The following is a 115,343-nucleotide window of genomic DNA, read 5'->3' as shown; positions in this document are numbered from 1 at the left end:
TTACCATTTACGTATGCAGTATTTCCTTCCATTCTGAAGTTTTGTTCCAAGACTTCTGGATTTAACAATTTATAACCGGTTGGTGCAACACCTAAAGAATAAATTCTAGTGCCATCTTTGACATCTTTAAGACTTAAAACACCATCTTTAAAGTTATAATCCCAAACAGAATTGGATGTTTTAACTTTTCCATCCTTGCTGGCGACATTATTTGCTGTGATAGTGATGTTGTAAGTCTTATTAACATCATCTTTAGCAGTTTCTTCGACTTTTTTATTATTAGTAATTACTGGAGTATTTTCTTGAGTACTACCTTTTTCAGCATTAGCACTTTTATCAGAAGATTCTTGTTCAGTCTTCTTTAAATCAGTATTAGCAGTCTTATCTTCTACTTTAACCGCATCTTCTGAGATCTTATTGTCTTGCGCAGGAAGTTCTGTAGCTGAAACCTCTACATTTTTAGCTACTTCAGCCTTAGCTTCTGCATTTTCGCCATTTGTCTGTACTTGTTCAGAAGATTGAGTCGATTGATTTTGATCTGTTTTATCAGTTTGTTCAGAAGTTGTTTCGGTATCTTTTACTTCATTGGTGACAAGTGTGGTATCAGAATTACCATCAGCTTGGTCAGCGTGTGCCATATTACTACTATTTGCTAACCATAAAGTAGTTCCTAATAACACAGATGTCGTACCTATTGTTAGTTTGCGGATTGAAAAATGCTGTTTTCTTTCCGCAACCGCATCTTTAATTTTCATTACTCTATACCTCGTGTTTTAATAACCTCTGTTATTTTCTCTTCGATTTTATAATAACACACATTATTTAATTTGAAATAAAAAGAATAAAAAAATATTAGCAGTCAAGCTAATATTTTATTTTATATTCAGTTGTTATTTTATAGATCTGCGATCTTTTGCGCTTCAGCCAATTCAAGTCGACGAACTTTTCTTGGTAAAAAGCGACGAATTTCATCTTCGTTATAACCGACTTGTAAGCGACGATCATCCATAATGATCGGTCTTCTTAATAAATTAGGATTCTTTTCCACGAGAGCAAGTAACTGATCAATTGATAAATCGTCTAAATTGATCTTTAGTTGTTGAAAAGCTCTTGAGCGGGTAGAAATAATTTCCTCAGTACCATTTTCTGTCATACGCAAAATTTGTAAAATTTCACCTTTAGTTAATGGTTCTGAAAAGATGTTTCTTTCCCTGAAAGGAATACTATGCTTTTCGAGCCATGCCTTTGCCTTTCGACATGAGGTACAACTAGGAGATACATATAAATCTACCATATAATTTCACGCTCCTTAGAACAAATAATCGTATACAACATTTACCATACATTAAGTATAACACGCTTACTTTCTTTTTGTAAGTTATTTAAAAATAATCTTTACTTTTCCATCCATCTTTATCTTACTTAGAAATCGTGAAGAAAGTATGAATTAATTTTTGAGAAATTGTAAATCTATTAAAAAATTAAAAAGAACAAGATGAAATTTTTTCACCTTGTTCTTTTTAATTATTTTTCAAGTTTAGCCATGAAATCTTTAACTAACTTTTCGTTATCGTCAGCAGTTTCTGATACAAAGCAAGCTTGGTTAGCTAATTCCTTAAGATCAGCAGTGTTTAACTTCTTCATTAAACTTCTGATTCTTAAGATTGAAGTTGCACTCATTGAGTATTCATCAAGTCCCATTGAAAGTAAAATTGGGAACATGATTTCATCACCAGCAGCTTCACCACACATACCAACCCAAATACCATTTTCATGGGCACCATCAATAGTGTGCTTGATTAAGCGAAGTACTGATGGGTTATATGGTTGATATAAGTATGAAAGACTGTCGTTTCCACGGTCAGCAGCCAATGTGTATTGGATAAGATCATTGGTACCGATTGAGAAGAAGTCAACTTCCTTAGCAAATTGATCAGCAAGCATAGCTGCAGCTGGAACTTCGATCATCATACCTACTTGAAGATCGTCACCAACTTTAACGCCATCCTTGATCAACTTATCTTTTTCATCGTTCAAGATTGCCTTAGCTTTACGCAATTCACCCAAAGTACCGATCATTGGGAACATAATTCCTAATGGACCGTAAGCAGATGCACGAAGTAAAGCTCTTAATTGAGTACGGAAGATGTCCTCGTTTTGAAGTGACAAACGAATAGCACGAACACCTAAGAATGGGTTCATTTCTTCAGGTAGGTCCCAGTAATCGAGGTGCTTGTCACCACCGATATCCATGGTTCTGATGATAGTTTGCTTACCATCCATACCTTCAATAACTTCTTTATAAGCTTCAAATTGAGCATCTTCAGTTGGGAAATCAGAAGAATTCATGTATAAGAATTCTGTTCTGTACAAACCAATAGCTTCAGCACCATTTTCATGAACACCTGGCATATCGTTTGGAGTACCAATATTAGCTGCGATGATAAACTTCTTGCCATCGGCAGTTACAGATGGTTCATTCTTGAGCTTTTGCCATTCAGCCTTTTGTTCGAGGAAGGCGTCACCCTTGTGCTTGTATTCGATAACTTGTTCTTTACTTGGTTCAATAATTGCTGCACCATCAAGACCATCAACGATCAATTCTTGACCATCTTGTACATCCTTAGTGATGGAATCAGTACCTACAACAGCAGGTAATTCAAGTGAACGAGCCATAATAGCTGAGTGGGCAGTACGACCACCAATATCAGTTACAAAGCCCTTAACATACTTCTTGTTAAGTTGTGCAGTATCACTTGGAGTTAAATCGTGAGCAACAACAACAACTTCGTGATCAATTGAAGCTGGGTTTGGTAAAGTCTTACCAAGTAAGTGAGCCATAATACGCTTTGAAACGTCACGAACATCAGCAGCACGTTCTTGCATATATGGATTATCAGTCATGCTTTCAAAAATTGAAATGAATTTTTGAGCAGTTTCATCTAATGCAGCTTCTGCATTAACCTTTTGATCCTTGATTTCATTTTCGATAGCACCAGTAAATTCTGGGTCATTTAAAATCATCAAGTGTGCTTCAAAGACTTGTGATTCTTCTTCACCTAAAGTCTTCTTAGCAACGTCACGAATATTTTCAACTTCAGTAGTTGAATCAGCAATAGCTTGCTTGTAACGAGCTACTTCTGAATCAATATCGCTGATTGAGGATTTAGTAAATGAAAGATCAGGCTCAACAAGAAGATATGCTGGAGCAACGGCGATACCATCACTTGCAGCAATTCCGTTTAAAGTCTTGGTCATTATTCAGCTAAACCTTCTTTTTTCATAGTGTCAGCAATTGCTTCCAAAGCATCCTTTTCGTCGTCACCTTCAGCAGTGATAGTAACGTCAGCATTTTGACCAACACCAAGTGACATAACGCCCATGATTGACTTCAAGTTTACAGACTTGCCGTTGTATTCCAAATTAACGTCTGAACCAAACTTTGAAGCAGCTTGTACCAACAAAGTAGCTGGACGTGCGTGAATACCAGTTTCTGCAATAATATGAAAATCGCGTTTTTCCATTTTGAATATCTCCTTTTATTTCGAAAAAAATTAATCGGTAATAATTACCCATTCGGATAATAGATTATCATTTTTTTACTGTTTACACAACATAAATGTAACAGTTTTCATCATTTAGTCATCACTATTAGAACCGGTATAGACAATGCTGCCCCCTCTTTCGGCGCGACCGGTAATATTCTGTCTCTTGCCATAATCTCGCAATACTCTTTGAAAATCAAAAGCATCTTTGGGTTCAACACGGTACTCTTTAAGTTCTCCACTAACTAATTGATCCAAAATTTTTTGATAATCCATCTTATCACCACACTTCAAAATTCTATAATTAATTCCGTTAATATACTAGTTTATATACTACCAAGTCTTTAAAATCAATATTTTGTAATGAATTTTACCATTTCTAAAATATGTGCCTTATAAATTTCTAACTTTTATGGTAGAAAAATACAAAGATTCAAAAATTAATTTCTTACAAAAAATAAGCTTTTTCAAGACTTAGCACTTGACTTTATCGAGTGCTAATCATACAATTTACTCAAGTTCAATATGAAAGGCGGTTAACAATATTGATTTGTGAAAATTGTCATGAGCGACCTGCCTCCATTCATTTATACACAACATTGAATGGCCAAAGTCGTGAAATTAATTTATGTCAACAATGCTATCAAGAACTTAGATCTAATCAGAGAAATTCAGGTAATAACAATATGAATAACGATAATAATGAATTTTTTGGCGATTTTGATGAGCTATTTAACGCCTTAAATGGAAATAATCGAAACGCTGCAAATAACAATCCAAACCCTCAAGACCCAAGAATGCAAATGGGTGGCGGCAATGGCAATGCTGGTAACGGTAGACGTTCTCTACTTGACCAATATGGTACTGATTTAACTGCCCTTGCAAAGAAAGGCAAAATCGATCCAGTTATTGGTCGTGATCAAGAAATTGCCCGTGTCATTGAAATTTTAAACAGAAGAACTAAAAATAATCCAGTTTTAATCGGTGAAGCTGGTGTTGGTAAAACTGCTGTTGTTGAAGGATTAGCTCAACAAATCGTTGACGGTTCTGTCCCAGCTAAGCTTCAAGATAAGCGAGTTATTGCTTTAAATGTTGTTTCATTAGTTCAAGGTACTGGAATTCGTGGTCAGTTCGAGCAAAGAATGGAACAGTTGATCAAAGAATTACAAAGCGATCCTAACATTATCCTTTTTATCGACGAAATCCATGAAATTGTTGGTGCTGGTAATGCTGAAGGCGGTATGGATGCCGGTAACATCATTAAGCCTGCTTTGGCTCGTGGGGAACTCCAATTAGTTGGTGCAACTACTATTAAGGAATACCGTGAAATTGAAAAAGATTCTGCTTTAGCAAGACGTTTCCAACCAGTTGAAGTCAAGGAACCTTCAATTGACGAAACTATCAAGATTTTGAAAGGTATCCAAAGACGTTACGAAGATTACCACCATGTTAAATATACTGATACTGCTGTTGAAGCTGCAGCCAAGCTTTCATCTCGCTACATCCAAGATCGTTTCCTTCCAGATAAGGCCATTGACTTGCTAGATGAAGCCGGATCAAGAATGAACTTGACTATTCCTTACATTGATAAGGAAAAGATGCAGGAGAGAATTGATGCAGCTCAACAACTTAAGCAAGATGCTTTGAAGAATGAAGATTACGAAAAAGCAGCTTACTACCGTGATCAAATCGAAAAATACGATAAGATGAAGGATCAAAATGTTGATCCTGATAAAGCACCAACTATCACCGATAAGATCATGAATAAGATTGTTGAAGAAAAGACCCACATCCCTGTTGGCGATATTCAAAAACAAGAAGAAGAGCAATTACAAAACTTAGCTACTGATCTTGAAGGTCATGTAATCGGTCAAGACGAAGCTGTTCAAAAAGTTGCTCGTGCAATTCGTCGTAATAGAATTGGTTTCAATAAATCTGGTCGTCCAATCGGTTCCTTCCTCTTTGTAGGACCTACTGGTGTTGGTAAGACTGAACTCGCTAAGCAACTTGCTAAGCAAATGTTTGGTTCAGAAAATGCGATGATTCGCTTCGACATGTCTGAATACATGGAACAATATTCAGTTTCTAAATTAATTGGTTCAGCACCTGGTTATGTAGGCTACGAAGAAGCTGGACAATTGACAGAGCAAGTTCGTCACAACCCATACAGCTTGATCTTACTTGACGAAATTGAAAAAGCTCACCCAGATGTAATGAACTTGTTCCTTCAAATCCTTGATGATGGTCGTTTGACTGATTCACAAGGTAGAACTGTATCATTTAAAGATACAATTATCATTATGACTTCTAATGCTGGTCAAGGAATCAAGAATACAAGTGTTGGTTTTGCAGCTGAAAATAATGAAGAAGAAAAAGAATCAGCTAGAAATTCAATGACTCAATTCTTTAAGCCAGAATTCTTAAACAGACTTGATGATGTGATTGAATTCAATGAGCTAACAAAAGAAGACTTAATTGAAATTGTAGATTTAATGCTTGAAAATACCAACAATATGGTTAAGGATCAAGGCTTACACATTGATGTAACTGAAAAAGCTAAGGAAAAGCTTGTTGATGAAGGCTTCAACCCAACAATGGGTGCTCGTCCACTTCGTAGAACTATTCAAGAAGAAATTGAAGATAAAGTTGCCGACTTCAAGCTTGACCATCCTGCAAGTAAGAACTTGTTAGCTGATAACATCGAAGGTAAAGTCGTGATTAGTGACTTAGACAATTCAGAACAAGATGCTGAATAAGTAAACACTAAACAAACGATAAAGAAAGAGGAAAACATCAAAGCTTTTCCTCTTTTCTTTTACATTTTTATAAACTAATTTTACAATTTAGGTTATACTAAAATTGAGGAAGAAAGTAGAGAAACAGGTGAATTCCATGCACTTAATAGACGTAACTAATAGTTATTCAGAATTAGTTCATAGTCAATTGAACACTACCGATGCAACTTACGTTAAGGTTTATTCTTTAGGCAATACTTCAGTCATTTACACTGAAAGTAATAAAGCCATTGGAATTGCTTTAGAAAATCACGATCGAAGAATTCGTGAAAATGAAGTTGAATTCGTAATTAAACGTTTAGTTAAAAATCACGATACAACTTATACTTTAACCGTAGACAATAGTCGCCGTGTCGTTGAAGTTCATATTGATAAATAAACAAAAAATAAGCCGGATTAGCGTCCGGCTTATTTTTTTGCTTATAATTTTTCAGTCAATGTTACATCAGGATACTTGTCCTGGAAGAAACGTTCTGCAAATTCATTTTCAAATAAGAATAATGGATTATCATAACGGTCCTTAACAAGTAGGTTACGGCTATTGGACATTGCAGGATCAAGTTGATCAGGATCGATCCAGCGAGCAACACGATGGCCAATACTGGTCATTTCTACTTCAGAATTATATTCATTTTGCATTCTAAATTTGAACACTTCAAATTGTAATTGACCAACTGCACCCAAAATATATTCATCAGTTGCATAATTGCGGTAAAGCTGAATAGCACCTTCTTGAACCAGTTGATTCATCCCCTTATGGAACGACTTCTGCTTCATCACGTTCTTAGCAGTTACCCTCATAAATAATTCCGGAGTAAATTCTGGAAGTGATGGATATTCAACCTTGCGCTTACCTGCATAGATACTATCACCAATTTGGAAATTACCAGTATCATACAAACCAACGATATCTCCAGCAACAGCATCACTAACTTGGACACGTTCACTAGACATAAATTCAGTAGCATTATTCAACCGAATTTGCTTGCCAGTTCTTGCTAAGGTAACATCAAGTCCCTTCTTAAATTCACCACTACCAATTCTAACGAAGGCGATTCGATCACGGTGGTTAGGATTCATATTAGCTTGAATTTTGAAAACAAAACCTGAAAATTCTGGATCTTCTGGTTTTAATTCTTCATCCCCATTAACTTTATGACTACTTGGTGCAGGTGCTAAATCAACAAAACTATTCAAGAAAGTTTCTACACCAAAGTTAGTCAAAGCTGAGCCGAAGAATACAGGAGTTTGATCACCTTTAGCAATTTTTTCACGATCAAAAGTATTGCCAGCTTCTTTGATCAAATCAATATCCATCAAAGTTTCTTCGAATTGCGGATCTTGACTTAGGCTTTCGCTATCAGGAAGTTGTCCGTCTTTATCAAGTGGAATAAAGCGATCATCACCATCTTTATGGTAAAGTTCAACGCGATTATTAGCGATATCATAAAGACCTTTAAGAGTTTGCCCAGAACCAATGGGCCAATCCATTGCCACACCTTCAATCCCCAGCAAATCTTCAAGTTCCGCGATCAAATCAAGTGGTGGACGACCATCACGGTCTAACTTGTTCATAAAGGTGAAAATTGGAATACCACGTTTCTTAACAACCTTGAACAATTTTTTGGTTTGAGGTTCGATACCTTTTGCTGAGTCAATAACCATTACAGCAGCGTCTACCGCCATCAACGTCCGATAAGTATCTTCTGAGAAGTCTTGGTGGCCAGGTGTATCCAAAATATTGATGCGCTTGCCCTGATACTCAAATTGCATCACAGAACTAGTAACAGAAATACCACGCTTTTTTTCAATTTCCATCCAGTCACTAGTTGCGTAATTCCCAGTCTTACGTGCCTTAACGGTACCAGCCTTGCGAATTACACCACCAAATAGCAGCAATTGTTCAGTAATAGTTGTCTTCCCTGCGTCAGGGTGTGAGATAATTGCAAAAGTTCTTCTTTTATTAACTTTATCCAAAAGTTCTTTATTCATTAACTTCTATTTTCTCCTTGCTCTTTATCCTCTTGTTCAGGAATTGTTAACAAAATAGTCAACAATCTTGATCCTTTCATTCTCCCGGTTGTTAAAGTCATGCCATTATCAAGAGTGACACTTAGTTTTTCCCCTTTTGCTGGAATTACACCAAGTCTGGTAATTAAATATCCAGCCATCGTATCAACATCCGGCAATTCAAGATCAGTTTTAAACTCATCATTAAAGTCAGCAACTGTCATCTTACCATAGATAAGATATTTGTTTTTACCAATTTGATTAAATAGAATTTCGGCATGATCAACTTCGTCATCAATATCACCAACAATTTCTTCGATTAAATCTTCAATGGTAGCTAGACCAACCACACCACCATATTCATCAAGCAAAATTGCTAGTTGACGCTGGGTCTTCTGCATTTCTATTAATAAATCACCTAATTCAACAGTTTCTGCTGCAAAAAGCGGATTATACATTACATCAGAATAATCTATGTTGTCAAATCCAACTTTTCTAGCTTTGCGAAGTAATGCGCGAATATGGATTACCCCAATAATTTTATCTTTATCGCCTTGATACACTGGAATTCTTGAATATGGTTCACGCAAAATTTCATCTAAGTTGTCTTTAAGTGGAACATTTGCATCAACCATAAAAGCATCAAGACGTGGAACCATTACTTCGTGGGCAGTTTTGCCTTGGAAATCCAGAAGCCCTTCCATCATTGAAAATTCTGAATCGCTAATTTCTTTATTCTGATGAAGCTTTTCAATTTCTTTGGCTAAATGTTCTTTACTATTTTCAGCCGAATCATTAGAAAATCTATTCTTTAAACGATTAAATAAATTTTCCGAAGCAGGGTCGCTACTCATAATGCGTTTCTCTCTTTCTATCAAAAAGTCTTTAAATAAACACATTATAGCATAGAGACCAATATTATATGGTAGAATACTTTTAAGAAATGAGGTTCAATGATATGAAAAAAAGTCATGTGCTGTTAGTATTCGTTTTTTTATTACTGATACCATACTTATGCAGCTTAACAATCATCGGAATTGGCTATAATGCTTTAGTCCTTCATTCAGGCGATATTTTTAGAACAATTATCGGGGCTTTTGTTGGCTCACTAATCATGTTTGCAATTAAAGCCACTATCCAACGTCCCGTTGATTTACTTGCAATGCAGACAAGCGACAATTTATTAAAGCAATTATTGCGTTTTTTTAGTATTCGCCGTCGTTATGTTTTGCTTGTTGCTAATATGATCTTGGACTTTGTGCTTTGCTTTATTGCGACTTTCTTAGTTCGCAACTATTTAACACTGGATGCAATCGTTGGCAATGCAACTGGAATTGTTTTATTAATCATGTTTGTTTCAACTTGTCTCGGAGCCTACGTTGAATACGACAATCTATCAATAGACCCTAAACAACACTAAAAAAGAGCACTGTAGTGCTCTTTTTTAGTCTTCATCTTGATCAAGATACCACGTACCAATAATCTCACTTTGATCCATATCTAGTTCCTCAACAAAATATGGCTTAGGACTGTCGCCAGGATTTTCATAAACTGCAATTCCTTCATTAACAACCTTTTCAAAGAAGCCTTTAACAATAAAATTGGCTGGCATATTGAAGCTGGCAATAGCGCCATTTTCTTTTTCTTCAACCACTTCACCTTCTGGAAGTTCATACTTCATTAAGCCCTTTGGTACCTCGACAGGTTTCTCAGTAACTACACCATACCAATACATAAAGCTTTCTGCACCAAAGGCATACATAATTGCACGTTTATTATCTAATTTATTATCAGCTAAAAATTTTTGTAAAATTTCATCATTTTCAGCTTCCATATTGGCTGCTGCAAAAGATTTTTGTTCATCCATCATACTAGGCATGAAGACTTTGCCAATAAAAATTCTCTTTCCAACTGTTGTCTTTGTCATTCTTAAATCCTCTTTCTAATATTCTTCAAGCTCATCTAAATCAATTATTTCGCCATTTAAAAAGGCATCAATTTCACTTGATGAAAAGCCATGTGAATACAGGTACCTTTTTATTTTAAACTTTTGCTCGCTTTTATCATAGCGTCGAAATTTTTTATAAGCCTTAATTCCTTGTCTTTTTAAAGCCTCTTTTTGTTCATCCTCACTGCCTTCAAAATCAAGCTCGTTAAGAACCGCTTGACTAAGACCATCATCAAAACCGTGACTCATTAATTTAGTTCGCACTTTTTGTGATATTTCTCTAGCTGACAATTTTCCCACTTGATGATGCATCGACTTAATAACACGCTGAGCGACAGTAATCCAGTCTTCTTCAGCCACCTCATCAAGATGGGTCTGAATAATTTCAGGATCAACACCTTTTTGACTTAATTTCTGCGTTAAACTTCTTGCTCCATCATTACCAACACGCAAGTCGTTTTGAATAAAAATTTGAACATACTGATCATCATTCAAAAAACCCAATTCAGTTAATTCAGAAACTGCACTATTAGCTGCTTCATCTGAAATTTCGTGCTTTTTTAAATATTGTAAAACTTCATAAACTGTTCTTGGTTCATAGCTCAAAAAACGTGCAGCTAAGTCACTAGCTTTTGCATCTGCATCAAATTTTTGAATTTCTGCTATATCTTCATCAGTTAATTCTTTTCCCTTTAAAAGGACGAATTCAGCCAAAGTTTTTTCACTAGCAGAAAAGGCATACTTATCATCTAAGAAAACATTATAACGGCCTGGTCTTTTTTGTGCACTTACTTTACTAATGATTGCCATCTTAATTTCCTTTCTATCTATAGAATCCATGCTAACAAATATTTTTAATACTTGCTAAGAACTTTTTTTAGGTAGTAGAATGATAATCAAACCGTTGTTGATTTTTGTAGAAAGAATAGAGAATGAAGAATAATTACAAAAATACTCCTCGCAAATTTAACAAAAAACGCGAAGAGGCAAAAGAAAAAAATGTCATTATTACCATTAAACGTTTAGGTATTAACGGTGAAGGAATTGGTTACTACCGCAAGAAAATTATTTTTATCCCCGGTGCCTTACCAAATGAAGTTGTTGTAGCCAAGATCCTCAAGGAATATCCACACTACATTGAAGCCGAATTAGTCAGAATTAAGGAAAAGAGCCCTGATCGTGTTGCTTTTCCTGAAAAGGTTAATCCAAATATTGGCGGACTTGAGCTTGCTCATTTAAGTTATGAGAAGCAACTTGAGTTTAAAAAAGACAATGTGCTCGAAGCTCTGAAAAAATTTCATCCTCGCGGCTATGCCAAATATAAGGTTAAAAATACTATTCCAGCACCAGACCAATGGCATTATCGTAATAAGGCTTCTTACCAAATTGAACGCGATCACGGTAAGAGTAAGCTGGGACTTTATGAACCAAACTCACATAATTTGATTGACTTGCCAGTAATGCCTACTCAAAGTAAGGATACTCAGGAAACTGAACGTGCAATTAAAGACTTAATTGATAAAAATCATGTTTTTATTGCTGATCGTAGAAAACATTTAGATGGAATTAAGACAATCGTTGTTCGTCAATCTGAAGCCACAAGGGAAATTCAAGCCACTTTAATCACTATTGGTCACAAGATCAAGAATTTGATGACTTTAGCTAAGCAAATTATGGATTTACCTAATGTTGTCAGTGTTTATCAAAATGAAACTGATTGGCGAAACCCACAAGTATGGGGCAATAAAACTGAAAAATTATTAGGTAAGAATCAAATTACTGAAGTGATTTTAGATAGAAAGTTCGAGTTATCTCCTCGCGCCTTCTTCCAGTTAAATCCTGTTCAAACAGAAACTCTTTATTCTGAAGCCCTTAAGTTTTTAGATTTAACTCCTGATCAAACTTTAATTGATGCATACAGTGGTGTCGGAACTCTCGGTATTTTAGCAGCAGATCGTGTAAAGCAAGTAGTGGGAATTGAAACCATTCCTGAAGCAGTTGAAGATGCTAAACACAATGTTGCCATTAACCACATCAGAAATGCTGACTACTTCCAAGGAAGCGTCGAAAAAGTCTTACCCGAATTAAAACGCGGTGGTTTACCAATCGATGCTTTAATTGTTGATCCACCAAGAACAGGTCTTGCCAAAAGTTTAATTAAGACCTTGCTTCAAGTTAAACCGACTACATTTGTTTATATTTCATGCAATCCTTCAACTTTAGCTCAAGATCTCGTCTTACTTAGCGAGGCCTATGATGTACGCTTGATTGAAAATGTTGATATGCTTCCACAGACGCCTCGCTGTGAATGCATTGTGAAATTAACACTTAGAAAATAATCCGTAAAGTGTCTGAAAAAAAACTAGATTTTTAACCCAGATATAAAAACCCAGAAATTCATTATTTTTAATGAATTTCTGGGCTTTTTTCAACCCCACATACGTGAGGAAAATATATTTTATTCCAAAAGTACACAGTACTACTCTTGGATCACCCCCCACTATTGTGGGGACTAATATAGTTTATACTACCCTATTTTTAACTAAAGCAACTTTTCATAAGCATCTTCATACTTAGGAATATCGCCAGCACCCATGAAGACAACGACAGAGTTTTTGTTCTTAGTTAAATCTTGAATGTTGTCCAAGTCAATTACTTCTGAACCTGGGATATTCTTAACCAAGTCTTCACTTGAAATATCCCCATTTGCTTCACGCGCTGAAGCATAAATCGGAGTAACGTATACCTTATCAACATCACGTAAAATTTCTTCAAAGTCCTTTTGGTACTTCTTAGTTCTTGAGAAAGTATGTGGTTGAAAGACAACGACTAATTTCTTATCTGGGAACTTTTGACGAGCTGCTTGGATAGTTGCACGCATTTCAGTTGGGTGGTGTGCGTAGTCATCAATTACAGCAATGTCGCCGAAGTCTTTTTCACTAAATCTACGCTTAGCACCTTTGAAAGTAAGCATACCATCACGGATATCATCCATTGGTACCTTTTCAGTATAAGCAACTGCAATAACAGCAGTGGCATTTAAAATACTGTGGTCACCAAATAAATGAATTTCGAATTCACCAAGATCCTTACCATGGGCCAAAACGTGGAACTTAGAACCAGTAGTTGATTTTTCAATCTGGTTAGCTTGAAAGCCATCTGTATCCTTAAAACCATAAGTGTATTTTGGAATATCAGTCTTAAGTGATTGCAAACGCTTGTCATCACCCCACACAAATAAAGCTTTCTTAGTTTGATCTGCTGCTGATTGGAAAGCGCTAGTGTAATCAGCTTGATCCTTGAAGTAATCTGGGTGGTCGAAGTCGATGTTAGTCATGATTTGGTAATCTGGATGATATGCCAAGAAGTGACGACGATATTCATCAGCCTCATATACAAAGAAACGTGAACCTTCAACACCCTTACCGCGACCATCACCGATTAAGTAAGACGTTGGAGCAACTTCACCTAAAACGTGTGACAAAAGACTGGTAGTTGAAGTCTTACCATGTGTACCTGAAATACCGATTGAAGTATGAGCTTGCACAATTTCTTCAACAGTATCTGGGTAAGATTGCCATTCAACTCCTTTATCAAGACAAGCCTTAACTTCTGGATTTTCTTCCTTAAAGGCGTTTCCTTTAACGATTACTTGTTCATCGTTACTCTTAATATTTGCTGGATCAAAGTCTTTAACTTCGATGCCAGCTTTTTCAAGTGGTACTTGTGTGAAAGTGTACTTTTCAATATCACTACCAGCAACCTTGTAACCTAAGTCATGCAAAAGTAATGCTAAAGATGCCATACCGGTACCTTTAATTCCAATAAACCAAACTTCTTTGTTTTTATCTAACATATATTTTTCTCCAAAATTAACAGTCAAAAATATTCGTCTTTTATTTTAACATTTTTACCGCTTTCCTGGTTAGAGTAAAAAGCAAAAGCCCCGAAATTAATTGAAGCTTTTGCTTGAGAGGAAATATCTGTTTTCTTATTTAAAAAGTTACTTGTTCACCATTCACATTCACTTGATAAGTTAAATCTTTCAAGTTAGCTTGAAGCTGTGCATGGCGAGACTGATCTTGATTATAGCGATCGATTTGAATTGTATTTTCAGTAGGTGTGGTAATTTGAATTGAGCCATTTAAATCAAAGGCGGCTTCTTGATTTCTAAAAGTAAATAATCTAAGCAGGGATTCCACAACTGGACGCTTTATTTCTTGAGCCACTTCTTCTCTTGAATAATAGTGACGGTTAATGTTTCGACCTTCTTTAGTTTCTTCAAGAAGCTTAATATCATTTTTACCAGCTAACATCCCTACATAATAAACTTGTGGAATACCCGGTGCAAATACTTGAATAAGCCGTGACATAAAGTACTTCTTATCATCATTACCTAAAGCAGAATAATATGTTGTATTGATTTGGTAAATGTCTAAGTTGTGATACTCGGCACTTGAATATTTTTTCTTAACATTTGCTCCAACCTTGTAAAGTTCATTACTAGTATAGTCAATCTCTTCAGGTGTCAAAATGTCTCTTGCATCAACCACGCCAATTCCATCGTGTGTGTCCAGCGTTGTAAATTGCTTCATTGGACACTTCTTCAACCATGCAGCTAATCGATTCGTTTTACCGCTATATAATGAATATAAAGTAACCATTGGTAAAGCAAAATCATAGATAAAGTAATCATGCTCGGCAATCTTGAATGGCATTGAGTAGTGCTCATGAATTTCTGGTAAAATCATTGCACCCTTTGAAGCAATATCAGCTTGTACTTGATTAAGTAGATCCCAAATTTCAGGCTCAACAAAGAAGTCATTGGTATCAAGTTTTTTAACCGCATAAGCAAAGGCATCCAAGCGAATAATATCTGCACCGTGATCGATTAATTTGCTTAAAGTTTGCTTGATAAAGTTCTTAGTAACTTCTTTTCTAATATCAAGATCAATCTGTTCTGGACCAAACGTATTCCAAAGCTTTTCCTTACTTCCATCAGCAAAAGTGATTTCTTGATATGGTGCCTTATCTTTACGCTTATAAATCAAATCAACATCAGCTTGAGTTGGTCGACCTTCAGGCCAGAATTTATCCCAACTTAAGAACAAATCGGCATAAGGACTTTTATCTTTATTATTTTGAAAATCGCGGTAATATTTTGATTGTCTTGAGATATGATTAATCATAAAGTCAAACATCAAATAATATTGCTCACCTAACTTTTCAACATCTGACCAGTCACCAAATGTTGGATCAACAGTTGAATAATCTGTAGGGGCAAAGCCACGATCGCCCGTTGATGGGAAGAATGGCAATAAGTGAACCCCACCAACTGCGCCTTTAAGATCAGTTGCTAGAACTTCTGATAACTCATGGATGTTCTTCCCCAAACTATCAGGATATGTAATTAGCATTACTTTGTTAGTAATTGACATAGTTTTCCCTTTCCTTTTTAACCGCTTTCTATTAATATTATTGTTTTTTATCGAATAGTTAACCATAGATTTATTCATTAATTTATTGTCTTTTTAAGTTCAAAACATTTCGCCATGCTTCAACGCTCAAATGCTATAATTAGGTTATGAATAATATTCTGATAAACATATAGACATGTTTTTTATGTCAAAATCGTAGAAAGGCAAAAGCAAAATGGACGGTGAATATCGAACACTCTCTGGTCAAGGAATTGAAAGTAATATTTTATTCTTTGGCCAAGAAAATTGTCAGCCAAATTATATTTTTAAGGGTAATAACGTTCGCGACAATTATGTTATCCATTATGTGCAAAAAGGAAAAGGAATCTTCTCTTCTGCTAATCATCCAGTTACACAATTAAAAGCTGGTGATATATTTATCTTACCCAAAGATGTTCCCTGTTTTTATCAAGCAGATAGTGAGGATCCATGGTCATATTTTTGGATTGGCTTATCGGGAACCAGAATTTCGTCAATTTTTCAGAATTCACTTTTGAGTCAAAAAAATTACTTGCGTCAGATGCAAGATAGCAAGTTTAAGGATTATCTTTTTCAGTTGTTTGATGCAATTCACTTACCATCTTCATTGGCCAACGACTTACTAATTGAATCGCTGCTGTATCATACCTTTTATTACCTACTCACTGAGTATCCCAATCCAAAATCTAAGAATACTGATACGTCGAAAAATGATTTGAAGTTAGCAGTAATTTATTTAGAAAATAATTTTCGAGATAGTAGCTGCAATATTACTGACTTGTGTCAAAAATTAAATATTTCGCGTAGCTACTTGTATTCTCTGTTTAAGAAAAATTTAGCTTTATCGCCGCAGCAATTTTTAATAAAAATTCGCATGGAAGAAGCAAAACAATTATTAAAGACAAAAGATGAGCCAATCAAGAAAATTGCAGGAGAAGTTGGTTATAGTGACGAATTTACTTTCTCTAAAGCATTTAAACGTTATAACGGATTAAGCCCGAAGAATTTCAGAATGTAATTTTCCATCATTGTAGATTCAAATAAAAGTTGAGATAATGTTCATTAAAAATCTAGAGGTGATTCGATGAAAATTGACGCATTTGCGCATATACTACCGCCTAAATATTACCAAGATATGTTGGAGATTTCGCCAGAAATTCCAACCATCTTTCCTTTCATCAAAATCAAAAATTTGATTGACCTAACTTCACGCTTAAAGCAGTGGCCAAATGACAATACTAAACAAGCTATTTCCTTAGTAAACATTAGCCCAGAAGATTTTTGTAAACCAAATCAAGCTGCTCAATTATCTCGTAAAGCCAATGATGAATTAGCCGAGATTGTTTTTGACCATTCAGATAAATTTGAAGCTGGCGTTGGTGTATTACCGATGAACAATATAGACGAAGCTATCAAAATAGTTGACGAAATTGTACAGAATCCACATTTGATTGGAGCACAGATCTTCACTCGGCATTTGGGTAAAAGTATTGCTGATCCGGAGTTTAGACCTGTTTTAGCAAAAGCCGCTGAGGCTAATCTTCCCTTGTGGTTACATCCGGTTTTTGATCAACGCAAGCCAGATAATAACTTGGTCTTTTCTTGGGAATATGAATTGTCTCAAGCAATGTTGCAATTGGTAGAAAGTAAGATTTTTGAAGATTATCCTAACTTAAAAATCTTAGTTCACCACGCTGGTGCAATGGTACCATTTTTTGCCGAAAGAATTAATCATATTTTGCCAAATGAAGAAGCTAAATGCTTTAAGAATTTCTATGTTGATACCGCAATTTTAGGAAATACACCTGCGCTTCAATTAGCAATTGACTACTATGGTCTTGATCATGTTTTATTTGGTACTGACGCTCCATTTGCAGTCCCACCATCTGGAGCAAATGCAGAAGTTAGTGGTGCAATCAATAATTTAGCTATTTCTAAGCAAGATAAGCAAAAAATCTTTTCAGAGAATTTTGTTAACTTCTTAAAGACCTGAAAAAACTCAGAAATGACAAAATCCTATTAAATCAAGGTTTATCAGTAATGATCAATAATCAAAACCGCGATTTAATAGGATTTTTATTTTGGGTAAAAGTCAAAAATTAACTAAAAATCGACTTATTTCCCAGACACTTCTTTTCACTTTTATTCAAAAACAGTTTGATCTGTATATAGCTTGTAGTAGAAGCCCTTTTCTTTAAGTAGTTGCTTGTGACTTCCTTCTTCGATTACTTGACCATCTTTTAAGACCAAGATCTTATCTGAATTCAAGATTGTCTTCAAGCGGTGCGCAATCACAAATGAAGTTCTACCTGCAATTACTCTATCCATTGCCATTTGGATTTTTTCTTCAGTAACCGTATCTACATTGGAAGTTGCTTCATCTAAAATCAAAAATGGTGGATTAGTCAAAATGGTTCTCGCAATTGACATCAATTGTTTTTGCCCAGTTGAAAAGGCTGAACTAGAATCACTAACTTGGGTGTCATAGCCATCTGGTAAGCTTTCAATAAAGTCATGGATATTAGCTTGTTTAGCCGCAGAAATCACTTCTTCCATGCTTGCATTTGGCTTACCATAACGGATATTGTCAGCAACACTACCTGTAAACAGAATTGAATCTTGCAAAACAATCCCCACATTGTCTCTTAATGATTTCAATTGAATATCTCTAATGTCAATACCATCATACGTAATACGGCCTGAATCGACATCATAGAAACGATTAACTAAGTTCATGATAGTAGTTTTACCAGATCCCGTTGGGCCAACTACAGCAACAGATTGTCCCTTATTTACATCGACGCTAACACCGTGCAAAATTTCTTTATCCTTAGTGTAACCAAAGTGAACATCTTCAAGCTTCAAGCCGTTCTTTAATCCAGTAATTGTCTTACCATTTACCACTGCATCTTCATCAGGTTGTGCTTCAACATCAGCCAATCTTCTACCACCAGTTAAAGCGAGTTGAATCATTGAGTAAATTGAAGAAATTTGAGTTAATGGTTCAAAATAAGTTTGTGAATACTCAACGAAGGTTACGATTAAACCCAAACCAACGGCTTGACTAACCTGACCAGACATAATCAACCATGCTCCAACAGCAATCACGATTGCCAAATTAAGTAAGTTAAGACCATTCATCAATGGAAGTAAAATTCCTGAGTAGAATTGACCTTTGAACATGGCACTTCTTACCTTATTGTTGTAAGTTCTGAAACCCTCAACTGATTCTTCACGAAGACCATTAGTAATAATTACTTTTTCACCATTAATTTGTTCAGTAATATAACCGTTCAAATCACTAATTTCATCTTGCTGCTTATCAATGTATATGCGCGCCTTTTTCATCAAAATCACGCAGATAATCAAGATAACCGGAGTAGTTGCAATCGTCGCCGTAGCAAGACGAGCATCAACTACATACATGATGATAATTGTACCGATAAATCTTATTCCTTGAGATATAATTTCAAAGATCGCATTGTTCATTGCGTTAAAAATGTTATCAAGGTCGGATGTGAACAAGGATAACAATTTACCATCTTGATGTGTATCAAAGTAGCGTACGAGCATTCTTTGAAATTTACTAAATAAATTCTCACGCATGTCATTAGTAGCATCAGCGTTGAACTTTGACATGACCATCCAAGCAATGAAAATTGACACCATGCTTAAAGTAAAGAATGCTAACATGGCCCACAATGCATTATAGAAGGAATTCATGCCGCCCTTACCATTAACAAAGTTAGTCAAAGAAGTAACCGTGCGGCCCAAGTAAGTAGGTGCAATAACAGCTGCTACACTAGAAATAAGTGACAAAATAATTATGACAATAATACCTTTCCAGTAAGGACGCAGATATTTAACAAAATATTTTAGAGCCTTTTTAGTATCTGACATTATTCTTCACCTACACTTTCTTTCGCTGTTTGAGTCTTATAAATTTCTTGGTAAACCGGAGAAGTTTTGATCAATTCTTCATGAGTACCCTGAGCAACTAATTTTCCGTCATCTAATACCAAAATTTGATCAGCATTTTTAACTGAAACAATCTTTTCAGCAATAATAAAAGTTGTGGTATCAGGCATTTCGTGTTCAAGTGCCTGTTGCACTTTCTTTTCAGATTCAGCGTCAAGAGCCGAAGTTGAATCATCCAAAATCAAAATTGGAGATTTGGCAATTAATCCACGAGCAATAGAAAGGCGCTGCTTTTGCCCACCTGAGAAGTTAGCAGAACGCTCTTCGACTTCGTGATCAAAGGTATCATTATAGCGTTCGATAAATTCGGCAGCTTGTGCCATTCTTGCTGCTCTTTGTAATTCGTGGTGTTTTGCTTCAGATTTACCTTGACGTAAGTTGCTTGCAATTGTTCCTGAAAATAACACTGCTCTTTGCAATACAAAAGAAACTGTCTGACGCAAAGATTTTTCATTAACATCCTTTAAGTTATGACCGCCAATCTTAACTTCGCCTTTGGTTGGATCATATAGTCGAGCGATTAACTGTGCTAAAGTCGACTTACCAGAACCAGTTGCACCAACGATTCCGACCATTTGGTTTGCTGGAATTTTGAAAGAAATATCTTTTAAAGTCTCTTGGTCACCATCTGGATAAGTGAAAGAAACATGATCAAATTCAACACTACCGCCTAATTTTTCAACAGGGGCATTATCATTGAACTTCACATCTGGCTCGGTATCTAAAACTTCCTTAATTCTGCCTAAAGAAATCAACCCACGGGCAAATTGCATCATAGTCATTCCGGCAATCATCGTTGTCCAAAGAAGTGTCAAAATATAGTTAACAAATGGACTTACAATTGCAACATCTGTTGGATGGTTGGTAATGCTGCGGCCAATCAAGAAAATAATTAACGTGATCACTAAGTAAGCAATCATTGAAAAAGCGGGCATGACAGCTGAGAACCAGTAACCAATTGTAATGTTGTAGTCATTCAACTTGTCTGAAGTTTGATCGAATTTTTTGATTTCTTGTGGACCTTGATTGAAAGACTTAACAACTCGAACCCCTTGTAAGGTTTCTTGGGCTTGTCCTGAAATCCTATCCATCAAAACTTGGAACTTATCGAATAAACTGTTCATTCTATTTAAAACAATCGCTCCAACTCCAATGATTAATGCAACCATTAAGACAGTAGCCCACCAATAACGGGGAATAATGATAATACAGAAGATAAATGAGCCAACCATTAAAATTGGCATTCTGAGTAACTGCATGAACAATTGCATGATCATGTTCATCACTTGGTTCATATCGTTAATTAAACGTGTAGTCAATGAACCTGCACTAAAATCCTCAATATTGCCAAATGAAAAGCTTTGAATCTTAGCATAAGTTTCTTCACGCAAGTCACTAGTCACACCCTGTGCAATTTTAGCAGCGTAGTAAACATTGAAAATTCCAGCCACAATTGCAATTAAGCCTAAGACAATTAGCCAAATCCCATCACGTACAACGCTTTGCTGTTGATCTGCCATAATTGCTTTTTGAATATTTTCGAGCAATCTTGGTTGATACAAAGTCGCGAAAGCTGAAACGAAAATTGCAATTAAAGCCGCAATAATTTCTTTACGATAATTTTTAAAGTGTGGTTTTAATATCTTTAGTGTGTTCATTTCTATCCTCTTTTCTAAGTAAATCCCAGAAATAGTCATTCCATTCTTCATTTAATGAAATAAATTGGTGCATCTTCTCAGCACCCATTTTTCGAACCACCTCTTTTTCAATATCCATCAACGGTTGCATTGTCTGTTGAGCGTATTTTTTCCCGCTTGGCGTCAGACGGCAATATTTTTGACGTTTATCTTTTGGATTAACGATTAACTCAAGATAATCTTGATCCTGCAGGATTTTGATTCCTTTATTAATCGATTGTTTGGGTAAATCGCTCAAATTGACTAGGTCCTTCTGCGTTGCTTTCTTTCTGATCAATAATTCATGCAGAATTAAAGATAAATAATCAGGAAGATGATGCAGATTATTCCATTCCTCATATCCCTTGCCACCACGCAGAATGGCGATATTCAGTTTTTCTGCTAAACTAATTTCCATTCATAATAGTCCTCACATGTACTAAATCTGATTACTAATATTAGTCTATGGGTAGACTATTGTCAAGAACAAAAGAAAAAGCACACGCGGTGCTTTTAAAAAACTTATTACTTTTGAATAGAATTTAATTCCTTTTGGTAATTTCTAATAATATCAAAGTCAGAATCTTTAGCATCTACATATCCATAGTGTTGGTAGATACTTTCGATAATCTTCTTACCTTGCTTAGACTTAGCAATCTTCTTGAAGGCTTTTGACAATTTCTTTCTAAACTTAGGACTTAAATCATGGCGAACAGAAATAGTGTCGTTTGGAATCCATTTGGTAAAGTAAATTGGAACAACATCCTTCATTACCTTTGGTTCATCTTGAGCAGCAATTGGACGAGCGTCTGCGAAAGTAAAGGCTGCATCAATGTCGCCATTTTCAACAGAAATAATTGCTTGGTCTGCCCCCTTAATTTGCACAATCTTGCAATCTTTAAGGACATTCAACCCTTTCTTGTTTAGTTCGACAATTGGAAAGACATATCCAGAACTAGAAGTTGGATCCATTACACCAATTTTCTTTCCCTTCAAATCCTTCCATGACTTAATGCCAGAACCTTTCTTAACGTAAATTCCGGAGCGGTATTTATTCATCAAGGTGTGATTCATTTTACCACTTGGTTCATCATAGCCGTAACGCTGTGCTTGAAGCAAAACATCAGCAATCTTCTTTTTATGAGCCAAAACGTATGCATCAGGTGGCATGAAGCCAACATCAACCTTCTTAGAATTCATTGCTTCAACTAAGCCGTTGTAGTCTGTTGAAACAGTAACGTGAACTGGAATCCCAAGCTGTTTTTTAAGTAAAGCTTCTAATGGCTTAGCTCTTGCCTCCATTTTGTTAGCCTGTACAGATGGCACAAATTGTACATTCAATTGCTTAGGTGTATACCCATCCTTACCTGTAGTTCCTTCGTTATTTGAAGAACTTGAACAAGCGGTTGCCATTATAGCAGCACCAAGCGCAACTACCCCAACTAATAGCTTTTTAAATTTCATTTTCCCCTCCGAAAATTCGTATTATTTTGATTTGCATATTGATTATAGAAAAAAGTTACAAAATAATCAACTGTTTTCTTTACAATTATTAATGAAATGAAGATATTTGTTCGTGTTAAACTAATTGTATTGTGAAAAGGTGTAAAATATCCTTAAGGATGTGATTCAATGACTCAAACCAAACCAATTTGGAAAAGAAACCTTTATATTCTATCAATTGCAGTTTTCATTGCAGGTATTGCTTTCTCAGAAATCATGCCATTTCTTTCCCTATACATTAACACCTTAGGCGATTTCACCCATCAACAACTTAATTTTTGGTCAGGGATCGTCTATTCAGGTACCTTTATTGTCTCAGCAGTCGTTTCACCTTGGTGGGGAAAATTAGCTGACAAAAAAGGTCGAAAACCTATGATTCTACGAGCCGGCCTTGGAATGGCAATTGTTATTGCTTCAATGGGTTTAGTTCAAAACGTTTGGCAATTGCTTTTACTTAGGATGTTGCAAGGTGTTTTTGCTGGTTTTATTTCAAACTCAAATGCACTGGTAGCTACAGAAACACCAAAAACAAATTCGGGTCAAGCGCTCGGAACCATTGCTTCTGCTACCACTGCCGGCACTTTACTTGGACCATTAATTGGCGGAGCCTTAACTTCAATTTTCTCCTATCGTGTTACCTTTATGATTACTGGTGGTCTCTTATTAATCTGTTCAGCACTTGTTTTATTCTTTGTTCACGAAGCTGACTTTACACCCATCACTGCAAAAAAATTGGAGAAAACCAGTGGCGTAATCAAATCACTGCGTTCTCCCCAACTTATTTTTGGTCTTTTATTAACAACTATGATTATTCAGGCAGCCAATAATTCAATTAATCCAATCGTTTCACTTTATGTTCGACAATTACTTAATAATCATGGAAATGTCGTATTTATTTCTGGTGTTATTGCTGCGCTCCCCGGAATTGCAACCTTTTTAGTCGCTTCACGATTTGGTGCTTTAGGTGATCGCATCGGAACTCATAAAATTATTGTTGTCGGATTTATCGCTGCTTCGATTTTCTTCTTTTTGACAGCATTTGTTCAAAACACTGTCGAATTGGGAATTTTACGTTTCTTAGTTGGCTTCTCAGATGCTTGTTTATTCCCACAAGTGCAGACAATGCTTACTAAAAACTCTCCCGCAGCAGTTACCGGACGGATTTTCTCATGGAATCAGTCTGCAATGTATATTGGCAACATCATTGGTCCGCTACTTGGCTCCACTGTTTCTGGCTTGTTCAATTATAGTGCTGTCTTTATTGTTACCACTGGAATTGTTCTGCTCAACTTACTTCTTTTCAGAATCAATGTTATTAGAAATATCCAAAAATAAAATCTGTTCTTCTACTCTAATGAGGCAAGTAATATTGCGCAAACTCATTACGATATTGAGTAGGAGTTTTATTTTTCCATTTTTTGAAATTACGATTCAAAACGTGGCCGTTTGAAAATCCACTTTCAAAGGCAATTAATTCAATGCTCTTATTAGTACTTAAAAGTAATTCTCTTGCTTTCATTAAGCGAAGAAGTCTAAGATACTCTGAAATCGACATCTTTGTATTTTCTTTTAATTGTTGATTAAGTGTGACATGGGATGAATTAAAGTGCTCGACTACATCTTCAACAGAAATTCCTTCAGTAAAATGGCGATTTAAATAGGCGATCAAATCTTGATTCAAAGATCGATTCGGCTTTGTTTGAATAATTTTAGTTTCATTAAAATTCTGATCAAGCAGCACAATAATTTTCATTAATTCAATCATGATTAAAAAACGAACATCATCGTCAACTTTATTAGAAATCAAATTTGAAATCTTGACCAACGATTGGCACATTTCTTGATAAGCTTGCTCATTTTTACAATTTTTCTCACCGAGCAAATTAATATTCCAGTTCACGCTTGATGGGTACTGACTCAATAGATAATCATCGTCAATAATTATGCCAATACAATTCCACTCGCCCTTTTCACCAGAAGAACTATGAATCTGCGCGCGATTAACACACCAGAAATCCCCACTATTAAAGTGATAAGTATGACCTTCAATTGCAAAACGCAGATCTGTTCCTTTTATCAAATAATTTAACTCAATTCCTTGATGCCAATGCTCTGAAATATTCACATCGTAATCGCGATAGAAATAAAACGGCAATCTCGGATTATTTTGTACTTCTTCGTGTCTAACCATAATTTTTCTAATTTGTAACTTTTTACTTTCTAAAATAGACCTTAGGGTCTTTTCATAAATGATATTCTTAACTTAGCTAAGAAACAAGGAGGAAATTTTTATGATTAAACTAGTTGCTGTTGATATGGATGGCACATTTTTACGTGACGATAAGACTTATGACGAAGATCGCTTTGCAAAAATCTACCAACGATTGACAAAAAACAATATTCAATTTGTAGTAGCCAGCGGCAATCAATATTTCCAGTTATGCTCATTTTTCGAAAAATATCCCGACGTACTTTATGTCGCAGAAAATGGCGCCTTGATTCGTAGCCAAGAAAAAATCATCTCCTTACACCAATATCCCCTCTCTTCGGTCAAAAAAATCGAATCTTTTTTAAATAATTTATCCGAAATTCAGTTTCTGGTGTGTGGGGCTGAGAATGCTTATGAGCTAAGAAGACTTGGTCAAGATTACTTCGACTTCTCCAGCCATTACTATTACCATCTCAAGAAGATTGACGACTTTAGCGAGATCAATGATCGCATCTTAAAATTCGCTATCACCTGCCCTGATGATAAAACCGATTATTATGTTCAGCTATTTAAGGAAAAATTATCAGGCATTGCAGAAGTAACTTCAAGTGGTCATGGCGATATCGATATTGTTCAGCCAGGTATTCACAAAGCTAATGGCCTCAAGGAATTAGGCGCCACTATTGGCGTTACCTTGGATGAAATGGTTGCCTTCGGTGATGGTGGAAATGATCTTGAAATGATTCAAGAAGTTGGCGACGGTGTAGCAATGAAGAATGCGACTCCTGCTTTACTTAAAGTGGCTGACCACATAACTACAAGCAATAAAGAAGACGGTGTCTTAAGTTATCTTGAGAATCTACTTGACAAACAAGAAAAATCCTAGTTAAATAAGTATCAAATTGAAGTGATGACCTTTAAAGTTAGTCCCGTGAGGCTAAGAAGGAAATCTGCGTTGATCATGCAGCTTTATTTTTGCATGACATAAACAGAAAGACCATCTTTGCTATTTGGACAAGGTGGTCTTTTTTTCTTTGGTCATCCAAAATAAGAGAGGAAGAAGTTATGGCTAAGCAAATTGTTGATGCCATTGGCATGAAAAGAGCTATCATGCGAATGACTTACGAAATTGTTGAACGTAATAAAGGAACGGATGATTTAATTTTAGTTGGAATTAAGACCCGTGGTCTTTACCTTGCTCAGAGGATTGCAGCTAATTTGAAGCGCCTAGAAGATGTTGAGATTCCAGTTGGTGCACTTGATATTTCTAAGTATCGTGACGATTTATCTGATACAGAAAAAGCAAGAATGATTCATGAACAGCAACTAGGCTTTGAGATTACTGATAAGAATGTTGTCTTAGTAGACGATGTGCTCTACACCGGTAGAACAATTCGTGCTGGACTTGATGCTTTAATGGATCAAGGACGCCCTTCTAAGATCAACTTAGCAGTTTTAGTTGATCGCGGACACCGTGAATTACCTATTAGACCAGACTTCATCGGTAAGAACATCCCAACTGCTCAAACTGAAGAAGTTAAGGTAGAAATGTCAGAAATTGACAATCAAGACAGTATCGAAATTGTAGGCGACTAGGAGTGTATGAATGAACGGAAAAGAAAAATTTAGAAATCCGGACGCGATTTTAGACGTCTATGAAAAACCTGAACTGGGACAAGGCATTTTACTTTCCCTGCAGCATATGTTTGCCATGTTTGGTTCAACCGTTTTAGTTCCAATTTTGATTGGGATCAACCCAAGTATTGCCCTTCTTTCATCAGGTATCGGTACATTGGTACACATGATCTTAACTCGCTTTAAGATCCCAGCATACTTAGGTTCAAGTTTTGCCTTCGTTGCAACTATGCAAGCATTGATGAAGGCTGACGGTTATCCAGCGGTTGCTCAAGGTGCGATTGCCTCTGGTTTAGTTTACGTAATTGTCGCCCTGATCATCGCTAAAATTGGCTCTGGCTGGGTTAACAAAGTTCTCCCTCCAATTGTAGTTGGCCCAATTATTATCGTTATTGGTTTGTCACTTGCAACTACTGCCGCAAATGATGCGATGTTAAACAATCAAAAGTATGACTTAACTTACTTTGGTGTAGCTATCTTCACTTTGGTTATGACTTTGATCTTCCAAATGTGTTTTAAGGGCTTCACTAGTTTAGTTTCAATTATGCTGGGAATCATCTGTGGCTACGTCCTCTCCTGCTTCTTAGGAATCGTGGACTTCTCAGGTGTTGCAAAAGCTGCATGGTTCTCACTTCCATCCCTTGATGTAATGGGCATCAGCTACCACTTCAAGTGGTACCCAGCAGCAATCTTAGCAATGGCACCAATAGCCTTTGTTACAATGACTGAGCACATGGGTCACATTATGGTGCTTAACTCACTTACTAAGCGTGACTTCTTCAAGAATCCTGGTCTTCACAGAACCATGATGGGTGACGGTCTTTCCACAATTATTGCCGGTTTCATCGGTGGTCCTCCTACTACTTCATACGGTGAAAACATTGGTGTCTTGGCAATGACTAAGGTTCACTCAGTTTGGGTACTTGCTGGAGCTGCAGTTTGTGCAATCGTCTTTAGTTTCGTAGGTAAACTTGCGGCACTTATTGAATCAATTCCAATGCCAGTTATTGGTGGTATCTCATTCTTGCTCTTTGGTACTATTGCCTCTAACGGCCTGAAGATTTTAGTCGATAATCAGATCGACTTTGAAGAAAAACGTAATATGTTAATTGCTTCAGTTATCTTGGTTATCGGTATTGGTGGTGCTTACCTTCAACTTGGTAATTTCCAATTAACTTCAGTTGCTCTTTCAACAATTATGGGTATGATCTTGAACTGGGTATTACCTAAGAAAGCTGCTAGTGAAAAGGCACTTGAAGAAAAGAATAAACAAGATGGTAAAATTTACCAATAGATTTAAATAAATATATTAAAAACACTGACCTATCAATGTTCATCTAACATCGAATAGATCAGTGTTTTTTGTCTGCAGTTTAGTTTACAAACTACCTTTTAATAATTTTGGTATTGATTGCTTAGGGGAAGACAAAAGACGATCACTTCTTGATCGCCCTTTCATGTTCATCTTTATGAGATTTTATTCAAAGTTAACTGCCTTAACATAGCGCTTATTTGATGCAGTTGCTCCTTCAATTCTGTAGTAACGTTTACCATTCTTAAATTTGTAAGTGCTACCGTAAGTTGTAATTGTAGTCCCCTTCTTAAGTAATGTGTAACTTGAACGACGAGTACTAGTTGCATAGATGTAAGCGTTGTGAGTTAATGTACGCTTAGTCCCATCGATGTTACCAACCTTTACATAATCATTAGTTCCCTGTACCAAGTAATACATTGACCCTTGGATATTTTGAGTATTAACACTCAACGTTAAGCGCCGATATGCATAATATTTCTTACCAGTTGAATGACCATCAGCATTATAAGCAAGCGCCGTATGCATTAAAGTCTTAGTTACTATCTTTGGCTGTCCATTATCAGTAATAGCAGATTCAGGATATGTACCATCAACTGATTTTGTTTCAACAAAAATGTCTGAGTCTGCACTATTTAAATGTGTATATGAAACGCCATCAATTATTACTGTACCAAATGTAGCAACAATTGTACCACCGTGTAACACAAATGAACCGTAAGAATTGCGAATCACTTTGCCATCACGAATTGTAAATAAACCAACATTACCCTTAATCTGTGGTTGGGCAACCGCATAAGTAGCACCAGCACCTTGACTACCTACAATAATTTGGAAAGTTAAAGTAGTAACCTTGCCTGCATTATTTACTGCTGAAATCTTAACTGGATATTTCCCAGCAATATTGAAATTAACATCACCAGTGTAAACAGAAACATTTAATTTAGTATTATCATTACTTGATGCCGTGGCGGTAAAAGCTGCTTTTAAATCGTTAGTATATTTATTAATATTATCTTCTTGTAATACACGACCAAATGATGTACCAGAAATTATATCAGAAATATCTTGATCGCTATCATATGTTTTTCCGTTATAAGTAATTACAGGATTTTCGCTAGTCGAATTATTTGCGGTTGTCGTTGCTTGCGCATTATTGACTGCTGAAACTGGCATAGCATTTGTAACAGCTGGAGCCACTGCAAGTAATGCTGCAGCAGTTAAACTAATTATTTTTGCCTTTTTCATGATTTTTACCTCATATTCTAAAAACAAAGAAAGTTTCTAATCAATATCTAATTGTACAATATTAAAGACTCATACTGTTTCAAATTCCTATATTTAGGAATTTAAATAAACCATTCGAATATTTATATTACAATTACATAAAGTATTATATTTTGGAGATACGTGATCAATATGGACAATATTTACGGTAAGAAATTTCGTGAACTTAGAAAACAACAAAATATAACATTACAAAAGGCTGCAGATGGTATTACTTCTAAATCAACTCTTTCATTATGGGAAATGGGAAAAGATAATTTATCATTTAATCAAGTTCTCATGCTTCTCAACAAAATCAATATTCAACCTATCGAATTCCTTGAGAATCCAGTTTCTCCTGAATTATTGGATATAACTCACAAAATAGATTCTGCATATATAGCTAGCGATATTGATACGTTATATAAATATGTTACGGAAAAAAGAGCATTGTTTAATAGCCATCCTCAGGAACTAGATTATTTTATAGAATATTGTTTTGCTTGCACTTTTTATCAAGATTTGAGTCAAAATAAATCATTTACAGATCTTGATAAAAAAAGATTAACGAGCATTATGTCAAATATTTCTGAGTGGAACTATAAAACCGTATTTTATTTTGGAAATACTTTAGGATTATTAACACCTCATAATATTAATCGATTAGCTAATTCATTGATAACTTACTCTCTTAACCATAAATTAAATCATAAAAGATGGTATGATGAAGTACTTGCAGCATTATTAAATTCAATAGCTGTCTTACTCAAGCGCGATTACCATCTTGCAGAGAATTTAATGAATAATTTTGAAAAATTACCAATTTCTGATAGATTTGCGTTTGAAAAAATGCATATCAGACTATATCGAGCAGTTATTAAGTATATAAAAACAAAAGATGATCAAGATGTTAAAGCAATTATCTATACCACAAAAATATTAGATCTCAAAACCATTGAAGATGGTTTCGTTACATTTTTTGATCAAATCAAACAAATTTATGATTAAACAAATAGTATCTGAGAAAAAGTCAAAATTTAAAAAGTCCCACTAAATCTTGGTACTGATCTAACATAAAATAGATCAGTGTTTTTTATCTAAAACTCTCTGCAATTTCTGGATCCATTTCATCCTCTAAAATGCTATGCCCTTGATCCAAAGCTTTAATCTTCTCTATATCTGAAGAATCTAATTCAAAATCGAAAACATCAAAATTTTCTGCTAGTCTCTTTTTATGAACTGATTTAGGAATTACAACATAATTTCTTTGCAAGAACCATCTAAGCATTATTTGTGCAGTGGTTTTATGGTATTTTGAAGCAATTTCTTTCAAAACTGGATTGATAAATATCTGACCAGCACCTTCTGCAAAAGGTGCCCAGGCTTCAGGTTGAACACCTTCTTTTTCCATATATAGCTGCGACTTCCACTCTTGATTCCAGACATTAGTCTCAATCTGATTTACTGCTGGCTTCACATCATTGAAGGTAATTAGATCAGCAAGTCGCTCATTCCAAAAACTGCTAACTCCGATTGCATGAATGCGACCTTCTTTGTATAAGCGCTCAAGCGCGCGCCAAGTACCATAATAATCATTATATGGCTTGTGTATCAAGTAAAGATCGAGATAATCAAGTTGCAGCTTCTTCATTGAATCTTCAAAGGCTTTGAGAGTATTGTCGTATCCGTAATCATCAACCCAGATTTTTGAAGTAATAAAGATATCTTCACGAGGAACATTACTATGTTTGATTGCATCCCCGACTGCCTGTTCGTTATTATAGATTTGTGCAGTATCAACCAAACGATAGCCGATCTGCAAACCATCTTCAACGACTTGTTGAGCTTGTGCCAAATCATCGATTTGATATACACCAAATCCTAATCGGGGCATTTTGATGCCATTATTTAATGTAACGAATTTTTCCATAGCGTTTTCCTTTGCAAACTAACTTTTTTATTATTTTAGCATTGATTGCTAGGAGTTAGTTTTTTTCCAGACACTTTATTTTCAAAACGTATCAGCTTTATCATTATAATAGTCTCCTCGTATTATATTTATTATTTTATTTTATCTTATCTTATCTCTAATCCTACGATTAGGGATTTTTTTTGTCCAAAATTCATCCCCATTCCCATAGCCATGTAATCACTTACATCAAAATGTGCTATACCAATAAAAATTAAATTTGATACATTACGCTTAAATTGTGCTTTTGCTAATTAGACCAATTAGTGTATAATGTCTATTTGTTATGTACAAAAGGGAGTGGAAAAATGGCTAATTATTTAATTGTCAGTCATGGCGAATACGCAAAAGCAACCAAAGCAAGCGTTGAAATGATTGCCGGCGAATTAAAGAACGTTAAAGCAATCGCCTTCAAGCAAACCATGAATCAAGACGATCTACTTGAAGAAATAACTAAAACAGCCAGTGAATTCGATAAAGCACCAACTATCATCGTAGATATTGCAGGTGGTACACCAGCCAACACGGCTCAGCGCTACCAGCAAACTCATCCTAACGTAGCTGTTTATAGTGGTTTGTCAATGCCGCTACTATTAGCAGTTGTCATGGGCACACCAATGGATGAAGCAATCAAACAAGCTGCTGATAACATGGCACCTGTTGGTTTAACTAAGCAAAAAGAAACAAAACAAGAAAAGCCAAAAACAGCTAAAGCAGAAAAATCCGATAAGAATGTGACTCTTAAGCCGCATACAATGCAAAACGTCCGCATCGATGAGCGTTTAATTCACGGACAGGTTGCCACCATGTGGACCAATGCCCTGAAGCTCAATCGAATCATGGTTGTTGGCGACGACATTGTTAAAAATGATGTGCTTAAAACTGGTCTTAAAACAGCCTGCCCTCACGGCGTCCATCTCAGCATTCTGACAGCTCATGGTGCCGCTCGTCGAATCAACTCAGGCAAATATGTTGGCCAAACTGTCTAGCTTTTAGTTAAAAATCCAGCAGTATTGCGCCAGTTGGTCGATTTAGACGTCAAACTGCCAGAAATCAATGTCGGTAACATGTCAACTAAGACTAATTCTCGCCAAGTTGCCAAGAGTGTTGCAGTAACCAATGAAGATATCAAAGACTTTGAATATTTAGATCAAAAAGGCTGTCACATTTACCATCAAATGGTCCCTAGCGAATCTAAAGAAGACTTTATGGAATTAATTAAATAAGGAGTTAAAAATGACAATAGCTTGGTGGCAAATTTTACTATTAACTTGCCTAGCTTTTTGGGTAATTATTGATCAATTAACTGTTTCGATCTTGAACAATCCTTTAGCTATCGGAATGGTTTCAGGAATTATTATGGGCGATATGAAGACTGGTCTAGTTGTAGGATCAACGCTTCAATTAATGGTGCTCGGAGTTTCAACTTATGGTGGGGCTTCAATGCCCGACTTCATGACCGGTGCCATCGTTGGAACCGTTTATGCCGTATTATCAGGTAAAGGCACACAATTTGCGATTGCCTTAGCCGTTCCAGTTGGATTATTGATGGTGCAACTGGACGTTCTAGCCAGATTCATCAACACCATCTTCCAACACAGAATGGATAAGTTCATTAAGGAAAACAATCCTGATGCGGCTGCAAGAAACGCTCTCTGGGGAACATTTTCATGGGGACTTTCTCGTGCAATTCCCGTCTTTATTCTTTTAATTGTTGGTAATAATGTTGTCCGCATGATCTTACAGGTTATCCCAACTTGGTTAACTAACGGTCTTAAAGTATCCGGCGGTATCTTGCCAGTGGTCGGAATCGCTATTTTGCTTAGATATTTACCAACTAAGCGTTTTATCTCATACTTAGCAATCGGCTTCATCGCTGCAGCTTATATGAAGATCCCAATGCTCGGTGTTGCCCTTCTCGGTGCAGCCCTTGCCTACATTCACTACCAACGCGAAGTGGAAAAGTTAAATTCAGCTCAAACCGCTACAGTTAATACTACAGAAAGTGAGGAGTACGAAAATGACGAAGGCGAATACGAAAACTAATTCAGGCAAATTAACCAAAAAAGACTTGTTCAGAGCTAATTGGCGCTGGCTATGGGCTAGTCAACTATCTTGGAACTACGAAAGAATGATGGCGCCTGGTTATTTCTACTCCGTCTTGCCATTTCTCAGACGCTGGTACAAAGATGATGAGTTAGTTGAAATGATGCAGATGCAGTCACAATTTTTCAACGTTAACGCCTTTGACGGTAACTTCATTATCGGGGTTGACTTAGCAATTGAAGAAAGCCAAGGTATTAAGTCAAAAGATACTGTCGCCGGAATCAAGACTGGGTTAATGGGGCCTCTTGCCGGAATTGGTGACACGATCTTTGGTGCGATTATTCCAACCATCTGTGGTTCGATTGGTGCCTACATGGGTCTTCGCGGTAATCCACTTGGTTCAATTCTTTGGATTATCGTTGATTTAATCATTCTTTTCTTACGATTCTCATTCTTGCCAATGGGATATTATCAAGGGACTAAGTTAATTGATTCAGCTTCAGGCAAATTGAACGCTATCACTGATTCCGCAATCTTACTTGGGGTAACCGTGGTCGGAGCTTTAATTCCAACTGTTATAACGGCAAAGGTCCCATATGTGTTCCATACTGGTAAAATCACATTGAAGATGCAATCAATTTTGAATCAAATTATGCCTTCACTAGTCCCTGTTCTTCTAGTTGCTTTAGTTTACTGGTTATTAGGTAAAAAAGGCGTCACTTCAACTAAGATGATTTGGTTTGTCTTAATTCTCGGAGTTGTTTTATCATACTTCCATATTTTAGGATAAGAAAAAACGTGATCAATTTTGAATCACGTTTTTTTAATACAGTTATTTTCTCTTATTTCTTAAATATGATATTCCCCCGGAAATAATAACAATTAACCCAATCAAAAGAAAGATGTATCCGACGGGAATCAAGTAGAAGTTTTCATGTAAGATCCCCTGCTTATCAATATATTCTACAGAGTTTGCCTTAATGAAGAAACATACAAAGCCGAGGATCATCAAGAATCCACCAATCAAGGTAGTTACCATATTAAACTTAGCCTTACGGTTTTCATCTGTGTCTTTAATCAATTTTTCTGTCATCTTGTTCATATCGCTATCTCCTAAAATTAATTGATCTAATGAGATATGAAAGACCTGGCTAATCTCAATCAACATTTCTAAGTCTGGTAAATTTCGATTGTTCTCCCAATTTGAAACAGCTTGCCTAGTAACATGCAATTTTTCTGCAAATTGGGTTTGCGACATCTTGTTTTCCGTTCTTAATTGTTTAATTTGATCGCTAAATTCCATTTCTTTCACCTCGCACAATTATTTTTGCAAAATAGCGTTAATCTAACAAGAAAGCACTGCTCGCAATGATAGACAGCAGTGCTTTACAGCTTTATTTTTCAACTTTTGCTTGATAAAATCCGAAGCTCATCTGGTGCAACGTTCTAATAAAACTATTTCTGTCAAACTTCTCACCAGTTGTTAAAGCTTCAAATTCACCATCAGCATCTTTGAGTCGCTGATCAGTTCGATGGAATCCATTTCTTTCATAAAACTTCAACCGACTAACTCGTTGCTTATAATTTTTCGCCTTCTTAGTAACCGGCTCAATATCAATCACGATCTGCTGATCAGGAAATTGCTCTTCCAGCATCGTTAAGATCTTCGAACCATATCCTTGCCCGCGCAACTTTTCATTAATAGCCAAATAAGTTAGATAGACCGTATTATCATTAATTGCATAATAGGTAATCCCACAAAATTGGTTATCATCATAAATTGCGTGGAATTTTACATTACGGTGGAGTGACATTGCCAAAAGAGAAAACATTGAGAATCTTTCCCATTCAGGAAAAGCCGTCATGTATAAGTCTTTGGCGTCACGGTAAGCTTTTGTGCCCCATCGGGCGGGTTTTGAATCTAAAATAATATCCTTCTTCTCTATAAGATAAACTAAAATGTCTTTCCTTAGTTATCTTATCAGAAAAAGGATAAAAGTTCTATTAGTCTAATTTGCTTTTCTTACCATTGAAGAAGCGGTTAGCAATTAAGGCAATAAGCAATAATACTACTGCACAAACCATAATTTCTCTTAAGCCAGCATGAAAAATTGTTCTCATCGTTGGCAATAGCTGCTGTGGTAGGCTCTTAGCAGATTCTGCATCACTTAACTTGTTCATCATCTCAATGGTAATGCCTTTGTGCTGAGCTACTCCTCTAGCTAAAGCTAAGTTCATAATTACACCATAAACAGCTGCCATCACCGTTTGTGCCAAGATTCTGATCAAAAATGACAACGAGGTAGCTTCCGCCATATCGGATTCGCCAGCATCTACCTGTACTTTGACTTGCAAAAGCACGAAGATAAAGCCTACACCTAAACCAGAAAATGTTGCAATTGTGGTAATTACCCAAAAACTAGCACTTTGTGGTAACAAAGCCATCCCTAATGCCGAAATAATCATCAAAATAATTGACCAAAAAATCAAGAAACGATCATTAAAACGTTCTTTAAGTGGGTTAACAATTTGCGTTCCTACCGTATCAGCAAGTGAATTAGGTACTAATGTAACTCCTCCCATCAATGCAGTAGTGCCGAGTAATCCTTGTGCCCACATTGGTAAATAGGTATTCACCGCCAGAAAAGCACCCCAAGTGAGCATGAATAAAACTAAATCACCAACCAAGGCTTTATTTTTAAGCATTTCAATTGGGATAATCGGATTTTTGACATTTCTTTCATATCTTAAAAAGAATGCCAAAATCACTACTCCAGCCACAATTAATAAAATAACGGCAATTGGAGAAATCATTCCTAACATTTGGATACCAAGTAAAATTGCAACCAAGCCTAGTGTAATCAAGAATGCTCCCAGCATATCGAAATGGACTACTCTTTCGTGAACATCTTCTCGGTAGTAAATCATTGATAACAGGATTGCCACAAGCCCAATTGGTAAATTAATATAGAATACCCAGTGCCACGAAAGTACATCAACAAGATAGCCCCCAGCAAGAGGTCCAACAATTGCTGCCACACTGAAGCTGGCACCCAGATAACCCAAGATTCTGGTTCTTTGTCGAATATTTTTAAATATAAAACCAGACATGATATAAGGAAGAGCTCCCATACCACCGGCACCAATCCCCATGATTGTTCTAGCAACTAAGAAGAAATAAATGTTGCTAGCTAATCCTTGACCAAGTGACCCTAAAACGAATAAGAAAATCGAGGTTTCAAAGGCCATCTTATTACCAAATTTTTCACCGAGTTTCCCCCAAATAGGTGTCGACACCGTCATTCCGAGTAGCATCAGTGCTATAATCCACCCCATGAATTCAATCCCATGCAGGTCTGCAATAATTGCCGGAATTGCGGTATTAACAATCGTACTATCCAATCCCGCCATTACATTTGATAAGATCATGGCAAAAGTTACCATTGAAATCTGTTTCTTATTCATTTCTTCACCCTTTTCCAAAAATTTTAAAAAAGAAAAAAGAATGAGCTTGCACCCAATCTTTTTTCGCTTACCAATTAATATACTTGCTTAAGTCTGCCTTGACAAGTTTTTTCATAATTATCTTATCTTCTTAGGATTTTTCCAGTTGAAATAAAAGTTTAACACTAAGGCAATTACTAATAGCAAAACTGAAACCAGCATAATTTCTTTAATACCTGAATGGAAAATCTGTCGCATTTCAGGCAACAAATTCTGCGGCAAAGTTTTAGCAGTCTTAGCGTCACTCAGCTTGTTCATCATAGCCATAGTAATTTTATTGCTATGGCTAATTCCACACTCTAGTGACAAGTTCATGATCACACCGTAAACAGCTGCCATAATAGTCTGTGACAAAATTCTGATTAAATAAGAAGTCGAAGTTGCTGTTGGCATGTCCTTGAATCCGGCATCAATCTGCACTTTTACTTGCAAAGCCACAAATATAAAGCCGACTCCAATTCCTGAAAAAGCGGCAATCACAATTAATCCCCAAAGCGGTGTTTGGAGATTGGCTAAGAATAAGCCGCCAGAAGATATCAGCATTGTAATGATCCCAAATAAAACCAAGGTAAAGGTCCGAATGTGTTCTTGAATAACCGATACAGTCTGTGAAGCAATGATTTCGACTACTGAGTTCGGAATCAAAGTCATCCCACCAACTAAAGCACTCATGCCAAGTAGCGCTTGGGCCCACATTGGTAAATAAGTATTAACTGCAATAAAAGCGCCCCAGGTAAAGGCAAATAATAAGAAGTCACCGTTTAAAGCTCGATTTTGGAATATGCGCATCGGGATAATTGGATCTGCAGCGCTTTTTTCTCGCTTGAAAAAGACAAAAGCTAAAGCCAAACTGATTGATACTAACACTAAAACTAATAAATTAGAAACAATTCCAAGTAATTGAATTCCTAACAAAAAGCAGATCAAGCTAGAAACAAGAAGTCCCGCTCCTGGCAAATCGAAAACAGGTGATGATTTAGGCGTAACTGGCTTATAGTAAACAAGACAAATTAAGAAGGCAATTAAGCCAATGGGAATATTAATGTAGAAAACCCACCGCCAGGATAAGGCATCAATTAAATAGCCACCAACAAGTGGGCCTAAAATTGCAGCTCCGTTAAAGCTTGCAGTTAAATATCCTAAGATTTGTGTTCTTTTCTTAATATTCTTAAAGACATATCCGGCAATAATATAAGGTAGAGATCCCATTCCTCCACCACCGATTCCCATGATCATTCTAGAAATCAGAAAAAAGTAGATATTAGGAGAAATCCCTTCTAAAGTTGATCCAATAACAAATAGTAACAATGAAATTTCAAAGGCTCGTTTATTAGTGATCTTTTGTCCAATTTTTGTCCAAATCGGAATAGAAACTGACATCCCTAATAAATAAATCGCAACAATCCAGCCCATGAATTGGATTCCGTGTAACGCCGACACAATCGCTGGAATCGCAGTATTGGTGATCGTTCCGTCAAGTCCAGCCATCACATTCCCCAACATTAAGGCGAAAGTTACCATCTTAACCTGCTTATCGTTCATAAATCCCTCTATTCAAATTAAAAAGGCCTTTTTAAGGCCTAACCACAGTATCTTTTATTTGTTACTAGTTTGCTTATACAAAATAACTGCCGCAATAATACTAATAAAAATAAGAGCAAAACCAATTAGATAACTCCAAACTAACGCTAAATTACTTTGATCTGTATTTAAGCTTGGAATAATAAAAATCAAGCCAATTAAGAAACCGAAAACGGTCCAAGTATAAATATTACGCTTGCGTTTATGAACGCCGGCTTGATCTAAATTTTTATCAAAAAGAAAGAAAGTTTCGTTATGATTTTTTGCATAAAAACTTCGTAAAGAAATAACGATAATACCTAAAATTAAACCAACAATTAGACCGATGAACAAAGGTTTCATAATTTTCTCCTCACAAACTCAACAATCGTGCTCTAGAGTTCAGTTTAGCACAAAAATAGAACAAGACACTTGCCTTGTTCTATTTTTTTAGTCTAATTCTAAATCACTAACTAAGTTCTTTCTTCTAAATGCATGGCAAACCAAACCGATTGCTAAGCCAACTAAAGCAGGTACCAACCATGAAAGTCCCATACTTGCAAGTGGCATATGACTGCGCCACATTGCAACGGTCTGACCGAATGAACTTTGACTAACGACTGCTGGGAAAGAAACAACCATATCTCCCAATGCAGGAACAACAGTGAACAATACTACAAAGAAGTAAACTACACTATCACGTTTAAATAATGGTGAACAAACTGAAAGTAAGATCAAAACCATTGATAATGGGTATAAGAACATAAGCATTGGTGTTGACCATGAGATGATAGTTTCCAGACCAAAGTTAGCTGCTAAAAATGAAGCAAGGCAGCTCAATGCAAGCCAAGTGTGGTAGCTAACTTTAGGGAAGTGCTTGTGGAAGTCTTGCGCAAAAGCAGCAACCAAACCAACAGCCGTGGTCAAGCACGTTACAGTTAACAAGAATGCCAAAACAATTTGTCCAAATGCACCACCATAGTAGTTAACGATTTGGTTAAAGGCAACCCCACCATCTGCAGATACTTTGAACTTACCAAGTGACATTGCACCTAATACAATCAAAAGCAAGTAGATGACACCGATTGCCGCAACCCCTAAGACACCTGATTTAGCAACAACTCTTGAAACATCCTTTGCTTTCTTTTGACCCATTCCGCGAACCGCGGTAACAACTGTAACCCCAAAAGCAAGACCTGCCAAGGCATCCATTGTGTTGTAACCTTCTAAGAATCCATTAGTTAGAGCTTGTGATTTGTATGCTGAAGTAACAGCAGCTGTATTAGGATCACCCATTGGACTAGCAAATGCGATGACGAATACTAAGAATAAAAGTGCCAAGAAAACTGGATTTAAAACTTTACCAACGTTAGATAAGATGTTGTTTTCATGATATGAAAATGCAAATGCTGCTAAGAAAAACAACGCTGAAAAAACTAGTAAAGACCAACTATCCCAACTCTGGGGTAAGAATGGCTTGATACCAACTGAAAAAGATACAGTTGCAGTTCTTGGAGTTCCAAAGAAAGGCCCGATAGTAGCGTGAATCAATACCATAAATGCAATTGCAAAACCTGTTCCCAATGGTTTACCGATGTCGTAAACACCTTCTGCTCGAGTAACACTAACTGCCAAGACTGACAATAATGGTAACAAAACCCCAGTAATCAAAAATCCGACTGCAGCTACTCCCCAGTGCGCACCAGCTAATTGTCCCAAATGAAGTGGGAAAATCAGGTTACCGGCACCAAAGAACAAACCGAATAATAGTGAAGCGACAACTAAATATTGCTTCCATGTCAATTTTTTAGATGATGTCATATCATTCATAGTACATTTTCCTCCCATGTTCGATCCCAATAAAAAAGTCCCTTAGCTAAAAACTAGCTAAGGGACGCTCAAGCGTGGTACCACCCTATCTTCGTATTGTAATTACTAAACAATACCTTACATGTACGGCCAAAATGGCGATACATAGACACTATAATGGGTGTTCCCACTAACTCTTACTATGATTAAGAATTAGACTCGAAAGTGATCTTCGCTTGTTTTAATTAAACCGTCCCCTCACACCTCACGGAACTCGCTGTGGTTTTAAAAGAAGCTACTTTTCTTTCTCATTGCGATCTGATATTTAACTTGTTGAATATTATTTTAAGTGATCTTTCATAAAAGTCAACACTTTTTTAATTTATTTTTATCTTTGATTAATTTGAGTAAACTTCCTTCTTAAGAACACCGATATATGGCAAGTTGCGGTAGTGACCGTCGTAGTCTAAACCATAGCCAACTAAGAAGGCATTTGGTGCAGTGAAGCAGGCAATATCTGGCTTAATATCTTCCACTCGAGTTTCTGGTTTGTCAAGCATACAAACAATTTTTACACTATTTGCTCCACGCTCTAAGAATAACTTTTTAAGGTATGCCAAGGTATGACCTGTATCCATAATATCTTCCATGATAATGACATCGCGACCTTTAAGATCTGATTTAACATCTTGCTCAATTTTTACATTGCCAGAAGACTCGGCACCAACGTAACTTGAAGCTTTAATTAAGTCCAAAGTTAATTTCAAGTCCATTCTCTTAACCATATCGCTGGTAAAAATCATGGCTCCAGTTAACACTGAAACAACAATTGGATCTTTGCCGTTATATTCGTTAGTTAATTCGGCGGCTACTTCATCCATTCTTTTATCCAATTGTTTTTGATCATAAAGTACGCTTTCGATATCATTATTCATTTGTTTATTTACCCTTCTCAATTTTAAGTATCGATAAGATTTTAACATAAATGGATACATATTTGAAACTAAATAAAGCATTTTCATCGATAAAAAAAGATATCATGGTTATTTAAAGATGAAATCGTTCGTGTTTTGTCTTAGATTCAATGAGTGTTGCATTTTCAAAATATCCATGGTATATTTTACTTACTAAAAGTAAGTAACGAATTTTATACGATTTAAAATTTAAAAAATGAAAGGATGTTAACTATGTCAATTGAATTAGGAATTTCAACTTTCGGAGAAACAACCCCATTAGAAAAAACCGGCCACGCTATCAGCCACGATCAACGAATTCGTGATTTAGTCGATGAAATTGTTCTAGCAGATAAAGTTGGGATTGACGGTTTTGCAATTGGTGAGCACCACCGTAAGGACTTCGCTGTCTCTGCCCCTGAAATCGTTTTAGCAATGGCAGCTTCTAAAACTAAACAAATCCACCTTTCAAGTGCAACTACTAATTTACCAACCATTGATCCAATCCGTGTTTATGAACAATACGCAACAATGGATGCAATAGCACCAGGTAGAATTGAAATCATGGCTGGCCGTGGTTCTTTCACTGAAGCTTTCGACTTATTCGGCTACAACTTAGAAGATTACGATGATCTATTTAAAGAAAAACTCGATATGCTGGTAAAAATTAATCAGGATGAAATCCTCGACTGGCCTGGTGGAAAATTCACACCAAAAGTTGACCACAAAGGAATTTACCCTCGTCCAAATAAGCCATTGCCAATATCTTTAGCAACTGGCGGCAACATTAACTCCACCATTCGCGCAGCTGAAATGGGCTTACCAATTGTCTATGCAACAATCGGTGGTAAAATTGATTCCTTCAAACCATTAACTCAACTTTATCGTGCAGTCGGTGAAAAAACTGGTCACAAGGATTTACCAATTGCAGCTCACGCATGGGGCTGGCTAAATCAAGATAAAGATAAGGCAATTCGTGATTACTTCTACCCTACTAAGCTTTTAGTTGATGCAATTAGCAAAGAGCGCGACCACTGGAACGGAATGACTTATGAACAATACCTTGAAGGTGTCAAAGATGATGGCGGGATTTTTGCAGGAGACAGCGACACAGTTGCTCAAAAGATCATCAACATGATTGAAACTTTAGGCTTATCTCGCTTCTATCTCCACATCCCAGTTGCTTCAATGCCTCACGAAGATATCTTGAACGCAATTAGAATTTACGGAACTGAAGTTGTTCCAAAAGTTAAGAAACACTTCCAAGAAAAAGACGAAAAGAAGAAATTATTTTCAATTAAGTGGAAAAAGAAATAAATAAATACGAGTAATAAAAATGCTGAAGATTGTAAATGATACATCTTCAGCATTTTTGTTTTGAAGAAAAATTTATTTAGTTTTTTAGCTGCAGTTTCTTATTACTTAGTTGTGAAACTACCTCTTATTACCATTTAGAATTACTATCAATATTTTAAAGCAATTGGTGTCTCCTTCCGTTGATTCATTCTCGTTTGAATTGATTATTATCTTATAGTGAATATGTGAACAAAATATGCCCATAGTTTAATGAAAAATAGAAAAAATAGTTTAAAAAATCATAAATCATAAATTAATATTTCTACTAATAATTAAATTTATCTTTTTGGATTGTTTTTATCCCATTAAACCTCGCTAAATGGTATATTTAATGCGTACAGTTATTAAGGAGGTTCGAACGTGTCTGCTAAAAAATTAGAAAATTACAACACTCACGAAATTGTGAGCGAAGAAGCAAAGATCTTAACAACTTTGCTTAACGATAGTGTTCGCCAAATTGCTGGTGAAGACACTTACAATATCATCCAAAACTTGATTAAAGTTTCCGATAAGAAGGATTACGCTGAACTTGAAAAGGAAATTTCCAAGTTAGATAATCAAGAAATGATGGTTATTTCTCGCTATTTCGCAACATTGCCACTATTAATCAATATTTCTGAAGATGTTGAATTGGCTACAGAAGTTAACAAATTCAATAATACTAATCACGATTATCTTGGAAAGATTAGTGACACCATTGACTTAGTTTCTCAAAAAAAGGATGCACAAAAGATTCTTGAAAATGTTAATGTTGTCCCTGTTTTAACTGCTCACCCAACACAGGTCCAAAGAAAAACAATCTTACAATTAACTAACGACATTCATCAATTACTACAAAAATATCGTTCAGTTAAAGATGGCATCATAAATCGCGATGAATGGTTGACCAAGTTACGCTCTTATATCGAAATCATCATGCAAACTGATATGATTCGTGAAAAGAAATTACAGGTTGTTAATGAAATTACTAATGTAATGAATTACTATCCTAAATCATTAATTCCTGCAATTACTCAATTTACTAGTCATTACAAGCAGTTAGCCAAAAAACATGGCTTAAATGTCGATGATTCAACTCCAGTTACTATGGGGATGTGGATCGGCGGCGATCGTGATGGTAATCCATACGTAACTGCTGAAACTTTAAAATTGAGTGGTAGTATCCAAAGCCAAGTGATTTTTGAATACTATATTAATCAGTTAAATACACTATATCGTTCAATTTCACTTTCAACTTCTTATGTTGATCCTGATCCAGAAGTTGCACATTTAGCTGAATTATCAAGTGACAACTCACCATTCAGAACTAATGAACCATATCGTCGTGCATTCTACTATATTGAAAAGCGTTTGGTAGCAACTGAAGAAAAATTGCTTGGAATTACGCCTAAGAATAGTGTAATTAAGGAAAATGATAAAGCTGTTGTCCCTGTTTATAAGGATGCACAAGACTTTAAGAATGAACTTGAAATTATCAAGAATTCTTTAGCTAAGAATCATGACCAAGCTGTAATTGATAGTTTGTTTGAAGATTTAATGGAAGCAATTGATGTCTTTGGTTTCCACTTAGCTACAATCGACATGCGTCAAGATTCTAGCGTTAACGAAGCATGTGTAGCAGAACTACTTAAGAATGCAGAAATTTGTGATAACTATAGTGATCTTTCTGAAGAAGATAAGATTAAGCTTTTGCTGGACGAGTTAACTAACGATCCTCGTAGTCTTCACTCAGCAGATGCTGCTCAATCAGATTTGTTGAAAAAAGAATTGAAGATCTACAAGACTGCTCGGAAATTGAAGGATCACTTAGGCGAAGATATTATTAAGCAGCACATTATTTCTCATACTGAAAGCATTTCAGATATGCTGGAACAAGCAATTATGCTTAAAGAATATGGTTTAATCAACAAAGATTACGCTCGCATTCAAGTTGTTCCATTATTCGAAACTGTCGAAGACCTTGAAAATTCGCGTGAGATTATGACCGAATACTTGAACTTCGATATTGTTAAGAAATGGATCAAGTCTAATAACAATTATCAAGAAATTATGCTTGGTTACTCTGACTCCAACAAAGACGGTGGTTATTTAGCTTCTGGTTGGAACCTCTACAAGGCTCAGCAAGACTTGACTGCAATTGGTGAAAAAGCCGGCGTTAAGATCACCTTCATGCACGGTCGTGGTGGTACAGTTGGCCGTGGTGGTGGCCCATCTTACGATGCCATTACCGCTCAACCATTTGGTTCAATTAAAGATCGAATGAGAACCACTGAACAAGGCGAAATTATTCAAAACAAGTACGGTAATCCATTTGCTGCTTACTACAACATGGAAATGCTTGTTTCAGCAACTTTGGAACGTAGTATTTCTAAGCAAGCAGTTAGCCAAGATCAAATTCAAGACTTCCGTTCAACTATGGACAAGATTGTCGATGACAGTAACAAGGTTTACCGTGAATTAGTCTTTGAGAATCCTAACTTCCTCAAGTTCTTCTTCCAAGCAACACCAATTAAAGAAATTTCTAGTCTTAACATTGGTTCTCGTCCTGCTTCAAGAAAGAAATTAACAGACTTCTCAAGCTTACGTGCAATTCCTTGGGTCTTCTCTTGGTCACAAAGTAGATTCATGTTCCCTGCTTGGTATGGTGTTGGTTCTGCCTTCAAGCACTACATTGACGCTGACCCTGACAACTTAAAGCAGTTACAAGAAATGTATCAAGGCTGGCTATTCTTCCATTCACTTTTAGCTAGAGTAGATATGGTTTTATCTAAATCTGATATGGACATTGCCAAGCAATACGCTAACTTGTGTGAAGATGAAAAAACTAGATCAGTTTATGACATTATCTACAAGGAATGGCAATTAACAAAAGAAGTTATATTACAAATTGAAAACCACAAGGAATTACTTGAGGAAACTCCATCCCTTCGCTCAAGTTTGGACTACCGGATGCCTTACTTCAATGTCTTGAACTACATCCAATTGGAAATGATCAAGCGTGGACGTAATGATGAAATTAAGGGACTCTATGAGAGCATCATTCACATTACTATCAACGGGGTCGCTTCTGGTTTACGTAATTCGGGATAGAAAATAACTGAATAAAAGCAAATAGCTCTGAAAGAATTGAAGCCTTCAGAGCTATTTTTTATAGATATTTACTACCTTCTTTAATTGATAAGGGATTTAAGTCTGCTTGATTTTCTTCAATGAAGTTCTTAACCCAAGCCGGATTTGTTTTGGAATAATCGCGCAATGCCCAACCGATTGCCTTGTTGACGAAAAATTCATTGTCGTTCAAATTATTGAGCAAAATCTGTTCAAGTAAGGCAACTTTCATTTTGTCTTTACGCAAAAGTTGGTGTTCAATTGCAACTCTTCTGAGCCAAAAATCAGGATCTTGGGACCACTTAAGCATTAATTGATCAACGCGGTGATCAGTGAGACCAACTTGCCCGTAGACTTTCATTAGGCTATCAATCGTATCCCACCATTGCTTGCTCGTCACGTATTTTTTGACGTGTGCTAGATCTTCATATGTCAGTTTATTTTTGAATTTAAGTAAAAAATCGCAGACGAAATACTGCATTTCGCGGTGATCATCGTCCCAAATTTGATCAAGTTCATCCCAGCGAATTGATTTTTCTTGTTTAGCTAGTCTGAGAATCTCTTTTTCAGCTAAGCGACGGTCGAGTGTTTGAATTCCATAGAATTTGAAGCGGCCGCGCATGTATTTTTCCATTTGGCTAGCCTTATTTGAGTCAGCGATTTTTTCGAAGTTTTGTTTAATTGTGTAGAACATAGTTAGTTTTTGTTTGCTTCAACTGCTAAAGAGACATTCTTAACTTGAGCGACTTTCGCTTTCTTACCCTTTTGGTTAACGACTACTAAATTGTAGGATTTAGTCTTGGCATTTCTACAGAAAATTGCATAGTTAGTCCCATTTTTAATCTGCTTACCAATGTAGGCAATCGGTTGAAACTTTTTCTTATTAACTTTATTAAACGCAGCTTTTGCTTTAGCATTCTTATTTAAAGAAGTGCTTGTTTGATTGAACTTCCATGAATTCTTCTTAGTGCCGACCTTAAGCAAATTAGTGGTGCCGGTGATTTCAGCTTTTCCGTTTAAATCTTGATAAACGTTCAAGATAAAGTATTCGGTCTTAGCATTTGGTACAACGACTGAGCCTTTGCAGAGATATGAGTAATTCATTCCTGCAACAACTTGGGAGCCAAGATAAGCAATTGGCTCATATGAGTAGCCAGTTAACCCATCGATTGCCTTGTCAAAAGCGGCTTTAGCTGTCTTATTTTTATTAAGACTAAAACTTCCCTTGTTTACTTGCCAGCCACCTTCAAGAGTAGAACTTTTAGAGCTTTTTTCTGTTTTAGCAGCAGACACAGTCGTTGTACTAATTTGAGCAACGCTCATGCCTAAAGTAAGTGCGATTGCTGAAGTGGTGATGATTTTACGTAAATTCTTCATGTTGTTATTCCCCTTATTTTTAACCTTGCTAAGCTAGTATAACATGTGTGAATTTATGACAAAATTATAATAAAACTATTTCCTAAATACACAAGACATCCCCTATCAAATAGTCCATAATAGTCAGTAACAATACTAATTTCAAAGGAAATATTATGGGATTTTTTGACTTATTTAGTAAGAAACAAAGAGAAGCAAATCAAACTTTTTTAGCTGAGCAGCGCAACCAACAAGCGATCAGCAAAATCAAAAAGTTAGCAATACCAGATAACATAAAGCAGCAACTAATTACTGCCGGTGTCTTTGACCTGTGGTTCAATGTCAAGGATTTGACGCCGCTAATCGAATTGCTTGAAAAATCTGATGAAATAATCACGTACACGGCTACCGGCATTAACGATCAAAGCGAAACCAGTTTACTTATCGCAACTAATCGCAATTTGATCATTATTAGCAAGAAGCACGCAAAGGAAATCGTGAAAACTATCCCACTAGAACAAATAAAGAGTGTGCTTGTCAAAACGCAAATTGTCTACGATGATATTACTTTTGTCGTTAACAATGATCAATTATCGTTTAATTCGCTCAATAAAATGTCAGCCTCAATTTTAGCTGATACTATTAGGAAACAATTGAAGCCTGATGATTTAGATAAGCAAATGGAACAAATCAAGAAGTTGAAAGAACTAGTTGATCAAGGCGTTTTAACTGAAGAAGAATTTCAGGCTAAAAAGAAGCAGATTTTGAATATTTAAACTAAAAAGTGTGCTACTATCCACAAAAGGAAAATAGCACACTTTTTTAATCCACCAACACACGAATTGCACTAGCAACATTATAAATTAAACTTGCTAAAGCAACTAAGCAAACAATTGCGACTAAAGTAACAGTCATCCATCCCCATGAAATGTTTGAATAATTAAATGATCCACTGATTCCGATCACTAATAAACACACTAATCCCAAGATAATAGGAAGCAGCTGACTCCAAAAAGCTCGCTTGGCGTTTTTCTTAATAAATGGATGATCAACACCAACGATCCAAACAATTAATGGAAAAATAATTGGTAAAAAGAAATAGCTAATGTAAGACAATGCAGCCAAAAGTTTTTGAGTAGTATTTGGCTCTTCTTGTAAGTTATTCATATTATTCCCTCTCGTAACTAAACATTACTATTATTCAATCCAATTTTATCACAGAACCAAACCGTGATTACTATAAGACAAACTCACCCATATAATTACGTCGAAGAAAATCAGACGCTTCTTTTAAATCTAAATATTTAATATTATTAGAGAACAACATAATCATTTGCTTAGTCTTGTAATTAGCAACAAAACAGCAATTATATCCAGGAATACTTCCTTCCGCATAAATAACATTACCCTTGAAGTACACACCACCAAAGTATGACACTGCTTGACTTTGAGCCTGGCGAGAAAATGCTTTGATCATGTTCGGATCTTTTAATACTTTGTTATATACAAATTTCCAATATTCATTTGGTGTCATGAATAAGTTACCAGCACCAAAGTCAGAAGATGTTGTTACTGTCACTTTATGCCAATCAACATTATTACCTAGTGGTTGCGGAACTTCTTCTTTCTTTACTTCTGAGAAATCTTTGATTTGTTTAAGCTTTAGCGGTTTAGCAAATTCTTTTTGAATATAAGCATTATAAGTTAAAGAAGTTTGCTTACTAATAATCGCTGCCAGCAATTCATAATCTACATCCTGATAGTCCCAAGTATGAAGGTGATCATACTTAATATACTTGAGCATATACGCAATTTGTTCTTTTTGATTTTTAAGTGGTGAAGATGGACGATTATTATTAATCAATCCGCTCGTATGATTGAGCAACTCTTGAATTGTTATCTCTTTACTTCCCGGCACTTGAGGATAATATTTAGACAAAGGAGTAGCCCAATTTAGCTGATTTTTTTGCTTCAGTTGGTATATTGCAGTCCCCGTCATAATTTTTTGAAGCGAAGCAATTGCAAATAATTTATTAGCTTTCACTATCTTTTGCTTATCAGAAGTTTCGTTATTCTTAACAACTATTGGACTACCATTTTTACCATTAACTAGCATCACTCCGTTAATATGGTGAGATTCTAGATAATATTTAAGTTGTCTTTGCGAATTTTTAGTCCCTGTTTCCAACCTTTTCCCTGAATGCATGAATAAAAATACTAAGGCGCATAGGATGACCAAGGCAGATATAACAATTTTCTTCTTTTTAAATCGCATGATGCTTCCACTCGCTTTCAGATTTCTCCACTAAAAAAAGTGTACTACTTCTTCTCAAAAATGAAATAGTACACTTCTCTTATTTATTGATTTTGTTAATCAAAATAACGGAAAATCTCGTCTAAGTTATTTGCCAAAGCTGGGAATGTATAGGTCAAATTATCATTAACAAATTTAATTGGATCTTTTCTGCCGATTAGTGGTAAGAAGTTATTGATGTCATCTGCAGCGTTAATACTGAGTTCTGATGCGCCGATAACTTCGCCATTCTTATTGAAGATTACTTTTAACTTAGCATTTGGATCACCCTCACCTATTGCGATAAAAGTATCAGCTAAATCCAATGTCTTAACATAATCACCAGCTTGCATGTCACTTTCACGGATACCAACTTGGGCAATTTCTGGATAAGTAAATGCATTGGTTGCTACAGGTGGGTATTTGATTGGCTTTGTGACGCCTTTTTCAAGAAAGTCATAGATGTGGTAAGCATCAACCCAAGCAACTGGAGTTAAGTTAGCTTGACCGTTGTCAGCAACATCACCAGCTGCAAAAATACTTGGAATGTTAGTCTGCAAGTGCTCATTAACCTTAATCCCTTTAGCAAGATCAAATTCAATGCCCACTTCTTCCAGCCCCATGTCTTCAACAACAGGCTTTCTACCTGCAGCATTAATGACTAAATCAGTAGCAAAACTATCACCATTTGCAGTTGTAACAGTATATTGATCACCATTTTTAGTTATTTCTTTAATTGGCGCATTCAGGTGGAAGTTAATACCGCGCTCTTCCATGATCTCTTGTAATTTTTCAACAAAATCTTGATCAAATGGACGAAGCAAACGATCTGAGTGTTGTAAAATAGTCGTCTCGACCCCTGCCGCATTCAAAATTGTAGCTAATTCCAAAGCGACATAGCCACCACCAACAACTACTGCACGCTTTGGTAATTGATCTAGTTCAAAGAATTCGTTATTGGTAATTGCGTATTCATCCCCTGGGACATTGAGTTTGCGTGGTTCAAGACCAGTCGCAATCACAATATTTTCTCCTTCATATTCCTGATCTTCTACTCTAACTGTATGAGGACCAGTAATTATACCTTTTCCTTGAACAGTAGCAACTTGCTCAGTAGTAGTATTTGCGCGAGCATTCTTACGAAAAGCACCCCAGATTTTCTTTTTGCGACTCATTAAAGAAGACCAGTCAATCTTAGCTGCTTCTTCAATGCCTTTTCCTTCTAAGTATTGGCTAGCTAAGACCGGACGAACTGTACCTTCCATAAAGATTTTGGGTTGACAACCAGTGTTAGGGCAAGTACCACCCCAAAAACCCTTTTCAATTACTAAGACGGATTTGGTAGTGTTCTTTAGTTTTGCTCGTAAGTGAATGGCAACTGGACCACTACCGATGATGATGTAATCATATTTCATAAAATTCTGTTCCTCACAATAGTTGTTATTTTGATTCTAAGATATCACTTATTTAATGTAAGTTCAACACTGGTACTTGGATTAAATTTATATCTTGCAAGTACTAAATATGATATTATTCACGTATAGATAAAGATTATGGAGAATAAACAATGAAAAAAGATCTCACTTACTACATGAATCTTAATTATCCAACCGAATTTCAAAAAATTGTAGAAAACGATGGTGAAACTTACTATCGAGTAACTATTCCAAAATTACCCGGTTTAATCGCCTACGGTGATACTATCGATGAAGGCTTAGTCGAACTTGAAGAAGCTAAAAAAGCATGGTTTTCTTCTTGCATTAGGCGCAATGTAAAAATTCCTGAACCTGTTCAATAATAAAAAGTGTACTGCATCCCTCACTTCAAAAAGAGAGATCAGTACACTTTTTTACTTATCCTGCATAATCTTCTGGATCTCCTAAAATATTTGTTCATATTCATTTTTTAGCTGCATTCAATTTTCCTTAATTGCAATCCAGAGAAGAAAAAACCACCATCCTTAAACGTTTAGTTCAAAGATGGTGATTACAATTATGATTTCAAATTATCAACAAAGTCATCCATGTATTTAATTGAGCGATTAAGATCAGCACCAGAAAAACCATGTCTTGCATTTGGAATTTCTTTTAACGTTGCATTTCTAAAATTGTGCTGAGCCTGTCTAGAATATCTAATTGGAACTGTATCGTCAGCTTGTCCATGAACAATTAGAACTGGGCCATTAAACTTAGTCGCATCGTGTGTCAAATCCATATCAAAAAGTCCTCGGTAGTAAGCTTTGCCCACTGTTATACCGAAAATATCAGGTCTATTTGGCACCTGCGAATACGAACTATAACGAGCCTGAGCATCAGCAGTAATTGAAAATGCTGGATACATTAGAGCAAGTGCACCAATATGTCGGGGATGTCTTGAAGCTGTAAGAGCACTAACTGCTCCACCTTGACTAGCTCCGACTAACAATATGCCATTTTTCTGCACATTATTTCTCTTTCTCACTGCATTAATGATGGCTAAAACGTCCTTTTCTTCAGTAAAATAGACATTTGCGTCATATCGCGTCCCTTGCTGCGACCACTTAATGAGCCTCCTGGGAAATCATACGCATAAGCAAAGTAGCCACGACGTGCCAGATTCTGAGCATATGGCTTCATCTGTTCTTCGCTTTCGCCAAATCCGTGTGAAAGAATCGCGACTTTCATTTTGCCATGTGTTTTTTTAGGTTGGTAGATATGTCCATAGATCGTTTCTTTTCCATTTTTGATTTGCCAAACTTGGCTAGTTATTTTCGAAGCTCTATTAGAATTTTCGGTTTTAGATTCAGCAGTATTTGGATTGGAACAAGCAATAATAAGCAGGCTAATCAAAGCTACTAAAACACTCAATCGAATCTTTTTTATTTTAGGGGATAAATGTATTTTCAGATTAAACCCTCCATTTTTAGGTTAAAATTACTTCAAGTTTTCTTTGAAGAAGCTTTCAAACTTGTCAAAAGGAATCTTATCCATTTGATCGTACAAATCACAGTGGGTTGCACCAGGAACAACAACTAATTCTTTAGGATAAGTTAATCGCTTGTATGCAGCTTCTGCCATGTAACGTGAGTGGGCATTTTCACCAGTAACAATTAACTTAGGTGCTTTAATGCTTTCAATTCTTTGTTGTAATGGGAAGTTGTAGTAACCCCATGGAGAAACGGCATCCCAAGCAGTTGTAGAATTAATTGAACGTGGGTGGAAAGCACGTTCTACATAATAACCATAGAAGTCTTTAGCAATTGGATGCGCGTTTTCAGGTAATGAATCTGGCATTAACTTATCTTGATAGATAGGTTTGTTGTTTTCATCAAACATTAACTCATGTTGACCAGAAATTTGCTTACCTTCATCAACTTCCTTCCAGCGCATATCAGCAAGATATTGCTTTTCAATTTCACGTTGTTCTTCAGTCTTTTCTACGCCCATGCCATCCCACATTGAAGAAGACATATCATACATTACTGAAGTAGCAACAGCCTTAATACGAACATCAATTGAAGCTGCCGTCAAAACATGTGACCCAAGACCGCAAATACCAATTGCACCAATTCTTTCGCGATCAACGAACTTTTGCGTGCCTAAGAAGTCCACTGCTGCTGAGTAATCTTCAACGAAGATATCAGGTGAAGCAACATTACGCCGATTTCCGGAACTTTCACCAGTAGTTGACTGATCAAAAGCAAGAGTTACAAAGCCGCGTTCTGCTAAAGTTTGGGCATAAAGACCACTTGATTGTTCCTTAACTGCACCAAATGGACCTGAAATTGCAATTGCAGCATACTTCTTACCTTCTTCATAATTCTTTGGAAGATACAAGTGACCTGCTAAGATGAAGCCATATCTATTTTCAAATCTAACGTTTTGAACTTCGATTTCTGGATTAATTTTAAATACTCTAGTATCATTAGCTAATTTACTCATTTAAAATTCTCCTTTTACTACACTGCTTGTCCCGTTGGGCGAACAATAATTTCATTTACATCAGTATCATCAGGTGTATCAATTGCAAAATTCGCTCTATTTACCTCTTCATTATAAAATATCTCTTTAACTCTGTGAAATACTTAATAACTAATTTACAATATAGGTAAAAACTATATGAGGAGGCTAAGATGGAATTACGAGTTTTACGTTATTATTTAGAAGTTTGCAAAAAAAGAATATTACTAAAGCGGCTGAAGCATTGCATATTGCTCAACCATCCTTATCAACACAAATGAAAGAATTAGAAAAGGAATTAGGTGCTACACTATTCACTCGAGGCCGTAGACAAATCAGTTTAACCGAAACTGGATACTATTTACGTGACAAAGCTAAAGAAATGATCGCAATCGCTGATCAAACAGAAGAAAATATTCTAAGTTCTTCAATGGTAACTGGTACTTTAAAGATCGGCGCTGGTCAATCTTTTGCCATAGATCGAATTATGAAAGTTATTGCCAAAATTTCTGAAACTGAAAAAAATGTCAATTTTCAATTTGTAGATGGTAATGCAGATGAAATCGAAGCACAAATTAACGCAGGAACTTTAGATTTTGGTGTAATTATGGGAAATCGCCAACTTGAAAGTTTCAATAGTTTGATTTTGCCTGAAAGAAATGAATTTGTAGCAAGTTTTAGAGAAGATCATCCACTATCTTCTAAAGAAAAAGTTACACCAGAAGATTTGATTAATTATCCAATTATTATTTCTAGCCAAACTCTAGTAAATGATAAATTTCATACTTGGTGGGGTAATCTCTATAAAGAAATAAATGTGCTAGCCAAAAGCAACTTAGCATTTAACGCTTCGCTTTTAACCAGCAATACTAATGCCGTTCAAATTACTTATCAAAATCTAGTCGATAATCATAATTTACATTTAACTTCACGTCCGTTATCGCCTAAAGTCACCGATCCTAATGTAGTTATTTGGAAGAAAAATATCCATCAATCTAATTTAGCGACTTTATTCTTAAATGAACTTCGTAATTCATTGGATTAGGATATTCCTAATAAAACCAGAGCAGAAAAAATCACCATCCTTAAACGTTTAGTTCAAAGATGGTGAATTATTGTTAAAAACATAAGTAATACCTCGGACATTCAGCTATTTCTGCTGAGTGTCGTTTTTGTTTAATTGATCAGATACAAATAAATTAAAAATAATATTGTATTGTGCATCGGCCAATCCGTACATATCAATTTCTTCTTCACGAGTCATCCAATGATACGCATTAGAAAAATTTATATCATCATTTAAGTTAAACGACTTCTTGGGATCACAGTAAAAATATCCTTGATCAAGTAATTTTTGATAAACCTCATACACCTGTATTGTCCAAATTTTCATATTTATCTTTATTTATGACTCCCTTTAACATTAACTTGTAATCTTTTTAGTATTTTTACCTTTAGAATGCAAACTAATTAATAAAATGACAGTATAAAGAATCATATAAACTGCAAGAATAATATGAGCACCGTTGATCGCAGAAATATTACTCAAGCTAGACTGATGTTGAGAAAATCCAATAAAAGTGTCACTTAAATCTTGATTACTCATTAACAAAAGCATGCTGCCCCACATTACAAATTGCGAGGTCATCCCACCGATAGTCGCGTAATTGTAGTTAACGATAAAAGATAGATGATAGTTATTCGTTTGTTGCTCGTACTCTGAAGTTGTCATTTGGCGAACTTGACTTGCAAATGTACGAATCAAAAATACTCCTAAGAAATAAATAGGTAGCCAGAAAGTTAATAAAATTCCTATGATTGTAAAAATCAAGCTCAAAGACATTGGATCGATAGCAATGTGACTAAAAATAAATTTTGCAAATAGCGGTCCCAGGATCATTGCCAACAAGTAAATCACGACCACCCAGTAGTACAATTGCCTCCCGTACAAAACGCCAATGAAAATCGTGCTGTATATCGTCCAATATTGACCACAAACTCCGTAAAATATAGCTTTACCCCGAAAATTCGATGATACCCTTCTTTTTCTCTGCCAATTGGCAACTAACAAAAATGTCATCAATAATAAAAATATTCCGAGTAAAGCAATTCCCCAAGTTATTGCTTGTTTAATGCCAGTGCTTCGCGCAATTCTCATTGAAAGCATGGACAAGAAAAGCAGTATTCCAAGCAAATAGTTGAGCAAATTAAAATGTACTGGTCTAACTAACTTATAATTGCGATACTGGTAAGTGCATAGAGCCATAACATTTATTATTAGCATCAATAAAAAGTTAATAATTGATGATCTGAAGATTGCAATAACTGCCAGAATAGCAAAAACAACAAGCATTGATACCAAACGAGTTACAAGTTTGGTATTTTTCTTATCATTTTTTTCAATCTTCATTAATCGTTTATTTTGATTAACAGCTGTCGGAAAAAGTACTGATGCTAGGCCAATGCCAATACCAGAGATATCCCAGAAAATAGTATTTAGTACTCCAAATAATCCAAAAATTGACCCAAGTAAGCCAGAAAACAGACCAATTTTGCCTAGTGAAGGAAAATGGTGCTGCCAATCACGAAAAAGAAGTAGTCCTGCTCTTCTGAAGGCATAATAAACTGCAAAGGGTACAAAGTTCACAAATTGGCCATTATGTTGTGTAATCAGCATTGGATATATCAAAAATGGCAAAATATTAATTAATATACTGCAAATTCCAGCTATCTTATTCTTCATTGAGACTTCCTCCATCGTCTTTGCTGAAATTATACCACTGAATTTTCGAAGCTTGAGTTGTCATAAATATCGAGACAATAAAAAGTTAACCAAAACAGTTAGCTTTTTATCAATCGTTTATATCTAAAAAAACTAGTGACTTTTTCAGACTAGAAGGATTTTTGTGGATGTTTAGCAACAATTTCCGAATGCCGAGCTAATATCTCCGCTCCCTTTGATGTAAGTGAATAGCTACGTAAGTCGAAAAGCTTGGCTAGCTCACCTTCTGTATAATATTCAGCAATCATCTGGTCTAAATCGGCACGTTTCATCTTCGACAGTCCTTTAACCTGTTTTTGTTTCAAGAATTCCTTGGGTTTGCTAGCAGGCAAATGGCGCAATGATTCAAAAGCTGAATCAATCTTCACATATCCTTGATCGATCAACCAATGTAGTTCCTTTGACGCATCAATTCCATAAGTTGTGTAAAAGTACTTGTGATATGGTGACTGCGTCGTATATGTTCCAAAGTTAATTCGCCAAAGCATGATAATATGACCAGGTAATAAACCTTCTGCAGTGCGAATCATGTTCCGTTTAGGGATTGGCTTCTTTCTTAATTCTTCCTCATATTGAGGAGCAATGTATGGCATTTCGGCATGTTGAGCGTAAATTTGAGTTAATTCTTTCATGGCTGTCATTGTATCACATCAACTAAACCTCGACTAGTTTACAGAATCGATGGTAATGCCATATGAACATAGCTACTTTTATATGTGGATATGAGTACTGCTTTTTACCCAAAAACTTCAGCAGCCGCAACTACTTTTAACAAAGATTTATCTACTTTATCTCTTCCATATGCATCAATAAATCGTTCTCGATACTTATCAGTCTTCAAATTAAACCATAACGTCCAAATTCCCCAAAACAAGTCAATATGACGATCACCAACTCCACCATCGCCAACATCAATAAAGCCGGATAATTTCCAATCTTTAAGAATAATATTAGGTAAACAATAGTCTCCATGAAGCAGTACTTTACTTTGTAGAGCACTCTTTCCATTACTCAAAACTTCATAAGCCTCTTCAGCTGATCGATAGCCAAAACTATCTGGGAAGGCAGATTTATCATAATTTTCTGTACGATAATTTTCTTCTACTGTTGCTAAATATTCTGCTGTTCTATCCATGATAGGACAGTCAGTATAGTCTGTCTCATGTAATTTTCTCAATTCAGTTGCAAGAGTATCACACAATTGCGTCGGATTGTTGATATAGTCTTGATATATGCAATCCTCTCCCTCAACAGCCTTAGTCAAAAGCCAATCATAATCAGATGAAATATAATCTAAGACTTCAGCACCAATTTCTTTGGAATGAAAATAGCTTGTCATTTTTGCTTCTTTTTCAAGCTTTCGAGCATTCGCTTTTTTTAAATAGTACCCGTTGTCTTTATTAATGAAATATACTCTTGCTTCAGGCGATGACGAACTATCATAGATCTTAACACCAGTGACAAATTTTTTTATATTGTGTGGCATTTCAAAAGGAATTTGTTCTATCAAAGTTTTTTTCATTGTTTGTATCCTTCATCAACTTAGATTTATTATCGTTCCTAGATATTTGTATCAATTAAATATTTAAATTTTAAAAAAGTGTGCAAATTCAATTACGTAGAAAGAAAAATGCACACTTGCCCATTAGTATTTAAAGTTTATTAACTACTTAGGATATCTCTTTGATCTATTTTGTCCAGAAAATAATTGATCGTGTGATCCAACTCGAACGCCAACAGCTACTAACTCATTACGTTCCTTATACCAGATCACTAATACATCATTGGTATCATTTGACTGTTCACCATGAGGAGTATCGCGAACATGAAACTCTCGATATCCTGCTAAACGTCGCTTAAGTGGATGATCACCAAATTCCTCAGACAAAGATCCGTTCTCCAACAATTCATCAATTGCTGCCCGAACGTCATCAATAATAGTCTGATCAAGTCGACATAATCGTTTTAAATCAGCATTAAAAGTAGCACGGGGTCTAAATTGTAGTTTTGCCATTATTTAAATTGCCCCCAGTAATCATCATTGGATTCAACGATTGGATCATCTGGCAAAACATGGCGTTGAATTAATTGATCTCGAGCTACTGCATAGTCTAAAGAATCCTCCCTGACCTGCAATGCCTTTTCCATCCAATAAAGTTTTTCCTGAGAAAGTACCGCCACTGAACGGCTATTAGACCGAGCAACATAAACTACTTCATCATCGTCATTAACCTGATCTAAATATTTCTTAATGTGGGCTCTAAAATCACTTTGAGTTAATGCTAAAGTCATAGCCAGCACCTCCTTGTACTTAATATTGTACTTTATTACGTCAAATAATCAATATTTAAGCATTTAGTGAAAAGAAGATTCAATGAAAAAGTTCGGTTATGTTGTCTCAATCATTGTGCAGTCTAAGTTGAATCTTCAATTTGACTAATATATAAAGCTCATGTATACTAGCAAGCAACATAGCGAAAAAAGAATGACCATGTCATTGCGCGTATACCTTGGACAAGTAAGACTCCAAGCAGTTATGTTATCAAATTTAACTGCAAGGAGTCTTTTTATGTATTCAAATACAGAAAATGCATGGATTAACAATTTTTATCGTTTATTCGTTGGCCAAGGATTAGCAACAGTGATTTCAGCAACCGCTAATTACAGTCTTACTTTTTATCTAACAGCTGATTCAAAATCCGCCATAATACTAACTTTGTCGGAAATGATTTCTTTACTTCCGATCGCATTATTTTCACCTTTTGCCGGTGTACTAGCTGATCAAATCAGTAAAAAGAAAGTTCTTATTCTGTCCGATCTTATCAGCATAATCATAACTTTGCTTTTGTTCTTTAAAGCAAACATTAGCAATAACAGTTTAACTGTCACATTAATCTTAATCACTCAACTAGTGCGAGCAATTGCGATTAGTGTTCAAAATCCAACGATTCAGTCTTCAATTCCAGAACTAGTTCCTAAGGATAGACTATTAACGATCAATGGACAAAACAGTTCACTTCAAGCCCTAAATCAATTTCTTCCACCTATTTTGGGCGGAATTCTATATGGAATATTGCCAGTCGACAAGATACTTCTGTTATCGGCACTAGCAAACATAGTAGGTATCATTTCAGTAGCAATCACTCATTTCCATGAAGGAAAATCTAATAAAATTATTTTTAACCCCTTCTCAGAATTGAAAAAGGGAATAAAAATAATTCTATCCAAACCTATTTTATCCAAAGTTATTATCTATAAAGCAATCTCAGTTGCCATTATTACACCTTGTACAGCGCTCTATCCACTAATGACCAGTGAGCATTTTCATGGATCACTAAAATTCGATGCTCCATTAGTTGAAGTAGCAATTGCTCTGGGAATGGGACTAAGTGGCATTTGGATTGGCAAGCTAAACAATATTTCTCATAAGCTATTACCCACTGCTATTGGATTTGTAGGAATCGGTTGCGTCTTGCTTCTTTCCGGCTTGCTTCCTGGGAATCGGTTTGGTTTTACAATCTTTGTCGTCATTAATTTCTTAGCCGGATTCCAGCTTCCATTAATTGATGCGCCGATTCAGACGCTATTACAAAGTGAGGTTGCGCAAGACAACTTAGGTAAGGTTATCAGCTTGTACCTAATGGTAATCGGATTAGCTGGCCCTTTAGGCTTAGGAATAAGTGGTATTATATCTAACTCAATACCAACCTCTCTTCACTTTGTCATATCAGGGATACTATTAGTGGTTATGTTCGTAATCGGAATGTGTGATTCTGGTTTTAAAAATATTTAGTTTATGCGGTATTCAGCTATTTTGGCTGGGTGCCGTTTTCTATTTCATTATCAAATTCGCTAATAATGGCTGTTCTCAACTCACTAATTCTTCTAGCCGTTGACTGCCAGTTATACTTATCATGAGTTCGGTCGTAGTATGAATAGGTGTGTGCCTTATTAATATACGATAGGGCTGCAAAGAGATCTTTTTCAGTTCCAACCCCTCTATATAAGCACAATGACAATCGATAATAAATGTCCGACTTAATATCATCATCATTACTCCCCATATATCCCAACTGTGCTTCAGCTTGCTGATAATATTTATATGCTATCAAAGGTTGTTTTTCAACAAAATCGCCCCAATAATAAGCATCACCTACCTTGTACGAAGCATTTGCATTACCATCAATCGCAGCTAAATTGAAATAATAGAAGGCTTTTTCAGGGTCGCGATTTTCTGTCCGACCATAAGCATAAATGTACCCCAGATTACAAGCAGCTTGGGGATTCCCTAAATTTGCAGACTGTGTATAATATTTTTCTGCCTTTTTATAGTTACCTTGTCGATAAGCTCGAGCGCCGATATTAAGCAATTCATCAGCCTTGTTTGCCATTTCTTCTTCGTTCATTTTTTACTCTCCCTCGTATACCTTTTCATCTATTATACTCTGAGTACACATTTAACCCCGAATTTCCCGTTTTACATGCAACATTTCGGTAAAATCCAAGATAGCCATTTGTAGTTCTCCAGACAAAAAAATATGCACATTCCAATCTTTTCGAAAGGAATATGCACACTTTTAATTTGATTCGTGATTCTTCAATTTTTTAATAAATTCAAAAAGCCCCAAACGGTCTGTATCTGTTAGCCATTAACTATCCAATCATGAAAGTCTGGATGTTTTTTAGAATCATAATGCCCGTTCTCATCAATTTCAACGTCTTCTACTGGTATCTTTTTAATTAATTTATCCCAATCTAACAAAGTTGGTAACTTTTTAATATGAGTTTCGTTATCTTTAACTTCAATCATTCGTACTTACTTCGTAAGAACAACTACACTTTCTACATGCGGAGTCTGTGGGAACATATCTACAGGTGCTACTTCATCGAACTTGTAGCCCTTTTCCTTAAACAACTGCAAGTCCCTCACCTGCGTTGCTGGGTTACATGAAATATACACAATCTTCTTAGGACTAGTTTCAACAGCTGCATCAATAAATTCTGGCGTCAAACCTTTTCTAGGTGGATCAACGAAGATTACGTCGGTCTTCAGCCCTTCCTTAGCCCAGCGTGGCATGATTTCTTCAGCCTTACCAGTCACATACTGAGCATTATTGATTCCATTAAGCTTAGCATTAGCATTAGCGTCTTTAACCGCATCTTTGACAATTTCCATCCCGCGCACAGCCTTAACATGCTTGGCCACACTCAGACCAATTGTCCCAATTCCAGAATATGCATCGATCACCACATCACTTGGCTTCAGGTCAGCCTTTTCAATTGCCAAATTGTACAAGCGTGGTGTTTGCAAAGAGTTAATTTGGAAGAAACTTTGTGGAGAAATTCTAAACTTTACATCCCCAATCATATCAGTAATATGGTCCTCACCAAAGACAACATAATCCTTTTTACCCAAAATCACATTGGTCTTCTTAGGATTATGATTCAAAATAATGCTGGTAACGCCCTTAATTTGGCTAATTTCAGCGGCTACTTCAAGTAATTCAGGAAAATCACGGTGAAGACAAACCAAAATCACCATAATTTCGCCAGTTGCTTTACTGCGACGTACATCTAAATAACGAACTTCACCTTTATTATGAATTTCATCATATGCTGGAACCTTATATTTACGTAAAATGTCACACACAGCCACTAAAACTCGATCAATTTCAGGGTCGGTAGTGAAAAAATTAGTAAGTGGAACTAAATCATGTGAATGACGTCTAAAGAAGCCGATTTCAAGTTGTCCATTCACTTCTCTAACTGGAACTTGTGCCTTATTGCGGTAGCCAATTTCTTCAGGACTAGCCAAAGTTTCATCAACTTTCACATCATCCATATGAATCTTTTGAAGTAAGTTCACCACTTGATTACGTTTGAAATCTAATTGCTTTGCATACTTAATATGCGCTAAGCTTGCCAAGCCAGTTTGCACCCATTGGTTCAGCTTAACGTTAATTCGATCTGGACTTTCTTTAATAATCTTTTCAATCTTAGCGAAAGCAAAATTCTTCTTTACTTTAAGAATCTTAGCCTTCACAACTTCGCCAGGAAGAGCGTTATTAACGAAGATTGTCATCCCTTCGTAGTGAGCAACTCCCATTGCCTCGTAAGACAAGTCTGTTATTTCCAATTCAACAATTTGATTTTTTTGCATGTGATTTTTCCCTTTAAAAAATTTGACTTAATGGTTCATCGTATATACATTATTCTAAAGTTTTTTAAACTTTGTTTCTAACTTTGATTTTTATTTTCTCAACTCTTCCAAATACCGATTGGCTTCTTCACGTGAATGAAAAATGATGATCGTCTTATTATTTTGGTCTTTCAATAAAGCTAAAATATTAGGGCGACGAATTTTTCGAAAGTCTTTGATATATTGTTTGAACTCAGGATCGAATTCTTCTTCAACCCAAGGCATATCTGGTCGTTTTTTTCCGATTCGATTTTGCACACCGGACAAACAAGTTTCTGTAGAATAGTCCATAAAAAAAATAGTATCACATTTTTTTAAACGCATTGGCATTGTAGCTAGGTAGTTTCCATCCATAATCCAATTATGCTTTTCAGATATAGCTGCTTGAATTCTTTTTTCAAAGACAGTTTTTGAAACTGTAGTTTTATCACTATTCCAATTGAGCATATCTAAATGGATGATTGGTAAGTTAGTAATATTGTGCAATTTTCTAGCAAAAGTGCTTTTACCACTACCAGGACTACCAATTATCAATACTTTTTTCATTTTTCATCCTTTCTAAAAGCCTAGTGTATCAATCTTATCACACTTTTTCTGATCGGTTTAATATAAAAACTCTAATTTATTTTCATTAAAACTATTGACTTCATTTTTTAATATTGCTATCATAATGCACAACAAAAGCAATAAGTAGTCAATTCGTTCAGAGTTCAGAGAACTGGTGGCTAGTGTGAACCAGGCAGGCGGATATGATGAAATACACAGCTTTACTATTTTGTTCGGAAAACAATCAGAACCGTTATCATCTGTAAGAGTGTGAGTTCTTAGACTCATAATGTGGGTGGTACCACGGTTTTATAATCGTCCCGTTGACAATACTGTCAGCGGGATTTTTTATTTGGAGGAATTTTTTATGAAAAAGAAAGTCAGCTTCTCTGAAGCCATCATTATCTTAATTATTCTTTTGGCTATACTTGGCTTCTCAGTAATCAAATTTGGCCTATCTCCAGAAGTACCTGTGTTATTTACAGTGTGTTTTCTTACCTTCTGGGCCAAGTTACGCGGTGCTAGTTGGGAAGATATTCAAAATGGGATCAAAGAAGGGATCGGGGTTGCTATTATCCCAATCTTTATCTTTATCTTAATTGGAGCTTTAATCGGGCTTTGGATCAAAGGCGGAATCATCCCTTCCATCATGGTTCTGGGCTTCAAATTAATTAACGGGCAATTTTTCGTTCCATCTGTCTTCATTGTTTGTTCAATTATTGGTTCTGCCATCGGTTCAGGTTTCACTACTATTTCAACAGTTGGAATCGCCCTTTTTGGGATTGGTGTTTCTATGAACGCTAATCCAGCTTTAGTAGCAGGGGCAATTATTTCAGGAGCAGTATTCGGCGACAAAATGTCTCCACTTTCTGACTCAACTAATCTTTCTTCAGCAGTTGCTGAAAGTGAATTATTCGCTCACATTAAGAACATGATGTGGTCAACTATTCCAGCTTTCGTTATTTCATTCATCCTCTACTGGGTTCTTGGTAACAGCGGTTCAATGGACGTTTCCAAGATTGAACACACTAGTAGAATTTTGAGTCAAAACTTCTCAATTAGCTGGTGGGCAAGCTTACCAATTCTCTTGATGATCTTTTGTGCATGGCGTAAGATTCCTGCTATTCCAACTCTTTTCTTAAACATCGTTTTAACTTGCATCATGATCTTTATTCAAAGTCCAAACGAATCTATTCAAAGTATGACTGACTTAATTATGAATGGTTTCGTTGCTAAAACTTCTGATAAATCAGTTAATGCACTATTAACTCGTGGTGGTATTTCTAGCATGATGGGAACAGTTGCCCTAATCATCTCTACTCTTTCATTGGGTGGGATGCTTATGAAATTTAAAATTGTTCAAAGTGCTATGGATCCTCTTGTTAAGAAGCTTCACAAGCCTGGCAGCTTAATCACTGTCACAATTCTCTCTGGTATTGGAATTAACTTATTCGTTGGTGAGCAATACTTGTCAGTAATTTTACCAGGTCGCGCATTCAAAATTGCCTTTGATAAAATGGGCTTATCACCTTTAGCTTTAAGTAGAACACTTGAAGATGGTGGTAGTGTTATCAACTACTTAATTCCTTGGGGTGTTGCTGGATCTTTTGCCGCTTCAACTTTAGGCGTACCAGTGTTAACCTTCTTGCCTTTTGTTTTCTTTAGCCTTCTTTCACCAGTCTTCTCAATCCTTAGTGGATTTACTGGAATTGGACTTAAATGGGCAAATAATAACAAAAAATAATTATTTCTAAATATAAATCAAACCACTTGGATCCTTACTACTTTTGTGATATTTTTGATAGATAGATAAATGTAGAAAGGATCTTTTTTATGGATAATTTTTCATCTAATCCTGAACGTCGTCATGTTCAAGATATAAGCGCAATAAACAGATTTTTATCAAAAATGTATGGCGTGATGGCACTTGCTGTTCTTGTTTCTGCAGCGACTGCTTACTTAACAATGACCACATTCAGAAGCGCAATTATGGGGATGAACACCGCTACCATGTGGATCATCTTCTTAGCTCCAATTTTCCTCAGTATGGGAATTAGTTTTAAATCAATGAAGAATCCGGGTTTAGGATTTGCTTTCTTAATGATAATGGCGGTCATCTATGGCTTTGAGTTTGCAATGATTCTTGGCTTCTACACTGGAGCTCAAGTCACAACTGCCTTTCTCTCAGCGGCAGCAGTCTTCGTCGCTATGGCTGCATTCGGAACAATGACTAAGCGTAGCCTCAGCAATTGGGGAGCTTATCTTGGGGCTGCTTTAATCGGCTTCATGGTTGCTTGGATCGTAAACATGTTCTTGCGTAGCCCAGCTGTTACCTACATCTTCTCATTCATTGGTGTAATCATTTTCACTGGTTTGACTGCTTATGATGCACAAAACATGAAGAACCTTTACTCCAACATGGGGGATCAAGTTTCAGACAACGGTTTGGCAGTTATTGGTGCTTTGAACATGTACTTGGATTTCATCAACATTTTCATGTTCTTGCTTCAAATCTTTGGTATGAGCGACAACCGCAACTAATTTGATTATAACTACTTAAAAAGACTTCCGAAAAAATCGGAAGTCTTTTTTTACATTATATGCTTATTAAACCATGGAATGTGCGCTACGAAATACATGATGACTGCTGAAACAATGAAAATCACAATTGTAGCCAGCGGCACTGCAATAAAAGTATTAGGGATATAAGCAAACCAATTCAGCTGATTTGCTAAGATTCTAACGAAGATAAAATGAACTAAATAAATCCCAAAGGTTAAATTAGATAATAAGAGCAAGAATTTATCGGCACCGGCATGTTTTTCCCAGTTAATCCTCTCACCTAGTTCTCTAATCCCGACAAAGATGCCGCAACTAGCCATTGCGACTGGCACACTCATGTACTGATACCAAGGCAGAATTGGCTTATTGTATTTTAAAGAGAAGTAAGTGGTGAATGCCCAGCCACCTGCTAGACCAATTAAGCCTAATAGATAAATGGTCATTCTAGCTTTTTTAGAAAAGCGAGCTTGATGTAAATAATATCCAGCCACAAAATACGTTGAAAACTGTAAAGTAAATCTGAAATAGATATGATTGGTCAATTTTTCTAGATTCACAACTAGTAATTGCACTACAAGCGGCCAATCAAGATGTTTAGCTAATGCATGATAAGTTGAATAAAACGTTGGTAGTAAAATCGAAAAGATCAGGGCTAAAACCAAATAATACTTCATTAGTTTTTGATCGCTAACGATTTTTCTTAAAAAAGGAACTATCAAATATAAGCCAACAATCATTGGTAAGAACCACAAATGAGAATAACCTCTAATGATTTGTTTGATAAGTGTTCTCAGTGTATATTGCTCAAACAGCAAAGTATAAAAAGCATAGAAAAGATCCCAAAAGATAAAAGCAGTTATAATCCTGACAATATTTTTCTTAAATATCCGATGCATATCAACCTGCCGACTAGGATCTAGAAACAGTACTCCAGAAATCATTACAAACACTGGTACACTGAATCTTGAAATACTATCCCAAAAGTTCACACCCATCCATGAAACTGTATGAAGATTTTTGGCATAGAAAGGTTGCTGACTCGACACGTGAATAATAATTACACCAAATATGGCTAGGATTCTTAAGATGTCTAAATAATGAATTCGTTTCTTTTGCATACAATACCTATGAATTAAATTTTATTTATGTCTTTTTCTATCTTATTCGACTTGGCCTAATTGGATAAACGAATGAAAGAATTGGGACCACTAGATATAGAATCATTGCTATTCGTGGACTATAGAACGATAAGCTAATTAGAATCACGTTCGAAAGTAATGTAACTATTACCCTTCTAACAAAAGAACGACTAATAAAGATTTCCATAATCTTCGAGTTACCATTCAACGTTTGTTTTGTTCCTACATATTGAATCAGATATTCAAATATTTTTGCAATCAGGAACACCACACCATAATTAGCGACGGCAAAAGTTGACGGCTCTTCCATAATCCATTTAGTCATTACAGGTAAAAGTGCTAAATCCGCTAAGAAAATAAAGTCAACAATTGCCGTTGCTTTACGCGGTTTTAAAATATAATAAGCATAAATCAAATGAAGATCATACCAAAAGTCGGCAATTATGAAGAATGTGATTAAGAATATCGAAATACTTACTAAAAATCGATCATAATGTACTTCATGAAGAGCTGGCTGAATTTCTAAAACAATAATCGTAATAATAATTGCTAGAACCCCGTCATTAAAGGTTTGAAGATGCTCTCGCAAACTTCTGGATTCATTTTGTTCAGCCTCACGAAGTCGCTGTTTGATTACATTTAATTCTTCAATTTCATCTTTTGAAAAGTTACGTCTCCCTCTTCGGAAATCATTTTCTTTATGTTTACGTTTCCTCATAACTTTCTCCCACACAAAAATAGAGTTTGATCACAAAAATCAAACCCTATTTTACTATTTCTTTTATTTATCCACCAACATAAAATTCAATATGTTGTTGCAAATTATTGAAGGTTACTGGACAATAACCACCAATTTCACCATCAAGGTTAACTGGTAATTCTTCACCTTCACTCTTACCAATTAGCTCTGCCTTCAAACTGCGCGTCTTAGTATAAATAATGTTAGGATCATCAACGTGCTTGCCATTCAAAGCTAAAGCCATTAGCTTCAACAAATTACCAGGATCAGATGGTTTAACAACGATTAATTGGAACAAACCATCACTTAATTCAGCGTCTGGCATGATTCTTTCGAATCCACCAATTGAATTAGTCATCCCTAGCAAGAACATTGAAAGCTTACCTTCATAAACACCGTCATCATAAGTCAGACGCATTTCGTTTTCACTTAAATGAGGCAACATTTCTGCTCCCTTGATTAAGTAGGCAGCATAGCCAAGAGCTGACTTGATACTTGAATCAACGCCATAAGTAAGTTCAGTAAGCGAACCACTGGCAGCAATATTGACAAAGTATTGCTGCTTATCATCGAATTTTGCTTCGCCAATATCCATCTTACGAGTTTTATTTTTTAGGATTATCTTTGCAGCATCCAAAATACTGTCACGAGGAATACCTAAAGCACGAGCATAGTCATTAGTTGTCCCAGCTGGAATAATAGCCATCTTAGGTCTTTCCTCTAAGAATGCCAAACCATTAACTACTTCATTAATTGTGCCATCGCCACCAGCAGCAACAATTAGGTCAAAACCTGCTTTTGCTGCTCGGGTAGCCTCATTTTGAGCACTCATTTCTTCGGGTGTTGTTCTAAAAGCACTGGCTTCATACCCTGCTTGTTCAAGAACGTTCAAAATATCGGCCACATTTTTTGGCATTTGCTCGTGACCGGATACAGGATTATAAATTAATCTTGCTTTACTAGTCATAATTACTACCTGGTTCTTCTACTAAATTTAACGACTTGCTAATTCTTGGTTCAAAAGCTTGTTGACAACCTTAGGGTTAGCCTTACCACGAGTTTGCTTCATGATTTGACCAACTAAGAAACCAATTGCACGATCCTTACCATTCTTGAAGTCTTCAACAGATTGAGGGTTATCATCAACAACCTTCTTAACCATTGGTTCCAAAACTGACAAGTCTGATAATTGAACCATACCTTTTTCTTCAACGTACTTCTTAGGATCAGTACCATTTTCAATAGTTTCAGCAAAGACCTTCTTAGCAATCTTAGATGAAATAGTACCATCTTGAATCAACTCGATCATTGCAGCGAGGTGCTTTGGCGTCAACTTAACATCAGCTAATGATACACGATTATCGTTCAAGTAACCATTAACTTGAGTGTTCATCCAGTTAGCAGCAAGAGTTGGATCTGCACCTGCAGCTACGGCTGCATCGAAGAAGTCTGAACTTTCTTTAGTTTGAAGCAAGACATTTGCATCGTAAGGCTTAATACCAAACTTGTTTACATAGTCATCGTAGCGTTCATATGCTGACTTAGGAAGAGTCTTAGCAATTTCATCAATCCATTCTTGGCTGATGTGATCTGGAGCAATATCAGGTTCAGGGAAGTAGCGGTAATCTGCTGCACCTTCCTTAACACGTTCAAGTACAGTTTTACCAGTTGCTTCATCGAAGCGACGAGTTGAAACTTGAATCTTACCACCTGACAAAAGAACTTGTTCTTGACGCTTTTGTTCATAAGCAAGTGAACGACGAACGTGATCAAATGAGTTCAAGTTCTTCATTTCAACCTTAGTACCAAGTTCTTTTTGGCCTGCAGGACGGATCGAAATGTTGGTATCAACACGCATTGAACCTTCTTCCATCTTAACGTCTGAAGCACCAGTAAATTGAACAATCTTACGTAACTTTTCAAGGTATGCGTAAGCTTCTTCTGGAGTTTCCATATTAGGTTCAGAAACAACTTCAAGAAGTGGAACACCTTGACGGTTCAAGTCAACATATGAGAAACCGTTAGTTCCGTGAGTGTTCTTACCAGCATCTTCTTCGATGTGCATTTCGTGAATACCGATACGCTTCTTCTTACCGTTAACTTCTACTTCAATATAGCCGTCACGAGCAAGTGGTTGGAAGAACTGAGTAATCTGGTATGCCTTAGGGTTATCTGGGTAGAAGTAGTTCTTACGGTCAAAGTGAGTAGTTGGCAAAACATGTGAATTAGTTGCCAAAGCTACCATAATACCTAAGCGGTAAACGTCCTTGTTAACCATTGGCAAGACACCAGGCATAGCCCAATCGATCACGTTAGTTTCAGTGTTAGGCTTTGCACCATAAGTTACTGGTGAAGGTGAGAAAATCTTGCTCTTAGTCTTTAATTCGAAGTGGACTTCTAGTCCGATAGTCGATTTAAAATTCATTCAATTAATCCTCCATTCCAGTTGGTGTTTTTTCATAAAACTTGTTTGAGCGTTCAATGAAGTCAGCAATTCTGAAGATATTTCCTTCATCAAAGCGCTTAGCCATGATTTGTAAGCCGACAGGCATACCATCAACTAAACCAGCTGGAACACTAGCTGCTGGAATACCAGCCAAGTTTGCAGAAATAGTCAAGATATCGTTGTTGTACATCTTGATTGGGTCTGAAATTTCTTCACCAATACCAAAGGCAGGTTCAGTAGTAGTTGGCCCTACGATAACATCGTTTTCTGCAAAGATCTTGTCGAAGTCGTCGCAAATCAAGGTTCTAACCTTAGCAGCTTGTCTGAAGAACTTATCGTATGAACCAGCTGAAAGGGCAAATGAACCAAGCATGATACGACGCTTAACTTCTGTACCAAAACCTTCTGAACGAGATTTTACGTAAACATCAAGTAAGTTCTTAGTATCCTTTGCACGGTAGCCGTAACGAATACCATCGTATCTTTGTAAGTTTGATGAAGCTTCGCTTGAAGCAATAATGTAGTAGTCAGGAACAACGTACTTAGTGTGTGGCAATGAAACTTCGTTAATAATTGCGCCAGCTTCTTTCAAAGTATCAATTTGCTTTTGAATTACTTCGCGCATTTCACCGCTAACTGCGTCCATGTATTCCTTAGGAACAGCTACGCGAAGACCCTTAACGTCTTGACCAATAAACTTGGTAAAATCAGGAACTTCACGAGGAGAAACAGTAGAATCATGTTCATCCCCACCAGCAATAACGTTCAAGACTTCTGCTGAATCCTTAACGCGCTTAGTCATTACACCGATTTGGTCAAGTGAAGAACCAAATGCGATAAGACCCCAACGTGATACACGGCCGTAAGTTGGCTTAATACCAAAAATACCGTTGAATGCTGCTGGTTGTCTGATTGAACCACCAGTATCTGAACCAAGAGCTGCTACAACTTGACCACTTGCAACTGAAGCTGCAGAACCACCAGATGAACCACCTGGAACCTTGTCTAAGTTCCATGGATTATGAGTAGCACCAAAGTAAGAGTGTTCAGTAGATGAACCCATTGCGAATTCGTCCATGTTAGTCTTACCTACGAAAGTTACTTGTGCATCTTTCAATTTGGTAATTACACTAGCATCATACATTGGCATAAAGTTATCCAAAATATGACTTGCTGCAGTAGTTTTCATACCGTTAGTAACAATGTTGTCCTTGATAGCAATTGGAATACCAGCTAACTTGTTCTTAGCAAAGTCAAGGTTTTCAGCTGGCTTTGCATTATCATCAACAGTAATCCAAGCATTTAACTTCTTGTCAGTTTCTTTAATATTAGCAACAGTATCCTTAGCTAATTGATCTGCTGAAATTTCACCACTGGCAAGTTTTTTATTTAATGAGTCAATAGTTTCGTTTAAGTAATTCATTACTCGTTATCGTCCTTCTCAATAATTACAGGAACCTTAATGAAGCCGTTTGCCTTTTCTGGTACGTTTTCCATCAAAGTTTCGCGATCTTGACCTTCCCAGTGTTCTGGCTTGTCTTCTCTAAAGACAGTATCACGATCAACTACTTGCACAGTTTCGTCAACGCCTTCAGTATCAACTTCTTGCAATTGACTAGCCATGTTAATAATGTCACCCATTTGTTCAGTAAACTTACCGATTTCGTCGTCGCTGAATTCAAGTCTTGAAAGTTCAGCTACGTGCTTAACCGTATCTTCAGTAATTTTCACTCAAATACCTCCTATTCGCCGCCATAGATGTGAACTTGGTAGTCACTATCTGCTGATTCCTTGGCTACTAATGCTTGTACATCATCAACTGAGCCAATTTTAATTTCAATGGCTGCATCCTTTGATAAATATTTCTTAGCTTGCGACAAAACTAAACGAGTGAAACTTTGAATTTGTTCATAACCGTAAAATAGTGTCGTAATCGAAATATTTTCTTGTACAAGCTTACCACTTTCATAACGCAAAGTTCCTGATACTCCACTAATTGTAGGAAAGTAATTTTGAATAGCTGTCTTAAAGCTATTAAAACTTGATGCACCACTACTATTTACAGCTTTAGCGTTACCAACTGTCGGTAAAACCTGGGTTTTAACCGAAACAGATTTCCATTTAGATATTTTACTACTATTAGGGCTCGCTGTCCCATAAGCAAAATAACTTCCTCCAACTAATGAGTCTTTAGAAGTCTTTGAAAACAATCCGACTGTAATCGGAACATTTTTCAAAGCTTTTCGCTTACGGAGGCGCGCAATAATAGTATTGGCCATTTTAATTCCTTCGCTTCTTTGCGTTGAGCGAGAAATAGATTTTTGATATTGTGGACCATCTTTAACTTTTTGATAATAATCCACAGAATTCATGGCCAAGCCTAAACTAATTCCGCCTAAGCGATAATTAGAACCAGAACCAGTTAAATAATCTTGTTCCTGAATTTCTTCAAGATAGTATGGAATGTAGTTTTTCTTTGTTCCTGCAGCTGGATTCAAACCGGTTGGATTTGACTTAGACTTTCGGGCAAGCCAATCTGTAACTGTTGCAGCTTTTAGATATTGGCCTTCTTGGAAAGTGTAAGAATTAGTGGAATAAACATTCTTGGAAATTTGAACCAAACCACGTTCAAGTTCACGTGTATCAACGGAATTATCATTGTTAGTTGCTGTTAAACCTGAAATAGGACTTGTTCGATATACCCCATTTTTTAGTAAAACATTATAACCATTTCGACCTGTATTAGTAGTCTGGTTTGTCTTTCTTCGACCGCTTTCAGTGGTTGTAGCGTTATTAGCTAAACTTGAATTTTTCAAGTTACCACATGCACTCAATGTTAGAGCAACTCCAGCTAACATTAATATCTGCAAATATTTTTTCACAATAGATGTCCCTTTATTTGATTTGTTCAATTGCTTCTTCTTCTGTTAAGAGAGCTACGCCAAGATTTTGAGCTTTAGTAAATTTAGAGCCCGCATCTTTACCATAGATGACGTAATCAGTCTTTTTAGAAACTGAACCGGTTACTTTTGCACCAAGAGATTGCAATTTTTCAGAAAACTTACTTCTTGTATAATGCTCCAATTTTCCTGTGAGCACAACCGTTTTTCCTTTGAAGAAATTATCTGCAATCTCTTCTGATGAATCAGCACCTAAATATTCAGTGTTAAGACCACTTTCTTTTATCTCTTCGATCAACTTTTGCACTTCAGGTTGAGCGAAGTATGTCGTCATTGATTCAGCAATTGTCGTACCTATTGTATCGATAGATGCAATATCTTGCACGTCTGCAACCATAATCTTATCCAGATTTTTAAACTTTTGACTAATTAAAAGAGCAGCCTTACTACCAACATGGTCAATTCCTAAACCTGTTAATAATAATTCAACCGAATTTCTCTTAGAATTATCAATCGCTGTTAACAAGTTGGTTATTGATTTTTCTTTAAAGTGATCTAATTCAGCTAAGGCATCTGGAGTTAGGTGATATAAATCTGCCACATTGTGAACCAAATCATTATCAATTAATTGTTTAACAATCTTAGGTCCTAAGCCTGCAATATTCATCGCAGTTCTTGAAGCAAAGTGAATAATTCCTTCTTCAATCTGTGCTGGACAAGATGGATTAATGCAGCGAAGTGCCACCTCATCACGCAAGTGAACCAACTTTTGTCCACAAGATGGGCAAGTTGTTGGAATTTCGTAAGGTACTGAATCAGCTGGTCGCTTACTTAAAACAACTTCAGAAATTTCAGGGATAATATCGCCAGCCTTGTGCAACTTAACTGTATCACCAATCCGCACATCTTTTTGCTTAAGTAAATCAGGATTATGTAGAACTGCTCTAGAAACTGTAGTACCAGCTAATTGTACTGGATCCATTACTGCAGTTGGTGTAACTACACCGGTTCTACCAACAGTCCATTCAATTTCACGGACAATAGTTTCTTGCTCTTCTGGTGGAAACTTATAGGCAATTTCCCAACGAGGAACCTTTACTGTATTTCCTAGTTCTTGTTGAATAGTTAAATCATCAACTTTTAAAACAATTCCATCAATGCCATAAGTCAAACTATCTCTTTTAGTAGTATATTCATCAATAAAAGCAAAAATTTCATCAAGTGTCGATAACTTGCGACAAGTTTCATTAGTGTGAAAACCTAACTTGTGCATTTCCTCAATCGCTTGATATTGACTAGTGATATACTCTGGTGGATTTACCCAAGTATAGATAAAAGTGCTAAGTTGTCTTTTCTTCGTGATTTTAGCATCGAGCTGGCGAAGTGAACCTGCTGCCGCGTTTCTTGGATTAGCAAAGACTTCTTGTCCTTTTTCATCGCGCTCTTGGTTAAGTTTAGCAAAAGCCTCCTTACCCATATAACACTCACCACGTACTTCTATAGTTAACGGCTCAGGTAGAGTTTGCGGAATATCACTGATATAACGTGCATTGTTAGTCACATCTTCACCCACACTACCATTACCACGAGTTGAGGCACGAACCAAACGGCCATTTTCATATTCAAGGGATAAAGATAAACCATCGATTTTTAATTCCACATTGTATTCCACAGGATGACCTACTAATTTTTGTATTCTTTGGTCAAATTCACGTAGTTCATCTTTTGAAAAAACATCCCCCATTGAAAGCATCGGGATTGCGTGTTCAACCTTAGTGAATTCATTGTCAATTTGGCCACCGACTCTTTGGGTAATTGAATCTGGAGTCACTAATTTGGGAAAAGCTTTTTCTAGTTCTAGTAAGCGATTATATTTTTGATCATAAACGTTATCTTCAACTTCAGGCGCATCTTTTGAATAATAGGCTTCCGCCCATTCATCTAGCTGCTTTCTAAGCTCAGCAACTTCTTTTTGCGCTTCATCAAGAGTTATTTCTACCATTTTTTTCTCCTGACTAAATCAAATATAGTTAAATTATACCTTTTTAATTGGTGCAAAGGCAGCAAGAAGACGTTTTGCACCGACTTTTGCAAAAGCAATATCTAATTCCTTATCTTCGCCTTCACCACTAACCTTGGTAACAACTCCAAGTCCCCAAGCTTTGTGTTCAACTTGGTCACCAACATGCCAGCCTTTCTTTTCGGCACCAACAGCTCCAGAAGCCTTCTTAGCAGTTGTGTAAACTTGCGCACGTGCTCGTTCATCTGCCTTAGCAAACGGTGCAGCTTGTGCCTGGTAATTTCCACCAATAAAAGCATTGCCGCTTACGCCAGCTGAATTTTCGATATCCAAGTCCTTTTGATCAATTTCATCAAGAAAACGTGATGACGGATTATTCTGCGTACGGCCATACATCATTCTTGAGTAAGCATTAGTCAAATACAACTTTTCTTTAGCACGAGTAATTCCTACATATGCCAGACGACGTTCTTCCTCTAATTGACTTTCATCCATCATACTTCTAGACAGTGGGAATAATCCATCTTCCATCCCAATTAGGAATACTACTGGGAATTCTAGCCCCTTTGCAGCATGGAGTGTCATTAAAGTTACTTGATTGTCATCATTATCGATATCATCTTGATCACTCAATAGTGAAACTTCAGCTAAAAAGTCGCTCAATTGGTTTGAATCATCATCTTCTGGTTCATAATGATCATCAAATCTCTTAGTTACAGATAAGAATTCGTCTAAGTTTTCTAAGCGAGTATCTGCTTCAATGGTATGTTCAGCTTTAAGTGTTGAAGTATAATCAAAATCTTCTAAAATCTTTTCAGTTAAGCCAGTTACACTATTATTCTGTGCATAAGCAATTGCATCATGCAATTTAACCGCAAAATCCTTTAATTTAGCAGCGGCTCTCGTGGAAATAGTGGACTGATCAACATTATCCATTGCTTCTAAAGCATTAATTTGCTTTTCATCTGCAAAAGCTAACAGCTTATCCACAGTTGCTGCACCGATTCCTCGCTTAGGAGTGTTGATAATTCTGTTCAAACTCATCGTGTCAGCCGGGTTAGCGATCAACTTTAAGTAACTCATGATATCCTTAATTTCTTTTCGGTCATAGAATTTGTGACCACCAACAATTTGATAAGGGATATTTGACTTAACGAAAGCTTCTTCGACCGTACGTGATTGGGCATTAGTTCTATACAAAACAGCAAAATCTTTGTACTTACGCTTATCCTTATCCACTTCTTCTTTAACTTTAGAAATAATAAAGTGCGCTTCGTCATCGCCGCTTTGAGCCTTGTAATAAGTGATCTTTTGCCCGTCACCTTGATCAGTCCACAAGTTCTTAGCTTTACGGTTTTGATTGTTCTTAATGACTGAGTTTGCTGCTGACAAAATGTGCCCGGTTGAACGATAATTTTGTTCCAATTTAACAGTTTGAACACCATCTTTTTTGTAGTCTTCCTCAAAATTCATGATGTTCTCCATATTGGCGCCTCGCCAGCCGTAAATTGACTGGTCAGCATCCCCAACCACACAAATATTTTTATATTGAGCAGCTAATGCGTGTGTTAATTCATATTGTGCTTGGTTAGTATCCTGATATTCGTCAACCAAGATGTAGCGGAACTTATTTTGATAATAGTGTAGAGTGGCTGGATCTTTTTTGAATAAAACCAAAGTCTGCATGATCAAATCATCAAAGTCCATAATTTCATCACGTTTAAGACGGCGTTGATACTCTTCATAAACCTTAGCTGTCATCTTCTCAAAAGGTGAAGAAGCACTCATTGCAAAAGCTTCTGGAGTAAGTAAGTCATTCTTACCATTGGAAATCGCCGATAAAATTGCACGTGGATCATACATTTTAGGATTGATATTCAAGTCTTTTTCAATATGCTTCACTAAAGTTAATTGCTCAGCTGAATCAGCAATTGAAAAATTGTGGCTGTAGTCAATTTTATCAGCATCTCTACGCAAAATTCGTACACATAATGCGTGGAAAGTTGACATCCAAATACTCTCTGCAGCAGGACCTAAAAGTTTTTGCTCACGCTCGCGCATTTCACTAGCAGCCTTATTCGTGAAGGTAATTGCCAAAATGCTCCAAGGAGCAACATTATGTTCTTCAACCAGATAAGCAATTCGACGTGTTAAAACCGAGGTCTTGCCTGATCCAGCACCAGCAACAACCAAAAGTGGCCCTTCAGTTGTTTCAACAGCTTGTTTTTGTTGTGGATTTAAACCAGCTAAAATTGATTCTTTGCTCATGTTAATTCCCTTCACAATTTAAATTTAAGAAAAATATGCCTTACCATTATAGCAAATTAAAAGAGCTTGAACAAATGTTCTAAACTCTTTTTAAAATTATTTATCGTATTGATCTAAATTGTACTGGTTAATCAAACTGATTAACTTTGAAGCATAATTGGGATCGGTTGCGTAACCATCAGTCACTAAAGCTTTAGCCTGAGTCTTATAATCTTTTGCAGCCAAAACGTGTTTGTATTGCTTAGCATTCCAAGTTGTACCATTTTGAAACAGTCTAGCATGTGCTCTAATTGAAGCCTCATAAGAATCATAAATTTGAAACCGTGCCTTTACCGTTTTCCACTTACCGTTAGTGTATTCTTTTGTCGTCATTACAGCAGAAGTGTTTGGATTAGAACTCTTAACCCCAAATAAGTTGTTGTATTTCTGTGCCAAATCACTTTGCCCATAATCACTTTCAAGACAAGCTTGAGCAATTGTAATACTTGGAAGAAGGTCGAATGATTTATCAACTTCACGAGCAATTGGCCCAATTTTTTTGATAAATGCGCGCCGTTGACGCATTAGTTTTTCTTGTTCCTGTTGACGCTGCAATTGTGCTTGGCGAATTTGTTCAGACTGCATTGCCTGTCTGCGATAATATCTGAAACTGACAAAAGCTACTAATAAAAGAAATAAAATTAAAAAGGTTCTTAAGATGACTACCGCGGCCTTTGAAATGCGGCGTTTTTTGCTTTTTCTAGCCATATAAACTTCCTGTTTCGTTATTCAACATCATTCTCATTAGACTTTATTATATTATGATTACGTGCTTTTTTGTATAAAAAAAGAAGCCGCTCAACAGCGACTTCTTTTTGGTGCGGGCGAGAAGACTCGAACTTCCACGATCTAAAGCGATCACAAGATCCTTAGTCTTGCGCGTCTGCCATTCCGCCACGCCCGCGGCACTTAAATATAGTACCCCATAAATCTAGATCATGCAAGTGAAATTTACAACTTTTTCATATTTTTTGCTAAACGTAATTTTCCACCGCATCTTCCGCAGCGATAACGCCGCACATTAAGCCGCCGCACACGAAGATATTGCATGTGACAAGTTTGACATTCGTAAATGTAATTAACCTTTTGCTTTTTTCTCAATCCAATATCTGGTGCATAACGGCTACCACCAACTTTTTGCAGTAATCGCTTAAAATCCATGTCGCGATGTTGGTAACCCATTCCAAGTAAGTGCAGATGATAATGACATAATTCATGTTTAATAATCCCAATTAAGTCACTATGATATTCAGGTTCTAAAAAATGTGCATTAATCTCAAGATGATGATCTTCTAAATGATAGCGTCCGCCAGTTGTTCGCATGCGCTTATTAATTTTAACTTGGTGAACAAAGGGACGCCCGAAATATTTAAGTGAAACTTCTTCCACTAATTCTTGTAAATCTGTTTGCTTCATCGGAAAATCTTAGCATACAGCGCTGCTTCTCTTTTAGTTTTAATTCTAACTTTCAGAGCAGTCACAATCTTGCGCTTCAATGGCTTTTCTCCTTCCATCCAAGTTCCAGTGAAGACATGAATTGTTTTTGATTCAGAAGAAGGATTACACAAGACACCATCTGGATAAACATGGATATTATCTTTAATCATCTGCTCTTTTCCATTTGCCTTAGCACCGTATTTTTCTTTTAAAATATCAGATACAGAAACAGTATTTACTCCGGCTAATTGATCTTCTTTATCAAATTCAAAATTGCGATCATCATAATAAGCCAGCATATCTTTTAGTAAAGGATGGTGCTTTTCTGCTCCAAAAACAGCTGTAAATGGGTTTTCCTTATTTTCAAAACCAACAAACGCCTTATTATTGAGTAAGTCTTCCAAATTGTCTAAAACTAAAACGTCGGTATCTAAATAAATTCCACCTTGTTCATAAATAGCCTTAGCACGAATATAGTCGGAAACAAAGGCCCACTTCTTTGCCTTATAAGCTTGTTCAACATACTTATTTTCATGGATATCAAAATTATCTTCGTTCCATTCAATAATCTTGTAGTCCTTTAAATGCTTTTGCCAGGTCTTCATGCAACGCTGGATATTCTTAGGCTTAGGATTTCCCCCAACCCAAACATAGTGAATAATTTTTGGAATCATTATTAACCTCTTTTAAGAAACTTTTTGAATAATTGAATAATATCTTGATTGAAATCGAGCTTCATGGCAAACATCAATCCCATATAGAGAATGAACATGACGATTGACTTAAATGCCATATTGAAAAATGCTGATGGAATCACATTTGGTATCAGCATTCCCGCAGCCAATGTGATGACTGCAATCAAAAAATACTTTGGAATATCTTGGAATGAATACTTAAAGTCATAACCATCACGTACAATCCACAATCGCAGAATCAAGACAATGAATTCGGTAACTAAAATTGCAATCATAGCTCCAGCTGCACCATAATAGCGGTCTAAAAAGGCACTTAAACCAACTTCTAAGAATGCTCCGATGATTACCGGAATGGCATAATCTTTATCTCTTCGATTTGCTAAGGCGAATTGGTTGGCAAAAACCCCACCAGTCGGAATCATGATAATTGTCAATGTGAAGAAAAACATCAATGGCGTCATTGGAATGAACTTCTTACCAAAGAAAAATGGGACAAACTGTTTAGTATTAGCCATAATAATAACCGCAAACAAGGTTCCCAGCATAACGGTAGCTTCAAGTGACTTCTTCAAAACAACCTGCTGCTCTTTTTCACTTTCTCCCGCCATCTTTGGCATGATAACAAGTGAAATACTGGTGATCACACCCAAAATCATATTAGAAATCCGCTGTGAATTATCATAGTAAGCAACTTGGGTTGAATTCTGAAAAATACCTAAGATTGGCTTATCAAGCGAAGTATAAATTTGGGTTGCAATCTGCGGAATGAGCAATGTAATAATTGCCTTGATGGTCGTTTGATATTTGTAAAAGTGCTTTACAGGCCGGCCTACATAGCGGTGAATATCAAACCAAAAAACAAACGAACCAATCATTGTCGAAATTGACATTATCAATAAATATTTCCACAAATCTTCTGGACTTTTTACCCAGAGTAAAATCAAAACTACTGAGACCAATTTTACCGCTGTATTTTTTAAAACAACGCGCCCAAAATCTGCTAGTCCTTGAAAAAACCAAGAGATATCCACTTGTGCGGAAATTAAAAATGGCGCCATCAAAAGAATTTCTTGCCAGTATTGAATCCGAAAAATGGTGCAAACAGAAACCACTAACACAATGGTTACTAACCCAGCAATGCCCTGAAAATACCACAGTCCCCAAAAAGCATCTGTTAAATCTTGAGGACTACCATAAGTTCTAGTTCTTGAGATCGTCCGCATTCCAATGTAAGAAATTGATAAAGTACAAAAAACCATCAAAAACTGCATTGTGTTATTAACACTGCTATAGATTCCGTAAGTTTTCGGTCCCAAAACTCTTGAAAGATATGGCACCGTAATTAACGGTACAAGGACCAAAAAAATCTGATAAACCGCATTATAGACAATATTTAAGAATGTTTTTTTCACGCAAATTCACCTAATACATCTTCGTCATTTCATCAAACAAGCGCTCACAGTTATTGCCTCTTACTTCATGAGTCAAATCACGCCAATAAAGCCGCATATTCTTTTGCTCGCGGCTATCAAGTTCAGACAAGCGCTTAATTAATTCTTCTTGCGTATTCACCTTAAATCCAGGCGTTACTTCTTCATATGGACTAAGAAGCAAGCCACGCGTTTTTTCATATTGTTCAAGATAATTAGTGATGAAAATTATTGGCTTGTTCAGTAGCAAGTAATCAAAATAAATCGATGAAAAATCCGTCATCAAGAAATCAGTATCCCCGAGCAGTTCATATAGATCATAGTTATTATCAAACAAATAGTCATTGTTCAAAAAGGCAATGTTTGAATATGAACTGTTCAATTTAGCAAACAAACGCATTTCGTAAGGATGTAATTTCACAATCAAATATTGGTGTTTTTCTTTTAATGCCGCATTTAATTGCTCACCATCAAAATCAGAAAAGGCAAAAAAATTCCCTTTAGCAATTTGATCCATGATTGATTGATCTTCTAATTCATAGCGAAACGTTGGCATGTAGATCCCGATTTGTGCATCCTTATCTTCTTGATCAAACAAGTCTTTTAATAATTGTTCTTTTGAAATAATCGGATTTGCTAAAGCATCAAATCTTGGAAAACCTGTTTTATGGTATTTCTTAGCTTCAACAGCAATACACGATGACATCAAAGTTTCATACAAATCAGAATTTGAAGCAACTAGATCAGTATCTTTGTGCCATAACTTCTCATTACGCTTATTATCACGGAAATTAGTGTTATTGGCCATAATTCCCATCCGCTTAAGCGGAATACCATGCCAGAGCTGAATATTTAACTGCCCCTTCTTTACTTTAAAAGGTTGGTGTGTTGTCACAATGTAGCGCGCTTGACCAATTTTTTTCCAGGTCATCCGGCCAAGGTGTGAGGATGGCCACGGCTCAATTAAAGTCACATTGTACTCTGGGTGGTTGGTCTGTAGATATTTATAAAAAAGATAACCATTTGAACCAGATCGTCCGGCCCCATTTAAAATCACGATTTCATTTGGCTGAATTGGATTGAAGTACGCATAAAACTTCATCAGCGCTAAATATATGCGAAAAAGTAAACTCTTCATCAATAAAAATTCTCTTTATTCTTTTAAAAATAGTATATCAACAATCATAATACTATTTTAACCAATAAAAAATAAGAGATAGAAGAAAGAATCCCTATCTCTTATGAAAAATTTACTATTCTTTACCCATTTGTCGTTGAATTAACTTCACAATTTCTACAATTAAGATCATAGAAAATCCAGCAGCTAGAACTACTAACCATTGACTCCCATTAAGTTCTGTTACGTCAAAGAACTTGGTCATAAACGGTAATTCGACCGCTGCCATAATCAAGGCAGCAATCAAAATAGCCCAGTTGAACCACTTGTTAGCAAAAGTATGCTTGCCAAAGATTGATCGGTGAATAAATTTAGAATTAATTGCGTGGAATAATTGAATAAGTCCTAAAGTTAAGAAGGCCATTGTCAAGGCATCGCCATGTTGCATTGCTGCATTTCCTACGTGAGGACCAACATGCAAACCGATCTGGTATGCACCAAGGACTAAGACGCCTTCCAAGATTCCTTGATAAATAATAGAACTTGCAACACCGCCATTGAAGAAGTTAGACTTTCTACCACGAGGTTTACGCTTCATAATTCCATCTTCAACCGGCTCAACGCCAAGAGCAATCGCTGGCAAAGTATCAGTTACCAAGTTAATCCAAAGAAGCTGAACTGGTTCCAAAATGTCCCAGCCAAGCATGGTCATCATGAAGACTGTTAATACTTCACCCACATTACAACTCATGAGGTAAAGGATGGCTTTTTGAATATTACTAAATACCTTTCGACCTTGCTTAACAGCCTCAACAATAGTTGCGAAATTATCATCGGCCAAAACCATGTCACTAGCACCCTTAGATACCTCAGTACCAGTGATTCCCATGCCGATACCAATATCAGCTTGCTTCAAACTCGGAGCGTCGTTAACACCATCTCCAGTCATGGCAACGATCTTACCGTTTGCTTGCCAAGCCTTTACAATTCTTACCTTGTGTTCTGGAGAAACACGCGCATAAACGCTGTAGTCACCGATATGTTGAATGAAGTAGTCGTCACTTAATTCATCAAGTTGTGCTCCAGTTAAAACGCGAGAATCTTGATGAGGCTTTAAAATTCCCAATCTTTCAGCAATGGCTTGAGCGGTAGTCTGATGATCACCAGTGATCATGACAGTTCTAATGCCAGCACTATGAGCTTCTTCAACAGCAGCTTTAGCTTCAGGACGTTCTGGATCGATCATGCCGACTAAACCAGCAAAGATTAAATCTTGTTCAACATTTTCAGTTGAAGGATCGTCGTATAAATTTTCCACGACTTTATAAGCAAGGCCCAAGACACGCAAGGCTTGTTTAGCCATCTGTTTGTTGTTTGCTAAAATATCATCACGTTGGTCTTGAGTAATTGGCAAAACTTTACCGTTAATTTCAACAAACTTAACTCGCTTCAATAATTCGTCTGGAGCACCTTTGACAGCAACGAAATATTTATCGCCGTACTTGTTAACCGTACTCATCAACTTACGTTCTGAATCAAATGGCACTTCTTGAACACGCTTATATTTTTCAAGCATGGTAGAAACATCAATGTTCTTGTCAAAAGCATATTGAATCAAAGCAGTTTCGGTTGGATCACCCAGTAAGTCGCCACCGTTTTCAATTTTAGTGTCATTTGCTAGAACCATTGACATCATTGCTGAAGTAGTTTCAGCCATATCTTGACTATCATCGTGAACTTGACCATCATAAAAGACTTTTTCAACAGTCATTCGGTTTTGAGTCAAAGTCCCAGTTTTGTCTGAACAAATGATATCAGTTGCACCTAAAGTTTCAACAGCAGGCAACTTTCTAACAATTGCTTTATGACGAGCCATTGTTTGAGTACCTAAGGCCAAAATAATGGTTACAATAGCAGGTAAGCCTTCTGGAATTGCAGCAACAGCCAAAGAAATTGCAACTAAGAACATATTGATCATCAAAGTTGAGTTTCGATCAGCTGGATTTGCTTTAAGAACACCAACGATAAAGACAATAACACAGATTGCCAAAATCATAAGGGTTAATGTCTTACCAAGTTGGTTCAAGTTTTCCTTTAAAGGAGTGTCAGTTTCATCGGCCTCATTCAGCATGGTGGCAATCTTACCAACTTCGGTGTTCATCCCGGTAGTAACAACAACTCCTTCACCGCGTCCGTAAGTTACATTGGTACTAGAAAAAGCCATGTTAATACGATCACCTAAGGCAACATCGTCACCTTGTAAGGTTTCAGCACTCTTATCAACTGGAACGGATTCACCAGTCAAAGCTGATTCTTCAATCTTCAAGCTATGTGCTTGGGTCAAACGCAAGTCAGCTGGGACTACGTCTCCAGCCTCAAGAAGAACTACATCACCCGGTACAATTTCGGTGCTTGGTATTTCAACAATTGCTCCACCGCGTTTGACGTGAGCATTCGGCGTAGCCATTTCTTTTAAAGCTTCAATTGCAGCTTCTGAACGTGCTTCTTGAAAGACTCCTAAGATGGCATTTAACAATACAACGATCATGATAATTGCAGCATCTGTCCATTCTTTTGCTAAGAATCCAGATAATAGTGCGGCAATAATTAGAACAATGATCATGAAGTCCTTGAATTGATCGACGAAGCGCATAAACATGCTCTTCTTCTTTTTACCAGCTAAAGCATTAGGCCCATATTTATTTAAACGAGCTTTTACTTCATCAGTAGTTAGACCATCAGCTAAAGAAGTATTTAAATCCTTCTCGGTTTCAGGAATGGTCTCAGTATAATATTTCTTAGCCATTTTTTCTCCTCAGTAATAAAAAAAGACTTATATGCTCAAACGCACATAAGTCTCACTAATTAAGATAAGTCCAGAAGTGATTTCGCTTCGACTTGTTGAACTTATCGCAATGATGCTGTTACTCCCTTATGGTTAAGTTAATTATAAGAAAAAAGTTAGTATTTAACAAGTTTTGCGAACGTTTATTTCTTATAAAAATCGTCAAAAATGGATACTGGCAAACGACGCTTGTGTTCACTCTTCTTCCACAATTTTTCAATTTGCTCAGCAGATTTTTCAGGAACGTCTTTGCCTTCAAGGTAATCATCAATATCTTTGTAAGTGACGCCCAAAGCTACTTCATCTGGTAAGTCAGGACGGTCTTCTTCAAGATCAGCAGTTGGTGCTTTTTCATAAAGGTGTTCAGGACAGCCTAATTCCTTAAGAAGCATCTTACCTTGACGCTTGTCCAAACGGAACAATGGAGTAAGATCAGCTGCACCATCCCCATATTTAGTGTAAAAGCCTGAGAAGTTTTCAGCAGCATGGTCAGTACCAACAACTGCACCATTATTAGCACCGGCAATTGCGTACTGCACAACCATTCTTTGACGTGCCTTAATGTTACCCTTGTTAAAGTCAGTGATCTTTTGACCGCTAGCTTCAACCACCTTAACCATCGCATCAACTGGTTCTTTAATGTTGACAATCAAGTCTTGGTCCGGCTTTTGGAAAGCTACAGCATCTGCTGCATCTTGAGCATCAGCTTGAATTCCGTATGGCAAGCGAACAGCGATAAATTGATATGAATCATCGCCAGTTTCTTCACGCATTTCTTCAATTGCCATTTGGCAAAGCTTACCAGTCAAGGTTGAATCTTGTCCACCAGAAATACCTAAAACAAAACTCTTCAAGAAAGGATTTGCTTTTAAATAGTCCTTCAAAAAGTTAATTGACTTTCTGATTTCTTCCTTAGGATCAATTTCTGGTAAAACATGTTCATATGCAATAATCTTTTTTTGTAATTCTCTCATCGACCAAAACTTCTTTCTCTAATTTTTCGACGAATGTCTTTAATAAGATCCATTTTACTCTCATATAAGTTTTGTGAAAGGTCTACTGGATATTCTTGTGGATTCAAACTGCGTTTATATTCATCCCACAAGCCATCTAAGTTGTCAGCGACAAATTTCTTAATTTCATCAAGACTCGGTTGTTCATAAACCAGTTCCCCATCCTTGTAAATGTCCTGAAGAAGTGGAATTGCTGTATAGTTAGTAACAACCTTATTGATGTAGTTATATTGCGGATGAAACATAAAGAGTGCATCGAATTTTCGAGGATCTTCATCAGCACGGCTAACCCAGTCACCCTCATTTTTCTTAGCAGTATTAGCACTAATTCGCCAAACCTGCTTCTTACCAGGTGTTGAAACCTTAATTGCATTTGAAGAAATCTTCAAAGTGTCGCGCATGGCATGAAGTTCATCTTCCATTGCCACCAACTTGTACACCGCACCTAAAGCAGGTTGTTCAAAGGCAGTAATAAATTTAGTACCAATTCCCCAAACATCAATCTTAGCGCCTTGCATCTTCAAGTTAGTAATGGTGTATTCATCTAAGTCATTTGATGCAAAAATCTTAGCATCTTTATAACCTGCATCGTCTAATTCTTTACGTACTTGCTTAGAAATGTAGGCCATATCACCTGAGTCAATTCTAACGCCCAAGAAGTTGATCTTATCGCCCATTTCATCAGCAACCTTAATCGCAGTAGGCACACCACTTCTGACAGTATCGTAAGTATCAACTAAGAAAACACAATCCTTATGCGTTTCAGCGTAAGCCTTGAAAGCTTCATATTCGCTACCAAATGCTTCAACCAATGAGTGTGCATGGGTACCAGAAATTGGAATACCAAATAACTTTCCGGCACGAACATTTGAAGTTGAATCAAAACCGCCGATATAAGCAGCACGTGCACCCCAAATTGCGGCATCTGTTTCTTGAGCTCGACGTGAACCAAATTCCATTAAACCATCATCTTGAACAGCAAGCTTAATTCTAGCTGCTTTAGTAGCAAGCAAAGTTTGAAAGTTGATAATGTTTAATATCGCAGTTTCAACTAATTGACATTGTGCCAGTGGTCCTTCAACTTGCAAGATTGGTTCATTAGCAAAAACCAATTCGCCTTCTTTCATCGAACGAAGGCTGATTTTAAGCTCTAAATTACGCAAATACTCAATAAAATCATCATCGTAATCTTGAGTTTCCTTTAAATATTGCAGATCACTTTCTCTAAATTTCAAATTTTGCAAATATTGAATGATGTGCTCAAGCCCAGCATAAACGGCATAACCATTACCAAAGGGTTCTTGACGATAAAATACTTCAAAAACAGAATTGCGATCTGCAATTCCCTTTTTGAAGTATGTGTACATCATGTTAATTTCATATAAATCTGTGTGCAAAGCCAAACTATCGTCTTTGTCTATTTCCTTGTAGAGCATTGTTCCCTCTCAAATAATCTTTTAACAATTTGTCTTAATTATACCCGTGTCAGAGCTTAGCGGCAATTAATCTACAATTCTTCATAGACAGCTTGGATCGAATGTAACTGATTTTTGATTGAAAAATTGCTAGAAAGATACTCTTTTTCTCTAATTGCTATTTCTTCTAGCTTTTCCTCAGGCATGTCAACAGCCTTCTTCAACTGCGCTGTAATCGAAGTAACATCACCAATTTTAGCAACAAAACCGTGTTCTTCATCAGGGATCATCATCTGGATATCACCAACATCAGTTGATAAAATTGGGACTTGATTATCGCTTGCTTCAAGTAATACAAGTGGAAAACTCTCCGAATAAGAAGTAAGAACCGCGAGATTCATTCGTCGATATAAATTTTTAAGTTGTTTTTGCGTCATAAAACCGTTAAAAGTTACTTGCGGAGCAATATCTAACTGACGAGTTAGTGCCTTTAATTCCTCCAGCTTACTGCCATCTCCTGCAATATACAGGCGCACATGCGGATCATCCATTTTTTTTAAAGCTTTTAAGAGTAACTCTTGCCCTTTTACCTTTTCGGTTCGAGCAACATTAACGATATTGAAATAAGTGTGCTCATATTTAGCTGGAATTTCACTATCATCATGAAAGAAAATACCATTGTAAATGACATGGACCTTCTTGGGATTTAGTTGGCCTTTTTTTACAATCAAATTTGCAAAACGCTGTGTTACTGCAAAAACGCAGTCAGCTTTTCTGAGAGCGCGCAAATTAAGCTTGGTAAAGATTGTCCCGATAAAACCGCGACCTTCAAAATCTAAGAAGGGATCAGAATGAACCGTAACACACCATTTGGCCTTAACTTTTTTAGCAATCAATGACAAATAGAGGTTAGCTCTAGCACCATGGGTATGTACAATATCATAGCCACCTTCGTTAATGAAATTCTTCAGTTTTTTTAGACTAGCTAAATCATAACGACCATTTGCACCTAGAATATGCGTTGTAATGCCAGCTTTTTTTGCAGCTTCGGCAACCGGACCCTCTGCTAAAGTCAGCAACTCATAGTTTTCACCTTGCTTTTTAGCTTCAGTTAATAAATTAACAATATGAGTTAATCCGCCACCGTTTTCTAGCCCAGCATTCACATGCAGTACTTTCATTGCTACCTATTCCCTCTTTTCGCTTGGTGAACTTTAACGACAAATTGTGGTAAAACCATCATTCTCTTGAACCGACTTGGATTCTTAATTAACCGATAAAACCACTCAAGGTGTGTCTTTTGAAATGCTTCAGGTGCTCGTTTAACTTGACCTGAGAAGACGTCAAAACTACCACCAACCCCCATCATTAGAGCTGGAGTAGCATTTTTACGCAAAATTGACAACAAATACTCTTGCTTAGGAAACCCTAGTGCAGCGAAAACTAAATCAGGTTGAGTCCGTTCAATTCTACGAGCAACTAAATCGAGGTCTTCAGTGAAATAACCATCTTCAGCGCCAACTAGGTTAATATTACTGTAATTTCTAGCAATCTTTTCTTGAACAGCATGAATAACTTCTGGTTTAGCACCAATGAGGAACACTCTTAATCCACGCTCATTAGCCACTTTCATTAACCACAAAAAAAGATCATAGCCGGTTACTCTTTCAGGTAAAGGTTCGCCTAAGATTTTAGCAGCCTTTACAATTCCAATACCGTCAGCAGTAATATAGTCTGTGTCTTCTTGTAAAACTTTCATGAATTCTGGATTTTCATTTGCGGCCATCACAATTTCTGGATTAGCCGTAACAACAAAAGTTGACTCATGATTATTCATGCGACCAATAAATTCATTTTGAAATTGGTTAAAAGTTTTTTTATCAAAATTTACACCTAAAACATTTACTTTATCCATAGTAAATACCTCGTTGTCTCTTGTCTTTTACTTTATTTTACCAAAAGGCTATCGTAACAGGGGGAAGTTTTACCTTTTCTTCAATTATGCTAAAATTAGTTCGTTCAATAAGCTAGGAGAAAAATATGAAAAAAGTTATTACTTACGGAACCTTCGATTTACTCCACTATGGTCATGTGCGTTTACTTAAGCGAGCAAAAGAAATGGGAGATTACTTAATTGTAGGTTTATCAACAGATGAATTTAACGAATTTAAAAAGCACAAAGAAGCTTATAACACATATCCTGAAAGAAAATATATTTTAGAAGCAATTCGTTTTGTTGACGAAGTTATTCCTGAAGAAGACTGGGATCAAAAGATTTCTGACGTTCAAAAATATAATATCGATACCTTTGTAATGGGAGATGACTGGCGCGGCAAGTTTGACTTTTTGAAGCCATATTGTGATGTGGTTTACTTACCTAGAACACCAGGTATTTCTACAACAAAAATCAAAGAAGATTTGAAGTAAAAAAGACTCCACTTCCACTCATTTTGAGTGAAATGGAGTCTTTTTGTTTTCTACTTAGAAAAAGTAAATTCAAATCTTTCTGCAACATAGCGCGCACGTGTATATTCAAAAGGTTGTCCATCAGACAATTCTGTAACTTGTCTTCTTGTAATCAAAGCCTCGCCTTTTTTTGCTTTAAGCAAACGTGCATCATTCTCATTAGCAACTGCCGCTGAAATATGTTCAGTCACCCGTCCAAGGTGGTAGTCATTTTTTTCCAAAGTTGAATAAAGATGGGTAGAAATTTCTTCTTTAGTATTATTTTCAACTAAATGATATGGTACCGTAACTACTTCATAACAAATCGGGGTGTCATCGGCATAACGAATTCTTTCCATGCGCAAAACATCACTATTTGCATCAAGATTCAAGCGTTCTTTTTCTGATAAAGATGGCTTACCAACTTGATAAGAAATTAATTTACTTGAAGGAACTTGACCATTTGCTTCAGTAATCTCGGTAAAAGACATAATCCCAGACATTTTTTCTTGGACTTTCTGATTGGCAACATAAGTCCCACTACCAAGTCTTCGTTCAAGAATCCCTTCATCCTCCAAAGTCTTGATTGCTTGACGCAGGGTCATTCTTGAAACACCAAATTTGACAGCTAATTGCCGCTCAGCTGGAATTCGATCCCCAACCTTATAAACATGCTTTTCAATATCACGTTTAATTTGGTTGTGAATTTTGATGTACATTGGTTCTTCCATACGCGCACCTCCCACTCACTAAATTTATTATAAACTAAATTGGTCTAGATTGCATTATTTATAACTGAACAGTTATTTTAACTTATTTTCTTTTAGCGGTCCAGTGTAGTCCATAAATTTTCACATTTGGCTTCTTGTTGCATTCAATTTCCAAGCTCTTCTGATCACTCGCTAAAACATTGGTATTAAATTGAGCGTCATCACGTACTAATAAGCCAGATTGATTAGCATTTAAGACCAAATCATGCCCTCTTAACTTTGCTTGCCCACTGATAGCTAAGAAATATTCGTAATCTAAATCACCACTGAAGCTTACACGAGTAGCATCAGCATCTACTCTATCTTGAAAATCTGCATGCGCAGTTACTGTGCAGCCCGTCATCGTAATTTTAGCTTCATTAATGGCGATCAAACGGCTCATCACACTATTTTGCATAATAATCCGTGCTTCTTTATCAATATAAACTCCACCATTAAACTTGCCACTAACAATATTACACCAGCATGAATCACTAATATAAAGACAAGAATCATCTGTTGACAAAACTCGACTGTTAAGTAGATTCATCCAAGTTTGACCGTGAAGAACAATATAGTCCATTTGAGAATTATTGATATCTAATTCAACATTAGACTTGGTAAAAGTATTGGTTGAACCATAAACTCTTGAATTATTGATAATTGCGGTTCCTTTCCCCTCAAGTGCTAAGGCGCAATATTCATCAGATGGATAGTCAATAATCGAATCGTTCATCTCTAAACGAAAATCTGCATCCGCAAACATTGATAAAGAACCATTCTGGATCTTAGTTGAGTAAATTTCCATCGTGATCTTACCATTAGCCGCAATTGCAGCTGTATCAGTTCCAACACTTTTGATAATACAGTTACGCATTGTCACATAACCGTCAGTTTCTACAGGAACAAAAAGACTATTGTGGTCAGTATTAGTATTAATACACAAATTCTCTAAAGTAACATACCGACTATTCCCAGTTACAGTGACATAGCCCAAAATCGTGGTATCTTCTGGAGTTCTACCCATACCTTTGATAGTAATATCAGTTAGTGCGATTCCTTGTGGCAGTTCATAAAATCCAGGCTCAAGCAAAAGCACATCATCAGCTCTTAAGTCTTTTAGTGCTTCATGCCAGTCAACTTCATCGCCACCAGCACCGACTTTAACAATTCTTGCCATTCAGAACTTCCTCATTTCTTAGTCAAAATAAAACAAAGTTTGATTTAACAAACTTTGCTTTTGGTAAATTTTTAATTCGATTATTTGTTCAAACTATATTATAACTACTTCATTCTAACATTCCAATAATATGCTACATTTCTGGGTGGATTACTTAAACTTTCTGATCAGAAATAATCTCTTCATGCCGCCTAATATGTTCAACATACTTGTTATCACTATTAATCAAAAGTAAAAATAGCGCCTCGATCATTGTAAAAGCTGACACCCTTGAAAAGAAATACTGCATTTGCAGGACCGTCTGCCTTACTCCTGTCTTCAAATGATAATCACTAGCCAAGGCGATTGGTGAATCTTCTCGATTAGTAATCGCAATTACCTTCACTTTTTTATCTTTAGCAATCTTAATTTCTTTAAGAAGATCCGTTGCTTCACCTGAATTTGAAATCACCAGCAAACAATCTTGCTCATTTAAATTCATCGTCTGCGCAATTGCCAGTTCATTCATTTCTGCAGAAATCGCAAGCATCCCCAGTTGATTAAACTTATACACAGCATCACTTGCCACAGGATAAGTATCACCTTGAGCTGCTACTTGAATCACGCGACTATTTTTCAAAATCGCCAAAACTTTCTTTAAAATTTTCGGATCTATATCTAAAGTTGCCTCAATCTCTGCAACTTTATTTGCTGCAATCTGTTTTAAACTGCCATCTAAATCACTCTTAGTCATTTCTTTTAAAGCAGGCTCATCCTGCACCTGTGCAAGTTTGATCTTCAATTCATGAAAACCTACTAGATTTAAATTTCGACAAAATCGTGTCACTGACGGTGCACTTACCTTAGCTTTTTCGGACAATTCCGAAATAGTCATATTCACTACAGTCTCGGGATTATGCAAAATCACATTAGCGATTTTTTGGTCACTAGTAGTCATCGCTGGCAAATGACTATAGATCTGATCAATAATTGTTGTCATCTTAATTCCTCTTTTTGTAAATAATTTACATCATTTTTATTGACGTGTAAATTATTTTATATTAATCTATCCGTGTAAGCGATTTTAATAAAAATAGAAGGTGAGAAAAATTTCTGCAATTAGCGAATTAGCTTTTACTAAATTAAAAGCTCACGATCAAATTTGTTTAGGTGGCGGCAGCAATGTCTTCGATTTGGCAAAGAAAATCAAAGAAGAAAACTTGCCAATTAAGCTCTATTCTCCATCTGAATTAACTCGGCTTAATTGTGCTGAAATCGGACTGAATGTCCAAAGCATTAATGAAGCAACACACTTTGACTTAGCCTTTGATGGAGCTGACAGCGTCGATGAAAATTTAAACGCATTAAAGAGTAACGGAGGTATCCACTTCTTTGAAAAATTAGCCGCTGAAAGAGCGAGTGAATATATTTTACTCGTTCCAGGTCAAAAAGTAACTAAAGAATTGTCACCTGCTGTTCAACTCTGCATCGAAGTTGCTGCTGACGCAGCAGAGAGTGTCTTAACTTTTTGCAAAGAAAAGGACTTGCAAGCACAAATTCGCCAAGGTGTGGCCGTTGCTTCTTTTGCTAGAAGTCCACTTGGTAATTATTTAATTGATATTAATAGTAAAACTTGGAAAAACATCGACCAACTTAATCAAGAACTTTTGGCTTTAAATGGTGTAGTTTCTAGTTCTTACTTTCACAACTTAGTTACTTCAATTATTACTACAAATAAGCAAAACAAGTCAATTGAAATAAAGAAAGGTGAATAAAATGACAAAATACAATTGGGGAATTATTGGTACTGGCTGGATTGCACATGACATGGCAGATGCCTTAAATACAGTCAATGGTGAAGTTTACGCAGCTGCAAACCCTAACGAAGAGGCATTAAAAGAATTTGCTCAAGAAAAGAAGGTTAAGCATACTTTCACTAACCCAGATGAAATGATCGCCGATCCTAACATCGACATTATTTATATCGCTACCCCACACACTTTTCACTACGACTACATCAAGAAAGCCTTAAATGCAGGTAAGCATGTCTTCTGTGAAAAGGCCATTACAGTTAATGCTCGCCAATTCGACGAAGTGGAAAAACTGGCTAAAGAAAAAGGGTTGATCTTAACTGAAGGCTTCACCCTTTACCACATGCCAATTTACAAAAAAGTCCTTGATTTAATCAATGATGGAAAATTGGGTCAAATCAAGATGATTCAAGTTAACTTCGGTTCTTTGAAAGACTACGATCCAAATAATCGCTTCTTTAATAAAGATTTAGCTGGCGGAGCACTCCTTGATATCGGTGGTTACGCGACTGCTTTTGCCCGCACCTTCTTAAGTGAAGAGCCTAACAGCATTTTGACTAGCGTGAAATTCTTTGAAACCGGCGTTGATGAACAATCTGGAATTATTATGAAAAACACTAAAGATCAAATGGTGGTAATGGCCTTGTCTATGAGAGCTAAACAACCTAAGCGCGGCGTTGTCTCAGGAACTAAGGGCTACGTTGAAATTAACCAATATCCGCGCGCTACCGAAGCAGATATCACTTATACCTCTGACGCTCATACTGAAAGCCATGAAAAAATCACTGCTGGTAATAGTGACAAAGCTTTAGAGTACGAAGTTCAAGACATGCAACGTTATGTTGAACAAGGTCATGATGATGGGCAACTCAAAATGTCACACGACGTCGCACATATCTTAACCAGCATCAGAACCGCTTGGGGGATGAAATATCCATTTGACGATGAAAATTAATTTGAAAATTGGAGAAAAAAAGAGCAAGATCGAAATCTTGCTCTTTTTCGGGTTGGGTGTTCGATTGAACAATTGGGTTAGCTGGATTCGAACCAGCGCATGATGGTACCAAAAACCATTGCCTTACCACTTGGCTATAACCCATCCGTCGAACCTTTTACTTGTTGGTTCCTTCGGACAACTATCGTTGTCCTATGGAGGGCAGTGGATTCGAACCACCGAACTCAGAGAGAGCGGTTTTACAGACCGCCGCGTTTAGCCACTTCGCTAGCCCTCCGTAACAGACGTTTATTATAATACCCAATATTGGGATGAAATGCAAGTTTTTTTCAAAAAAAGATCAATTCTTTTTTCAGAATTGATCTTTCTTCTTATTTTTGATGTTCTTCAACGTACTTAGCTAGGCGCTTAAGCCCTTCTTCAATTTGATCCATTGCTACTGCATATGACAAGCGAACATAACCTGCCCCACCTTTAGCAAAAAATGATCCAGCGGTCACAGCCACATGCGCGTTATCGGCAAGATCATAGATCAACTTAGTGTCATCTTGTTCAAGCCCTTCTGGAATCTTGGCAAAAACGTAAAACGCACCTTGAGGCTGGACACAATCAAAGCCTAACTTTTCAAGCCCTTCTACCAAGACATCGCGCCGCTTCTTAAATTCTTCTTTCATTGGCAAAGCGTCATCTTTTCCATTTGCAAAAGCTTCTTCAGCAGCATCTTGCATTGGAGTTGGTTCAGTTGTAGTAATTGCTTGATGAATCTTAGCAATTTGATCCAAAATTGGCTTAGGCGCAGCCACAATTCCGATTCTGTAGCCAGTCATTGCCCAAGCCTTAGATACACCATTCATAAGCACTACTTGGTCATGCAAGGTCTTTTCCATTGATGCATGTTCTTGATCGTAATTAAGTTCGCTGTAAATTTCGTCACATAAAGCAAAAATCGGCTTATCACGAATCACGTCAGCGATTGCGTTCAATTCTTCTTGAGAGTACATGACACCTGTTGGATTAGTTGGGTAATTCATGACAAGCAAACGAACGCGGTCACCATATTCATCAATTACCGCTTGGAGCTTTTCAGGCTTTAACTTGAAACCATCTTTAGAAGTATCGATTTGCACAACTTTTGCACCAAGTGAAATTGCATCTCCAATGTAAAGTGGAAAAATTGGTGTTGGAATAACCATAACGTCACCAGGATTCAAGACTGCTGTTAACATATCATAGATTGATTCGGTTACACCGTTAGTTACTAAAATTTCATCTGGATCATATTTTTGACCGTATTTTTCTGCTAAAAACTCACTGGCAGCCTTGCGAAGTCCCGGCGTACCGTTAGACGGTGCGTAGTGTGAATGATTGTCTTCAATACTTTGTTCAGCTGCTTTTTTAATGTGGTCTGGAGTATTAAAGTCTGGCTCACCAATAGTAAATTTAACAATATTTGGAATCTTATTAGTATAAGCTGCAAAGGCTAAAATCTGCCCCGGTTTTTGTTCAACAAGACCTTTTTTCATGTATTTGGTTAAGTCCATAAATTTTCCTCCTAGGTTAATCTTCTTTGCTTTTAACTATACGTAGAATTTTAACTTATGTCAAAGAAAAATTTAATGTTAGGTGAATTTTAATACTTTCCTTGCAAGAAATTATCTAAAAAATGTAAATATGTTTACATTTTTACTCAAACTTGCCCTAAAAAGTAAATACGTTTACGTTTTTACCCTAATTCTCCTAAAAAAGTAAATACGTTTACGTTTTTACCCTAATTTTCCCTAAAAAGTAAATACGTTTACGTTTTTACCCTAATTCTCCTAAAAATGTAAATACGTTTACGTAAATCAAAAAAGACCCCAAAATGGGATCTTCCAACTAATGATTATAAATAATTACTTTAGTGCGGTATGGCACATGATCATGCAGCCATTTAGCATCCTTCACCGTCAAGCGAATGCAGCCGTGAGAAGCAGGCATCTTTCCCAGTTTCTTAGCTTCAGTCATATTAAATTTATTTGACCACAAGTAAGTTGGCGTTGAATGAAATAGATACTCTTGACCAATCCAGCCAACTGGATAAAGAGCATAGTCAAAGCGGTGTGGATGGTAATTATTAGTGTAGTAAGTTCCAGTCGGTGTCAAGCTTTTACCATTTTCAATCTTTCCGGCTGAAGAATACATCGTGTACACAACTTTTTTACCAGAGCGGACATAGGTCCGATTGCCGCGAATAGATACACGTAAATTCAGATTCTTAATCTTGCGCAAATTTGGATAACTTTTAGTTTCGCTACTCTTGTTCCAGTAGCTACCCTTACGCATAGTAGTTGGATCTTTATATGGCTTTACTGATTTGGCGTTAGCAATTTGACCACTTCCAGCAAATAAACCCACCACTAAAATCAAACCGAATAAAAACTTATAGGTCTTCTTCATTATTTTTGAACCTCGTCTCTTATTTTTTTCATCAAAGGATAATTATTGGTGAAAATTCCAGCAACATGCTTTTCAAAATATTGCTTGGCCAATTCTGGATCATCGACAGTCCAGATTCTTTGTACAATTGTATCATTATTGAGGTATTCTTCGGGATGAATTCCAGCAAAATGATTCTCTTTGATCACCTTAGCTGGATTAGTCACTTTTTGATCAACCAGATAGTAATAAGTCTGGTTAGGATCGATCTCTTGGCAATTCTTCAGTGTCACATAATCAAATGAAGAAAAAATAATTGGATGAACAAAGTGGAACTGTTTGGCTAAATCAAAAACGATTTGCTCAATATTGGGATAGTGCACTAAGTTGGTTTTGAATTCAAGATTGATCCAGAGATTTTGATTTTCTAAAATTTCAAATAATTCTTTTAACTCTGGCACAGGTTCACCATTTGTTAAATGATACTGACGCAATTCTGCTAAAGTAAAATCTTTGATCCAACCTTTTCCATCACTTGTGTGGTCGATTTTTTCATCGTGCATGACAACTGGCACGCCATCTTTAGTTAAATGAACATCGAATTCGACGCCTTCTGCTCCGTGATTTACTGCATAACGAAATCCTTCTAGAGAATTTTCAGCAAACTTTGCGGGATAGCCGCGATGCCCGAAGATAACAGTTTTTTCCATAAGCGCCTCTTAAACTAAATCATTAATCGAAATTATAAATCTATTATGCTACCAAACCTTTTTTGAATAAAGCACTATCACTTCCCTAACAACATTGATTTTGACTAAAAACAACTAAACAAACATAAATAAACTGATTCAAATACTCGAACATTTTAAAAACAGGATAGTCTTTTATGACCACCCTGTTTTACTTCTTTCCAATTAAAAATTCTCCTATTATTTTTTCTACGTACTTTTCCATAATATAAAGATTAATTAATCATGTCCTAAATATGTCCTATACGACTAAAATTAATAATGAGAGATGTAATTTAGATGATTCTTTTAGGAAAACAAAAAGACATCACAATGACCAATTACGATATCTTTCGTAAATTATTTTGCTTCTTCAATGAACTTCTTTAGATCTGCTTCTGAATATTGATCGCCATAAATATTGATCAAAAAATCCAAAGTACTTTGATCATCTCGCCCTTCAGATCTAAATTGTTTAATTATTTTTTGAATAGATTTTTTAGCAGCTTCATCAACTAATGCATCAACATACATAACGTGATCCCTCCATTCTGGCGTTTCTGAATATGCAATCATCCGTTTTTTTATCTGGTCTGTAAATTGAGTTTGCTCAGGAACTTGATTATTCATCATCTTAAACAAGTCCTGAATGCCTCTTGATACTTCACCTTTAATTCCTTTTGAATTTAAGTATATTATCTCAGTTTTTGTATCTAACGCAAGAGAAGAGGCTTGTTTGCATTGATACACAAAGTCATATTCTTTCAGCCCTAATCCTTTAGGGTTAAATCCGCAAATGAAAATAACGTAGGCTGCTTTCAAATCCTCATAGTTTTCTCCAGTATGCAATGATTCTGTATCAAGACGCGATAAGTAATAACGCGCTCGTAAATCCATTGCATCCTTTTTTCCAAGTTGCATTTCCAAATCATACTGTCTGCCTTGATCATCCTTGACCCAAACATCTAGGATTGAAGAATGATTTTTTCGATTGTCCTTAATTCTTCTTTGAGTATGTACCTCAAGGCGAGAAATATGCAAATCTGGCAAAATAGCTTCAATGAGCATTTTACAAGTTGGTTTGTCTTTCATGACGTTTTCAAACATCACATCATCAGTGATTTGACTTAATTTTAAGTCATTTTCCAATTTTTTCACCTTTTTCTACAAAATTTTGAGAAAAGTTCCTCATATATAAATACGCAAAAAAGGGTGAATTTTTTTCTGGAAATTTTTAAAATTTTGAATATTCTCAAACTGCAATTATTACTTAATTTTGGGCAAAAAAATAGCACGTTCAACCGTGCTATTAAGGAAATTAACATCTATTTATTAAAAATTAGCCACCTTAACGTATCTCTTCTCGCCAATGGTGTAGTAGCTCTTACCCTTAATTTTGAGGCTTGATCCGTAAACAGTTACGCTCTTACCCTTAGTCAAAGTAGCAGTCTTAACCCGCTTTCCGTTTTGATCATAGACATAAGCGTTCTTCTTTAAAGTTTTCTTCTTACCATCAATGTTAACAGCTTTGATGTAGTCATTAGTATTAGTAACATTGTAGTATGTTGCGCTGCCAATCTTTACCTTTGGGTAATTAATAGTAGTGTTGTGGAAGGCCAAGTATCTCTTACCAGTCTTCTTACCACTCCCAGTATAAGCAATTGACGTGCGCATCACCATCTTAGAATCTGATTCAACGTCACCAGTTTCAGGATTATATGACCCATTAACCCAGGAACTCTTAACATAATAATTAGAATTTGCACTATCAATTTGAGTATATGAGTCTCCATCTATAGTAATGGTGTTAAAAGTATTAACCGGGCTATTTACTTCAAGTGTACGGTTAGTTTCAGCAACGTCCGTTCCGTGAATTTCGTAGACCATTGCCACACTATCAGTTGGACCTTGAATAGTAGTTGAAGCAGCGTTAACTGAAGTTGCTGTAGTGAATACTGGAGCAGTCATAAATAAAGCTGCGGCTGCTAAGCTAACGATTTTCAAATTTTTCTTCATTTCTGCATCCTTTCGTGAAAAAACTATATATTTATTATACTTTTTTTACGTTAAACCAATCAATTTAGCTGATTTGTACTTATTCATATTGGTCAATTCTTATTATACTATTGAAAAGAAAAAGAGAGACTTTCATCCCTCTTCTATCGGTTAAAACTTTTTAGCTTCCATGTCCATATTCAAGATATCAATATCTGGAAATGGCACGTAATTATTAGTTCCCTTGATTCGGTAAAACTGTGCTGGGTCACTATTATCCATTGCCTTAACGTGAACTAACTTGTCGACTGTTAAAATTTGACCTTTCTTGACCACTTTCTTCTCGGCAACCATCTTCTTACCAACCGGATGGTACAACTTAGTTGTAGTATTCACGCTAACTTGAATGGGTTTACTAGTATAAATACCATATCCAGCAATTGACTTCACATTGTCGCTTCTAACATAGCCGCCATCTTCAATTTCGAAGTAATCCTTACCATTAATTACTAAGTAAGGAAGAGTGAAAAAACTTCCACTTTCATCGACGTAATACTTACCTTTACCAGCTTTCAGGCTATCTACATGGTTAACGATCATCCCTTTGAGGAGTTTACCGGTACCATGGAAATTCTTAATTCTCTTACCATTAACATCATAAACATAAGAATTACGAGCCATGGTCATAATTCCTGAACCATTCTTAGTAAAGACGTTTTCAGTATTTACATAGCCACCATTACCTAAGTTTAAATATTCGCGTCCGTTAATAAATTGATATTGATCAGTCCAATTAACAAGTACCCCTGCCTTTAAGTAGTAGCCGTTCTTGTTCTTGAAGAAGGCCTTCTTGTTAGTAGGCTTCCAGTTTTTTAATTGTACGCCATTGACATTTACTACCGGTGTGTTTGAGCGCATGGTTAAACTATATTTACTATTAACCTTTTTAGAAGCTTTCTTTTTAGGTTTAACTGAAGAAGTTACTGGATCAGAGGTTCTCATAACAGCTTGAGTTTGTGTATGTTGAGTTTTCTTAGTTCCCTTATCATCACTCTTCACAACTGTCTTAGTGATGGTTGTCGCCTTAACTGTGTTAGGTACACTCATCAGCATCAGTAGTGCAGTTACAACAAATATTCCGCTTTTTCTCATTATCTATATCTTCCCACATTCTATATAACTTTGTTTTTACAAATACTGTTACATTATACTAATTATTTAGATATTAGTGAAATTCCCTTTAAGTTATAAGTTTATTTAATTTTAGCTTATAGTTTTTTATTGAGTAGGTTATTTTATTGAACAAAAAAAGAGAGACTTTCGTCTCTCTTTCTCTAGGATATATATTGTTTCCTATTAGTTAAACTTCATTTTAATAGAAGTTCACAGCCTTGATGTAACGCTTGTTGTTAGCTGCACAGCCTTGAATCTTGTAGTACTTCTTACCGTTCTTGAAAGTTACAGCAGCACCGTAAGTAGTTACAGTTTGGCCTCTGTACATCTTACCAGTACCTGGAGTACGACGGTATGATGACCAGTAAATGTATGCGTTACGAGTCAATTTACGTTGAGTACCAGTAATGTTAGTTACACGAACGTATTCGTCCTTACCAGCAATCTTGTAGTAAGTCTTACCGTTAATAGTTACAACCTTTGGTACAATGTTGAGGCTTGAGTATACTGGGTATACGTTACCAGTAAAGTTACCATTCTTGTCGTAACCACGTGATTCGATCATTACAGTGTGAGCTTCACTAGTTTCAGTTGCTGCTGGAGTAACAAGTGCAGAAGTCATAACCCAAACATTGCTTGCGTTAGCGTCATTCTTTGACTTAGTAGATACACGTGAGTATGATACGCCATTAATAGTTCTAGCTTGGTCACCTACATAAACTTGTTGACCATCTTTAAAGGTGGTTGAACCACTTAAAACATTATTACCATAGATGTTATAAGTTGGAATTGTAGTTTGACCGCTTGCTGCATGCAAAGTTTGTAAAGAACTTGGTGCAACTAATACAGTATATGTAACACTATTCTTTTGACCAGTTAAACCAGTAGCAGTCAAAGTTACATTGTAGTAACGACCAGCTTCTGAAGTGTTAACTGAACCTGAACTAGTAATTGATGCTGAAGTAGTATTATTTGCATTTTGGTCAGCTGAAATGGCAATTTGGTTACCTTCACTATCAGTGAAATTAGTTGCGTTAAAGTTTGAGTTAACAGCTACTTGGAATACTTGACCATTCAAACTATTAGAACTTCTAGTTCCATTTACTGAATAATGGAATACAGGTGCACTAGTATTATCTGATGCTGATGAGTTACCAGAAGTAACAACTGGAACTTGAATAGTTGCAGTTCTTGAACCTGATGTACCAGTTAATGTTAAGTTAAATGCACTTACACTTGATGGAATAGAAATAACAACTTGAGTGGTTGTTTTATTATCACTACCCTTTGTTGATACATTCTTAGTAGTAATTCCATTTTGTGCTAAAGCGGCAGTAACTTCACTGTCAGTCAATTTAAGATCTTGACCTGCACTATTGTTGTTTGGATAGAACTTAATTCCTAAATCATTAAGCTTCTTAGTAACTGATGAAACAGCTTCACCATCTTTAATGCTTACAGTTGTACGAACAACGTTAGCACTAGTATTAGCTGAAGTAGCTTCTGCAATTACTTGATTATTAAAAGTGAAATATGGTCTATCAGTTGGTGCATTAGCTACAGTTGAACCACTGTTAGCGTTAGTGTTTCCACTATTAGTTGAACCTAATGAAATACCGTCAGCAGCTTGAACAACACTTGAACCTGCACCAGTTGGCACAACGCTAGTTGCAATAGGTGCAACAGCTAACAAAGCAGCAGCAACTGCTGCAGTTACCTTTAAATTTTTCTTCATATGTGGTCTCTACCTCCTGTGGGAATAAAATCACCACGAAATAAAACTTTGGGCATCTCACATGCCCGATACATTATATTATAGTTCGATCTATCTTATAGCTCAAACATAATACACTAACAATCTGCAGGATTTGCCTCTTAATCCCTTACCTCAGATTGCATACTAAGTATACTAATTACGAGTTAAGAATCAATTAAGACACGTTTACAAAACTGAAACTTAAACATTACAGATCCTTATCAAAATTCTTAAGATATTATAGCTATAATAAACAAAATGTTATGCATTAAAATAACCTACTAGAGGTTGCAATGCCTTTAGCAGGTTATTTGTATAATGAAGTTTTTCTAGTTTCTAAAACGGGTATTTTTAGCTTTCCAATCCAAAATCTTAATTCTTACCCAAAAACCATAAATTCCTAAAGTAATAATTATTAATAGTAGCCACTTAATCCAATTACCAAATAATCCCCAGGCGCTACCAACAAATTCCATTCTTCGCCCTTCGATCACAGTATGATTAATTTCCCAACCATAAATCATACATACCGCCCACGGATAGCAAATCCCCAACGTACATACAGTTACAATTATACCTAAGAGAGTCCAACCAATCAGAGATAATAAACCTCCATCAAAAAATGAAGTTCTCCCATGCTTTGTTTCCATTAATAAATTACCCCTTTAGTTCGCAGTAGAATAAAAAAAGACCAGGTACTTAGACCTGATCTTTAACCCTATATATTGGGTTAGCTGGATTCGAACCAGCGCATGATGGTACCAAAAACCATTGCCTTACCACTTGGCTATAACCCAATCTTCAAGCCTTTTACTTGAATTGGTTCTAGTTGAATGACTTGCATCACTCAACAGATATTATTGTATGTGATTGAGGGGTTTGAGTCAAGGAAAAATTGAAAATAATTTTTTAAAAAATTCATCCATGTTTTTAGCTCTATAAATTTGAGCATTTATGATATAATTTGAATATAGAAAAAGGAGCTCCGAAAGAATCAGAACTCCTATACAGGCCGCTTTAAGAGCGGTGGTTAAAGCTACTTTTTACTTGCGCTACTCAATAACTCTTCCAAAAGTTTATGATTGAGCGGCGTTTTTTTATTTGTGGTCGATGTAGGTCAGCAAAGCCAACACAAACATCGCAAACAAAAGCATCAAAGAGAGGCTTTCGTAAACCGACATGGTTGAACACTTTCTTACTAGTTTGGTCCATGGGCCTCACCTCCAGAAGGCAAAACAACCACCGCTCATAAAACTTCCTGTGCAAATAATTATATCGAAAAAGCGTTCTCGTGAAAAGCGAACACGAAAAATTCAGCTTACTAAAAAATCTCGATCAACTACTGGACCGAGATTTTTATTTTTCTCAATTAATCCATCACGATTGGGCCTTGTACAGCCATCACGTCACGAGTTAATTCATGAATTTGCTTATCTTTAACAATGTCTTCACTACCCTTAATGTAGTCAACGAACCACTTGCTCTTCACATGCTTGTCATAAGCTTCGTCGTTAACAAACACTTCAAAGAAAAGAAATTCATTTTCATTTTCCTTATTGGAACCAGCCATCAAAATTTCAACACCTGGCTCTTGTGCAATCGCACGACGCATTTCCTTCTTTACAATTTCCGCAAACTTATCGTGTTCACCATCTTCTACTTCTACCTTAGCAACACGAATTACGAAGTTGTTAGCATATGCATCTAATGCTTCCTTAGGCTTAGTGGTAATCCATTCAGCATTTAAATCGTAAACCTTCTTATCTTTGGCCATATCACTAATCACCTTGTCATAGTGGTCTAAGTAGTTAGCCATGCTGTGTTCTTCATATGCCTTAGGATTACGATAAAGTTCAATTATGTAGTTATCTTCACCTTGAGCATCTTCGTGACCACTTGCAAAGAGTAAGGTACCTGCTTCCACCGGAATTGAGTTTTCCAATTCAGCTTCTTGCTCTTTACGAAAACCGGCGCGGTCTTCTTTTGCAATATTTACCTTAGTAATTTTAAAAATTGGTTCATTATCCATTTTTCTTGCCTCGATCTTCTATATTACACTTCTTAATTTTATAGCTAATCATGAAAAATAGTTACTAAATTCATAAAAATTCTTAAAAAAGCCATATTCGCTCATTTCACAAAAAAATTCATGCCCATTTTTGCGTACTTATATATAGAGGGACTAATTTCTCTAATTTGTAAGAAAAAGGTGAACGAATGAAACCTGAGTTAAAGTTAAGCCAGATCACAGATGATGTCATGTTTGAAAACGTCATGAAAGATCCTGATACTTGTAAGTTGCTCATTGAAGCGATTTTGCCTAACTTGCAGATTTCTGAAATTGAAGTACATACACAAACTCGAATCAAAGATAATCGAGATAACAGGTCTTCAATATTAGATGTTTGGGTCAAAGATGATTTAGGCAGACAATATGATTTGGAAATGCAGTTAGGGCAGAAAGGTTCAATGGACCTTAGAGCAAGATATTATCTTTCGCGGCTTCATACTGGAGAAGATTACGAGCATTTAGAAGCAGCTTATGTAATCTTTATCTGCGGATTTGATCCAAAAGGATTGGGACTTAAAGAGTATGACTTTGTGTATCAATGCAAGCAAGATCCATCGCTTGAATTAGACACAAAAACTGAGATAATATACTTAAATTCAATTGGCAACAAAGGTGAAGTGTCTGAAGATCTTCAGAATTTATTTGACATGATGAATGATAAGGATCCATCAAGGACTGAACTTACCGATAAGATGATGAGCAGAATGATTGCATATTCGCAAACACCAGAATGGAGGGACCACGAAATGTATATCGATGCAGTAGTTGATAAGGCTGTAGGCAAAGCTAACATGCAGTCTATTATTCGTACAGTTAAAAATTTCAAATCAAGCGGTCGCGATGACCAATACATTTTGGATTTTTTAACTGATATTTATGGTGATGAATACACAAAAGATGAATTAAAAAAATTCATCGAAGAAAACTAAATAGTGCAAATGAAAACGCCGAAGCTGCAACACTTCGACGTTTTTCTTTTATTCATTATTAACTACTAATTCATACACATAAGAAATTTCATCTGGTCGATACACACCATGAAGCTCTCCCACCTTGGTAAAGCCCATCTTATCAATCAAATGCTGCATTGCCTTATTATCTTCATGGGTATCAATTCTAATCGAATCAATCTCAGAATGATTTTCCTTTACTTGCGTAATAACCTCATTCAACAATTTTGTCGCATAGCCATGACCAGCATGATTAGAATGAATCGCAACTCGGTGAATAACCACGTACTTGTCAGTATTATTCAACCATTCACCATGAAGATTATCATAAGCATGATCAGGGGAAGGAACAATCGCAATTGCTCCTACTGTTTGTTCATCTTGAGAAACAGCCAAATATGCATGCCCCTTCTCAATGTCTCCTTTAATTTGATCAGGGGAAGGATAATCTCCTTGCCACTGGTTGACACCTCTTTCAGCAAGCTGATTAGCCCCATCTTTCAAAATTGCCATAATCTGCTCGTAGTCAACCATTGTAGCTTGTCTTAACTTCATAATGTTTATCATCCCTTTTATTAATTTGCTAGATTTCACATTATAAAGAAAAATCACTTACTTGTAAAAAGAAAGTGATTATACCAAGTTAATTATTTTTAGAATTTTTTTCTTTTGCTCGCGCAATTCTCTTTTGCAATTCATCTTCAATCAAATGATATTGTTGAACAAACGAATCATACATCGCTTTAGAATTAGTCATATTACGACGAATAATCTTCAATTGCGTTTTTAAATCTGAAGTTGAAGCTGATTCGATATCACGACGCATTGTTTCAGTTGTTTCAAATGCGTTAGCAACGGTGTGATAAGTTCTTTTACCAATATGAGTAAGCAGTGTTGTAACTGTATTTTTGCTTCTTTGATCCTTTGGCAAAGTCGATTCATCAATTGTCTTAACCAATGGATCGGATACATGCTCATTCCACCAAGAAATAAGTGGTCCTGTGAAAAAGGCAACGATAATTGTGGCAAAGCCAACAGGTCCACCTGCAATTACTGCCGCAATCAAGAATAGAATATCCTGAGTAATTCTTGCTACTCTGTATGATAATTTAGTTCTCTGAGTAATAATTGGTGCAATTGCGTCATATGGAGCTGCACCCAAGTTTGGCGCCATATAAAGTGATGCTCCTAATGTAAACAAAAGAAGTCCAATCAATGTATCAGCTGTAACTACTAAGAATCCAGTCCGATAACCAAACAATTGATGATAAATGGTCGTAAACCACTGAATTTCAAACCCTACTAAGACCATGTTCAAGATTGTTCCAATCCCGATTTGCTTACGATCTAGTAAGAAAATGAAAATAAAAATGACAAAGTTAACTGCGAGTTGGTAAACACCAAGTCCAATATGAAGGTGATTAGAAATACCTGTGTTAACTGCAGTAAATGGATCTAGACCAACGTTTCCACCTCTTAAGAAAGTGGTACCCATTGAAAGAATCGCAACCCCAAAGAATGAAACTAAAGTCTTCATTAATAGGTTTGCCCAAGATTGTTTCTTTTGCATTTTATCTCTTCCTTCTAATTTTTTTCATCATTATAGCAAATCATCTTCTTATGTTAAACCTAAACTTTGGTATAACTTCATGCAAAGCCGAGTAATCACACATTGTTATTTTTAACAAAAAAACTCAAATTCACCAATGTGAATTTGAGCTCTAAAAACATCTTACATTAATCTAAATCGTTACCATTAGATTCAATTACTTTCTTATACCAATAGAATGAATCTTTTGGCATTCTGTCTAAACTGCCGTTTCCTTCATCATCACGATCAACATAAATGAAACCGTAACGCTTAGACATTTGACCAGTACCTGCAGATACACAGTCAATACAGCCCCAAGTAGTGTAACCGATCAAGTCAACGCCATCATCAATCGCCTTTTGCATTGCTTCGATGTGCAAGCGAAGGTAATCAATTCTGTAATCATCGTGAATTTTACCATCATCACTGATCTTATCAACTGCACCTAAACCATTTTCTACAATCATGATAGGCAATTCATAACGATCATACATTACTTCAAGATAGTATTGAAGACCAGTTGGATCAGTTGCCCAGCCCCATTCAGAATATTTCAAATATGGGTTCTTAGCACCTGCTGCAAAGTTACCACCTACTTTATCTTTTACTTCATGAGTAGTAACAACGTTAGACATGTAGTAAGAGAAGGTGTACATATCAACTTTTCCTTCAAGCATATCTTTTTCATCTTGCTCGGTAATGTCTAAGTGAACATTATGCTCGTCCCACAATCTCTTAGCAAAGGTTGGATACTTACCCTTGCACTGTGCATCCCCGCAGTAGAACAAATCTTGTTCCCAATCATGGCGATTGAGCAAAACATCCTTTGGATCTGGCGTCATTGGATAGTCCACAATTCCGCAAATCATGTTACCAATTACATAATTTGGATCAATTTCATGAGCAAGCTTAACTGCACGAGCGCTAGCAACGAATTGGTAGTGCAACTTTTGGTAAGCATGTTGGTAATCTTCATCAGTGCCATTTCCGCCGAACATATTAAGGAACAATACTGCCGAATTAATTTCGTTGAAGGTTAACCAGTATTTGACAAGTCCTTTATATTCCTTAAACAAAGTCTTGGCATACTTCACATAGCAATCAATCATGCCGCGGTCTTGCCAGTCATTGTACTTTTCACTTAAATGAAGTGGATCTTCGTAGTGAGAAATAGTAACAAGTGGCTCAATGTCGTACTTCTTACATTCTTCAAAAACGTGGCGATAGAAATCCAGTCCTACTTGATTTGGTTGCTCATCATCACCATTTGGAAAAATTCTAGTCCAAGCAATTGATAAACGGAAAGTCTTGAAGCCCATATCCGCGAACATCTTAATGTCTTCTTTGTAGTGGTGATAAAAATCAATCGCTACATGGTTTGGATAATATTCATTATGGTCAATTGCACCAACGGCACCTTCAGGAAGACCTTGTCCTGGAGCAGATGGCGATTTTTGTAATTTACCATCCATCTTATAAGTAAGTAATCTTGGATGATCAAGTCCACCAGCAGTCATAATATCAGTCACTGATAATCCCTTACCATCAACATCATATGCACCTTCGATTTGGTTGGCAGCAGTTGCCCCACCCCATAAAAAGTTCTTTGGAAATGTCATAATTTTCTCCTTAGTTACATAATCTATCTTCTATTATAAATGAAAGCGATTGCGATTTCTAAGCTAATTGTGCAGAACCAGCAGTAGCTGGAGCTTCTTGAGTCTTAGCATGTAAGTCTAAAATTTCTTGACCAACCTTAACTTGGCCATCAGCCGTTCTGTCAATATTTGCATAATCCTGAGAATTAGTAACAACAATTGGAGTAGTTACACTGTAGCCAGCCTTCTTAATTGTTGGAATATCGAATTTAACTAATTCATCGCCAGCCTTCACATCTTGACCTTTTTCCACTAAAGTATCAAAGCCTTTACCTTGTAAGTTAACAGTATCCATTCCGATATGCATTAAGATTTCAGCACCATCAGTAGTTCTCATCCCAATTGCATGGCTAGTTGGGAAAGTCATGATGATTTGACCATCAGCTGGAGCATGTAAAACGCCGTCAGTTGGTTCAATTGCTAGACCTTTACCCATTGCGCCGCTTGAGAAGACTTCATCTTTAACTTCACTCAAAGTCATAACTTGGCCATTCAAAGGACTAACTAATTTTTCATCTGGGTTATTAGCTTCAATCCTTTCTTCTTTTGCCTTTTGTAAAGCAAGTTCTTCTGGATTATCAACGCTGGATTTACCGAGAACAAGTTGTAAAGCAAGACCAACAACGAATGAGACTGCCATAGCGATCATTACACCGTAAACACTCATATTCATTCCAGTCTTAGGACCAACTGTAGCTGGAATTGCGAAGATTCCCATACCACCCATCATGTACATTCTAGTACCGAAGAAACCGATTAAACCACCACCAATTGCGGCACCGATACAACTTAGAACGAATGGTTTCTTACGAGGAAGTGTCACACCATAGATAGCTGGTTCAGTAACACCGAAGATGCCTGAAATAAAGGCTGGGAATGCAATACCTTTTAATTTTTCATCTTTAGTTTGCATTAAAATGGCTAGAACAACACCGGTTTGAGCAAATGAAGCACCTAATGAAAGACCTAAAATAGTATCAAAACCAACTGCAGCAATGTTTGACATCATAACTGCGACAAAGCCCCAGTGAACACCGAAGATAACAAATACTTGCCAGAATGCTCCTAACACTAAACCTGCTAAAACTGGACTAAAGTTGTAAATAGCACTGGTTGCAGCAGCTAAAGCATCACCGATCCAAGTTGCAATTGGTCCAATAATTAAGAAAGTTAATGGAACAACAATTAGTAAAGTAACAAATGGAACTAAGAAAGTCTTAACAACAGTTGGAATCCATTTCTTGCACCATTTTTCAACAATAGAAGCAAACCATACAGAAAGGATCACTGGAATAACTGTTGAAGTATAATTCATTGAAATCATTGGAATGCCTAAGAATGTTGCATGAATTTCTGAAGCAAATGGAGTGCCCGCAAATAAAGTAGAAATTACATTTTTATCACTTGCAAGTGCGTTGATTACTGGATAACACATCGCAGCCCCAATAGTCATAGCAGTGAATCGATCCACCTTAAACTTCTTAGCAGCTGTCACAGCTAACATAATTGGTAAGAAGTAGAAGAATCCATCACCAATTGCGTACAGAACTTTATAAGTACCAGAGTTAGTTGAAAGCCAACCAAGTGAGGAACACATAGCGGTAAGACCTTTAATCATACCAGCCGCACACATTGGGCCTAAGATAGGTGTAAAAATACCAGAGATCAAATCAATAAAGCGATCTAGTAAATTACCTTTGTCACCTTCGTCGTCATCTGCTACTTGACCGCCACCACTGAAGCCACCTTCTTTAACAACAGCCTCATAAACGTCAGCAACTTCATTGCCGATAACAACTTGATATTGACCAGCATTCTTAACAACTGTTACAACGCCGTCAGTATTCTTTAAATCTTCGTCGTTAGCCTTTGATTCATCTTTTAATTTAAAACGTAATCTGGTTGTACAGTGAACAACACTATTAACATTATCTTTGCCACCAACATCTTTGATGATTGTTTTTGCCAAAGCATCATAATTTGAACTAGCCATAATTTTCCCCTCTCTAGGAATAAATAAAACCCAAGTTATTGTATAAAAAATAAGATAGTCTCCTATTGTTCATACAACAACCTGGGTTAATGCCTTTATTTAGTAACACACCTAAGTCAGTATGTATTTAATTTTTCTCTTGTCTGCTAGTAACACGCCAGATGTGTAAAACCAAATAAAATTTATCATCTGGACTAAGTTCCCAGCCCATCTTTGAATGCAAGTAAGTTGCAATTCTTTCAGCAGTTTCATAAGCATGATGATATTTGATACTCATAAAACCAAGTAAAGAAGGATCTAATTCTTCGTTGTCCATCTTTTGCCCACGGATCAAGCGCACTAGTAATGCTCTTAAGTGAGTGATAAAGCGACTATAATTGAACGATTCCGTATCAAGTTGAATGCTATAAGCAAATTGAATAATTTGTACAATGTCGGTAATCAAATTCGTGATTTCAACTGTCTCTTGAACTTGACTATCGTCGGACAAAGCATTGACCAAATGATAGGTCATCAGGATACTTTCGCTTTCAGGTAATTCAGTGTGACCTTCCTTGTTAATTAACTCGATCATCTTTTGGGCAACTTCATATTCTTTGGGATATAAATTTTTAACTTCCCAGCGAACGTTGCTGTCATTAAAGTCGATATTATCTTGAACTCTCTTCAACGCAAAATCAATATGATCAGCTAAAGCTAAATATTGATAATCATTAAAATCAATACCAAGAAGTGATTCAGCTATTTTGACAACCTTGCCAGTAATATCTAAGGTAGCAGCACTAATATCCTTAACCTGATCAAAATCTTCTTGATCATCAGCCGTAACAAAACGCCGCTCGATCTTACTGTCATCAATTGGATCGCCCTTTTTTAATCCAAAGCCAATTCCTTTACCTAAAACTATCTCCTCTTTGCCATTTTCTTCGACAATTGCCGCCGAATTATTCAATGTCTTAATAAATTTCATCAACGAATCACCTTACTCTATAGTCGGATAAACAAAAAGCTACCACAAATAAGCATACACAAAACGTACTTACTTATGATAGCTAAGACCTGATCTAATCAGTAATCCGCTTCTTTACAGGTTAAATAATACCAACTTGTGAAAGCGGTGTCAATAGTTTTTTATAAAAATTAAATCAGATTGATTCTCCATCCAAATTAATGCGAACATTCTCAGCTGGCCAGCCACTCTCCACATATTCCATCATTTGACCATCACTGATCATCTTCACATAAGACGCATTATCAAAGCCCTTAAATTTCTTCATATTAGCAACTTGTTTAAGATACTGTCCCATACTATCGCTATGACCGACAACTAAAATCACATCATTATCCTGAGCATCTCGCAAGATCAAATTCATCCCGCGTTCCATTCGCTCTACTACTTCACGTGTACTTTCAACTTTCGGTTCGACTGGAAAATGTCTGAACGACCACAAAAAATCTTTTCGTCCCTCAAAAAAACCGTAGTCACGCTCTTTGATTTCTCCAATCCTAGTATATTGAAGCTCATTACCGGTTAAGATCTCCAGCGTATCACTTGCACGCTCCTGCGTAGAACAATACGCTTTATTAAAGGTGATATTATGTTTATTAAAATAGTCTCGCAAAGCTTTAACTTGTTTAATTCCTAACTTAGTTAAGCGCGAATCAGATGAACCTTGGATACGGTGTTCAAAATTAAACAACGTCTGCCCATGACGTACTAAATAAATAGTAGTTGCCATTTTTTATTTAACTTCCTCTGTTGGCCAAACATAAGAAACAAAGTGTGGTTTTTCGCCATCAAAAGTCAATTTAACAACGCTTGCATTGCCAAAACCATTAAAATCTTGATTTTCAGTTTCTGCACGCACGTATCTTGCCAAGATATCACCGTGACCTACAACTAAAGCTGTATCGTCATCATCCATGCCGTCCAAAATTTCAATAATTGCCCGCTTCATTCTGGCAACAACATCTTCATTTCTTTCCATTGTTGGATCCACATTAGTATTACCATAATTCCAAGGTAACAAAAATTCATCACGACCTTCAAAAATGCCGTAACTCTTTTCTCTCAAATCCTTCAAACGTTTGTATTCCATCTTGTGATCGGTAATAATTTCAAGAGTATCACTAGCACGTTCTTGCGTCGAAGAAAAAGCGCAGTCAAACTTGACCCCATTTTCTTTAAAATAATCACGCGTCTTTTCAACTTGTCTGATGCCGCGTTCGTTTAATGGTGAATCACAACGGCCTTGAACCTTATGGTAGTAATTGAAATAAGTTTGACCGTGACGGACTAAATAGACTGTTTTTGTCATAATTTTCCTCCAATTAATTCTTTCTTTATGATACCAAAAAAGCACGCTGATTGGGCGTACTTTTCATTCTTCTTATTTTTTAAAGCCAACGTTATATTGTGGATTATTAATAACAAAAGCTGGAACACTGATGTAATGCATCGTGTATGTTTTACCTACTCTTGAAACACTAAAGCCAAAATAATTATAATCTCCATCGTGACGACTGCCTTGCGTGTTAAACAAATCTCCAGCGTGTTGCCATTCACGGTAATACGAGCGATTATTTCTACCACTTTCAGTAGGACCTGCATAGCCAAAAATCATTTGCTTAAGTCCAAAATAGATATTTTTCTTAGCTTGAGTCATGGTCATGACATTACTTTTTGCATTAAAGCCCGCCATATCTTCTACATAATTATCATTCAAATTAAGGCCATTTTTCTTGCAGGCGCGCACAATACCTGCAACATAGTGATCGTTTTTGATAGTCTTTTTATGTGTCTGGTATTCTTTAGCGATATCCGCAGCCAACTTTTGCGTACCATTACTATAAACCCATGGCTTAAGACCTAGTTGCTTTCTTGCACCATTGATTAACTTCAAAGCATAATTTGCTAAAGATTTTCTTTGGCTAGCAGTGAGTTTATCAAACTTAACTTTTTCTTTATTGTCCTTAGCACTTTCGGTACTACTTGTTCTGCTAAAAGTATTATCATTCATGCCGTTCATTGAAGCTTTGATAAAACTAGAACTAGGATTTCCTTGATATGCTTTTAGTAATTCTGATCTGGTATAGCCTTTTGGCAAAACAATCTTTGAATTAACAGTCTTTGCCTCAACTTGCTTTACATTAATAAAGGTAAAAAGTACACAAGTTAAACAAGCAATTATTACTGCAAAAATTTTTTTAGTCTTCATTTTCTCTTCCTTAATTTAGATTCAATGTATGTTCATTACTATATAGTATATAAGAATTATCCTAATTTTAGGAGGAAAAAACACTAATCTTTCTCTTTATTAATTAAAATTTGGATAGCAACCTACTAATCTGCTTCTTTGAGATACTGTCATAATTATTCAGCCAATTAATCACACAATGAACACTACAATCAACTTGATTATCAAGATAAAAAGCAAGTGGCATTTCTGGTCTATCAACAGCTTTTCGACCAATTAATTCACTACGCTTGTATAATTCTTCTTTTCCGAGGTTGCGCACCTTAATCCAGAAGCCGATATCGCCATTTTCAGATAATAATAACAAAATTTCATCGCGCTTTTCTGCACAATAATCTAAAGTATTGCGATACGTATTAGAAGACATTTTCATCATTTCTGAATTTTTACCGTAATTTTTTTCAAGAATTTCACGGTCTTTAGCCAAATTACATCTAATATTTTCAATTAGGTCATCTTCAATTTTTTCTAACAATTCATTTTTATCCGAAAAATATCGATAAAAAGTTCGATTACTCACTTCAGATTTTTCAATAATATCAGTATTTTTCAATTCACGAAAAGGTCTTTGCTTAATACTCTCAAACAAGCCGTATTTGATTCGCTGTAAAGTAGTGTTAATCCTAATATCCATTTATCTCTTTCCCGTTCTATTCATAAATCCATTAAGAAATTATAATTAACCGTTTTCTTTGAATCAATTCACAACTTATGCCACTTATTCATAATTAGTAACATTATGAAATAGATTATGTTACTTCGCCTAATTATTTTCATTTATCCTGAAAAAAGCCTAAAAATAACAAATTTATCTAAAATAGTTAATGAGCAAAGGCAATTTCATAAAAATTGTATTGTATTAAGTGAACCCACATTTAACTTTGCTCACTTGCTGGGGAAGTAATCTTATTTCCCCAGCTTTTTTTCTCATCAAAAAAACAGGCTTCTTCATTCAGAATCAGCCTGCATATGTTTATTGTTCTTGAATTTCCGCTTCCAACTTAAGAATATCAAATGGTGAAGTTACTTGAACTTTACCGATAAATTCACGGATTTTTCGCGGTGAAATCTCATCACTAAAAAATAACCAGCTTTCAATTAATGTAATAATTTGACTTACATACATTTTAATAAAAACCGGATCAGTTACTTCAATCTGTTTGTTTCCTGAAAGAAATTTAGCTCGAATTTTAAATTCTTCTTCCGAAACCTCTTCTATTTGATGGGCAAATAAAATATCGCCATTATCAGATAGAAGTGCCTTAGCAATCGCCTTATTCTTTTCAGCGAATGCTAAGGTATGTTTAAAAGCATCATCGGCTAAAGAAACAATTTCACTTGGATCAGGTGCTTCTTGCAAGTTTTCTAAACTCTTACGATCAATCTCAAGTGCTTCTTTTAGCCCTCCAATCAGCTCATTTTCGATACTGTCTAACAGATCATTCTTATCTGCATAATATCTATAAAAAGTTCTCGGACTTATCTCAGATGCCATAATGATATCTTTGTTTGACAACTTTCTAAAGGGAGTATCCTGCAAACAAGTAACTAAGCCGTTAACGATATGATCATTTGTGTTGTATTGTATTATACTCATATAAACCCCCGGTTACTTATTTTATAACCTGATAAACAATTTTGTCGATAACAAGATCAGATATTTTGAAGAATTACACAGTTTATGACTCAAGGCGCTTTTTTTGCACTTAAAGTAATAGTCATGCAAGTTTGACATCTCTTAAGTCAATTATCACCTGATTACTTATTTACTGAAACTTGAAAGCACTAAATAAGCTGGAAGCTTTATAGGTTCTGGCTTT

At 36.3% G+C, this 115,343-nt stretch carries 110 protein-coding genes, 4 tRNA genes, 1 pseudogene and 1 other annotated feature (1 of these 116 running past the window's edge); of the genes and pseudogenes, 26 read left to right on the top strand and 89 right to left on the bottom strand.

What is annotated here, in order from left to right:
• From FC46_RS00570 to FC46_RS00550, 5 genes are all read right to left on the bottom strand, one after another.
• Nucleotides 1-755 carry the beginning of a mucin-binding protein gene (locus tag FC46_RS00570; RefSeq protein ID WP_057797094.1) on the bottom strand. The gene continues 2,467 nt to the left of window position 1, outside the view, so 755 of the gene's 3,222 nt are visible here — the first part of the coding sequence; its start codon is at nucleotides 753-755; the stop codon falls past the left edge of the window.
• A gap of 140 nt (nucleotides 756-895) precedes the next feature.
• Nucleotides 896-1,294: a transcriptional regulator SpxA gene (gene spxA / locus FC46_RS00565; protein ID WP_057797093.1), complete on the bottom strand. Its 399-nt coding sequence runs from the start codon at nucleotides 1,292-1,294 to the stop codon at nucleotides 896-898.
• A 230-nt stretch (nucleotides 1,295-1,524) separates the two neighbouring features.
• Nucleotides 1,525-3,258: a phosphoenolpyruvate--protein phosphotransferase gene (gene ptsP, locus FC46_RS00560; protein ID WP_057797092.1), complete on the bottom strand. Its 1,734-nt coding sequence runs from the start codon at nucleotides 3,256-3,258 to the stop codon at nucleotides 1,525-1,527.
• Nucleotides 3,258-3,524 carry a phosphocarrier protein HPr gene (locus FC46_RS00555; RefSeq protein WP_057797091.1) on the bottom strand — a complete coding sequence of 89 codons (267 nt, stop codon included), beginning with the start codon at nucleotides 3,522-3,524 and terminating at the stop codon, nucleotides 3,258-3,260. Before FC46_RS00555 ends, ptsP begins: the two co-directional genes overlap by 1 nt.
• A 114-nt stretch (nucleotides 3,525-3,638) precedes the next feature.
• On the bottom strand, nucleotides 3,639-3,821 hold the full coding sequence (locus FC46_RS00550; RefSeq protein WP_057797090.1) for a hypothetical protein: 183 nt from the start codon (nucleotides 3,819-3,821) through the stop codon (nucleotides 3,639-3,641).
• Between the two features lie 269 nt (nucleotides 3,822-4,090).
• On the opposite strand from FC46_RS00550, the gene FC46_RS00545 reads away from it, so the two are divergent.
• Nucleotides 4,091-6,301 (top strand): ATP-dependent Clp protease ATP-binding subunit, encoded by a 2,211-nt coding sequence (locus FC46_RS00545; protein ID WP_057797089.1) that lies wholly within the window; start codon nucleotides 4,091-4,093, stop codon nucleotides 6,299-6,301.
• A 136-nt stretch (nucleotides 6,302-6,437) separates the two neighbouring features.
• The gene (locus tag FC46_RS00540) at nucleotides 6,438-6,719 is read left to right on the top strand and encodes a DUF1827 family protein (protein WP_057797088.1); all 282 of its coding nucleotides are present in this window, start codon (nucleotides 6,438-6,440) and stop codon (nucleotides 6,717-6,719) included.
• A 41-nt stretch (nucleotides 6,720-6,760) separates the two neighbouring features.
• Here FC46_RS00540 and FC46_RS00535 read toward each other — a convergent pair whose 3' ends face one another.
• Together FC46_RS00535 and FC46_RS00530 are read right to left on the bottom strand one after the other, a co-directional pair.
• Entirely contained in the window at nucleotides 6,761-8,332 is a 1,572-nt protein-coding gene (locus FC46_RS00535) for a peptide chain release factor 3 (RefSeq protein ID WP_057797087.1), read from the bottom strand.
• The gene (locus FC46_RS00530) at nucleotides 8,332-9,204 is read right to left on the bottom strand and encodes a hemolysin family protein (protein WP_057797086.1); all 873 of its coding nucleotides are present in this window, start codon (nucleotides 9,202-9,204) and stop codon (nucleotides 8,332-8,334) included. The genes FC46_RS00535 and FC46_RS00530 overlap by 1 nt, the downstream gene beginning before the upstream one ends.
• Before the next feature lie 104 nt (nucleotides 9,205-9,308).
• Here FC46_RS00530 and FC46_RS00525 point away from each other — a divergent pair, with 104 nt between their 5' ends.
• Nucleotides 9,309-9,770, top strand: coding sequence for a hypothetical protein (locus FC46_RS00525; RefSeq protein WP_057797085.1), 462 nt, complete (start codon nucleotides 9,309-9,311; stop codon nucleotides 9,768-9,770).
• Nucleotides 9,771-9,794: 24 nt separating this feature from the next.
• On the opposite strand, the gene FC46_RS00520 is transcribed toward FC46_RS00525, so the two are convergent.
• Together FC46_RS00520 and recX are read right to left on the bottom strand one after the other, a co-directional pair.
• A complete protein-coding gene (locus FC46_RS00520; protein WP_057797084.1) occupies nucleotides 9,795-10,277 on the bottom strand; it encodes a hypothetical protein in 483 nt (160 codons plus the stop codon).
• 15 nt (nucleotides 10,278-10,292) lie between these two features.
• Complete coding sequence (recX, locus tag FC46_RS00515; protein WP_057797083.1) at nucleotides 10,293-11,108, bottom strand: recombination regulator RecX; 816 nt, start codon at nucleotides 11,106-11,108, stop codon at nucleotides 10,293-10,295.
• Between the two features lie 122 nt (nucleotides 11,109-11,230).
• On the opposite strand from recX, the gene rlmD (FC46_RS00510) reads away from it, so the two are divergent.
• Nucleotides 11,231-12,637: a 23S rRNA (uracil(1939)-C(5))-methyltransferase RlmD gene (rlmD, locus tag FC46_RS00510; RefSeq protein WP_057797082.1), complete on the top strand. Its 1,407-nt coding sequence runs from the start codon at nucleotides 11,231-11,233 to the stop codon at nucleotides 12,635-12,637.
• A 203-nt stretch (nucleotides 12,638-12,840) separates the two neighbouring features.
• On the opposite strand, the gene murC is transcribed toward rlmD (FC46_RS00510), so the two are convergent.
• Entirely contained in the window at nucleotides 12,841-14,154 is a 1,314-nt protein-coding gene (gene murC / locus FC46_RS00505; protein ID WP_057797081.1) for a UDP-N-acetylmuramate--L-alanine ligase, read from the bottom strand.
• Between the two features lie 139 nt (nucleotides 14,155-14,293).
• Nucleotides 14,294-15,736 (bottom strand): sucrose phosphorylase, encoded by a 1,443-nt coding sequence (gtfA, locus tag FC46_RS00500; RefSeq protein ID WP_057797080.1) that lies wholly within the window; start codon nucleotides 15,734-15,736, stop codon nucleotides 14,294-14,296.
• 214 nt (nucleotides 15,737-15,950) lie between these two features.
• Here gtfA and FC46_RS00495 point away from each other — a divergent pair, with 214 nt between their 5' ends.
• Nucleotides 15,951-16,772: an AraC family transcriptional regulator gene (locus FC46_RS00495; RefSeq protein WP_057797079.1), complete on the top strand. Its 822-nt coding sequence runs from the start codon at nucleotides 15,951-15,953 to the stop codon at nucleotides 16,770-16,772.
• Between the two features lie 66 nt (nucleotides 16,773-16,838).
• A complete protein-coding gene (locus tag FC46_RS00490) occupies nucleotides 16,839-17,747 on the top strand; it encodes an amidohydrolase family protein (RefSeq protein WP_057797078.1) in 909 nt (302 codons plus the stop codon).
• A gap of 149 nt (nucleotides 17,748-17,896) precedes the next feature.
• Here FC46_RS00490 and FC46_RS00485 read toward each other — a convergent pair whose 3' ends face one another.
• The 4 genes from FC46_RS00485 to phnD form a co-directional block, all read right to left on the bottom strand.
• Nucleotides 17,897-19,654: an ABC transporter ATP-binding protein gene (locus tag FC46_RS00485; protein ID WP_057797077.1), complete on the bottom strand. Its 1,758-nt coding sequence runs from the start codon at nucleotides 19,652-19,654 to the stop codon at nucleotides 17,897-17,899.
• Entirely contained in the window at nucleotides 19,654-21,390 is a 1,737-nt protein-coding gene (locus tag FC46_RS00480) for an ABC transporter ATP-binding protein (RefSeq protein WP_057797076.1), read from the bottom strand. Before FC46_RS00480 ends, FC46_RS00485 begins: the two co-directional genes overlap by 1 nt.
• Nucleotides 21,356-21,826 carry a MarR family winged helix-turn-helix transcriptional regulator gene (locus FC46_RS00475; protein ID WP_057797075.1) on the bottom strand — a complete coding sequence of 157 codons (471 nt, stop codon included), beginning with the start codon at nucleotides 21,824-21,826 and terminating at the stop codon, nucleotides 21,356-21,358. Before FC46_RS00475 ends, FC46_RS00480 begins: the two co-directional genes overlap by 35 nt.
• Nucleotides 21,827-21,933: 107 nt before the next feature.
• Nucleotides 21,934-22,872, bottom strand: coding sequence for a phosphate/phosphite/phosphonate ABC transporter substrate-binding protein (gene phnD, locus FC46_RS00470; protein ID WP_057797074.1), 939 nt, complete (start codon nucleotides 22,870-22,872; stop codon nucleotides 21,934-21,936).
• A 168-nt stretch (nucleotides 22,873-23,040) separates the two neighbouring features.
• Here phnD and FC46_RS00465 point away from each other — a divergent pair, with 168 nt between their 5' ends.
• Nucleotides 23,041-24,246 (top strand): multidrug efflux MFS transporter, encoded by a 1,206-nt coding sequence (locus tag FC46_RS00465; RefSeq protein ID WP_057797073.1) that lies wholly within the window; start codon nucleotides 23,041-23,043, stop codon nucleotides 24,244-24,246.
• 16 nt (nucleotides 24,247-24,262) lie between these two features.
• Here FC46_RS00465 and FC46_RS00460 read toward each other — a convergent pair whose 3' ends face one another.
• Complete coding sequence (locus FC46_RS00460) at nucleotides 24,263-25,102, bottom strand: AraC family transcriptional regulator (protein WP_057797072.1); 840 nt, start codon at nucleotides 25,100-25,102, stop codon at nucleotides 24,263-24,265.
• Nucleotides 25,103-25,202: 100 nt separating this feature from the next.
• Between FC46_RS00460 and FC46_RS00455 the strand changes: the two genes are divergently transcribed.
• The 3 genes from FC46_RS00455 to FC46_RS00445 all read left to right on the top strand — a co-directional run bounded on the left by FC46_RS00455 (nucleotide 25,203) and on the right by FC46_RS00445 (nucleotide 28,049).
• Nucleotides 25,203-26,006: a Cof-type HAD-IIB family hydrolase gene (locus tag FC46_RS00455; protein WP_057797071.1), complete on the top strand. Its 804-nt coding sequence runs from the start codon at nucleotides 25,203-25,205 to the stop codon at nucleotides 26,004-26,006.
• A 179-nt stretch (nucleotides 26,007-26,185) separates the two neighbouring features.
• Nucleotides 26,186-26,716 carry a bifunctional pyr operon transcriptional regulator/uracil phosphoribosyltransferase PyrR gene (pyrR, locus tag FC46_RS00450; protein ID WP_057797070.1) on the top strand — a complete coding sequence of 177 codons (531 nt, stop codon included), beginning with the start codon at nucleotides 26,186-26,188 and terminating at the stop codon, nucleotides 26,714-26,716.
• 10 nt (nucleotides 26,717-26,726) lie between these two features.
• Nucleotides 26,727-28,049: a solute carrier family 23 protein gene (locus FC46_RS00445; RefSeq protein ID WP_057797069.1), complete on the top strand. Its 1,323-nt coding sequence runs from the start codon at nucleotides 26,727-26,729 to the stop codon at nucleotides 28,047-28,049.
• Nucleotides 28,050-28,232: 183 nt separating this feature from the next.
• On the opposite strand, the gene FC46_RS00440 is transcribed toward FC46_RS00445, so the two are convergent.
• Nucleotides 28,233-29,315 (bottom strand): SLAP domain-containing protein, encoded by a 1,083-nt coding sequence (locus tag FC46_RS00440; RefSeq protein ID WP_236702280.1) that lies wholly within the window; start codon nucleotides 29,313-29,315, stop codon nucleotides 28,233-28,235.
• Between the two features lie 171 nt (nucleotides 29,316-29,486).
• Here FC46_RS00440 and FC46_RS00435 point away from each other — a divergent pair, with 171 nt between their 5' ends.
• Nucleotides 29,487-30,341, top strand: coding sequence for a helix-turn-helix domain-containing protein (locus FC46_RS00435; RefSeq protein WP_236702279.1), 855 nt, complete (start codon nucleotides 29,487-29,489; stop codon nucleotides 30,339-30,341).
• A gap of 85 nt (nucleotides 30,342-30,426) precedes the next feature.
• On the opposite strand, the gene FC46_RS00430 is transcribed toward FC46_RS00435, so the two are convergent.
• A complete protein-coding gene (locus FC46_RS00430) occupies nucleotides 30,427-31,263 on the bottom strand; it encodes an aldo/keto reductase (RefSeq protein WP_057797067.1) in 837 nt (278 codons plus the stop codon).
• A 347-nt stretch (nucleotides 31,264-31,610) separates the two neighbouring features.
• Here FC46_RS00430 and FC46_RS09980 point away from each other — a divergent pair.
• From FC46_RS09980 to FC46_RS00415, 3 genes and pseudogenes are all read left to right on the top strand, one after another.
• Nucleotides 31,611-32,528 (top strand): annotated as a pseudogene (locus FC46_RS09980) (PTS sugar transporter subunit IIAB).
• 10 nt (nucleotides 32,529-32,538) lie between these two features.
• Nucleotides 32,539-33,348 carry a PTS mannose/fructose/sorbose/N-acetylgalactosamine transporter subunit IIC gene (locus tag FC46_RS00420; protein ID WP_057797066.1) on the top strand — a complete coding sequence of 270 codons (810 nt, stop codon included), beginning with the start codon at nucleotides 32,539-32,541 and terminating at the stop codon, nucleotides 33,346-33,348.
• Nucleotides 33,323-34,138, top strand: a complete 816-nt coding sequence (locus FC46_RS00415; protein ID WP_057797065.1) for a PTS system mannose/fructose/sorbose family transporter subunit IID — start codon at nucleotides 33,323-33,325, stop codon at nucleotides 34,136-34,138. Before FC46_RS00420 ends, FC46_RS00415 begins: the two co-directional genes overlap by 26 nt.
• 42 nt (nucleotides 34,139-34,180) lie before the next feature.
• Here the strand turns inward: FC46_RS00415 and FC46_RS00410 are convergent, their stop codons facing one another.
• From FC46_RS00410 to hpt, 7 genes are all read right to left on the bottom strand, one after another.
• Nucleotides 34,181-34,651, bottom strand: coding sequence for a DUF3955 domain-containing protein (locus FC46_RS00410; RefSeq protein WP_057797064.1), 471 nt, complete (start codon nucleotides 34,649-34,651; stop codon nucleotides 34,181-34,183).
• A gap of 91 nt (nucleotides 34,652-34,742) precedes the next feature.
• Nucleotides 34,743-35,276, bottom strand: a complete 534-nt coding sequence (locus FC46_RS00405) for a GNAT family N-acetyltransferase (RefSeq protein ID WP_269079421.1) — start codon at nucleotides 35,274-35,276, stop codon at nucleotides 34,743-34,745.
• A 76-nt stretch (nucleotides 35,277-35,352) separates the two neighbouring features.
• On the bottom strand, nucleotides 35,353-36,813 hold the full coding sequence (locus FC46_RS00400) for an MFS transporter (RefSeq protein ID WP_057797062.1): 1,461 nt from the start codon (nucleotides 36,811-36,813) through the stop codon (nucleotides 35,353-35,355).
• Between the two features lie 117 nt (nucleotides 36,814-36,930).
• Nucleotides 36,931-38,394, bottom strand: a complete 1,464-nt coding sequence (locus tag FC46_RS00395; protein WP_057797061.1) for an MFS transporter — start codon at nucleotides 38,392-38,394, stop codon at nucleotides 36,931-36,933.
• 54 nt (nucleotides 38,395-38,448) lie between these two features.
• The gene (locus FC46_RS00390) at nucleotides 38,449-38,775 is read right to left on the bottom strand and encodes a hypothetical protein (protein ID WP_057797060.1); all 327 of its coding nucleotides are present in this window, start codon (nucleotides 38,773-38,775) and stop codon (nucleotides 38,449-38,451) included.
• Nucleotides 38,776-38,862: 87 nt separating this feature from the next.
• Nucleotides 38,863-40,242 carry a branched-chain amino acid transport system II carrier protein gene (gene brnQ / locus FC46_RS00385; protein ID WP_057797059.1) on the bottom strand — a complete coding sequence of 460 codons (1,380 nt, stop codon included), beginning with the start codon at nucleotides 40,240-40,242 and terminating at the stop codon, nucleotides 38,863-38,865.
• A 57-nt stretch (nucleotides 40,243-40,299) separates the two neighbouring features.
• Nucleotides 40,300-40,542 (bottom strand) — a binding site (T-box leader).
• A 77-nt stretch (nucleotides 40,543-40,619) separates the two neighbouring features.
• Complete coding sequence (hpt, locus tag FC46_RS00380) at nucleotides 40,620-41,156, bottom strand: hypoxanthine phosphoribosyltransferase (RefSeq protein WP_057797058.1); 537 nt, start codon at nucleotides 41,154-41,156, stop codon at nucleotides 40,620-40,622.
• 252 nt (nucleotides 41,157-41,408) lie between these two features.
• Between hpt and FC46_RS00375 the strand changes: the two genes are divergently transcribed.
• Both FC46_RS00375 and ppc read left to right on the top strand, forming a co-directional pair.
• Nucleotides 41,409-42,491: an LLM class flavin-dependent oxidoreductase gene (locus FC46_RS00375; protein WP_057797057.1), complete on the top strand. Its 1,083-nt coding sequence runs from the start codon at nucleotides 41,409-41,411 to the stop codon at nucleotides 42,489-42,491.
• Nucleotides 42,492-42,890: 399 nt separating this feature from the next.
• Nucleotides 42,891-45,620 carry a phosphoenolpyruvate carboxylase gene (gene ppc / locus FC46_RS00370; protein ID WP_057797056.1) on the top strand — a complete coding sequence of 910 codons (2,730 nt, stop codon included), beginning with the start codon at nucleotides 42,891-42,893 and terminating at the stop codon, nucleotides 45,618-45,620.
• A gap of 58 nt (nucleotides 45,621-45,678) precedes the next feature.
• On the opposite strand, the gene FC46_RS00365 is transcribed toward ppc, so the two are convergent.
• Nucleotides 45,679-46,332: a DNA alkylation repair protein gene (locus FC46_RS00365; RefSeq protein WP_057797055.1), complete on the bottom strand. Its 654-nt coding sequence runs from the start codon at nucleotides 46,330-46,332 to the stop codon at nucleotides 45,679-45,681.
• A gap of 2 nt (nucleotides 46,333-46,334) precedes the next feature.
• A complete protein-coding gene (locus tag FC46_RS00360; protein WP_057797054.1) occupies nucleotides 46,335-47,015 on the bottom strand; it encodes a hypothetical protein in 681 nt (226 codons plus the stop codon).
• Nucleotides 47,016-47,170: 155 nt separating this feature from the next.
• Between FC46_RS00360 and FC46_RS00355 the strand changes: the two genes are divergently transcribed.
• Nucleotides 47,171-47,770 (top strand): PH domain-containing protein, encoded by a 600-nt coding sequence (locus tag FC46_RS00355; protein WP_057797053.1) that lies wholly within the window; start codon nucleotides 47,171-47,173, stop codon nucleotides 47,768-47,770.
• Between the two features lie 46 nt (nucleotides 47,771-47,816).
• Here FC46_RS00355 and FC46_RS00350 read toward each other — a convergent pair whose 3' ends face one another.
• The 3 genes from FC46_RS00350 to FC46_RS00340 all read right to left on the bottom strand — a co-directional run bounded on the left by FC46_RS00350 (nucleotide 47,817) and on the right by FC46_RS00340 (nucleotide 50,702).
• Complete coding sequence (locus FC46_RS00350; RefSeq protein WP_057797052.1) at nucleotides 47,817-48,161, bottom strand: magnetosome magnetite crystal formation protein family; 345 nt, start codon at nucleotides 48,159-48,161, stop codon at nucleotides 47,817-47,819.
• A gap of 70 nt (nucleotides 48,162-48,231) precedes the next feature.
• The gene (locus FC46_RS00345; RefSeq protein WP_057797051.1) at nucleotides 48,232-49,269 is read right to left on the bottom strand and encodes a serine hydrolase domain-containing protein; all 1,038 of its coding nucleotides are present in this window, start codon (nucleotides 49,267-49,269) and stop codon (nucleotides 48,232-48,234) included.
• Nucleotides 49,270-49,364: 95 nt separating this feature from the next.
• Nucleotides 49,365-50,702 carry a dihydrolipoyl dehydrogenase family protein gene (locus FC46_RS00340; protein WP_057797050.1) on the bottom strand — a complete coding sequence of 446 codons (1,338 nt, stop codon included), beginning with the start codon at nucleotides 50,700-50,702 and terminating at the stop codon, nucleotides 49,365-49,367.
• 152 nt (nucleotides 50,703-50,854) lie between these two features.
• Here FC46_RS00340 and FC46_RS00335 point away from each other — a divergent pair, with 152 nt between their 5' ends.
• Nucleotides 50,855-51,085 carry a type II toxin-antitoxin system HicB family antitoxin gene (locus FC46_RS00335; RefSeq protein ID WP_083477992.1) on the top strand — a complete coding sequence of 77 codons (231 nt, stop codon included), beginning with the start codon at nucleotides 50,855-50,857 and terminating at the stop codon, nucleotides 51,083-51,085.
• Nucleotides 51,086-51,279: 194 nt separating this feature from the next.
• Here the strand turns inward: FC46_RS00335 and FC46_RS00330 are convergent, their stop codons facing one another.
• From FC46_RS00330 to FC46_RS00320, 3 genes are all read right to left on the bottom strand, one after another.
• Entirely contained in the window at nucleotides 51,280-51,756 is a 477-nt protein-coding gene (locus FC46_RS00330) for an alpha/beta hydrolase family protein (RefSeq protein ID WP_236702282.1), read from the bottom strand.
• Between the two features lie 5 nt (nucleotides 51,757-51,761).
• Nucleotides 51,762-52,133 carry an alpha/beta hydrolase family protein gene (locus FC46_RS00325; RefSeq protein ID WP_057797048.1) on the bottom strand — a complete coding sequence of 124 codons (372 nt, stop codon included), beginning with the start codon at nucleotides 52,131-52,133 and terminating at the stop codon, nucleotides 51,762-51,764.
• A gap of 66 nt (nucleotides 52,134-52,199) precedes the next feature.
• A complete protein-coding gene (locus FC46_RS00320; RefSeq protein ID WP_057797047.1) occupies nucleotides 52,200-53,207 on the bottom strand; it encodes an alpha/beta hydrolase in 1,008 nt (335 codons plus the stop codon).
• A gap of 226 nt (nucleotides 53,208-53,433) precedes the next feature.
• Here FC46_RS00320 and FC46_RS00315 point away from each other — a divergent pair, with 226 nt between their 5' ends.
• Nucleotides 53,434-54,270 (top strand): LysR family transcriptional regulator, encoded by an 837-nt coding sequence (locus FC46_RS00315; protein WP_057797046.1) that lies wholly within the window; start codon nucleotides 53,434-53,436, stop codon nucleotides 54,268-54,270.
• 105 nt (nucleotides 54,271-54,375) lie between these two features.
• On the opposite strand, the gene FC46_RS00310 is transcribed toward FC46_RS00315, so the two are convergent.
• The 6 genes from FC46_RS00310 to FC46_RS00285 form a co-directional block, all read right to left on the bottom strand.
• Complete coding sequence (locus tag FC46_RS00310; RefSeq protein ID WP_057797045.1) at nucleotides 54,376-54,618, bottom strand: hypothetical protein; 243 nt, start codon at nucleotides 54,616-54,618, stop codon at nucleotides 54,376-54,378.
• A gap of 30 nt (nucleotides 54,619-54,648) precedes the next feature.
• On the bottom strand, nucleotides 54,649-55,968 hold the full coding sequence (locus FC46_RS00305; protein ID WP_057797044.1) for a hypothetical protein: 1,320 nt from the start codon (nucleotides 55,966-55,968) through the stop codon (nucleotides 54,649-54,651).
• Between the two features lie 149 nt (nucleotides 55,969-56,117).
• Nucleotides 56,118-56,639, bottom strand: a complete 522-nt coding sequence (locus FC46_RS00300) for a hypothetical protein (RefSeq protein ID WP_057797131.1) — start codon at nucleotides 56,637-56,639, stop codon at nucleotides 56,118-56,120.
• A gap of 104 nt (nucleotides 56,640-56,743) precedes the next feature.
• The gene (locus FC46_RS00295; RefSeq protein ID WP_057797043.1) at nucleotides 56,744-57,529 is read right to left on the bottom strand and encodes an aminoglycoside 3'-phosphotransferase; all 786 of its coding nucleotides are present in this window, start codon (nucleotides 57,527-57,529) and stop codon (nucleotides 56,744-56,746) included.
• 144 nt (nucleotides 57,530-57,673) lie between these two features.
• Nucleotides 57,674-58,021 (bottom strand): type II toxin-antitoxin system YafQ family toxin, encoded by a 348-nt coding sequence (locus FC46_RS00290; RefSeq protein WP_057797042.1) that lies wholly within the window; start codon nucleotides 58,019-58,021, stop codon nucleotides 57,674-57,676.
• A complete protein-coding gene (locus FC46_RS00285) occupies nucleotides 58,021-58,299 on the bottom strand; it encodes a type II toxin-antitoxin system Phd/YefM family antitoxin (protein WP_057797041.1) in 279 nt (92 codons plus the stop codon). The genes FC46_RS00290 and FC46_RS00285 overlap by 1 nt, the downstream gene beginning before the upstream one ends.
• A 277-nt stretch (nucleotides 58,300-58,576) precedes the next feature.
• Between FC46_RS00285 and FC46_RS00280 the strand changes: the two genes are divergently transcribed.
• Entirely contained in the window at nucleotides 58,577-59,800 is a 1,224-nt protein-coding gene (locus FC46_RS00280; protein WP_057797130.1) for an MFS transporter, read from the top strand.
• A 16-nt stretch (nucleotides 59,801-59,816) separates the two neighbouring features.
• Here the strand turns inward: FC46_RS00280 and FC46_RS00275 are convergent, their stop codons facing one another.
• The 4 genes from FC46_RS00275 to FC46_RS00260 all read right to left on the bottom strand — a co-directional run bounded on the left by FC46_RS00275 (nucleotide 59,817) and on the right by FC46_RS00260 (nucleotide 62,752).
• Nucleotides 59,817-60,413: a tetratricopeptide repeat protein gene (locus tag FC46_RS00275; RefSeq protein WP_057797040.1), complete on the bottom strand. Its 597-nt coding sequence runs from the start codon at nucleotides 60,411-60,413 to the stop codon at nucleotides 59,817-59,819.
• A 236-nt stretch (nucleotides 60,414-60,649) separates the two neighbouring features.
• Nucleotides 60,650-60,817 (bottom strand): hypothetical protein, encoded by a 168-nt coding sequence (locus FC46_RS00270; RefSeq protein ID WP_057797039.1) that lies wholly within the window; start codon nucleotides 60,815-60,817, stop codon nucleotides 60,650-60,652.
• A 6-nt stretch (nucleotides 60,818-60,823) separates the two neighbouring features.
• Nucleotides 60,824-62,167, bottom strand: a complete 1,344-nt coding sequence (rlmD, locus tag FC46_RS00265) for a 23S rRNA (uracil(1939)-C(5))-methyltransferase RlmD (RefSeq protein WP_057797038.1) — start codon at nucleotides 62,165-62,167, stop codon at nucleotides 60,824-60,826.
• A gap of 90 nt (nucleotides 62,168-62,257) precedes the next feature.
• Nucleotides 62,258-62,752, bottom strand: coding sequence for a P-loop NTPase family protein (locus FC46_RS00260; RefSeq protein WP_057797037.1), 495 nt, complete (start codon nucleotides 62,750-62,752; stop codon nucleotides 62,258-62,260).
• Between the two features lie 367 nt (nucleotides 62,753-63,119).
• On the opposite strand from FC46_RS00260, the gene nhaC reads away from it, so the two are divergent.
• Together nhaC and FC46_RS00250 are read left to right on the top strand one after the other, a co-directional pair.
• Nucleotides 63,120-64,496, top strand: coding sequence for a Na+/H+ antiporter NhaC (nhaC, locus tag FC46_RS00255; RefSeq protein ID WP_057797036.1), 1,377 nt, complete (start codon nucleotides 63,120-63,122; stop codon nucleotides 64,494-64,496).
• A gap of 89 nt (nucleotides 64,497-64,585) precedes the next feature.
• Nucleotides 64,586-65,293 (top strand): Bax inhibitor-1/YccA family protein, encoded by a 708-nt coding sequence (locus FC46_RS00250; RefSeq protein ID WP_057797035.1) that lies wholly within the window; start codon nucleotides 64,586-64,588, stop codon nucleotides 65,291-65,293.
• A 50-nt stretch (nucleotides 65,294-65,343) separates the two neighbouring features.
• Here FC46_RS00250 and FC46_RS00245 read toward each other — a convergent pair whose 3' ends face one another.
• The 20 genes from FC46_RS00245 to FC46_RS00150 all read right to left on the bottom strand — a co-directional run bounded on the left by FC46_RS00245 (nucleotide 65,344) and on the right by FC46_RS00150 (nucleotide 88,732).
• Nucleotides 65,344-66,432 carry an acyltransferase gene (locus tag FC46_RS00245; protein ID WP_057797034.1) on the bottom strand — a complete coding sequence of 363 codons (1,089 nt, stop codon included), beginning with the start codon at nucleotides 66,430-66,432 and terminating at the stop codon, nucleotides 65,344-65,346.
• A gap of 37 nt (nucleotides 66,433-66,469) precedes the next feature.
• Nucleotides 66,470-67,171: a TMEM175 family protein gene (locus FC46_RS00240; protein ID WP_057797033.1), complete on the bottom strand. Its 702-nt coding sequence runs from the start codon at nucleotides 67,169-67,171 to the stop codon at nucleotides 66,470-66,472.
• Between the two features lie 67 nt (nucleotides 67,172-67,238).
• On the bottom strand, nucleotides 67,239-68,159 hold the full coding sequence (locus FC46_RS00235; protein WP_057797032.1) for a diacylglycerol kinase family lipid kinase: 921 nt from the start codon (nucleotides 68,157-68,159) through the stop codon (nucleotides 67,239-67,241).
• 27 nt (nucleotides 68,160-68,186) lie between these two features.
• Nucleotides 68,187-69,617, bottom strand: coding sequence for an Asp-tRNA(Asn)/Glu-tRNA(Gln) amidotransferase subunit GatB (gene gatB, locus FC46_RS00230; protein ID WP_057797031.1), 1,431 nt, complete (start codon nucleotides 69,615-69,617; stop codon nucleotides 68,187-68,189).
• 4 nt (nucleotides 69,618-69,621) lie between these two features.
• Nucleotides 69,622-71,061 carry an Asp-tRNA(Asn)/Glu-tRNA(Gln) amidotransferase subunit GatA gene (gatA, locus tag FC46_RS00225; protein WP_057797030.1) on the bottom strand — a complete coding sequence of 480 codons (1,440 nt, stop codon included), beginning with the start codon at nucleotides 71,059-71,061 and terminating at the stop codon, nucleotides 69,622-69,624.
• Nucleotides 71,061-71,369, bottom strand: a complete 309-nt coding sequence (gene gatC, locus FC46_RS00220) for an Asp-tRNA(Asn)/Glu-tRNA(Gln) amidotransferase subunit GatC (RefSeq protein ID WP_057797029.1) — start codon at nucleotides 71,367-71,369, stop codon at nucleotides 71,061-71,063. Before gatC ends, gatA begins: the two co-directional genes overlap by 1 nt.
• A gap of 11 nt (nucleotides 71,370-71,380) precedes the next feature.
• Nucleotides 71,381-72,520, bottom strand: a complete 1,140-nt coding sequence (locus FC46_RS00215) for a CamS family sex pheromone protein (RefSeq protein WP_057797129.1) — start codon at nucleotides 72,518-72,520, stop codon at nucleotides 71,381-71,383.
• A gap of 13 nt (nucleotides 72,521-72,533) precedes the next feature.
• Complete coding sequence (gene ligA, locus FC46_RS00210; RefSeq protein ID WP_057797028.1) at nucleotides 72,534-74,540, bottom strand: NAD-dependent DNA ligase LigA; 2,007 nt, start codon at nucleotides 74,538-74,540, stop codon at nucleotides 72,534-72,536.
• Nucleotides 74,541-74,573: 33 nt separating this feature from the next.
• Entirely contained in the window at nucleotides 74,574-76,826 is a 2,253-nt protein-coding gene (gene pcrA, locus FC46_RS00205; RefSeq protein WP_057797027.1) for a DNA helicase PcrA, read from the bottom strand.
• Between the two features lie 96 nt (nucleotides 76,827-76,922).
• On the bottom strand, nucleotides 76,923-77,573 hold the full coding sequence (locus FC46_RS00200) for a glycoside hydrolase family 73 protein (RefSeq protein WP_057797026.1): 651 nt from the start codon (nucleotides 77,571-77,573) through the stop codon (nucleotides 76,923-76,925).
• A 108-nt stretch (nucleotides 77,574-77,681) separates the two neighbouring features.
• Nucleotides 77,682-77,769: transfer RNA gene (locus FC46_RS00195), tRNA-Leu, on the bottom strand.
• Nucleotides 77,770-77,816: 47 nt separating this feature from the next.
• Nucleotides 77,817-78,281, bottom strand: coding sequence for a SprT family protein (locus FC46_RS00190; protein ID WP_057797025.1), 465 nt, complete (start codon nucleotides 78,279-78,281; stop codon nucleotides 77,817-77,819).
• A complete protein-coding gene (locus tag FC46_RS00185; protein ID WP_057797024.1) occupies nucleotides 78,278-78,976 on the bottom strand; it encodes a glycosyltransferase family 32 protein in 699 nt (232 codons plus the stop codon). The genes FC46_RS00190 and FC46_RS00185 overlap by 4 nt, the downstream gene beginning before the upstream one ends.
• Before the next feature lie 2 nt (nucleotides 78,977-78,978).
• Entirely contained in the window at nucleotides 78,979-80,409 is a 1,431-nt protein-coding gene (locus FC46_RS00180) for an oligosaccharide flippase family protein (protein ID WP_057797023.1), read from the bottom strand.
• A 10-nt stretch (nucleotides 80,410-80,419) separates the two neighbouring features.
• Nucleotides 80,420-81,565 carry a CDP-glycerol glycerophosphotransferase family protein gene (locus FC46_RS00175; RefSeq protein WP_057797022.1) on the bottom strand — a complete coding sequence of 382 codons (1,146 nt, stop codon included), beginning with the start codon at nucleotides 81,563-81,565 and terminating at the stop codon, nucleotides 80,420-80,422.
• A gap of 115 nt (nucleotides 81,566-81,680) precedes the next feature.
• On the bottom strand, nucleotides 81,681-84,350 hold the full coding sequence (locus FC46_RS00170; RefSeq protein ID WP_057797021.1) for a calcium-translocating P-type ATPase, PMCA-type: 2,670 nt from the start codon (nucleotides 84,348-84,350) through the stop codon (nucleotides 81,681-81,683).
• Nucleotides 84,351-84,532: 182 nt separating this feature from the next.
• Nucleotides 84,533-85,363, bottom strand: coding sequence for an ammonia-dependent NAD(+) synthetase (gene nadE, locus FC46_RS00165; protein WP_057797020.1), 831 nt, complete (start codon nucleotides 85,361-85,363; stop codon nucleotides 84,533-84,535).
• A complete protein-coding gene (locus FC46_RS00160) occupies nucleotides 85,360-86,838 on the bottom strand; it encodes a nicotinate phosphoribosyltransferase (RefSeq protein ID WP_057797019.1) in 1,479 nt (492 codons plus the stop codon). Before FC46_RS00160 ends, nadE begins: the two co-directional genes overlap by 4 nt.
• Before the next feature lie 71 nt (nucleotides 86,839-86,909).
• Complete coding sequence (locus FC46_RS00155; RefSeq protein WP_057797018.1) at nucleotides 86,910-87,998, bottom strand: glycosyltransferase; 1,089 nt, start codon at nucleotides 87,996-87,998, stop codon at nucleotides 86,910-86,912.
• Between the two features lie 2 nt (nucleotides 87,999-88,000).
• Nucleotides 88,001-88,732 (bottom strand): WecB/TagA/CpsF family glycosyltransferase, encoded by a 732-nt coding sequence (locus FC46_RS00150; protein WP_057797017.1) that lies wholly within the window; start codon nucleotides 88,730-88,732, stop codon nucleotides 88,001-88,003.
• Between the two features lie 125 nt (nucleotides 88,733-88,857).
• Between FC46_RS00150 and tagD the strand changes: the two genes are divergently transcribed.
• Complete coding sequence (gene tagD / locus FC46_RS00145; RefSeq protein WP_057797016.1) at nucleotides 88,858-89,244, top strand: glycerol-3-phosphate cytidylyltransferase; 387 nt, start codon at nucleotides 88,858-88,860, stop codon at nucleotides 89,242-89,244.
• 50 nt (nucleotides 89,245-89,294) lie between these two features.
• Here tagD and FC46_RS00140 read toward each other — a convergent pair whose 3' ends face one another.
• The 3 genes from FC46_RS00140 to FC46_RS00130 all read right to left on the bottom strand — a co-directional run bounded on the left by FC46_RS00140 (nucleotide 89,295) and on the right by FC46_RS00130 (nucleotide 92,170).
• Complete coding sequence (locus tag FC46_RS00140; protein WP_057797015.1) at nucleotides 89,295-89,993, bottom strand: GntR family transcriptional regulator; 699 nt, start codon at nucleotides 89,991-89,993, stop codon at nucleotides 89,295-89,297.
• 82 nt (nucleotides 89,994-90,075) lie between these two features.
• The gene (locus tag FC46_RS00135) at nucleotides 90,076-91,191 is read right to left on the bottom strand and encodes a hypothetical protein (protein WP_057797014.1); all 1,116 of its coding nucleotides are present in this window, start codon (nucleotides 91,189-91,191) and stop codon (nucleotides 90,076-90,078) included.
• 154 nt (nucleotides 91,192-91,345) lie between these two features.
• Complete coding sequence (locus tag FC46_RS00130) at nucleotides 91,346-92,170, bottom strand: MurR/RpiR family transcriptional regulator (protein ID WP_057797013.1); 825 nt, start codon at nucleotides 92,168-92,170, stop codon at nucleotides 91,346-91,348.
• Nucleotides 92,171-92,270: 100 nt separating this feature from the next.
• Between FC46_RS00130 and FC46_RS00125 the strand changes: the two genes are divergently transcribed.
• Complete coding sequence (locus tag FC46_RS00125; RefSeq protein ID WP_338033550.1) at nucleotides 92,271-92,945, top strand: ribose-5-phosphate isomerase A; 675 nt, start codon at nucleotides 92,271-92,273, stop codon at nucleotides 92,943-92,945.
• Between the two features lies 1 nt (nucleotide 92,946).
• Nucleotides 92,947-93,936: a Gfo/Idh/MocA family protein gene (locus FC46_RS00120; RefSeq protein ID WP_057797012.1), complete on the top strand. Its 990-nt coding sequence runs from the start codon at nucleotides 92,947-92,949 to the stop codon at nucleotides 93,934-93,936.
• Nucleotides 93,937-94,008: 72 nt separating this feature from the next.
• Here the strand turns inward: FC46_RS00120 and FC46_RS00115 are convergent.
• The 13 genes from FC46_RS00115 to FC46_RS00060 form a co-directional block, all read right to left on the bottom strand.
• Nucleotides 94,009-94,080 (bottom strand) — tRNA-Gln (locus tag FC46_RS00115).
• A gap of 51 nt (nucleotides 94,081-94,131) precedes the next feature.
• Nucleotides 94,132-94,213, bottom strand: a tRNA-Tyr gene (locus tag FC46_RS00110).
• A 94-nt stretch (nucleotides 94,214-94,307) separates the two neighbouring features.
• On the bottom strand, nucleotides 94,308-95,477 hold the full coding sequence (locus tag FC46_RS00105; protein ID WP_057797011.1) for an aminotransferase class I/II-fold pyridoxal phosphate-dependent enzyme: 1,170 nt from the start codon (nucleotides 95,475-95,477) through the stop codon (nucleotides 94,308-94,310).
• Nucleotides 95,478-95,811: 334 nt separating this feature from the next.
• A complete protein-coding gene (locus FC46_RS00100; RefSeq protein ID WP_083477990.1) occupies nucleotides 95,812-96,372 on the bottom strand; it encodes a L,D-transpeptidase in 561 nt (186 codons plus the stop codon).
• Nucleotides 96,372-97,061 (bottom strand): glycerophosphodiester phosphodiesterase, encoded by a 690-nt coding sequence (locus FC46_RS00095; protein WP_057797009.1) that lies wholly within the window; start codon nucleotides 97,059-97,061, stop codon nucleotides 96,372-96,374. The genes FC46_RS00100 and FC46_RS00095 overlap by 1 nt, the downstream gene beginning before the upstream one ends.
• Nucleotides 97,062-97,439: 378 nt before the next feature.
• Nucleotides 97,440-98,228 (bottom strand): Rpn family recombination-promoting nuclease/putative transposase, encoded by a 789-nt coding sequence (locus FC46_RS00090; protein ID WP_057797008.1) that lies wholly within the window; start codon nucleotides 98,226-98,228, stop codon nucleotides 97,440-97,442.
• A 183-nt stretch (nucleotides 98,229-98,411) separates the two neighbouring features.
• On the bottom strand, nucleotides 98,412-99,095 hold the full coding sequence (locus FC46_RS00085) for an SLAP domain-containing protein (protein ID WP_057797007.1): 684 nt from the start codon (nucleotides 99,093-99,095) through the stop codon (nucleotides 98,412-98,414).
• Between the two features lie 150 nt (nucleotides 99,096-99,245).
• Complete coding sequence (locus tag FC46_RS00080; RefSeq protein WP_057797006.1) at nucleotides 99,246-100,226, bottom strand: SLAP domain-containing protein; 981 nt, start codon at nucleotides 100,224-100,226, stop codon at nucleotides 99,246-99,248.
• A 220-nt stretch (nucleotides 100,227-100,446) separates the two neighbouring features.
• Nucleotides 100,447-101,982, bottom strand: a complete 1,536-nt coding sequence (locus FC46_RS00075) for an SLAP domain-containing protein (RefSeq protein WP_057797005.1) — start codon at nucleotides 101,980-101,982, stop codon at nucleotides 100,447-100,449.
• A 350-nt stretch (nucleotides 101,983-102,332) separates the two neighbouring features.
• Nucleotides 102,333-102,653, bottom strand: coding sequence for a hypothetical protein (locus FC46_RS00070; RefSeq protein WP_057797004.1), 321 nt, complete (start codon nucleotides 102,651-102,653; stop codon nucleotides 102,333-102,335).
• Nucleotides 102,654-102,728: 75 nt separating this feature from the next.
• Nucleotides 102,729-102,800, bottom strand: a tRNA-Gln gene (locus tag FC46_RS00065).
• Nucleotides 102,801-103,100: 300 nt separating this feature from the next.
• Entirely contained in the window at nucleotides 103,101-103,157 is a 57-nt protein-coding gene (locus tag FC46_RS10305; RefSeq protein WP_236702281.1) for a putative holin-like toxin, read from the bottom strand.
• Between the two features lie 215 nt (nucleotides 103,158-103,372).
• A complete protein-coding gene (locus tag FC46_RS00060) occupies nucleotides 103,373-104,032 on the bottom strand; it encodes a putative quinol monooxygenase (protein ID WP_057797003.1) in 660 nt (219 codons plus the stop codon).
• Between the two features lie 188 nt (nucleotides 104,033-104,220).
• Here FC46_RS00060 and FC46_RS00055 point away from each other — a divergent pair, with 188 nt between their 5' ends.
• On the top strand, nucleotides 104,221-105,003 hold the full coding sequence (locus tag FC46_RS00055) for an Rpn family recombination-promoting nuclease/putative transposase (protein ID WP_057797002.1): 783 nt from the start codon (nucleotides 104,221-104,223) through the stop codon (nucleotides 105,001-105,003).
• A gap of 48 nt (nucleotides 105,004-105,051) precedes the next feature.
• Here FC46_RS00055 and FC46_RS00050 read toward each other — a convergent pair whose 3' ends face one another.
• The 10 genes from FC46_RS00050 to FC46_RS00005 form a co-directional block, all read right to left on the bottom strand.
• Complete coding sequence (locus FC46_RS00050) at nucleotides 105,052-105,579, bottom strand: GNAT family N-acetyltransferase (RefSeq protein ID WP_057797001.1); 528 nt, start codon at nucleotides 105,577-105,579, stop codon at nucleotides 105,052-105,054.
• A gap of 88 nt (nucleotides 105,580-105,667) precedes the next feature.
• Nucleotides 105,668-106,594, bottom strand: coding sequence for a YczE/YyaS/YitT family protein (locus tag FC46_RS00045; RefSeq protein ID WP_236702278.1), 927 nt, complete (start codon nucleotides 106,592-106,594; stop codon nucleotides 105,668-105,670).
• Between the two features lie 167 nt (nucleotides 106,595-106,761).
• Complete coding sequence (locus tag FC46_RS00040; protein WP_057797000.1) at nucleotides 106,762-108,234, bottom strand: glycoside hydrolase family 1 protein; 1,473 nt, start codon at nucleotides 108,232-108,234, stop codon at nucleotides 106,762-106,764.
• Between the two features lie 58 nt (nucleotides 108,235-108,292).
• Complete coding sequence (locus FC46_RS00035; protein WP_057796999.1) at nucleotides 108,293-110,266, bottom strand: beta-glucoside-specific PTS transporter subunit IIABC; 1,974 nt, start codon at nucleotides 110,264-110,266, stop codon at nucleotides 108,293-108,295.
• 127 nt (nucleotides 110,267-110,393) lie between these two features.
• Nucleotides 110,394-111,236 (bottom strand): PRD domain-containing protein, encoded by an 843-nt coding sequence (locus FC46_RS00030; RefSeq protein WP_057796998.1) that lies wholly within the window; start codon nucleotides 111,234-111,236, stop codon nucleotides 110,394-110,396.
• Nucleotides 111,237-111,411: 175 nt separating this feature from the next.
• Nucleotides 111,412-112,005: a histidine phosphatase family protein gene (locus tag FC46_RS00025; RefSeq protein WP_057796997.1), complete on the bottom strand. Its 594-nt coding sequence runs from the start codon at nucleotides 112,003-112,005 to the stop codon at nucleotides 111,412-111,414.
• Between the two features lie 3 nt (nucleotides 112,006-112,008).
• Entirely contained in the window at nucleotides 112,009-112,584 is a 576-nt protein-coding gene (locus FC46_RS00020; protein WP_057796996.1) for a histidine phosphatase family protein, read from the bottom strand.
• A gap of 72 nt (nucleotides 112,585-112,656) precedes the next feature.
• Nucleotides 112,657-113,484 carry an SEC10/PgrA surface exclusion domain-containing protein gene (locus tag FC46_RS00015; protein WP_057796995.1) on the bottom strand — a complete coding sequence of 276 codons (828 nt, stop codon included), beginning with the start codon at nucleotides 113,482-113,484 and terminating at the stop codon, nucleotides 112,657-112,659.
• A 103-nt stretch (nucleotides 113,485-113,587) separates the two neighbouring features.
• Nucleotides 113,588-114,157, bottom strand: a complete 570-nt coding sequence (locus tag FC46_RS00010) for a TetR/AcrR family transcriptional regulator (RefSeq protein ID WP_057796994.1) — start codon at nucleotides 114,155-114,157, stop codon at nucleotides 113,588-113,590.
• 339 nt (nucleotides 114,158-114,496) lie between these two features.
• Complete coding sequence (locus tag FC46_RS00005; protein ID WP_057796993.1) at nucleotides 114,497-115,120, bottom strand: TetR/AcrR family transcriptional regulator; 624 nt, start codon at nucleotides 115,118-115,120, stop codon at nucleotides 114,497-114,499.
• Nucleotides 115,121-115,343 lie beyond the last annotated feature (223 nt).

This window comes from Lactobacillus kalixensis DSM 16043, from assembly GCF_001434335.1.
GTDB classification, from domain to species: Bacteria; Bacillota; Bacilli; order Lactobacillales; family Lactobacillaceae; genus Lactobacillus; species Lactobacillus kalixensis.
Note: the sequence above shows the minus strand (reverse complement) of the source record. Positions and strands in the feature narration are given on the sequence as shown.

Excerpts from the sequence above, each read along its gene's own strand:
- FC46_RS00260 (WP_057797037.1), bottom strand. The coding sequence starts at position 62,752 with ATGAAAAAAGTATTGATAATTGGTAGTCCTGGTAGTGGTAAAAGCACT.
- FC46_RS00235 (WP_057797032.1), bottom strand. The coding sequence starts at position 68,159 with ATGACTAGTAAAGCAAGATTAATTTATAATCCTGTATCCGGTCACGAG.
- FC46_RS00530 (WP_057797086.1), bottom strand. The coding sequence starts at position 9,204 with ATGAGTAGCGACCCTGCTTCGGAAAATTTATTTAATCGTTTAAAGAAT.
- rlmD (WP_057797038.1), bottom strand. The coding sequence starts at position 62,167 with ATGCAAAAAAATCAAATTGTTGAATTGGAAATAACAGACTTGTCTTAC.
- FC46_RS00030 (WP_057796998.1), bottom strand. The coding sequence starts at position 111,236 with ATGAAATTTATTAAGACATTGAATAATTCGGCGGCAATTGTCGAAGAA.
- phnD (WP_057797074.1), bottom strand. The coding sequence starts at position 22,872 with ATGAAATTTAAAAAGCTATTAGTTGGGGTAGTTGCGCTTGGTGCTGCT.
- FC46_RS00555 (WP_057797091.1), bottom strand. The coding sequence starts at position 3,524 with ATGGAAAAACGCGATTTTCATATTATTGCAGAAACTGGTATTCACGCA.
- FC46_RS00360 (WP_057797054.1), bottom strand. The coding sequence starts at position 47,015 with ATGAAGAATTTACGTAAAATCATCACCACTTCAGCAATCGCACTTACT.
- FC46_RS00055 (WP_057797002.1), top strand. The coding sequence starts at position 104,221 with ATGAAACCTGAGTTAAAGTTAAGCCAGATCACAGATGATGTCATGTTT.
- nadE (WP_057797020.1), bottom strand. The coding sequence starts at position 85,363 with ATGAGAGAATTACAAAAAAAGATTATTGCATATGAACATGTTTTACCA.
- FC46_RS00080 (WP_057797006.1), bottom strand. The coding sequence starts at position 100,226 with ATGAGAAAAAGCGGAATATTTGTTGTAACTGCACTACTGATGCTGATG.
- FC46_RS00190 (WP_057797025.1), bottom strand. The coding sequence starts at position 78,281 with ATGAAGCAAACAGATTTACAAGAATTAGTGGAAGAAGTTTCACTTAAA.
- spxA (WP_057797093.1), bottom strand. The coding sequence starts at position 1,294 with ATGGTAGATTTATATGTATCTCCTAGTTGTACCTCATGTCGAAAGGCA.
- FC46_RS00300 (WP_057797131.1), bottom strand. The coding sequence starts at position 56,639 with ATGAAAGAATTAACTCAAATTTACGCTCAACATGCCGAAATGCCATAC.
- gatA (WP_057797030.1), bottom strand. The coding sequence starts at position 71,061 with ATGAATTACTTAAACGAAACTATTGACTCATTAAATAAAAAACTTGCC.
- FC46_RS00075 (WP_057797005.1), bottom strand. The coding sequence starts at position 101,982 with ATGAAGAAAAATTTAAAGGTAACTGCAGCAGTTGCTGCTGCTTTGTTA.
- FC46_RS00460 (WP_057797072.1), bottom strand. The coding sequence starts at position 25,102 with ATGGTTAGACACGAAGAAGTACAAAATAATCCGAGATTGCCGTTTTAT.
- FC46_RS00390 (WP_057797060.1), bottom strand. The coding sequence starts at position 38,775 with ATGAAACCTTTGTTCATCGGTCTAATTGTTGGTTTAATTTTAGGTATT.
- FC46_RS00285 (WP_057797041.1), bottom strand. The coding sequence starts at position 58,299 with ATGACTTTAGCATTAACTCAAAGTGATTTTAGAGCCCACATTAAGAAA.
- FC46_RS00160 (WP_057797019.1), bottom strand. The coding sequence starts at position 86,838 with ATGCTCTACAAGGAAATAGACAAAGACGATAGTTTGGCTTTGCACACA.
- FC46_RS00540 (WP_057797088.1), top strand. The coding sequence starts at position 6,438 with ATGCACTTAATAGACGTAACTAATAGTTATTCAGAATTAGTTCATAGT.
- FC46_RS00445 (WP_057797069.1), top strand. The coding sequence starts at position 26,727 with ATGAACGGAAAAGAAAAATTTAGAAATCCGGACGCGATTTTAGACGTC.
- FC46_RS00245 (WP_057797034.1), bottom strand. The coding sequence starts at position 66,432 with ATGCAAAAGAAACGAATTCATTATTTAGACATCTTAAGAATCCTAGCC.
- FC46_RS00410 (WP_057797064.1), bottom strand. The coding sequence starts at position 34,651 with ATGGAATTTAGCGATCAAATTAAACAATTAAGAACGGAAAACAAGATG.
- pyrR (WP_057797070.1), top strand. The coding sequence starts at position 26,186 with ATGGCTAAGCAAATTGTTGATGCCATTGGCATGAAAAGAGCTATCATG.
- FC46_RS00305 (WP_057797044.1), bottom strand. The coding sequence starts at position 55,968 with ATGAAGAATAAGATAGCTGGAATTTGCAGTATATTAATTAATATTTTG.
- FC46_RS00275 (WP_057797040.1), bottom strand. The coding sequence starts at position 60,413 with ATGAACGAAGAAGAAATGGCAAACAAGGCTGATGAATTGCTTAATATC.
- nhaC (WP_057797036.1), top strand. The coding sequence starts at position 63,120 with ATGAAAAAGAAAGTCAGCTTCTCTGAAGCCATCATTATCTTAATTATT.
- FC46_RS00520 (WP_057797084.1), bottom strand. The coding sequence starts at position 10,277 with ATGACAAAGACAACAGTTGGAAAGAGAATTTTTATTGGCAAAGTCTTC.
- gtfA (WP_057797080.1), bottom strand. The coding sequence starts at position 15,736 with ATGTCAATTACTAACAAAGTAATGCTAATTACATATCCTGATAGTTTG.
- FC46_RS00270 (WP_057797039.1), bottom strand. The coding sequence starts at position 60,817 with ATGATTGAAGTTAAAGATAACGAAACTCATATTAAAAAGTTACCAACT.
- FC46_RS00490 (WP_057797078.1), top strand. The coding sequence starts at position 16,839 with ATGAAAATTGACGCATTTGCGCATATACTACCGCCTAAATATTACCAA.
- ptsP (WP_057797092.1), bottom strand. The coding sequence starts at position 3,258 with ATGACCAAGACTTTAAACGGAATTGCTGCAAGTGATGGTATCGCCGTT.
- FC46_RS00200 (WP_057797026.1), bottom strand. The coding sequence starts at position 77,573 with ATGGCTAGAAAAAGCAAAAAACGCCGCATTTCAAAGGCCGCGGTAGTC.
- FC46_RS00480 (WP_057797076.1), bottom strand. The coding sequence starts at position 21,390 with ATGAACACACTAAAGATATTAAAACCACACTTTAAAAATTATCGTAAA.
- FC46_RS00010 (WP_057796994.1), bottom strand. The coding sequence starts at position 114,157 with ATGGATATTAGGATTAACACTACTTTACAGCGAATCAAATACGGCTTG.
- FC46_RS00435 (WP_236702279.1), top strand. The coding sequence starts at position 29,487 with ATGGACAATATTTACGGTAAGAAATTTCGTGAACTTAGAAAACAACAA.
- FC46_RS00250 (WP_057797035.1), top strand. The coding sequence starts at position 64,586 with ATGGATAATTTTTCATCTAATCCTGAACGTCGTCATGTTCAAGATATA.
- FC46_RS00475 (WP_057797075.1), bottom strand. The coding sequence starts at position 21,826 with ATGGAAATTAGTTTAGCAGAAAAACTGAATATCGCCATTCTGCGTGGT.
- FC46_RS00035 (WP_057796999.1), bottom strand. The coding sequence starts at position 110,266 with ATGGCTAGTTCAAATTATGATGCTTTGGCAAAAACAATCATCAAAGAT.
- gatB (WP_057797031.1), bottom strand. The coding sequence starts at position 69,617 with ATGAATTTTAAATCGACTATCGGACTAGAAGTCCACTTCGAATTAAAG.
- FC46_RS00485 (WP_057797077.1), bottom strand. The coding sequence starts at position 19,654 with ATGTCAGATACTAAAAAGGCTCTAAAATATTTTGTTAAATATCTGCGT.
- FC46_RS00020 (WP_057796996.1), bottom strand. The coding sequence starts at position 112,584 with ATGACAAAAACAGTCTATTTAGTCCGTCACGGTCAAACTTATTTCAAT.
- FC46_RS00335 (WP_083477992.1), top strand. The coding sequence starts at position 50,855 with ATGAAAAAAGATCTCACTTACTACATGAATCTTAATTATCCAACCGAA.
- FC46_RS00185 (WP_057797024.1), bottom strand. The coding sequence starts at position 78,976 with ATGATTCCAAAAATTATTCACTATGTTTGGGTTGGGGGAAATCCTAAG.
- FC46_RS00130 (WP_057797013.1), bottom strand. The coding sequence starts at position 92,170 with ATGACAACAATTATTGATCAGATCTATAGTCATTTGCCAGCGATGACT.
- FC46_RS00175 (WP_057797022.1), bottom strand. The coding sequence starts at position 81,565 with ATGAAGAGTTTACTTTTTCGCATATATTTAGCGCTGATGAAGTTTTAT.
- FC46_RS00155 (WP_057797018.1), bottom strand. The coding sequence starts at position 87,998 with ATGAAAGTACTGCATGTGAATGCTGGGCTAGAAAACGGTGGCGGATTA.
- FC46_RS00085 (WP_057797007.1), bottom strand. The coding sequence starts at position 99,095 with ATGAAGAAAAATTTGAAAATCGTTAGCTTAGCAGCCGCAGCTTTATTT.
- murC (WP_057797081.1), bottom strand. The coding sequence starts at position 14,154 with ATGTTAGATAAAAACAAAGAAGTTTGGTTTATTGGAATTAAAGGTACC.
- FC46_RS00070 (WP_057797004.1), bottom strand. The coding sequence starts at position 102,653 with ATGGAAACAAAGCATGGGAGAACTTCATTTTTTGATGGAGGTTTATTA.
- FC46_RS00455 (WP_057797071.1), top strand. The coding sequence starts at position 25,203 with ATGATTAAACTAGTTGCTGTTGATATGGATGGCACATTTTTACGTGAC.
- FC46_RS00535 (WP_057797087.1), bottom strand. The coding sequence starts at position 8,332 with ATGAATAAAGAACTTTTGGATAAAGTTAATAAAAGAAGAACTTTTGCA.
- FC46_RS00365 (WP_057797055.1), bottom strand. The coding sequence starts at position 46,332 with ATGTTCTACACAATTAAACAAAACTTCGAAAAAATCGCTGACTCAAAT.
- recX (WP_057797083.1), bottom strand. The coding sequence starts at position 11,108 with ATGGCAATCATTAGTAAAGTAAGTGCACAAAAAAGACCAGGCCGTTAT.
- FC46_RS00340 (WP_057797050.1), bottom strand. The coding sequence starts at position 50,702 with ATGAAATATGATTACATCATCATCGGTAGTGGTCCAGTTGCCATTCAC.
- FC46_RS00355 (WP_057797053.1), top strand. The coding sequence starts at position 47,171 with ATGGGATTTTTTGACTTATTTAGTAAGAAACAAAGAGAAGCAAATCAA.
- FC46_RS00045 (WP_236702278.1), bottom strand. The coding sequence starts at position 106,594 with ATGCAAAAGAAACAATCTTGGGCAAACCTATTAATGAAGACTTTAGTT.
- FC46_RS00495 (WP_057797079.1), top strand. The coding sequence starts at position 15,951 with ATGGACGGTGAATATCGAACACTCTCTGGTCAAGGAATTGAAAGTAAT.
- FC46_RS00140 (WP_057797015.1), bottom strand. The coding sequence starts at position 89,993 with ATGGAAGAACCAATGTACATCAAAATTCACAACCAAATTAAACGTGAT.
- FC46_RS00050 (WP_057797001.1), bottom strand. The coding sequence starts at position 105,579 with ATGAAGTTAAGACAAGCTACAATGGTTGACTACGAGCAGATTATGGCA.
- FC46_RS00040 (WP_057797000.1), bottom strand. The coding sequence starts at position 108,234 with ATGACATTTCCAAAGAACTTTTTATGGGGTGGGGCAACTGCTGCCAAC.
- FC46_RS00120 (WP_057797012.1), top strand. The coding sequence starts at position 92,947 with ATGACAAAATACAATTGGGGAATTATTGGTACTGGCTGGATTGCACAT.
- rlmD (WP_057797082.1), top strand. The coding sequence starts at position 11,231 with ATGAAGAATAATTACAAAAATACTCCTCGCAAATTTAACAAAAAACGC.
- ligA (WP_057797028.1), bottom strand. The coding sequence starts at position 74,540 with ATGGTAGAAATAACTCTTGATGAAGCGCAAAAAGAAGTTGCTGAGCTT.
- FC46_RS00005 (WP_057796993.1), bottom strand. The coding sequence starts at position 115,120 with ATGAGTATAATACAATACAACACAAATGATCATATCGTTAACGGCTTA.
- hpt (WP_057797058.1), bottom strand. The coding sequence starts at position 41,156 with ATGAATAATGATATCGAAAGCGTACTTTATGATCAAAAACAATTGGAT.
- FC46_RS00100 (WP_083477990.1), bottom strand. The coding sequence starts at position 96,372 with ATGAAGAAGACCTATAAGTTTTTATTCGGTTTGATTTTAGTGGTGGGT.
- FC46_RS00015 (WP_057796995.1), bottom strand. The coding sequence starts at position 113,484 with ATGAAGACTAAAAAAATTTTTGCAGTAATAATTGCTTGTTTAACTTGT.
- FC46_RS00240 (WP_057797033.1), bottom strand. The coding sequence starts at position 67,171 with ATGAGGAAACGTAAACATAAAGAAAATGATTTCCGAAGAGGGAGACGT.
- FC46_RS00290 (WP_057797042.1), bottom strand. The coding sequence starts at position 58,021 with ATGGCAAAACTACAATTTAGACCCCGTGCTACTTTTAATGCTGATTTA.
- FC46_RS00415 (WP_057797065.1), top strand. The coding sequence starts at position 33,323 with ATGACGAAGGCGAATACGAAAACTAATTCAGGCAAATTAACCAAAAAA.
- brnQ (WP_057797059.1), bottom strand. The coding sequence starts at position 40,242 with ATGAATGATATGACATCATCTAAAAAATTGACATGGAAGCAATATTTA.
- FC46_RS00310 (WP_057797045.1), bottom strand. The coding sequence starts at position 54,618 with ATGAAAATTTGGACAATACAGGTGTATGAGGTTTATCAAAAATTACTT.
- FC46_RS00550 (WP_057797090.1), bottom strand. The coding sequence starts at position 3,821 with ATGGATTATCAAAAAATTTTGGATCAATTAGTTAGTGGAGAACTTAAA.
- FC46_RS00135 (WP_057797014.1), bottom strand. The coding sequence starts at position 91,191 with ATGGCAAGAATTGTTAAAGTCGGTGCTGGTGGCGATGAAGTTGACTGG.
- FC46_RS00465 (WP_057797073.1), top strand. The coding sequence starts at position 23,041 with ATGACTCAAACCAAACCAATTTGGAAAAGAAACCTTTATATTCTATCA.
- FC46_RS00295 (WP_057797043.1), bottom strand. The coding sequence starts at position 57,529 with ATGAAAAAAACTTTGATAGAACAAATTCCTTTTGAAATGCCACACAAT.
- FC46_RS00350 (WP_057797052.1), bottom strand. The coding sequence starts at position 48,161 with ATGAATAACTTACAAGAAGAGCCAAATACTACTCAAAAACTTTTGGCT.
- pcrA (WP_057797027.1), bottom strand. The coding sequence starts at position 76,826 with ATGAGCAAAGAATCAATTTTAGCTGGTTTAAATCCACAACAAAAACAA.
- FC46_RS00400 (WP_057797062.1), bottom strand. The coding sequence starts at position 36,813 with ATGAATAAGAAACAGATTTCAATGGTAACTTTTGCCATGATCTTATCA.
- FC46_RS00345 (WP_057797051.1), bottom strand. The coding sequence starts at position 49,269 with ATGCGATTTAAAAAGAAGAAAATTGTTATATCTGCCTTGGTCATCCTA.
- FC46_RS00150 (WP_057797017.1), bottom strand. The coding sequence starts at position 88,732 with ATGGATAAAGTAAATGTTTTAGGTGTAAATTTTGATAAAAAAACTTTT.
- FC46_RS00320 (WP_057797047.1), bottom strand. The coding sequence starts at position 53,207 with ATGAGTAAATTAGCTAATGATACTAGAGTATTTAAAATTAATCCAGAA.
- FC46_RS00525 (WP_057797085.1), top strand. The coding sequence starts at position 9,309 with ATGAAAAAAAGTCATGTGCTGTTAGTATTCGTTTTTTTATTACTGATA.
- FC46_RS00025 (WP_057796997.1), bottom strand. The coding sequence starts at position 112,005 with ATGGCAACTACTATTTATTTAGTACGTCATGGGCAGACGTTGTTTAAT.
- FC46_RS00170 (WP_057797021.1), bottom strand. The coding sequence starts at position 84,350 with ATGGCTAAGAAATATTATACTGAGACCATTCCTGAAACCGAGAAGGAT.
- FC46_RS00395 (WP_057797061.1), bottom strand. The coding sequence starts at position 38,394 with ATGAACGATAAGCAGGTTAAGATGGTAACTTTCGCCTTAATGTTGGGG.
- FC46_RS00105 (WP_057797011.1), bottom strand. The coding sequence starts at position 95,477 with ATGGACTTAACCAAATACATGAAAAAAGGTCTTGTTGAACAAAAACCG.
- FC46_RS00060 (WP_057797003.1), bottom strand. The coding sequence starts at position 104,032 with ATGGATAATGAACCAATTTTTAAAATTACTAAGGTAAATATTGCAAAA.
- FC46_RS00430 (WP_057797067.1), bottom strand. The coding sequence starts at position 31,263 with ATGGAAAAATTCGTTACATTAAATAATGGCATCAAAATGCCCCGATTA.
- FC46_RS00095 (WP_057797009.1), bottom strand. The coding sequence starts at position 97,061 with ATGGAAAAAACTGTTATCTTCGGGCATCGCGGCTATCCCGCAAAGTTT.
- FC46_RS00440 (WP_236702280.1), bottom strand. The coding sequence starts at position 29,315 with ATGAAAAAGGCAAAAATAATTAGTTTAACTGCTGCAGCATTACTTGCA.
- FC46_RS00375 (WP_057797057.1), top strand. The coding sequence starts at position 41,409 with ATGTCAATTGAATTAGGAATTTCAACTTTCGGAGAAACAACCCCATTA.
- FC46_RS00280 (WP_057797130.1), top strand. The coding sequence starts at position 58,577 with ATGTATTCAAATACAGAAAATGCATGGATTAACAATTTTTATCGTTTA.
- tagD (WP_057797016.1), top strand. The coding sequence starts at position 88,858 with ATGAAAAAAGTTATTACTTACGGAACCTTCGATTTACTCCACTATGGT.
- FC46_RS00420 (WP_057797066.1), top strand. The coding sequence starts at position 32,539 with ATGACAATAGCTTGGTGGCAAATTTTACTATTAACTTGCCTAGCTTTT.